The organism is Kitasatospora cineracea (assembly GCF_003751605.1).
Classification (GTDB): Bacteria; Actinomycetota; Actinomycetes; order Streptomycetales; family Streptomycetaceae; genus Kitasatospora; species Kitasatospora cineracea.
This window is the reverse complement of the sequence record NZ_RJVJ01000001.1, coordinates 737,611-852,953: the sequence shown is the minus strand read 5'-3', so window position 1 is coordinate 852,953 and position 115,343 is coordinate 737,611. Positions and strand designations below refer to the sequence as shown.

Annotated in this window: 79 protein-coding genes (2 of these 79 only partly in view); 63 read left to right on the top strand and 16 right to left on the bottom strand. The window is 74.6% G+C overall.

The genetic code is table 11. The features are described from left to right. Together EDD39_RS03715 and EDD39_RS03710 are read left to right on the top strand one after the other, a co-directional pair. On the top strand, positions 1–166 hold the final stretch of the coding sequence (locus EDD39_RS03715) for a demethylmenaquinone methyltransferase (protein ID WP_123553360.1). 530 nt of this gene lie to the left of the window's left edge; only the last 166 of its 696 coding nucleotides appear in the window; the start codon falls outside the window, past its left edge; the stop codon is at positions 164–166. A 95-nt stretch (positions 167–261) separates the two neighbouring features. Then, a complete protein-coding gene (locus EDD39_RS03710; protein ID WP_123553359.1) occupies positions 262–1,539 on the top strand; it encodes a geranylgeranyl reductase family protein in 1,278 nt (425 codons plus the stop codon). Positions 1,540–1,611: 72 nt separating this feature from the next. On the opposite strand, the gene EDD39_RS03705 is transcribed toward EDD39_RS03710, so the two are convergent. Further along, positions 1,612–2,019: a PIN domain-containing protein gene (locus tag EDD39_RS03705; protein WP_123553358.1), complete on the bottom strand. Its 408-nt coding sequence runs from the start codon at positions 2,017–2,019 to the stop codon at positions 1,612–1,614. After that, a complete protein-coding gene (locus tag EDD39_RS03700; RefSeq protein WP_123553357.1) occupies positions 2,016–2,249 on the bottom strand; it encodes a type II toxin-antitoxin system VapB family antitoxin in 234 nt (77 codons plus the stop codon). Before EDD39_RS03700 ends, EDD39_RS03705 begins: the two co-directional genes overlap by 4 nt. Positions 2,250–2,494: 245 nt before the next feature. Between EDD39_RS03700 and EDD39_RS03695 the strand changes: the two genes are divergently transcribed. Together EDD39_RS03695 and EDD39_RS03690 are read left to right on the top strand one after the other, a co-directional pair. Further along, entirely contained in the window at positions 2,495–3,262 is a 768-nt protein-coding gene (locus EDD39_RS03695) for a helix-turn-helix domain-containing protein (protein WP_341869285.1), read from the top strand. Continuing rightward, positions 3,249–3,461 carry a DUF397 domain-containing protein gene (locus EDD39_RS03690; protein ID WP_123553356.1) on the top strand — a complete coding sequence of 71 codons (213 nt, stop codon included), beginning with the start codon at positions 3,249–3,251 and terminating at the stop codon, positions 3,459–3,461. Before EDD39_RS03695 ends, EDD39_RS03690 begins: the two co-directional genes overlap by 14 nt. Positions 3,462–3,487: 26 nt before the next feature. Here EDD39_RS03690 and EDD39_RS03685 read toward each other — a convergent pair whose 3' ends face one another. Further along, positions 3,488–3,934: a PIN domain-containing protein gene (locus EDD39_RS03685; RefSeq protein ID WP_123560111.1), complete on the bottom strand. Its 447-nt coding sequence runs from the start codon at positions 3,932–3,934 to the stop codon at positions 3,488–3,490. Beyond that, positions 3,931–4,170 (bottom strand): hypothetical protein, encoded by a 240-nt coding sequence (locus tag EDD39_RS03680; protein ID WP_123553355.1) that lies wholly within the window; start codon positions 4,168–4,170, stop codon positions 3,931–3,933. Before EDD39_RS03680 ends, EDD39_RS03685 begins: the two co-directional genes overlap by 4 nt. 173 nt (positions 4,171–4,343) lie before the next feature. Between EDD39_RS03680 and EDD39_RS03675 the strand changes: the two genes are divergently transcribed. The 22 genes from EDD39_RS03675 to rarD all read left to right on the top strand — a co-directional run bounded on the left by EDD39_RS03675 (position 4,344) and on the right by rarD (position 29,808). Continuing rightward, on the top strand, positions 4,344–5,318 hold the full coding sequence (locus EDD39_RS03675) for a DMT family transporter (RefSeq protein ID WP_123553354.1): 975 nt from the start codon (positions 4,344–4,346) through the stop codon (positions 5,316–5,318). A 351-nt stretch (positions 5,319–5,669) separates the two neighbouring features. Beyond that, complete coding sequence (locus EDD39_RS03670) at positions 5,670–6,029, top strand: NADH-quinone oxidoreductase subunit A (RefSeq protein ID WP_014137597.1); 360 nt, start codon at positions 5,670–5,672, stop codon at positions 6,027–6,029. Positions 6,030–6,094: 65 nt separating this feature from the next. Further along, positions 6,095–6,649 (top strand): NuoB/complex I 20 kDa subunit family protein, encoded by a 555-nt coding sequence (locus tag EDD39_RS03665; RefSeq protein ID WP_123553353.1) that lies wholly within the window; start codon positions 6,095–6,097, stop codon positions 6,647–6,649. Beyond that, positions 6,646–7,368: an NADH-quinone oxidoreductase subunit C gene (locus EDD39_RS03660; protein ID WP_123553352.1), complete on the top strand. Its 723-nt coding sequence runs from the start codon at positions 6,646–6,648 to the stop codon at positions 7,366–7,368. Before EDD39_RS03665 ends, EDD39_RS03660 begins: the two co-directional genes overlap by 4 nt. After that, a complete protein-coding gene (locus EDD39_RS03655) occupies positions 7,368–8,696 on the top strand; it encodes an NADH-quinone oxidoreductase subunit D (protein WP_123553351.1) in 1,329 nt (442 codons plus the stop codon). The genes EDD39_RS03660 and EDD39_RS03655 overlap by 1 nt, the downstream gene beginning before the upstream one ends. Before the next feature lie 17 nt (positions 8,697–8,713). Next, complete coding sequence (nuoE, locus tag EDD39_RS03650) at positions 8,714–9,433, top strand: NADH-quinone oxidoreductase subunit NuoE (protein WP_123560109.1); 720 nt, start codon at positions 8,714–8,716, stop codon at positions 9,431–9,433. Beyond that, positions 9,433–10,791: an NADH-quinone oxidoreductase subunit NuoF gene (gene nuoF / locus EDD39_RS03645; RefSeq protein WP_123553350.1), complete on the top strand. Its 1,359-nt coding sequence runs from the start codon at positions 9,433–9,435 to the stop codon at positions 10,789–10,791. The genes nuoE and nuoF overlap by 1 nt, the downstream gene beginning before the upstream one ends. Next, entirely contained in the window at positions 10,788–13,229 is a 2,442-nt protein-coding gene (locus tag EDD39_RS03640; protein WP_123553349.1) for an NADH-quinone oxidoreductase subunit G, read from the top strand. Before nuoF ends, EDD39_RS03640 begins: the two co-directional genes overlap by 4 nt. Then, positions 13,226–14,557, top strand: coding sequence for an NADH-quinone oxidoreductase subunit NuoH (nuoH, locus tag EDD39_RS03635; RefSeq protein ID WP_123553348.1), 1,332 nt, complete (start codon positions 13,226–13,228; stop codon positions 14,555–14,557). Before EDD39_RS03640 ends, nuoH begins: the two co-directional genes overlap by 4 nt. A gap of 6 nt (positions 14,558–14,563) precedes the next feature. Next, positions 14,564–15,145 (top strand): NADH-quinone oxidoreductase subunit NuoI, encoded by a 582-nt coding sequence (gene nuoI / locus EDD39_RS03630; protein WP_030459080.1) that lies wholly within the window; start codon positions 14,564–14,566, stop codon positions 15,143–15,145. Then, complete coding sequence (locus EDD39_RS03625; protein WP_123553347.1) at positions 15,142–15,993, top strand: NADH-quinone oxidoreductase subunit J; 852 nt, start codon at positions 15,142–15,144, stop codon at positions 15,991–15,993. The genes nuoI and EDD39_RS03625 overlap by 4 nt, the downstream gene beginning before the upstream one ends. Next, positions 15,990–16,289, top strand: a complete 300-nt coding sequence (nuoK, locus tag EDD39_RS03620) for an NADH-quinone oxidoreductase subunit NuoK (RefSeq protein WP_123553346.1) — start codon at positions 15,990–15,992, stop codon at positions 16,287–16,289. The genes EDD39_RS03625 and nuoK overlap by 4 nt, the downstream gene beginning before the upstream one ends. Before the next feature lie 15 nt (positions 16,290–16,304). Then, a complete protein-coding gene (nuoL, locus tag EDD39_RS03615) occupies positions 16,305–18,203 on the top strand; it encodes an NADH-quinone oxidoreductase subunit L (protein ID WP_123553345.1) in 1,899 nt (632 codons plus the stop codon). Then, the gene (locus EDD39_RS03610) at positions 18,203–19,840 is read left to right on the top strand and encodes an NADH-quinone oxidoreductase subunit M (protein ID WP_123553344.1); all 1,638 of its coding nucleotides are present in this window, start codon (positions 18,203–18,205) and stop codon (positions 19,838–19,840) included. The genes nuoL and EDD39_RS03610 overlap by 1 nt, the downstream gene beginning before the upstream one ends. Beyond that, positions 19,840–21,474: an NADH-quinone oxidoreductase subunit NuoN gene (nuoN, locus tag EDD39_RS03605; protein ID WP_123560107.1), complete on the top strand. Its 1,635-nt coding sequence runs from the start codon at positions 19,840–19,842 to the stop codon at positions 21,472–21,474. Before EDD39_RS03610 ends, nuoN begins: the two co-directional genes overlap by 1 nt. A 144-nt stretch (positions 21,475–21,618) precedes the next feature. Further along, the gene (locus tag EDD39_RS03600; RefSeq protein WP_123553343.1) at positions 21,619–22,203 is read left to right on the top strand and encodes a Uma2 family endonuclease; all 585 of its coding nucleotides are present in this window, start codon (positions 21,619–21,621) and stop codon (positions 22,201–22,203) included. 151 nt (positions 22,204–22,354) lie between these two features. Then, positions 22,355–23,368: a polyprenyl synthetase family protein gene (locus EDD39_RS03595; protein ID WP_123553342.1), complete on the top strand. Its 1,014-nt coding sequence runs from the start codon at positions 22,355–22,357 to the stop codon at positions 23,366–23,368. Positions 23,369–23,427: 59 nt separating this feature from the next. Then, a complete protein-coding gene (locus EDD39_RS03590) occupies positions 23,428–24,087 on the top strand; it encodes a LuxR C-terminal-related transcriptional regulator (protein ID WP_279633996.1) in 660 nt (219 codons plus the stop codon). Positions 24,088–24,290: 203 nt separating this feature from the next. Further along, positions 24,291–26,180 carry a 2-oxoacid:acceptor oxidoreductase subunit alpha gene (locus tag EDD39_RS03585; protein ID WP_425269636.1) on the top strand — a complete coding sequence of 630 codons (1,890 nt, stop codon included), beginning with the start codon at positions 24,291–24,293 and terminating at the stop codon, positions 26,178–26,180. Beyond that, a complete protein-coding gene (locus EDD39_RS03580; RefSeq protein WP_123553340.1) occupies positions 26,177–27,214 on the top strand; it encodes a 2-oxoacid:ferredoxin oxidoreductase subunit beta in 1,038 nt (345 codons plus the stop codon). Before EDD39_RS03585 ends, EDD39_RS03580 begins: the two co-directional genes overlap by 4 nt. Before the next feature lie 359 nt (positions 27,215–27,573). Further along, positions 27,574–28,815, top strand: coding sequence for an RNA-guided endonuclease InsQ/TnpB family protein (locus EDD39_RS03575; RefSeq protein ID WP_123560103.1), 1,242 nt, complete (start codon positions 27,574–27,576; stop codon positions 28,813–28,815). A gap of 57 nt (positions 28,816–28,872) precedes the next feature. After that, positions 28,873–29,808 carry an EamA family transporter RarD gene (rarD, locus tag EDD39_RS03570; RefSeq protein WP_123553339.1) on the top strand — a complete coding sequence of 312 codons (936 nt, stop codon included), beginning with the start codon at positions 28,873–28,875 and terminating at the stop codon, positions 29,806–29,808. A 90-nt stretch (positions 29,809–29,898) separates the two neighbouring features. Here the strand turns inward: rarD and EDD39_RS03565 are convergent, their stop codons facing one another. Next, complete coding sequence (locus EDD39_RS03565) at positions 29,899–31,149, bottom strand: extracellular solute-binding protein (RefSeq protein WP_162869932.1); 1,251 nt, start codon at positions 31,147–31,149, stop codon at positions 29,899–29,901. 225 nt (positions 31,150–31,374) lie between these two features. On the opposite strand from EDD39_RS03565, the gene EDD39_RS03560 reads away from it, so the two are divergent. Together EDD39_RS03560 and EDD39_RS03555 are read left to right on the top strand one after the other, a co-directional pair. Further along, on the top strand, positions 31,375–31,722 hold the full coding sequence (locus EDD39_RS03560; protein ID WP_123553337.1) for a hypothetical protein: 348 nt from the start codon (positions 31,375–31,377) through the stop codon (positions 31,720–31,722). Positions 31,723–31,910: 188 nt separating this feature from the next. Then, the gene (locus EDD39_RS03555) at positions 31,911–32,327 is read left to right on the top strand and encodes a hypothetical protein (RefSeq protein ID WP_123560101.1); all 417 of its coding nucleotides are present in this window, start codon (positions 31,911–31,913) and stop codon (positions 32,325–32,327) included. Positions 32,328–32,379: 52 nt separating this feature from the next. Here EDD39_RS03555 and EDD39_RS03550 read toward each other — a convergent pair whose 3' ends face one another. Next, complete coding sequence (locus EDD39_RS03550; protein WP_244256589.1) at positions 32,380–33,630, bottom strand: LolA family protein; 1,251 nt, start codon at positions 33,628–33,630, stop codon at positions 32,380–32,382. A 185-nt stretch (positions 33,631–33,815) separates the two neighbouring features. Between EDD39_RS03550 and EDD39_RS03545 the strand changes: the two genes are divergently transcribed. Further along, positions 33,816–36,416 carry a bifunctional FO biosynthesis protein CofGH gene (locus EDD39_RS03545; RefSeq protein WP_123553336.1) on the top strand — a complete coding sequence of 867 codons (2,601 nt, stop codon included), beginning with the start codon at positions 33,816–33,818 and terminating at the stop codon, positions 36,414–36,416. 202 nt (positions 36,417–36,618) lie between these two features. Then, positions 36,619–37,722, top strand: a complete 1,104-nt coding sequence (locus EDD39_RS03540) for an ADP-ribosylglycohydrolase family protein (RefSeq protein ID WP_123553335.1) — start codon at positions 36,619–36,621, stop codon at positions 37,720–37,722. 111 nt (positions 37,723–37,833) lie between these two features. Here the strand turns inward: EDD39_RS03540 and EDD39_RS03535 are convergent, their stop codons facing one another. The 3 genes from EDD39_RS03535 to EDD39_RS03525 all read right to left on the bottom strand — a co-directional run bounded on the left by EDD39_RS03535 (position 37,834) and on the right by EDD39_RS03525 (position 39,948). Beyond that, a complete protein-coding gene (locus EDD39_RS03535) occupies positions 37,834–38,040 on the bottom strand; it encodes a DUF397 domain-containing protein (RefSeq protein WP_030459064.1) in 207 nt (68 codons plus the stop codon). Beyond that, complete coding sequence (locus EDD39_RS03530; RefSeq protein ID WP_123553334.1) at positions 38,037–38,894, bottom strand: helix-turn-helix domain-containing protein; 858 nt, start codon at positions 38,892–38,894, stop codon at positions 38,037–38,039. Before EDD39_RS03530 ends, EDD39_RS03535 begins: the two co-directional genes overlap by 4 nt. A gap of 325 nt (positions 38,895–39,219) precedes the next feature. Next, on the bottom strand, positions 39,220–39,948 hold the full coding sequence (locus tag EDD39_RS03525; protein ID WP_014137624.1) for a GOLPH3/VPS74 family protein: 729 nt from the start codon (positions 39,946–39,948) through the stop codon (positions 39,220–39,222). A 300-nt stretch (positions 39,949–40,248) separates the two neighbouring features. Between EDD39_RS03525 and EDD39_RS41895 the strand changes: the two genes are divergently transcribed. Continuing rightward, positions 40,249–42,558: a D-alanyl-D-alanine carboxypeptidase family protein gene (locus tag EDD39_RS41895; RefSeq protein ID WP_123553333.1), complete on the top strand. Its 2,310-nt coding sequence runs from the start codon at positions 40,249–40,251 to the stop codon at positions 42,556–42,558. Between the two features lie 96 nt (positions 42,559–42,654). Here EDD39_RS41895 and EDD39_RS03515 read toward each other — a convergent pair whose 3' ends face one another. From EDD39_RS03515 to EDD39_RS03500, 4 genes are all read right to left on the bottom strand, one after another. Further along, positions 42,655–43,560, bottom strand: a complete 906-nt coding sequence (locus tag EDD39_RS03515) for a YhjD/YihY/BrkB family envelope integrity protein (protein ID WP_123553332.1) — start codon at positions 43,558–43,560, stop codon at positions 42,655–42,657. 73 nt (positions 43,561–43,633) lie between these two features. Then, a complete protein-coding gene (locus EDD39_RS03510; protein WP_123553331.1) occupies positions 43,634–44,395 on the bottom strand; it encodes a polyprenol monophosphomannose synthase in 762 nt (253 codons plus the stop codon). A 184-nt stretch (positions 44,396–44,579) separates the two neighbouring features. Beyond that, positions 44,580–47,021, bottom strand: a complete 2,442-nt coding sequence (locus EDD39_RS03505; RefSeq protein ID WP_123553330.1) for an ABC transporter permease — start codon at positions 47,019–47,021, stop codon at positions 44,580–44,582. Further along, entirely contained in the window at positions 47,015–47,815 is an 801-nt protein-coding gene (locus EDD39_RS03500) for an ABC transporter ATP-binding protein (RefSeq protein ID WP_425269635.1), read from the bottom strand. Before EDD39_RS03500 ends, EDD39_RS03505 begins: the two co-directional genes overlap by 7 nt. Before the next feature lie 288 nt (positions 47,816–48,103). Between EDD39_RS03500 and EDD39_RS03495 the strand changes: the two genes are divergently transcribed. The 27 genes from EDD39_RS03495 (at position 48,104) to EDD39_RS03370 (ending at position 105,662) form a co-directional block, all read left to right on the top strand. Further along, complete coding sequence (locus EDD39_RS03495) at positions 48,104–48,868, top strand: 4'-phosphopantetheinyl transferase family protein (protein WP_123553329.1); 765 nt, start codon at positions 48,104–48,106, stop codon at positions 48,866–48,868. A gap of 94 nt (positions 48,869–48,962) precedes the next feature. Further along, complete coding sequence (locus EDD39_RS03490) at positions 48,963–54,329, top strand: non-ribosomal peptide synthetase (protein WP_162869931.1); 5,367 nt, start codon at positions 48,963–48,965, stop codon at positions 54,327–54,329. Beyond that, positions 54,326–74,617, top strand: coding sequence for a non-ribosomal peptide synthetase (locus EDD39_RS03485; protein WP_123553327.1), 20,292 nt, complete (start codon positions 54,326–54,328; stop codon positions 74,615–74,617). Before EDD39_RS03490 ends, EDD39_RS03485 begins: the two co-directional genes overlap by 4 nt. Positions 74,618–74,699: 82 nt before the next feature. Then, a complete protein-coding gene (locus EDD39_RS03480; RefSeq protein WP_123553326.1) occupies positions 74,700–75,671 on the top strand; it encodes an ornithine carbamoyltransferase in 972 nt (323 codons plus the stop codon). Between the two features lie 2 nt (positions 75,672–75,673). Further along, the gene (locus EDD39_RS03475; RefSeq protein ID WP_123553325.1) at positions 75,674–76,993 is read left to right on the top strand and encodes an MFS transporter; all 1,320 of its coding nucleotides are present in this window, start codon (positions 75,674–75,676) and stop codon (positions 76,991–76,993) included. Positions 76,994–77,151: 158 nt separating this feature from the next. Next, entirely contained in the window at positions 77,152–78,147 is a 996-nt protein-coding gene (locus EDD39_RS03470; RefSeq protein ID WP_123553324.1) for a TauD/TfdA family dioxygenase, read from the top strand. Further along, the gene (locus EDD39_RS03465; protein WP_123553323.1) at positions 78,144–79,124 is read left to right on the top strand and encodes a TauD/TfdA family dioxygenase; all 981 of its coding nucleotides are present in this window, start codon (positions 78,144–78,146) and stop codon (positions 79,122–79,124) included. The genes EDD39_RS03470 and EDD39_RS03465 overlap by 4 nt, the downstream gene beginning before the upstream one ends. A gap of 13 nt (positions 79,125–79,137) precedes the next feature. Further along, positions 79,138–79,947: a thioesterase II family protein gene (locus EDD39_RS03460; protein ID WP_123553322.1), complete on the top strand. Its 810-nt coding sequence runs from the start codon at positions 79,138–79,140 to the stop codon at positions 79,945–79,947. A 1-nt stretch (position 79,948) separates the two neighbouring features. Next, entirely contained in the window at positions 79,949–85,804 is a 5,856-nt protein-coding gene (locus EDD39_RS41890) for a non-ribosomal peptide synthetase (protein ID WP_123553321.1), read from the top strand. Between the two features lie 47 nt (positions 85,805–85,851). After that, positions 85,852–87,669 (top strand): fatty acyl-AMP ligase, encoded by a 1,818-nt coding sequence (locus tag EDD39_RS03450; RefSeq protein ID WP_123553320.1) that lies wholly within the window; start codon positions 85,852–85,854, stop codon positions 87,667–87,669. Continuing rightward, positions 87,666–89,444, top strand: a complete 1,779-nt coding sequence (locus tag EDD39_RS03445; RefSeq protein WP_123553319.1) for an acyl-CoA dehydrogenase family protein — start codon at positions 87,666–87,668, stop codon at positions 89,442–89,444. Before EDD39_RS03450 ends, EDD39_RS03445 begins: the two co-directional genes overlap by 4 nt. Beyond that, positions 89,441–91,153 (top strand): acyl-CoA dehydrogenase family protein, encoded by a 1,713-nt coding sequence (locus EDD39_RS03440; protein ID WP_123553318.1) that lies wholly within the window; start codon positions 89,441–89,443, stop codon positions 91,151–91,153. Before EDD39_RS03445 ends, EDD39_RS03440 begins: the two co-directional genes overlap by 4 nt. A 48-nt stretch (positions 91,154–91,201) precedes the next feature. Beyond that, entirely contained in the window at positions 91,202–91,480 is a 279-nt protein-coding gene (locus EDD39_RS03435; RefSeq protein WP_123553317.1) for an acyl carrier protein, read from the top strand. Between the two features lie 109 nt (positions 91,481–91,589). Beyond that, positions 91,590–92,606: an iron-containing redox enzyme family protein gene (locus EDD39_RS03430; protein ID WP_123553316.1), complete on the top strand. Its 1,017-nt coding sequence runs from the start codon at positions 91,590–91,592 to the stop codon at positions 92,604–92,606. Beyond that, positions 92,606–93,631 carry an EamA family transporter gene (locus EDD39_RS03425; protein ID WP_123553315.1) on the top strand — a complete coding sequence of 342 codons (1,026 nt, stop codon included), beginning with the start codon at positions 92,606–92,608 and terminating at the stop codon, positions 93,629–93,631. The genes EDD39_RS03430 and EDD39_RS03425 overlap by 1 nt, the downstream gene beginning before the upstream one ends. A gap of 1 nt (position 93,632) precedes the next feature. After that, the gene (locus tag EDD39_RS03420) at positions 93,633–93,896 is read left to right on the top strand and encodes an acyl carrier protein (protein ID WP_123553314.1); all 264 of its coding nucleotides are present in this window, start codon (positions 93,633–93,635) and stop codon (positions 93,894–93,896) included. Continuing rightward, positions 93,893–95,458 (top strand): amino acid adenylation domain-containing protein, encoded by a 1,566-nt coding sequence (locus EDD39_RS03415; protein WP_123553313.1) that lies wholly within the window; start codon positions 93,893–93,895, stop codon positions 95,456–95,458. Before EDD39_RS03420 ends, EDD39_RS03415 begins: the two co-directional genes overlap by 4 nt. Next, a complete protein-coding gene (locus EDD39_RS03410; protein WP_123553312.1) occupies positions 95,455–96,633 on the top strand; it encodes an acyl-CoA dehydrogenase family protein in 1,179 nt (392 codons plus the stop codon). The genes EDD39_RS03415 and EDD39_RS03410 overlap by 4 nt, the downstream gene beginning before the upstream one ends. Continuing rightward, entirely contained in the window at positions 96,626–97,786 is a 1,161-nt protein-coding gene (locus EDD39_RS03405) for an acyl-CoA dehydrogenase family protein (RefSeq protein ID WP_123553311.1), read from the top strand. Before EDD39_RS03410 ends, EDD39_RS03405 begins: the two co-directional genes overlap by 8 nt. A 5-nt stretch (positions 97,787–97,791) precedes the next feature. Then, the gene (locus tag EDD39_RS03400; RefSeq protein WP_123553310.1) at positions 97,792–98,589 is read left to right on the top strand and encodes a class I SAM-dependent methyltransferase; all 798 of its coding nucleotides are present in this window, start codon (positions 97,792–97,794) and stop codon (positions 98,587–98,589) included. Continuing rightward, positions 98,586–99,806, top strand: coding sequence for a cytochrome P450 (locus EDD39_RS03395; protein ID WP_123553309.1), 1,221 nt, complete (start codon positions 98,586–98,588; stop codon positions 99,804–99,806). Before EDD39_RS03400 ends, EDD39_RS03395 begins: the two co-directional genes overlap by 4 nt. Then, positions 99,803–100,825, top strand: coding sequence for a hypothetical protein (locus EDD39_RS41885; protein ID WP_162869930.1), 1,023 nt, complete (start codon positions 99,803–99,805; stop codon positions 100,823–100,825). The genes EDD39_RS03395 and EDD39_RS41885 overlap by 4 nt, the downstream gene beginning before the upstream one ends. Then, positions 100,822–101,553 carry a thioesterase II family protein gene (locus tag EDD39_RS03390; protein WP_162869929.1) on the top strand — a complete coding sequence of 244 codons (732 nt, stop codon included), beginning with the start codon at positions 100,822–100,824 and terminating at the stop codon, positions 101,551–101,553. Before EDD39_RS41885 ends, EDD39_RS03390 begins: the two co-directional genes overlap by 4 nt. Positions 101,554–101,575: 22 nt before the next feature. Then, a complete protein-coding gene (locus EDD39_RS03385) occupies positions 101,576–102,271 on the top strand; it encodes a class I SAM-dependent methyltransferase (protein ID WP_123553307.1) in 696 nt (231 codons plus the stop codon). 83 nt (positions 102,272–102,354) lie between these two features. Next, positions 102,355–103,680 (top strand): diaminopimelate decarboxylase, encoded by a 1,326-nt coding sequence (locus EDD39_RS03380; RefSeq protein ID WP_162869928.1) that lies wholly within the window; start codon positions 102,355–102,357, stop codon positions 103,678–103,680. Further along, positions 103,677–104,780 carry an aminotransferase class I/II-fold pyridoxal phosphate-dependent enzyme gene (locus tag EDD39_RS03375; RefSeq protein ID WP_123553306.1) on the top strand — a complete coding sequence of 368 codons (1,104 nt, stop codon included), beginning with the start codon at positions 103,677–103,679 and terminating at the stop codon, positions 104,778–104,780. Before EDD39_RS03380 ends, EDD39_RS03375 begins: the two co-directional genes overlap by 4 nt. Positions 104,781–104,837: 57 nt before the next feature. Further along, on the top strand, positions 104,838–105,662 hold the full coding sequence (locus EDD39_RS03370) for a 2,3,4,5-tetrahydropyridine-2,6-dicarboxylate N-succinyltransferase (RefSeq protein ID WP_123553305.1): 825 nt from the start codon (positions 104,838–104,840) through the stop codon (positions 105,660–105,662). Between the two features lie 102 nt (positions 105,663–105,764). Here EDD39_RS03370 and EDD39_RS03365 read toward each other — a convergent pair whose 3' ends face one another. Continuing rightward, complete coding sequence (locus EDD39_RS03365) at positions 105,765–106,526, bottom strand: AfsR/SARP family transcriptional regulator (RefSeq protein ID WP_123553304.1); 762 nt, start codon at positions 106,524–106,526, stop codon at positions 105,765–105,767. Positions 106,527–107,076: 550 nt separating this feature from the next. Between EDD39_RS03365 and EDD39_RS03360 the strand changes: the two genes are divergently transcribed. From EDD39_RS03360 to EDD39_RS03340, 5 genes are all read left to right on the top strand, one after another. After that, complete coding sequence (locus EDD39_RS03360; protein ID WP_244256588.1) at positions 107,077–110,106, top strand: AfsR/SARP family transcriptional regulator; 3,030 nt, start codon at positions 107,077–107,079, stop codon at positions 110,104–110,106. Positions 110,107–110,221: 115 nt separating this feature from the next. Continuing rightward, positions 110,222–111,253, top strand: coding sequence for a 2,3-diaminopropionate biosynthesis protein SbnB (gene sbnB, locus EDD39_RS03355; protein ID WP_123553302.1), 1,032 nt, complete (start codon positions 110,222–110,224; stop codon positions 111,251–111,253). 66 nt (positions 111,254–111,319) lie between these two features. Beyond that, complete coding sequence (gene sbnA / locus EDD39_RS03350; protein ID WP_123553301.1) at positions 111,320–112,309, top strand: 2,3-diaminopropionate biosynthesis protein SbnA; 990 nt, start codon at positions 111,320–111,322, stop codon at positions 112,307–112,309. A gap of 36 nt (positions 112,310–112,345) precedes the next feature. After that, the gene (locus EDD39_RS03345; RefSeq protein WP_123553300.1) at positions 112,346–112,954 is read left to right on the top strand and encodes a YbaK/EbsC family protein; all 609 of its coding nucleotides are present in this window, start codon (positions 112,346–112,348) and stop codon (positions 112,952–112,954) included. A gap of 75 nt (positions 112,955–113,029) precedes the next feature. Next, positions 113,030–113,215 (top strand): hypothetical protein, encoded by a 186-nt coding sequence (locus tag EDD39_RS03340; RefSeq protein WP_123553299.1) that lies wholly within the window; start codon positions 113,030–113,032, stop codon positions 113,213–113,215. A 190-nt stretch (positions 113,216–113,405) separates the two neighbouring features. Here the strand turns inward: EDD39_RS03340 and EDD39_RS03335 are convergent, their stop codons facing one another. Continuing rightward, complete coding sequence (locus EDD39_RS03335) at positions 113,406–114,680, bottom strand: sensor histidine kinase (protein WP_123553298.1); 1,275 nt, start codon at positions 114,678–114,680, stop codon at positions 113,406–113,408. A gap of 3 nt (positions 114,681–114,683) precedes the next feature. After that, a protein-coding gene (cseB, locus tag EDD39_RS03330) for a two-component system response regulator CseB (protein ID WP_244256587.1) crosses the window boundary here: on the bottom strand, positions 114,684–115,343 show its 3' portion. The gene runs 108 nt beyond the window's last position; the window shows 660 of its 768 coding nt (coding positions 109–768); its start codon lies beyond the right edge, outside the window — the gene reads right to left on this strand; its stop codon occupies positions 114,684–114,686.

Genomic DNA, 115,343 nt, shown 5'->3' with positions numbered 1-115,343 from the left:
GTCCTCCAACCCGGAGGCGTACGTGTACCTCGCCGAGTCGATCCGGGCCTGGCCGGACCAGCCCGCGCTGGCCGCCGAGTTGCAGCAGGCGGGCTGGACGAAGGTGGCGTGGCGCAACCTGACCGGCGGCATCGTCGCCCTCCACCGCGGCTTCAAGGCGCCGTAGACTGCGGTGGTTCGGCACTCCGTCCGCCGCCGAGGCGCTGACGGGGCGTCGGCCCCCGACTCCGTGACCCCGACGCGCTCAGGAGAGAGCCCCGTATGACCGAGACCGCCGTCGAGTCCACCGCCGACGTCATCGTGGTCGGTGCCGGTCCGGCCGGCTCCACCACCGCGTACTGGCTGGCCCAGGCGGGCCTGGACGTGCTGCTGCTGGAGAAGACCGAGTTCCCGCGCGAGAAGGTGTGCGGGGACGGCCTGACCCCGCGCGCCGTCAAGCAGCTGGTCGACATGGGCATCGACGTGTCCGCCGAGGGCTGGCTGCGCAACAAGGGCCTGCGGATCATCGGCGGCGGCGTCCGGCTGGAGCTGGACTGGCCGGACCTCGCCTCCTTCCCCGACTACGGGCTGGTGCGCAAGCGCGCCGACTTCGACGAACTGCTCGCCCGGCAGGCGCAGAAGGCCGGCGCCCGGCTGTACGAGAACTGCAACGTCAGCGGGCCCGTGCAGGACCGGACCGGCCGGATCACCGGCGTGACGGCGAAGCTCGGACCGGACAAGCGGGAGGTCGAGTTCCACGCCCCGCTGGTGGTCGCCGCGGACGGCAACTCGACCCGGCTGTCGCTGGCCATGGGCCTGCACCGGCTGGAGTCCCGGCCGATGGGCGTCGCCTACCGGACGTACTTCACCTCGCCCCGGCACGACGACGACTACCTGGAGTCCTGGCTGGAGCTGTGGGACACCCGCGGCGGGCAGAAGAAGCTGCTGCCCGGCTACGGCTGGATCTTCGGCATGGGCGACGGCACCTCCAACGTCGGCCTCGGCATCCTCAACTCCTCGCCCGCCTTCGGCGACCTGAACTGGCGCGAGGTGCTGAAGAGCTGGTGCGCCGGCATGCCCGAGGAGTGGGGCTACACGCCGGAGAACATGACCGAACCGATCCGCGGCGCCGCGCTGCCGATGGCCTTCAACCGGCAGCCGCACTACACCCGCGGCCTGCTGCTGGTCGGCGACGCGGGCGGCATGGTCAACCCGTTCAACGGCGAGGGCATCGCCTATGCGATGGAATCCGGCCAACTCGCGGCGGGCGTCATCGTCCAGGCGATGGCCCGGATCACCCCCGAGGGCCGGGAACGCGCCCTGGCCCGCTACCCGCAGCTGCTCAAGGACACCTACGGCGGCTACTACACGCTCGGCCGCGCCTTCGTGAAGCTGATCGGCAACGACCGGGTGATGCGGATCGCCGCCGAACGCGGCCTGACCCACCCCGTGCTGATGAAGTTCGTCCTCAAGCTGCTCGCCAACCTGACCGACCCGAGCGGCGGCGACGCCGCCGACCGCATCATCAACGGCCTGGCCAAGGTGGCACCGCGGGCTTGATCCTTCAGGTCTCCGGAAGGCGGCGGACGGGCGCGGGAGCGCCGGTCCGCCGCCTTTCGCGTGCGGTGGTGTTCAGTGCCGGGCGTCCCGCTCGCGGAGGTCGGGTACGACGGACGCGACGGTGGTGAAGTCGTTGTCGACGTGCAGCACCGTGAGGTCGTGATGGGCGGCGGTGGCGCAGACCAGCAGGTCGATCGCACCGGCCGAGCGGTGCAGGCCCCGCTGCGTCAGCCGGTACTGGGCGGAATCCACCCACCGCCAGGCCGACTTGGGCACCGCGGCGGTGCCGCACAGGGTGTCCAGCTCGTCGGCCAGCTCGTCGCGATGCGCCGGACTCGTGGCGGAGTACAGGAACTCGGCGCGGGTGGGCTCGCAGACGTGCAGCGCCCCGGCGGCGATGTGCCCCTCCCAGGCGCGCAGCGCCCCCGGGGTGCGGAACAGGTGCCACAAGGCCGAGGCGTCGACCAGGTAGCCGATCAATCGAGGCCCTCCTGGCGGGCCCGCTTGGCGGCGGCCCGCGCGGCCGCGGCCGCGTCGAACTCGCCCCGGGCGCCCCTGGCGGCGAGCCGTTCCGCCGCCTCCAACCGCTTCATGCGCGCCGTGTACTCGCGGAGGGCGGTGTTGACGGTGTCCTTCTTGGTGGTGGTGCCCATGAGTTTCATCGCCGCGGCGAGGGCCTCGTCGTCGATGTCGATCTGCGTGACGCTCACTCCGCGCCTCCGGGGCTGTGGGCAATGTTGATACCCAGCATATTTCATCAACATCGCTCGGGCCGGCACGGAGTACAGCCCCGGGCGGGTGCAGTCGGTCCGTTCCCATCCCGGGGCGACTACTTCCAGCCGTACGCTGGTGGCGGCAACAGGGTGGTAGGGAAAGGGATTTGACGCATGGCGTACCCGAAGCCACTGGACCCCTGCGAGTCGCCCAGGTCGTTCTCGGCTCGGAGCTGCGTCGGTTGCGCGAGGACCGGGGGCTGTCCCAGGAACGGCTGGGCGAGCTGGTCTTCTGCTCCGGCGCGTACGTCGGTCAGATCGAGGCCGCGACCCGCCGGCCGCAGGAGGACATGTCCGAACGCTTCGACAGCGTGCTCGAAACGGGCGGCCACTTCGCCCGGCTGTACCCTCCGGTCACCCGTACGCGCTTCGCCGAGTACTTCACGGCCGCCGCCGAACTCCAGGCCGTGGCCCTGACGATCAGCGAGTACGCCCCGGTCCTCGTACCGGGGCTGCTCCAGACGCCGGAGTACGCGCGGGCCCTCTTCCGCTCCGCCCAGCCCCTGCGTTCGGCGGCGGAGACCGACGATCTGGTCAGCCTGCGGATGGACCGTGCGCGCCTCCTGGAAGGCCCTACGAGTCCGATGCTCCGGGTGGTCCTGGACGAGAGCGCGATCCGTCGCCCGATCGGTGGCGCGGCGACAATGGCCGGACAGCTCTCCCACCTCGCGGCGCTGATGCGGGAGCACCGGATCATCGTCCAGGTGCTCCCGTACTCCGCCGGTGCCCGTGCATTGCTGGAGGGCGCGCTGTCTCTCATGACCTTCGCCGACGCTCCGCCGGTGGCGTACCTCGAAGGCCCCCATGCCGGTCAACTGGTCGACGATCCGTCCACCGTTGCCAAGTGCCTGCTGTCCTATGATTTCGTGCGGGCCGCCGCGCTGTCGCCGGAGGCGTCCCTGCCCCTGATCGAGTCGGCGGCGGAGGAACACGCACATGGGCAAGAGTGACCACCACGACCGGCCCGAGCAGTGGCGCAAGAGTAGCTACAGCGGCGGAAACAACGGGAACTGCGTCGAGGTGGACGACGCCCGCCCCGGCACCGTCCGGGACTCCAAGGACCCGGACGGCCCCCGGCTGTGCTTCGCTCCGCAGGCGTGGTCGGCCTTCGTCGCGGGCGTCAAGCGGGGCGCGTTCGGCGAGGTGTGACCCGCCCGGTCGGCCGGGAGGCGGGTTCAGACGTGGACGATCTTCACCACGGGTGAGCCCGGGAGTTCCTCGACGGCCTTGCACAGCGCCGGGACGTGCGACCGGTCGGAGGTGACGAGCAGGACCGGCGGGGTGCAGAGGGCGGCGGTGGCGACCACGAGGGCGTCGACCAGGCACTCGTGCCCATCGAGGCCCGAGATGTCGAGCAGGTGGGCGGCGGCGTCCATCACCGCGTCGGTGACGGGCTTCACGTCGAAGCGGGAGAGCAGGAACCGGAGCCGTTCGGCGGCGGGGCCGCTCCGGCGGACCTCCAGCGGCGTCAGGGCGGAGAGCGCGACCCGGCGGCCGGTGCGTTCGGCCACCTCGATGCGCGCCCGCATGCCCTCGTCGCCGTCGACGTGCAGCGAGAGCCCCTGGGCATCCAGGACCAAGGTGCCCTCGCTCCTGGCCTCGACCTTGAGACGCTTGCTCACCACTCTCGTTCCGCCTGCTCCAGCGCCTCGGCGGACACGGGGCCGAACTCCTCGCGATCGGCGGCGACCACCTCGCGGAGCTTCTGGGCGGCCAGCCATTCTTCTAGGGCTTCGGACACGACGGAGGAGAAACCGGTCCGGCCGGTGCGCTCCTCGACTTCGTTGATCAACGACTGGGCCAGCGACACCGACCGCTTGCCGGCGCGCTCGTGGCTCTTGCGGGCGGGGACAGTCATACCCAAACGGTAGCACCGTCGGTAGGAAAAAATGCGGCCCGCGGCTTCGCGGGATGGTCGGGGCTGGCGGGAAAGCGCTTGCCCGCCGCCTTCCGGGTGCGGGACAGTGGCGGCTTCCGAGTGTCCCGTCCGATGGTGCACGGGCCCCCGTCGAGTGTTCCGGGAGCCGTGCCGTGGCCGTCGTATCGATCGAAGCCCGTCCGCAACTGCTGCGCGACCTGCCGTTGTTGGCGGTGGCGGTGGTGTGGGGGTCGAGTTTCTGGGCGGTCCGGCAGGTGGCGGAGGACCGGACGGTGGTGGCGGTGCTGGTGTTGCGGTTCGGGGTGGTGCTGCCGGTGCTGGGGGTGGTGGCGTGGCGGCGGTTGCGGGGGTTGTCGTTCGCGCAGTGGGGTGGCGGGGCGGTGCTGGGGGTGGTGCTGGGGGCGGTGTTCCTGCTGGAGACGTACGGGGTGGTGCACACGTCGGCGACCAACGCGGGGCTGGTGATCAGTCTGACGATGGTGTTCACGCCGCTCGCGGAGGCGGTGCTGCGGCGGTCGGCGCCGCCGGTGGGGTTCCTGGCGGCGGTGGGGGTGTCGGTGCTGGGGGTGGCGCTGCTGACGGGGCTGCGGGCGCCGTCGGTGGGTGACCTGCTGGTGCTGGGGGCGGCGGTGGCGCGGACGGTGAACGTGTTGGCGACGGCCCGGCTGCGGTCGGTGCGCGGGGTGGACGCGCTGGCCCTGACCTGGGTCCAACTCGCTTTCGCCACGGTGGTGTTCGCCCTGGCGGCGCCGTTCGCGGGGCCCTCGCCGCTGGCGGTGGCGGCGTCCTTCGACGTGGCCCGCTGGGGGCTGCTGCTGTACCTGTCGCTGCTGTGCACGCTGTTCGCGTTCTTCGTGCAGCTGTGGGCGGTGCGGGCGACCTCGCCGTCGCGGGTGAGCCTGCTGCTGGGCACCGAGCCGCTGTGGGCGGCGCTGTGCGGGGTGCTGCTGGCGGGGGACCGGCCGGGGCGGCTGGCGCTGCTGGGGGCGGTGGCGGTGCTGGTGGGCACCGAGTGGGGGCGGCGGCGGGCGCCGCGGTTCCCGGCGGCCGGCCGAGAGCTTGTGAACGAAGGGTCAAGCGGCCGTCACTCCGGGTCCACCGGGCGAGTGAGATCCACTACCACGTAAACCGGATCACTCCGAAATTTGCCCTGACCGCCGCAGAATTGATATAGGGCGTGGCCGAACAGCAGCCGTTTGCCCCCGGGTTGCGACTGTATGTGGCCAATTGCCCACATCGGGTGGAACGGTGGTGATCGATCCGCCTTCGCGGGCTTCGTCGGGTGGCGAAGATCACAAAGATCATCGGGAACTGCGTGTCGCAGATCACAAGCGGACAGGCATAGGATGCGCTCCAACCTGGCTTTGTGAACTGCCTCACATGAAGCCGGATCCCACGAAGTGGATCATCATTTCACCCTTGGTGACCTGGTGGTTCCGATCTGCAGTCAAGGACGACTGGACGGAGGGAGCGGGGCTATGAATGCCTACGCGCCGATCCTCGTACTCGGTGCCATCGCGGCGGCGTTCGCGGTCGGCTCCGTCGTGATGGCCTCGCTCACCGGCCCGAAGCGCTACAACCGGGCCAAGTTGGAGGCGTACGAGTGCGGTATCGAACCGACCCCGCAGCCGGTGGGCGGCGGTCGGTTCCCGATCAAGTACTACCTGACGGCGATGCTGTTCATCGTCTTCGACATCGAGATCGTCTTCCTCTACCCCTGGGCGGTCAGCTTCGACGCCCTGGGGATCTTCGGGCTGGTCGAGATGCTCCTGTTCATCGCCACCGTGTTCGTCGCCTACGCCTACGTCTGGCGCCGCGGCGGCCTGGAGTGGGACTGACCACCGGCTGCCGTTTGTGAACGGGCGGACAAGCCAACGGACTCGAGGGCATTGAGAGGGAACTGATGGGTATCGAGGAGAAGCTGCCGAGCGGCTTCCTACTCACCAGCGTGGAGGCCGCCGCGGGCTGGGTGCGGAAGGCTTCGGTCTTCCCGGCCACCTTCGGTCTGGCCTGCTGCGCGATCGAGATGATGACCACCGGCGCGGGCCGCTACGACCTGGCCCGGTTCGGCATGGAGGTCTTCCGGGGCTCGCCCCGGCAGGCCGACCTGATGATCGTGGCCGGCCGGGTCAGCCAGAAGATGGCGCCGGTGCTGCGGCAGGTCTACGACCAGATGCCGAACCCGAAGTGGGTCATCTCGATGGGCGTGTGCGCCTCCTCCGGCGGCATGTTCAACAACTACGCGATCGTCCAGGGCGTCGACCACATCGTCCCCGTCGACATCTACCTGCCGGGCTGCCCGCCCCGCCCGGAGATGCTGCTGGACGCGATCGTCAAGCTGCACGAGAAGATCCAGCACGAGAAGCTCGGCGTGAACCGCCGCCGGGCCGAGGAGGAGGCCGAGCGCGTCGCGCTGGCGGCCACCCCCACCAGCGAGATGCGGGGGCTGCTGCGATGAGCGACTCCGACCAGCCCGGGCAGCGGCCCGAGGTGCCCGCGACCCGGCGGGAGATCCCGGTCGAGGTGGTCGGCCGCCGACAGGGCATGTTCGGCGCCCACGGCACCGGCGACACCTCCGGCTTCGGCGGCCTGACCGCGCCGATCGTGCTGCCCGGTCCGAGCGAACGGCCGTACGGCGGCTGGTTCGACGAGGTGGCCGACGAGTTCGAGGGCGCGCTGGAGGAGCAGGGCCTGGACGTGGCGGAGGTGATCGAGAAGACCGTCGTCGACCGCGGCGAGCTGACCTTCCACCTCGACCGCGCGCACCTGCTGAAGGCGGTGCGGATCCTGCGCGACGACCCGGCGCTGCGGTTCGAACTGTGCCTGGGCGTCAGCGGCGTGCACTACCCGCAGGACAAGGGCCGGGAACTGCACGCGGTCTACCACCTGCGCTCGATCACCCACACCCGGCTGATCCGGCTGGAGGTCACCGCACCCGACGCGGACCCGCGCATCCCCTCGGTGGTGAGCGTCTACCCGACCAACGACTGGCACGAGCGGGAGACCTACGACTTCTTCGGCCTGGTCTTCGAGGGCCACCCGGCGCTCACCCGGATCATGATGCCGGACGACTGGCTGGGGCACCCGCAGCGCAAGGACTACCCGCTCGGCGGCATCCCCGTCGAGTACAAGGGCGCCCAGATCCCGGCTCCCGACCAGCGGAGGTCGTACAGCTGATGAGCAGCACCCACTACGAAGCAGGAGCCCGGGAGACCACCGAGGGACGGGTGTTCACCGTCACCGGCGGCGACTGGGGCGAGGTCGCCGAGGCGGTGGCCGGCGCCGACGACGAGCGGATCATCGTCAACATGGGCCCGCAGCACCCGTCCACCCACGGCGTGCTGCGGCTGATCCTGGAGATCGACGGCGAGACGGTCACCGAGGCCCGCTGCGGCATCGGCTACCTGCACACCGGCATCGAGAAGAACATGGAGTTCCGCAACTGGGTGCAGGGCACCACGTTCGTGACGCGGATGGACTACCTCACTCCGCTGTACAACGAGACCGCCTACTGCCTGGCCGTGGAGAAGCTGCTCGGGATCACCGCGGACGTGCCCGAGCGGGCCACCGTGATCCGGGTGCTGATGATGGAGCTCAACCGGATCTCCTCGCACCTGGTGGCGCTGGCCACCGGCGGCATGGAGATCGGCTCCACCACCCTGATGATCTACGGCTTCCGGGACCGCGAGGTCGTGCTCGACATCTTCGAGCTGGTCACCGGCCTGCGGATGAACCACGCCTACGTCCGCCCCGGCGGCCTGGCCCAGGACCTGCCGCCCGGCGCGGTCGACAAGATCCGCGAGGGCGTCAACCTGCTGCGCTCGCGGATGCACGAGTACGACAAGCTGGCCACCGACAACCCGGTGTTCAAGGCCCGGCTGGTCGACGTCGGCTTCCTCGACCTGCCCGGCTGCCTGGCGCTCGGCGCCACCGGCCCGATCCTGCGGGCCACCGGCCTGCCGCACGACCTGCGCAAGTCCGACCCGTACTGCGGCTACGAGACCTACGACTTCGACGTCGCGGTGGCCGACAGCGCGGACTCCTACGGGCGGTTCCTGATCCGCCTGGAGGAGATGAGGCAGTCGCTGCGGATCGTCGAGCAGTGCCTGGAGCGGCTGAGGCCCGGACCGGTCATGGTGGCGGACAAGAAGATCGCCTGGCCGTCCCAACTGGCCGTCGGCCCCGACGGCATGGGCAACTCGCTGGACCACATCCGGAAGATCATGGGCACCTCGATGGAGGCCCTGATCCACCACTTCAAGCTGGTCACCGAGGGCTTCAAGGTCCCGGTCGGACAGGCCTACGCCGCGGTGGAGTCGCCCAAGGGCGAACTCGGCGTGCACGTGGTCAGCGACGGCGGCACCCGGCCCTACCGGGTGCACTTCCGCGACCCGTCCTTCACCAACCTGCAGACGATGGCCGCGATGTGCGAGGGCGGCCCGCTGGCCGACGTGATCGTGGCGGTGGCCGGGATCGACCCGGTGATGGGAGGCGTGGACCGGTGAGCAGCACAGAACTCGGCCTGCCGGCGCTGCCGGCCAAGCCCTACCCGCCGGAGGTGGCGGCCCGACTCGCGGCCGACGCCCGGGAGTTGATCGACCGCTACCCGCAGTCCCGGTCCGCGCTGCTGCCGCTGCTGCACCTGGTGCAGGCCGAGGACGGCTGCGTCACCCCGACCGGGATCCGGTTCTGCGCCGAGCAGTTGGAGCTGACCACCGCCGAGGTCACCGCGGTCGCCACCTTCTACACGATGTACCGGCGGCGCCCGGCCGGCGAGTACCACGTCGGCGTGTGCACCAACACGCTGTGCGCGGTGCTCGGCGGCGACCAGATCTTCGACGAGCTCAAGCAGCACCTCGGGATCGAGAACAACCAGACCACCGAGGACGGCTCGGTCTCGATCGAGCACATCGAGTGCAACGCGGCCTGCGACTACGCGCCCGTGGTGATGGTCAACTGGGAGTTCTTCGACAACCAGACCCCGGACAGCGCCAAGCAGCTGGTCGACCAGCTGCGCGCCGGGCAGGAGGTCCGCCCCACCCGCGGCGCCAAGCTCTGCTCGTTCAAGGAGACCTCCCGGATCCTGGCCGGCTTCGCCGACGGGCGCCCCGGCGCCAACGACGAGTCCGGCGCGGGCGGCGCGCCCTCGCTGGCCGGCCTGCGCCTGGCCAAGGGCGAGGCGCTGCCCGGCACCCCGGGCGCCAAGGTGGTCTCCCCGCGGCACGAAGGGACGGAAGCGTGATGACCTCCGCCGAACCGGCCGAGAAGCTCCTCTCCCCGGTCCTGTCCGCCTCCTGGGACGACCAGCGCCCCTGGACGCTGGAGACCTACCGCCGGCACGGCGGCTACGACGGCCTGCGCGCCGCCCTCGCGATGGCCCCGGACGACGTGATCGCCCTGGTCAAGGACGCGGGCCTGCGCGGACGCGGCGGCGCCGGCTTTCCCACCGGCATGAAGTGGCAGTTCATCCCGCAGAACGACGGCAAGCCGCACTACCTGGTGGTCAACGCCGACGAGTCCGAGCCGGGCACCTGCAAGGACATCCCGCTGCTGTTCGCCAACCCGCACTCGCTGATCGAGGGCATGATCATCGCCTCGTACGCGATCCGCTGCGAGCACGCCTTCGTCTACCTGCGCGGCGAGGTCGTCCCGGTGCTGCGCCGCCTGCAGGCGGCCGTCGCCGAGGCGTACGAGGCCGGGTACCTCGGCAAGGACGTCCAGGGCTCCGGCATCAACCTGGACATCACCGTGCACGCCGGCGCCGGCGCGTACATCTGCGGCGAGGAGACCGCGCTGCTCGACTCGCTGGAGGGCCGCCGCGGCCAGCCCCGGCTGCGCCCGCCGTTCCCGGCGATCGCCGGCCTGTACGCCTGCCCGACGGTGGTGAACAACGTCGAGTCGATCGCCTCGGTGCCGCCGATCCTGGCCCGCGGCAAGGACTGGTTCAAGTCGCTGGGCACCGAGAAGTCGCCCGGCTTCACGCTGTACTCGCTCTCCGGGCACGTCACCAACCCCGGCCAGTACGAGGCGCCGCTCGGCATCACGCTGCGCCAGCTGCTGGAGATCACCGGCGGCGTCCGGGCCGGGCACCGGCTCAAGTTCTGGACGCCGGGCGGCTCCTCGACCCCGATGTTCACCGACGAGCACCTCGACGTCCCGCTGGACTACGAGGGCGTCGGCGCGGCCGGGTCGATGCTCGGCACCAAGGCGCTGCAGGTCTTCGACGAGACCACCTGCGTGGTGCGGGCCGTCACCCGGTGGACCGAGTTCTACGCCCACGAGTCCTGCGGCAAGTGCACCCCGTGCCGCGAGGGCACCTACTGGCTGGTCCAGCTGCTCCGGCGGATCGAGGCCGGACAGGGCGAGGCCGGGGACCTGGAGAAGCTCCTCGACATCGCCGACAACATCAACGGCAAGTCGTTCTGCGCGCTGGGCGACGGCGCGGCCAGCCCGATCGTCTCCTCGCTGCAGCACTTCCGCGCCGAGTACGAGCAGCACCTCAACGAGCACCGCTGCCCGTTCGACCCGGCGGCCTCCACCGTCTGGGCCGACCGGGCCCCCGTCCACGAGTCCGCCACCGAGAGGGAGGTGCACGCGTGACGGTCACGGAGCCTTCCACCCAGACCGATCTGGTCACGCTCACCATCGACGGCGTCGAAGTCAGCGTCCCCAAGGGCACGCTGGTGATCCGCGCCGCCGAGCAGATCGGCACCCAGGTCCCGCGCTTCTGCGACCACCCGCTGCTCGACCCCGTCGGGGCGTGCCGCCAGTGCATCGTGGAGATCGAGGGGCAGCGCAAGCCGGTCGCCTCCTGCACCATCCCGGTCACCGAGGGCATGGTGGTCCGCACCCAGCTGTCCTCCGCGGTCGCCGAGAAGGCGCAGCGCGGCGTGATGGAGCTGCTGCTGATCAACCACCCGCTGGACTGCCCGGTCTGCGACAAGGGCGGCGAGTGCCCGCTGCAGAACCAGGCGATGTCCACCGGCGACCCCGACTCCCGGTTCGACGGCGCCAAGCGGACGTACGAGAAGCCGCTCCCGCTCTCCACCCAGGTGCTGCTGGACCGCGAGCGCTGCGTGCTGTGCGCCCGCTGCACCCGGTTCTCGCAACAGATCGCCGGCGACCCGTTCATCGACCTGGTCGAGCGCGGCGCGCTCCAGCAGGTCGGCACCGGCGCGGACCAGCCGCTGGACTCGTACTTCTCCGGCAACACCATCCAGATCTGCCCGGTCGGCGCGCTCACCTCCGCCGCCTACCGGTTCCGCTCCCGCCCGTTCGACCTGGTGTCCTCCCCGTCGGTGTGCGAGCACTGCTCGGCCGGCTGCGGGCAGCGCACCGACCACCGGCGCGGCAAGGTGCTGCGGCGCCTGGCCGGCAACGAGCCGGAGGTCAACGAGGAGTGGAACTGCGACAAGGGCCGGTTCGCGTTCCGCTACGCCCAGCAGCGCGACCGGTTCACCACGCCGATGGTCCGGCAGGACGGCGAACTCGTCGCCGCCTCCTGGCCGGAGGCGCTGGCCCGGGCCGCCGAGGGGCTGCGCGGCGCCCGCGCCGGGGTGCTCGCGGGCGGCCGGGTGACCGTCGAGGACGCGTACGGCTACGGCAAGTTCGCCCGCCTCGCGCTCGGCACCAACGACGTCGACTTCCGCGCCCGGCCGCACAGCGGCGAGGAGGCCGACTTCCTGGCCGCGGCCGTCGCCGGGCACGGGGTCGACCTGGACGGGGACGCCGTCTCCTACCGCTCCCTCGAAGCCGCACCGGCCGTGCTGCTGGTCGGACTGGAGGCCGAGGAGGAGGCGCCGATCGTCTTCCTGCGGCTGCGCAAGGCCAACCGGGCCGCCGGGCTGCGGGTGTTCTCGATCGCCTCGCACGCCACCCGCGGCCTGGCCAAGCTGCGCGGCGCGCTGCTGCCCGCCGCCCCCGGCACCGAGGTCGAGTGGCTGGCCGCGCTGGCCGGCGAGGAGGTGCTCGCCGACGACGCCGGGCGCTGCGCGGACGCGCTGCGCTCGCCGGGCGCGGTGGTGCTGGTCGGCGAGCGGCTCGCGCAGACCGCGGGCGGCCTGAGCGCCGCGCTGCGCCTGGCGCACGCCACCGGGGCGAAGCTCGCCTGGGTGCCGCGCCGGGCCGGTGAGCGCGGCGCCGTCGAGGCGGGCGCGCTGCCCGGGCTGCTGCCCGGCGGCCGGTCCGTCGCGGTGCCCGCCGCCCGGGCCGAGGCGGCCGCGCACTGGGGCGTCGCCGAACTGCCGTCCCGCCCCGGCCGCGACACCGGCCAGATCCTGGCCGCCGCGGTGGCGGGCGAGTTGGACGCGCTGGTGGTCGGCGGCGTCGGCCTGGACGACCTGCCGGACCCGGCGCTCGCCGACGAGGCCCTGGCCCGGGCCGGGTTCGTGCTCTCGCTGGAGCTGCGCCCGTCCGCGGTCACCGCGCACGCCGACGTGGTGCTGCCGGTCGCGGCGGTCGCCGAGAAGGCCGGCACCTTCCTGGACTGGGAGGGCCGGGTCCGGATGTTCGAACCGGCGCTCAAGCCCGACCAGTTGATGCAGCGCCACCTGCACGCCGACGTCCGGGTGCTGAACATGGTCGCGGACGCGCTGGACCGGCCGATCGGCCTGCCCGACGTCCGGGCGGCCCGCCTGGAGCTGGACCGTTTCGCCCCGTGGACGGGCGACCGCCCGGCGGCGCCCGCCGCGCACCCCGCGGTGCTGCCCCGCCCGGCCACCGGGCAGGCCGTGCTGGCCGGGCACCGGATGCTGCTGGACAACGGCACCCTCCAGGAGGGCGACGAGCACCTGGCGGGCACCCGGCACGCCGCGGTGGCCCGGCTGTCCGCCGCCACCGCCGCCGAGGTCGGCGCGACGGCGGCGCTGCGGGTCACCGGCCCGGCCGGGTCGCTGACCCTGCCGCTGGAGATCACCGACGCGATGCCGGACCGCACGGTCTGGCTGCCGCTCAACTCGACGCCGGACGGCGGCGCGTACCGCGCGCTCGGCACCACGGTCGGCCACCTGGTCACCATCGCCCCGGCGGAGGAGTCATGAGGGTCCTTGCTGCTGCCGACACGCTCGGCTTCTTCGGCCGCGACCCGTGGTGGCTGGTGCTGCTGAAGGCGGTGTTCTGCTTCGCGTTCCTGGTCCTGACGGTGCTGATCGCCATCGTCTGGGAGCGCAAGGTGGTCGCCTGGATGCAGCTGCGGATCGGCCCGAACCGGCACGGCCCGTGGGGCATGCTGCAGTCGCTGGCCGACGGCGTGAAGCTGGCGCTGAAGGAAGACCTGGTGGTCAAGGGCGCCGACAAGGCGGTCTACGTGCTGGCGCCGATCGTCGCGGCGATCCCCGCGTTCATGGCGTTCGCGGTGATCCCGTTCGGCCCGGCGGACAACGAGGTGTCGATCTTCGGCACCCGCACCCCGCTGCAGCTGACCGACCTGCCGATCGCGCTGCTGTACATCCTGGCCACCGCCTCGGTGGGCATCTACGGGATCGTGCTGGCCGGCTGGTCGTCCGGTTCGACGTACCCGCTGCTGGGCGGCATCCGCTCGTCCGCGCAGATGATCAGCTACGAGATCGCGATGGGCCTGTCGTTCGCGGCGGTGTTCATCTACTCGGGCTCGATGTCGACCTCGGAGATCGTCTCCTCGCAGCAGCCGACCTGGTTCGCGGTGCTGCTGCCGGTGTCGTTCATCGTCTACATCATCGCCATGGTCGGCGAGACCAACCGGGCGCCGTTCGACCTCCCGGAGGCCGAGGGCGAGCTGGTCGGCGGCTTCAACACCGAGTACTCCTCGCTGAAGTTCGCGATGTTCATGCTGGCCGAGTACGTCAACATGGTCACCGTCTCGGCGGTCGCCTCCACGCTGTTCCTGGGCGGCTGGCGCGCCCCGTGGCCGGTGTCCGCCTTCTGGGAGGGCGCCAACCACGGCTGGTGGCCGATGCTGTGGATCGTGCTGAAGATCCAGCTGCTGCTGTTCTTCTTCATCTGGCTGCGCGGCACCCTGCCCCGGCTCCGCTACGACCAGTTCATGAAGCTCGGCTGGAAGGTGCTCATCCCGGTCTCGCTGGTGTGGCTGGTGATGGTCTCCACGGTGCGGGCGCTGCGCAACGAGGGCTACGACTTCGCCAACGTGGTGCTGTACGTGGGGGCGCCGCTGGCGGTGGTCCTGCTGATCGCGCTGGTGGTGGACCTGGTGCGCAAGAAGCCCGCCGGGCCGCCCGCGGCCGCCGCCGAGCCGGCCTTCGACCCGATGGCCGGGGGCTACCCCGTCCCGCCGCTGCCCGGGCAGGAACTGCCGCCCGTGCCGCGCCGACGCCGCCGGACCCCGCAACTCCAGGACGCCCTCAACGGGGCCGACCATTCCGAAGGGAGCTGATCCGAGATGCCTGACGAACCGTCAGAGAAGTCGATCCTCGGGCCGGCCGCCGGCTTCGGCGTGACCTTCAAGGCCATGTTCAAGAAGCGGCTCACCGAGCAGTACCCGGAGTACAAGAAGCCCACCGCTCCGCGCTTCCACGGCCGCCACCAGCTGAACCGGCACCCGGACGGCCTGGAGAAGTGCGTCGGCTGCGAGCTGTGCGCCTGGGCCTGCCCGGCCGACGCGATCTACGTCGAGGGCGCCGACAACCGGGACGAGGAGCGCTACTCGCCCGGCGAGCGGTACGGCGCGGTCTACCAGATCAACTACGCCCGCTGCATCCTGTGCGGGCTGTGCGTCGAGGCGTGCCCGACCCGGGCGCTGACCATGACCAACGAGTACGAGCTCGCGGACTCCAGCCGGCAGGACCTGATCTTCACCAAGGAGCAGCTGCTGGTCGGGCTGTCCGAGGGCATGGTCGACTCCCCGCACTCGATCTTCCCGGGCGCCGACGAGGGCGCCTACTACCGGGGCGAGATCACCGGCGCGGCGCCCGGCACCGTCCGGCAGGAGCGGCACGAGCGGGAGAAGGAGGAGCAGTCATGACCTCCACCGGCGAGGCCGTGCAGTTCTGGGTGCTGGCCGTGATCGCGGTCGGCGGGGCGCTCGGCATGCTGCTGATGAAGAAGGCCGTGCACTCGGCGCTCTGCCTGGCGGCGACCATGCTGTCGCTGGCGGTCTGCTACATGGCGCAGGGCGCGGTGTTCCTCGGCGTGGTGCAGATCGTGGTCTACACCGGCGCGATCATGATGCTGTTCCTGTTCGTGGTGATGCTGGTCGGCGTCTCCTCGGCGGACTCGCTCAAGGAGCAGCTGAAGGGCCAGCGGGTCGCCGCGGTGCTCTGCGGCCTGGGCTTCGGCGTGCTGCTGATCGCCGGCCTGGCCAACGCGCACCTGCGCGACTTCACCGGCCTGTCCGCGGCGAACGCCGAGGGCAACGTGCAGGGCCTGGCCCGGCTGATCTTCACCAAGTACGTGTGGGCGTTCGAGGTGACCGGCGCGCTGCTGATCACCGCGGCGATCGGCGCGATGGTGCTGACCCACCGCGAGAAGGTCAAGGCGCCGCCGACCCAGCGCCAGCTGGCGGCCCGCCGGGTCGCGGACAACATCCAGGTGCCGCCGCTGCCCGCCCCCGGCGTGTACGCCCGGCACAACGCGGTGGACGTCCCGGCGCTGCTGCCGGACGGCACCGTCGCCGAGGACTCGGTGATGGGCACCCTGCGCGAGCGCGGCCAGGTCCGCGACGTCAGCCAGGAGATGCTGCGGCGGATGGCCGAGCTGGAGGAGACCACGGCCGACTGGCTGGGCCGCCCGTCCTCGGCCCGCCCGCAGGTCGCCGGGCCGCGCCAGGCGCTGGAGACCGTGCCGACCAAGGACAAGGAGGAGGCGGAGTGAACCCGGCCAACTACCTGTACCTCGCCGCGCTGCTGTTCACCATCGGCGCCTCGGGCGTGCTGGTGCGGCGCAACGCGATCGTGCTGTTCATGTGCGTGGAGCTGATGCTGAACGCCTCGAACCTGGCGCTGGTCACCTTCTCCCGGATGCACGGCAACCTGGACGGTCAGATCATCGCGTTCTTCACCATGGTGGTCGCGGCTGCCGAGGTCGTGGTCGGCCTCGCCATCATCGTCTCCATCTTCCGGACCAGGCACTCCGCTTCGGTCGACGACAGCAACCTGATGAAGCTGTAGGCGGAGGGCCCCTCAGTGAACTCTCTCATTCCGCTGCTGGTCGCGGCGCCGCTGGCCGGCGCTGCCCTGCTGCTGCTCGGCGGACGGGCCCTGGACCGGTTCGGGCACTGGATCGCGGTCCTGCTGGCCGCGCTCTCCTTCGCCTTCGGACTGGCCCTGTTCGCGGACATGCTCGGCCGGGACGCCGAGCACCGCGCCGTCACCGAGCGGCTGTTCAGCTGGATCCCGGTCGACGGCTTCCAGGCCGACGTCTCCTTCCAGCTCGACCAACTCTCGATCACCTTCGTCCTGCTGATCACCGGCGTCGGCACCCTGATCCACCTGTACTCGGTGGGCTACATGGCGCACGACGAGCGCCGCCGCCGCTTCTTCGCCTACCTGAACCTGTTCCTGGCCGCCATGCTGGTGCTGGTTCTCGCCGACAACTACCTGCTGCTGTACGTGGGTTGGGAGGGCGTCGGCCTGGCGTCCTACCTGCTGATCGGGTTCTGGCAGCACAAGCCGAGCGCCGCGACGGCCGCCAAGAAGGCGTTCATCGTCAACCGGGTCGGCGACATGGGCCTGTCGATCGCCATCATGCTGATGTTCGTCGAGTTCGGCTCCTTCGCCTTCCAGCCGGTGTTCGCCACCGCGGACCAGGCCAGCGAGGGCAAGCTCACCGCGATCGGCCTGATGCTGCTGCTGGCCGCCTGCGGCAAGTCCGCGCAGGTGCCGCTGCAGTCCTGGCTGGGCGACGCGATGGAGGGCCCGACCCCGGTCTCCGCCCTCATCCACGCGGCCACCATGGTCACCGCCGGCGTCTACCTGATCGTCCGCTCCGGCGCGGTCTTCGACCTGGCGCCGGACGCGCAGACCGCCGTGGTGGTGGTCGGCGCGGTGACGCTGCTGTTCGGTGCGATCGTCGGTTGCGCCAAGGACGACATCAAGAAGGCGCTGGCCGGCTCGACCATGTCGCAGATCGGCTACATGATCATGGCGGCGGGGCTGGGCCCGATCGGCTACGCCTTCGCCATCATGCACCTGGTCACCCACGGCTTCTTCAAGGCCGGGATGTTCCTCGGCGCCGGGTCGGTCATGCACGGCATGAACGACGAGGTGAACATGCGGCACTACGGCGGCCTGCGGAAGTACATGCCGGTCACCTTCGCCACCTTCGGCCTCGGCTACCTGGCGATCATCGGCTTCCCGGGCCTGTCCGGCTTCTTCTCCAAGGACAAGATCATCGAGGCGGCGTTCGCCAAGGGCGGCACCGAGGGCTGGATCCTCGGCCTGTGCGCCCTGATCGGCGCCGCGGTCACCGCGTTCTACATGACCCGGGTGATGGTGCTGACCTTCTTCGGCGAGAAGCGCTGGCAGCCGGACCCGGAGACCGGCGAGGCGCCGCACCCGCACGAGTCCCCGAAGACGATGACCGCCCCGATGGTCGTGCTGGCCTTCGGCTCGGTCTTCGCCGGCGGCCTGTTCGCCTACGGCAGCTCCTTCGTCCACTGGCTGGAGCCGGTCACCGGCCACGCCGAGGGCGACTCGCCGCTGTCCCCGCTCGTGGTCAGCCTGATCGCCACCGTCTGCATGCTGGCGGGCGCGGGCCTGGCCTGGCAGATGTACGGCCGCAGCCCCGTCCCGGTCAAGGCGCCGATCGGCTCGCCGCTCACCCGGGCCGCCCGCCGCGACCTGCTCCAGGACGACTTCAACCACGCCGTCCTGGTCCGTCCCGGCACCGCGCTGGCCGCCACCCTGGTCTGGTTCGACAGCCGGGGCCTGGACGGCTTCGTCAACGGCCTGGCCGCCGCGATCGGCGGGATCTCCAGCCGGCTGCGCCGGATCCAGACCGGCTACGTCCGCACGTACGCGCTCTCCATGTTCGGCGGCACGCTGGTGCTGGTCGCCTCCACTCTCCTGATGAGGTCGGTCTGATGAGCTACCTCCTCTCCGCCACCTGTGCCGTCCCGGCCGCCGGAGCGGTGCTCACCGCCGCCCTCCCGGCCGGGACCAGCGAGGCCCGGCGGCGCACCACCAAGACCGTGGCGCTGGCGGTCTCCGTCCTCACCCTGGGCCTGGCCGCCGCGATCGCGGCGTCCTACGAACCCGGGGGCGCCCGCTACCAGTTGACCGAGTCCTACTCCTGGATCCGCTCCTTCGGGATCAGCTTCTCGCTCGGCGCGGACGGCATCGGCACCGCGCTGGCGCTGCTCACCGCCGTCCTGGTGCCGGTGGTGATGCTGGCCGGCTGGCACGACGCCACGGAACCCGTCAGCGGCTCCGCCGCGGGGGCCGCCCCGGAGGGCTCGTTCGAGTCCAAGCGGCGCACCCAGGCGTTCTTCGCGCTGATCCTGGCCGTCGAGGCGATGGTGCTGGTGTCCTTCCTGGCCACCGACGTCTTCGTGTTCTACGTGTTCTTCGAAGCCATGCTGATCCCGATGTACTTCCTGATCGGCGGCTTCGGCGACCGGGCCGGCGGCCCGGACGCGGACCGGCAGCGCTCCTACGCGGCCGTCAAGTTCCTGCTGTACAACCTGCTCGGCGGCCTGGTCATGCTGGCCGCCGTGATCGGCCTGTACGTGGTGGCCGCCGACCAGGGGCAGGCGACGTTCAGCCTCACCGGGCTGACCGACGCCATCTCCTCCGGCAAGCTGGTGATCGACCCGAACGCGCAGCGGGCGCTGTTCCTCGGCTTCTTCTTCGCCTTCGCGGTGAAGGCCCCGCTGTGGCCGCTGCACACCTGGCTGCCGAACGCGATGGGCGAGTCCACCGCCGGGACGGCCGTGCTGATCACCGCGGTGGTCGACAAGGTCGGCACCTTCGCCATGCTGCGGTTCTGCCTGGGCCTGTTCCCGGACGCGTCGAAGACCTTCGCCCCGGTGATCATGGTGCTGGCGCTGGTCGGCATCGTCTACGGCGCGCTGGTGGCGATCGGCCAGAAGGACATCAAGCGCCTGGTCGCCTACGCGTCGATCTCGCACTTCGGGTTCATCATCCTGGGCATCTTCGCGATGACCAGCCAGGGCCAGTCCGGCGCGACCCTCTACATGGTCAACCACGGCATCTCCACCGCCGTCTGGATGCTGGTGGCGGGCTTCCTGATCTCCCGCCGCGGCTCCCGCCTGATCGCCGACTACGGCGGCGTGCAGAAGGTCGCCCCGGTGCTGGCCGGCACCTTCCTGATCGGCGGCCTGGCGACGCTGTCGCTGCCCGGGATGGCCCCGTTCGTCAGCGAGTTCCTGGTCCTGGTCGGCACCTTCAGCCGGTACCCGGCGATCGGCGTCGTCGCCACCTTCGGCATCGTGCTGGCCGCGCTGTACGCGCTGCTGCTGTACCAGCGCACCATGACCGGCCCGGTGAAGGCCCCGGTCGAGGGGATGCCCGACCTGAAGGCCCGTGAACTGGCCGTCGTGGCCCCGCTGGTGGCCCTGACCCTGCTGCTCGGCGTCTACCCGAAGCCGCTCACCGACCTGGTGAACCCGGCCGTCAACGACACCCTCAGCCAGGTCCACCGCACCGACCCGGCGCCGGCCCACCCGGCCGTCGCCGCCAACGGAGGTGAGCAGAAGTGATGCCCGTCCACGCGCTGGCCGCCGCCGGCGGCAACAGCCCGAGCATCCCCGCCCCGCACATCGAGTACGGCCAGCTCTCCCCGATGCTGGTGGTGTTCGGCGCCGCGGTGCTCGGCATCCTGGTCGAGGCGTTCCTGCCGCGCCGGCTGCGGGCCTCCGCCCAGCTGGGCGTCTCGCTGCTCGGCCTCGGCGGCGCCTTCGCCGCCGTGGTGGTGCTCGCCGCGCAGGGCCACGCCACCACCAAGGCGGGCCTGCTGGCGATGGGCGCGGTCGCCATCGACGGCCCCGCGCTGTTCCTGCAGGGCGTGATCCTGCTGACCGCGGTGCTGACCGTGCTCAGCTACGCCGAGGGCCGGCTGGAGCCGCGGATCAACGGCCACCGGATCGACGCGTTCGCCGCCCAGGCCGCGGCCGTCCCCGGCGGCGAGCAGGAGCGCGACGCCACCCGCGAGGGGATGCGCACCACCGAGATCTACCCGCTGACCCTGTTCGCGGTCGGCGGCATGCTGCTCTTCCCGGCCGCCAACGACCTGCTGACCATGTTCGTGGCGCTCGAGGTGCTCTCGCTGCCGCTGTACCTGATGTGCGCGCTGGCCCGGCGCCGCCGGCTGATCTCCCAGGAGGCGGCCGTCAAGTACTTCCTGCTGGGCGCGTTCGCCTCGGCGTTCTTCCTGTTCGGCACGGCCCTGCTGTACGGCTACGCGGGCACGGTGCAGCTCGGCGAGATCGCCGACGTGGTCTCCGGCGTCGCCCCGGTCACCCCGGCGCTGGCCGTCACCACCCAGAACGACGCGCTGCTGCTGATCGGCCTGGCCATGCTGGCCGTCGGCCTGCTGTTCAAGGTCGGCGCGGTGCCGTTCCACTCCTGGACCCCGGACGTCTACCAGGGCGCCCCGACGCCCGTCACCGGGTTCATGGCGGCCGCCACCAAGACCGCCGCGTTCGGCGCCCTGCTGCGGCTGTTCTACGTCGCCTTCCCCGGCCTGCGCTGGGACTGGCGACCGGTGATGTGGGGCGTGGCGATCCTCACCATGGTGGTCGGCTCGATCCTCGCGGTCACCCAGCAGGACGTGAAGCGGCTGCTCGCCTACTCCTCGATCGCGCACGCCGGGTTCATCCTCACCGGCCTGATCGCCACCGACCGGCGCGGCGTCTCCGCGGTGCTGTTCTACCTGCTGGCGTACTCCTTCGTGACGCTCGGCGCGTTCGCCGTGGTCACCCTGGTGCGGGACTCCAAGGGCGAGGCCACCCACCTGTCCAACTGGGCCGGCCTGGGCCGCCGTTCGCCGCTGCTGGCGGCGGTGTTCGCGCTGTTCCTGCTGGCCTTCGCGGGCATTCCGCTGACCTCCGGCTTCACCGGCAAGTTCGCGGTCTTCCAGGCCGCGGCCGAGGGCGGGGCCACCCCGCTGGTCATCGTCGGCGTGCTGTCCTCCGCGGTCGCCGCGTTCTTCTACATCCGGGTCATCGTGCTGATGTTCTTCTCCGACCCGCAGCCCTCCGGCCCCGCCGTGGCGGTGCCCAGCGCGTTCACCGCCACCGCCATCGGCGTCGGCGTGCTGGTCACCCTCGGTCTGGGCCTGCTCCCGCAGTACTTCCTCGACCTGGCCTCCAAGGCCTCGCTGTTCGTCCGCTGACCGGCCCCGGCCGGCCCCCGGCCCCCGCCCGCACCGGGCGGGGGCCGGACTGGCGTTCGGAGGGTGAAGGGTGCGCCGGCGAACCGTTCCGTCACTCATCGCCACCCATAGGCTCGACTCCTACACTGGGTGCAGGAGGTGACCATGACTGCCGAACCGATCGACTGGACGTCCCCGCCCTCGGGAGGCTGGACCTACGACCAGGTCAAGGACCTCGATCTGCCCTTCGAGTTCGACTTGGTGGATGGGGCGATCGTGGTCCGAGGGATGACCAACCAATGGCACGACACCGTGCGGGACAAGCTGTACTTCGCGCTTGAACTGGCCCGCCGGGACCCGTACGAGGTCAACGCCGAACGCTGCGTGCTGATCGACCCCTACAACCCGCCCAAGCCGGACGTGCTGGTCTTCGACCGCACCGGCCTCGACTTCTTCACCATGGAGTGCGTCCCGGTCGCCGCCGTGGCCCTCGCCGTCGAGGTGGTCTCGCAGGGCTCGCGCGGTGACGACAGGTTCCGCAAGCCCGGCATGTACGCCGAGGCGGGCATCCCGTTCTTCTGGCGGGTCGAGCGCGGCGAGGACGGCTCCCCGGTGGTCTACGAGTTCCACCTGGACGCGGAGACCGGCGTCTACGCCCCCGCGCCCGGTACGGCCGTGCACCACGGCAAGTTGAGCACCGCCCTGCCGTACCCCGTCGAGGTGGATCTGGCCCGGATCGTCCCCCGCTGACCAGCGCACTCCCTGCCGGGCCCCGCCACCGGGGAAGTCGGGCCCATGCCCGTGCAGTGATCCACTCCGGACCGGATACGCTGCCTTGTATGTGCATCGGCGGCGCTGAGGGACCGGCCCGCTGGATCGACCAGGGACAGGAGTGGTCAGCGTGACCGTCGTGGGGCCCTTCGGGCTGAGCGTGCAGGACCGCGATCTGACCCGGGACGTCCAGGCCGGGATGGAGGCCGTGGAGGGCGCCCTGGCCGAGGCCGTCAAGAGCGACGTGCCCTTCATCACGGTGACCGCCAGCCACCTGATCGAGGCGGGCGGCAAGCGCTTCCGCCCGCTGCTGGTGATGCTGGCCGCCCAGTTCGGCGACCCGACGGCGCCCGGCGTGGTGCCGTCCGCGGTGGTGGTCGAGCTGACCCACCTCGCCACGCTGTACCACGACGACGTGATGGACGAGGCCCCGGTGCGCCGCGGCGCCCCCAGCGCGAACAGCCGCTGGGACAACTCGGTGGCCATCCTCACCGGCGACTTCCTGTTCTCCCGCGCCTCCCAGGTGCTCTCCGACCTGGGCACCGAGGCGGTCCGGATCCAGTCCGACGCCTTCGAGCGGCTGGTCACCGGCCAGATCCTGGAGACCGCCGGGCCGCGCCCCGAGGACGACCCGCTGCGGCACTACCTGGACGTGCTGTCCGGCAAGACCGGCTCGCTGATCGCGGTGGCCTGCCGCTTCGGCTCCCTGATGGCCGGCGCCGAGCGCTGGATCGTCGACCTGCTCACCCAGTACGGCGAGCGGATCGGCACCGCCTTCCAACTCGCCGACGACGTCCTCGACATCGCCAGCGACGGCCACGAGTCCGGCAAGACCCCCGGCACCGACCTGCGCGAGGGCGTGCCGACCCTGCCGGTGCTGCTGCTGCGCCAGATGCCCGCCGACCCGGCCGACCCCGAGGACGCCCGGCTGCGCGAGCTGCTCGACACCGACCTGGCCGCCGACGACGCCGCGCACGCCGAGGCGCTGCGCCTGCTGCGCCGCCACCCGGCGCTGGAGCGGGCCCGCCGCGAGACGCTGCGCTACGCCGAGGAGGCCCGGGCGCTGCTCGACCCGCTGCCGGACTGTCCGGCCAAGGCCGCCCTGCAGGAGCTGTGCGACACGGTGGCGATCCGCACGATGTAGGCCCGGTCCGGCCGCCGCGGCCCGCGGCCCGGCCGGTCCCCGATAGGGTCGTGCCCATGTTGCGCGTGGTGATCGCCGAGGACTCCGTGCTGCTCCGGGAGGGGCTGACACGACTGCTGACGGACCGTGGGATGGAGGTCGTGGCCGGGGTCGGCGACGGCGAGGCCCTGGTGCGCACGATCGACGGGCTGCACGCGGAGGGCGCCCTGCCCGACGTCGTGGTGGCGGACGTCCGGATGCCGCCGACGCACACCGACGAGGGCGTGCGGGCCTGCGTGGAGCTGCGCGGGCGGTACCCCGGGCTGGGGGTGCTGGTGCTCTCCCAGCACGTCGAGGAGCAGTACGCGAGCGAGCTGCTGGCGGGCTCCACCCGGGGCGTGGGCTACCTGCTGAAGGACCGGGTGGCCGAGGTCCGCGAGTTCGTCGACGCGGTGGCCCGGGTCGCCGAGGGCGGCACCGCGCTGGACCCGGAGGTGGTGCAGCAGCTGCTCAGCCGCAGCCGCCAGGTCGACACGCTGGCCGCCCTGACGCCCCGTGAGCGCGAGGTGCTGGGCCTGATGGCCGAGGGCCGGACCAACGCGGCGATCGCCAAGCAGCTGGTGGTGTCGGACGGCGCGGTGGAGAAGCACGTGTCGAACATCTTCCAGAAGCTGGGTTTGGGACAGAGCCAGGAGGACCACCGGCGGGTTCTCGCGGTGCTCGCCTACCTGGAGTCCTGACCTGGCGGGACCCGCCGCAGCGGTCTGTGCGAGTTCCCTTCCAGCGGTGCTCCGCCCGCTTAGGATTCGCTGTGGTGCGCCAGGCGGACGGGGCACACGGCTCACGCCCGCTGCTGGCTCCCCCGACGAGGAGGTCCGCGGCAGTGACCAGTCAGGTCGATCAGTCAGAAGCAGTGGACGGTTCGGACGGCGACGGCCCGGCCGTGTCGGAGCGTTCAGCGCCCGGACGGACGGCCAAGCCGATCAGGCGGCTGGACCGGGTGATCATCCGTTTCGCGGGCGACTCCGGCGACGGCATGCAGCTCACCGGCGACCGGTTCACCTCGGAGACGGCGGCGTTCGGCAACGACCTCTCCACGTTGCCGAACTTCCCGGCCGAGATCCGCGCACCCGCAGGCACCCTGCCCGGCGTCTCCAGCTTCCAGCTGCACTTCGCCGACCACGACATCCTGACGCCGGGCGACGCGCCCGACGTCCTGGTGGCGATGAACCCGGCGGCGCTGAAGGCCAACCTGCCGGACCTGCCGGCCGGCGCCGAGATCATCGTCAACACCGACGAGTTCACCAAGCGGGCGCTGGCCAAGGTCGGCTACCAGCAGGACCCGCTGGAGGACGGCTCGCTGGAGGCGTTCCGGCTGCACCCGGTGGGGCTGACCACGCTCACCCTGGAGGCGCTCAAGGACAGCGGCCTGGCCCGCAAGGACGCCGAGCGGGCGAAGAACATGTTCGCGCTCGGCCTGCTGTCCTGGATGTACCACCGGCCCACCCACAGCACCGAGCTGTTCCTGCGGCAGAAGTTCGCCAAGAAGCCGCAGATCGCCGAGGCCAACGTGACGGCGTTCCGGGCCGGCTGGAACTTCGGCGAGACCACCGAGAGCTTCGCGGTCTCCTACGAGGTGCCGCCCGCCAAGCTGGAACCCGGCACCTACCGCAACATCTCCGGCAACCTGGCACTGTCCTACGGCCTGGTCGCGGCGGGGGAGCGCTCCGGGCTGCCGGTGTTCCTCGGCTCGTACCCGATCACCCCGGCCTCGGACATCCTGCACGAGCTGTCCCGGCACAAGAACTTCGGCGTGCGCACCTTCCAGGCCGAGGACGAGATCGCCGGGATCGGCGCCGCGCTGGGCGCGGCGTTCGGCGGCGCGCTGGGCGTGACCACGACCTCCGGGCCCGGCGTGGCGCTCAAGAGCGAGACCATCGGCCTGGCGGTGTCGCTGGAACTGCCGCTGGTGGTGGTCGACATCCAGCGCGGCGGCCCGTCCACCGGCCTGCCGACCAAGACCGAGCAGGCCGACCTGCTGCAGGCGATGTTCGGCCGCAACGGCGAGGCCCCGGTGCCGATCGTGGCGCCCGCCACGGCCGCCGAGTGCTTCACGGCCGCGCTGGAGGCGGCCCGGATCGCGCTCACCTACCGGACCCCGGTGTTCCTGCTCTCGGACGGCTACCTGGCCAACGGCTCCGAGCCGTGGAAGCTCCCGGACGTCGACGAACTCCCGGACCTGCGCGTCGAGTTCGCCACCGAGCCGAACGGCCCCGACGGCAGCTTCCGCCCCTACCAGCGCGACCCGCACACGCTGGCCCGCCCGTGGGCGGTCCCCGGCACCGCCGGCCTCGAGCACCGGATCGGCGGCATCGAGAAGCAGGACGGCACCGGCAACATCTCCTACGACCCGGCCAACCACGACTTCATGGTCCGCACCCGGCAGGCCAAGGTCGACGGCATCGCGGTGCCCGACGTCGAGGTCGACGACCCGAGCGGCGAGGCCCGGGTCCTGGTGCTCGGCTGGGGCTCCACCTACGGCCCGATCACCGCCGCGGTGCGCCGGGTGCGGGCCGACGGCGGCCGCGTCGCCCAGGCCCACCTGCGCCACCTCAACCCGTTCCCGGCCAACCTCGGCGCCGTCCTGCGCGGCTACGAGCGGGTGATCGTCCCCGAGATGAACCTCGGCCAGCTCGCCCTGCTGCTGCGCGCCAGGTACCTCGTCGACGCCCAGTCCTACAACCAGGTCCGCGGCCTGCCGTTCAAGGCCGCCCAACTCGCCGACGTGCTGCACGCCGCGCTCGGCGGCCTCGACGCGGAGGAGACCCGATGACCGACTTCCCCGCCCTGCGCCTGGTCCCCAAGGCGGACGGCCCGCAGACCGCGAAGGAGTTCAAGACCGACCAGGAGGTGCGCTGGTGTCCCGGCTGCGGGGACTACGCGGTCCTGGCCGCCGTCCAGTCCTTCATGCCCGAGCTGGGCATCCGGCGCGAGAACACCGTCTTCGTCTCCGGCATCGGCTGCTCCTCGCGCTTCCCGTACTACATGAACACCTACGGGATGCACTCGATCCACGGCCGCGCCCCGGCGATCGCCACTGGCCTGGCCGCCTCCCGCCCCGACCTGTCGGTGTGGGTGGTGACCGGCGACGGCGACGCGCTGTCGATCGGCGGCAACCACCTGATCCACGCGCTGCGCCGCAACGTCAACCTGAAGATCCTGCTGTTCAACAACCGGATCTACGGCCTGACCAAGGGCCAGTACTCGCCCACCAGCGAGGTCGGCAAGATCACCAAGTCGACGCCGATGGGCTCGCTGGACGCCCCGTTCAACCCGCTCTCGCTGGCGATCGGCGCCGAGGCCACCTTCGTGGCCCGCACCATCGACTCCGACCGCCAGCACCTGCAGTCGGTGCTGCGGGCCGCCGCGCAGCACGAGGGCACCGCGCTGGTGGAGATCTACCAGAACTGCAACATCTTCAACGACGGCGCCTTCGAGGTCCTCAAGGAGCCGGGCACCCGCGACGAGGCGCTGATCCGCCTCGAGCACGGGCAGCCGGTCCTGGTCGGCGCCGGGCACCAGGTGGTCCGCGACGGCGACGGCGAACTGCGGATCGCGCCGCTCGGCGAGGGCACCGCGCTGGTCCACGACGCCCACGCCGCCAGCCCGGCCACCGCCTTCGCGCTGACCAGGCTGGCCGACGCCGACACCCTGCACCACACCCCGATCGGCGTCCTGCGCGACGTCGCCCGGCCGGTCTACGACACGCTGATGGCCGAGCAGCTGACCCGGGCCGAGGAACAGCAGGGCCGCGGCGGCCTCGCCGCCCTGCTGGCGGGCTCCAGCACCTGGACGGTGGACGCGTAGCGGTCCTGCGCCGAGGCCCGGGGACGGTCGTCCCCGGGCCCTTCCGTTTCGCCCCGTGTCAGGAGTGAAAACCGAAATCGTGGATGACGCCTCCGGGTGCGGGCCGCTACCTGGACTCATTGCAGTGCAGCGGGCTTCGGCCTGGTGATGAAGCAGTTCTGGGTCCTGCCCTGACGTAGGTGGTGGGTACCTTTCCGTACTGTGGGCGGCTCCGACTGTCGGTGTTCGAGCCGGGCGGGGTGCCGGCCGGTGGACATTTTGTGGCGGTGTTCGGTCACGAAGGCCGGGTGCGTGGGCGGGTGCTGACCGGTCGGGTCGTTGTGGCGTCCTACCGTGGGTCGGGGGGCTACGGTGCGGTTGTGCAGCTCAGGTACTCCTTCCGCGTCTACCCGACGGCGGGTCAGCGGGCGGCGCTGGCGAGGGCGTTCGGGTGCGCGCGGGTGGTGTACAACGACGCTTTGCGTGCCCGGGAGGCCGCCCGTGCGGCGGGGCTGCCGTTCCCGAGGGTGGGGGATCTGTCGAAGGCGCTGATCACCGGGGCGAAGAAGACCCCGGAACGGGCCTGGCTCGGCGAGGTGTCGGCCGTCGTGTTGCAGCAGTCCCTGCGGGACCTGGAGGCCGCGTACCGGAACTTCTTCGACGGGTTGAAGGGCAAGCGGCCCCGCACGGGTGCGCCGCGTTTCAAGTCGCGCAAGGACACCCGGCAGGCCGTGCGCTTCACCGCCAACGCCCGGTGGAGGATCACGTCGTGCGGGAAGCTGTCCCTGCCGAAGGTCGGCGACCTGACGGTGAAGTGGTCGCGCACGCTGCCCTCGACGCCGTCCACGGTGACGGTGGTCAAGGACAGTGCGGGCCGGTACTTCGCAAGCTTCATCGTGGAGAGCGACCCCGCCGCCGACCTGGCCCGCATGCCCGACACCGACCATGTGGTCGGCATCGACCTGGGGCTTGTGCACTTCGCGGTCCTCTCCGACGGCACGAAGATCGACAGCCCCCGCTTCCTGCGCCGCGCCGAGAAGAAGCTCAAGCGCGCCCAGCAGACTCTCAGTCGCAAGGAGAAGGGGTCGAAGAACCGCGACAAGGCCCGCTGCAAGGTCGCCCGCGCACACGCACAAGTGGCCGACGCGCGGCGCGAGTTCCACCACCGGCTCTCCACGAAGGTCGTCCGCGAGAACCAAGCGGTGGCCGTGGAGGCGCTGTCGGTGAAGGGGCTTGCGCGCACGCGCATGGCCAAGTCGGTGTACGACGCCGGGTGGTCGGCGTTCGTGACCATGCTGGAGTACAAGGCCGCGCGCTACGGGCGGCGGTTCGTCCGGATCGGCCGCTTCGAGCCCACCAGCCAGGTGTGCTCGAACTGCGGCGTCAAGGACGGGCCCAAGCCCCTGCACGTCCGGATGTGGACGTGTGGGGCGTGCGGGGCCGTCCTGGACCGGGACGTCAACGCGGCGGTCAACGTCGCCAAGGCCGCCGGACTGGCGGTGTCAGCCTGTGGAGCGCAGGTCAGACGGGCACCCGTGCCCGCACCGCGCGAAGAAGCAGGAACCCACCCGAAGCGACCCACACTGCCGGTGCGGGAGCAGGCGGGAATCCCTGGACTTTAGGCCGGGGAGGATGTCAACTTTCGGGTGACACGACGGCGCGCGGGTGAAGGGCAGGCCATGGCGGAGGGTTCGCGGGAGGCCAGGGTCGGATTGTGGAACGGCTTCGCGGCGTACGGGATGTGGGGCCTGTTCCCGCTGTTCTGGCCGCTGCTGGAGCCCGCCGGGGCGGCCGACATCCTGGCCAACCGGATGACGTGGTCGCTGGTGGCGGTCGCCGCGATGCTGCTGGTGCGCCGCCGCTGGGCGTGGATCCGCCCGCTGCTGCGCCAGCCCCGGCGGCTGGGCATGCTGGCGCTGGCCGCGGCCACCGTCTCGGTGAACTGGGGCGTGTACATCTGGGGCGTGAACTCCGGGCACGTGGTGGAGACCAGCCTCGGGTACTTCATCAACCCGCTGGTGACGATCGCCTTCGGCGTGCTGGTGCTGCGCGAGCGGCTGCGCCCGGCGCAGTGGGCGGCGGTCGGCGTCGGCACCGCGGCGGTCCTGGTGCTGACGGTGGCGTACGGCCGGCCGCCGTGGATCGCGCTGGCGCTGGCGTTCTCGTTCGCCACCTACGGGCTGCTGAAGAAGAAGGTCGGCCTGGGCGGGGCGGAGAGCCTCGCGGTGGAGAGCGCGGTGATGTTCCCGTTCGCGGTGGCGTTCCTGGTCTACCTGGAGGTGCGCGGCCAGGGCACCCTGGGGCACCACGGCTGGGGCCACACCGCGCTGCTGCTGGCCAGCGGGGTGATCACGGCGGTGCCGCTGATGTGCTTCGGCGCGGCGGCGCTGCGGGTGCCGCTGACCACGCTGGGGCTGCTGCAGTACCTGGCGCCGGTGTCGCAGTTCCTGATCGGCGTGGCGGTGTTCCACGAGACGATGGAGCCGGCCCGCTGGGCGGGCTTCGCCCTGGTGTGGGTGGCGCTGGTGGTGCTGAGCGGGGACGCGCTGCGGCGGATCCGGGTCGAGCGGCGGCGGGCCGCCACCGCCCCGCCGGTGCCGGCCGCCGCGTCCTGACGGCGGTGCGCCGGTGCCGTGCGCCGGTGCCGGTGTCCTGACGGCGGGTTCATGGCGGCGGTGTCCTGACGGCGGTGTTCTGACGGCGGGTCAGAGCGCGGCGAGGTCGCGGGCCAGCCGGGTGCTGTCGCGGTGTCCGGTGAACGCGGCCGCCGCGGCCCGGGCCGCGGCCCGCCGGCCGGCCGGCAGCAGGCCGCCGTGGGTCAGCGAGTCGACCGGGCGGCGGGTGCGCCACTCGTCCAGCGACCAGCGGGCGTACGGGCCGAACAGGGCCCGGGCGGAGCCGGGCAGGTCGGTGCGGGCCGGGACGGCGGCGCGGGCGCCGTTCAGGGCGATCTGGCCGTCGAGGTCGGCGCAGACGTCGAGCCAGGCGAGCGCGGCGGGGCGGTGGCGGGCCTCGCGGGGCAGCGCGAAGGCGTCCAGGCGGGACTGGAACAGGCCGTCGGTGCCGGGGGCGGCCGCCCAGCCGTAGTCGGTGCCCGGGCGCAGGTCGAGGGTGTCGCGCAGCCAGGTGTCGGCCCAGTCGCCGGTGAGCAGGAACCCGGCCCGGCCGGTGCCGAGCAGGCGGGCGGCGTCGGTCCAGTCGGCGTCGGCGGCGGGCGGGGCGGCCAGTTCCAGCAGGGCGTCCAGGGTGCGCAGGGCGCCGGTGGTGGCGGGGGAGCCCCAGGGGCCGCCGGGCTGCCAGAGCGCGGCGAACGCGTCCGGGCCGTGCGCGGCCAGCAGGACGGTCTCGGCCAGCTGCAGCACCTCGGTGGGGCCGCCGACCGCGAGCGGGGCGGCGACGGTGCCGGCGGCCTGCCGCAGCCGGGCCAGCAGCGCCGCCGGGTCCGCCGGGGGCCCGGCCGCGCCGGCGGCTGCCAGCAGCGGCGGGTTGGTCCACAGCAGGTTGGTGCGCCGCACTCCGGCCGGAACGGCGTACAGCGCCCCGCGCACGCGCAGCCGGGGCAGTACCGCCGCGGGCAGCCCGGCCAGCCAGCCGCGGGCCCGGGCGGGGCCGTCCAGCGGCTCCAGGCGGTCGGCCGGCTCGGCGAGTTCGGCGCCGCCGCAGCAGCGGAAGCTGTCCGGCGGCAGCCCGTCGGCCAGCCGCCGGGCGAGGTCGGTGCCGGACGGGGCGGAGCTGTCGCCGGCCACGAAGGTGACGTCCGGGGCGCGGCCCTTCAGCGCGGCCAGCATGGCCTGCAGCCCGTTCTGCTCCGGGCCGGACGTCCAGCCGGTGGCGACCTCCAGCAGCCCGGACGGGCCGTTCGCCGAACTGGCCGCCGCGGAGCCGTACCTGGCCAGCGCCGTCCCGGCCAGGGCGGCCAGCCCGCCGAGCAGGACCTGGCGGCGGCGGATCGGCACGGCACTCCCAGCGGGGTCGAACAGGCGGGCGGGCGCCCGACGGACGGGCGGTCCGGGGCGGCCCACCATCCCACCGTCCGGCCCGAGTCCGCGTCAAGGGCCGGGCCGGGCCGGGCGGCCGTGAAGAACGCCTCCGCGGGATCTCCTCAACCGGACTCCCGGGCTGCTAACGTCCGTGCTGCGCGACCCGGCCGCCAGCAGTCCCGGCGCGCGGGAGGAACTCCGATGGTGCACCTCGCCCGGCCCCGGCTCCGCAGCGTTCCCGCGGTGCGGCGGGAGGCGTGCGGGTCGCAGAGCGGGGAGCTGCGGATCGTCCGGCCCCCCGGCCTCCCGGCGGTGATCCGCTGGCAGCCCGCCGGGGGAGAGCCGGTCGACCTCCTCCCGCCCTACCGCCTGGACCGGGTCGAGCTGCGCCGCTCCCACCGGGCCAGCCTGCACGGCCTGACCGCGGGCGTGCGGCTGGTCACCGCGGGCTGGTCCCCGCTCTTCCTGGTGCTCCCGGCGGACCTGCCGGCCCTCGCGCTGGCCGCGGCCTCCACCCGGCGGCGCGGACCGTCCGGCGGGCCCGGGTAGGGGGGATTTCCGGCCGGACCCGATCAGGGATTGCCGCCGGACGGCCGGAGTTGATCAAATGTGGCCGGTGCCGGCGCGGCCCTGCGGGAAGCGGGGCCGCGCCCGTGCCGTCCGGCCCACACCCGGACACCGGGGCCCCTCCGGGGGAGCGCCCCGATCAACTCCACCGATCGGAGAACACGGTGACCATGCACCAGTCCACCGCCTGGGTCCTGCTCTTCGCGGGCGTCATCTTCGTCTGGTCGCTGCTGCTCGGCGTCCGCAAGTGGCAGGAGATGTCCACCTCGTCCGACGGGAAGGCGCACCCCTACATAGACATCGGCCACCGGGCGGCGCTGCTCTACTCGTTCGCGACCACCATGATCGCCGTCTTCGTGCAGACCTCGGCCTGGCCGGAGGCGGTGAACTTCACCGCGGCGTGCGCGGCCGTGCTGATGTTCGTGGTGGCCATCGCGAACTACACCCGGCTCGGGCTCACCCGCGCGACGGTGAACCAGATGCACAACCCGCCGAAGCACTACCGGGCGGCCCTGGCCGCCAACATCATCGGGGAGATCGGCGGCTTCCTGGTCCTGCTGGTGGGCTTCGCCGTCGCCCGCCTGTAGCGGCCGGCCCCGGGCGGCGCGCTCCCGCACCGTCCGGGGCCGGGGCGCGCGCTCAGGAGTGCTTCGCCGCCGCCTGCAGGGTCTCCGGGGTGACCGCGCCGACGTAGACCCGGCCGTCCTTGGTGACCAGGGCGTTGACGATGCGGGTGGAGACCAGGGTGCCGCCGTCGACCTGGCGGCCGGTGAACTTGGCCAGGCCCTTGGCGGCCTCGGCGCCCGCGTTGCCGTGCGCGACGGCGGTCCAGCCCTTGCCGATCACGCCCGCGTCCGGCCCGGCGGCCGCGGCGTCGTGCCCGGCGCCCGCGGTGCCGTGCCCGGCCCCGGCCCCCGGGGCGGGCAGCACGGACGGGAGCGGGCTGCCCGGGAGCGCGTCGGCGGACCGCTCGACGACCTTGGCGCCCTTGGGGGCGGCGAAGTCGAAGGTCTTGGCGTCCGGCTTCGCGTAGGACAGGGTGCCGAAGCGGACGTCGAGCGCGGTCGCGCCGTCGGTGGTGCGGACCTGCACGGCGAGCGGGAAGCCCTTCTCGGCGTCGACCGAGACCCGGATCTCGTCGATCGTCGAACCGGACTGCTTCGGCTTGACGCTGAGCCGGTACGCGGCGTGCCCGGCGACCCGCTCGGTGCCGGAGACGGTGACCGAGGTGGTCTCGGCGGAGCCGTCGAGGAGCTGCTTGGCGACGTCCTGCGGGGTCAGCGAGCCGATGCCGGCCCGGCCCGCGTCGTGCTGCCCGTCGGCCCGGCCGGCGCCGGTGAAGTGCAGGGCCTGCCGGGAGTCGCGGTCGTAGGCCCAGACCTGGTCGCCGTTGTGGACCAGCTCGTAGCCGGACTTCTCGCCGGACAGGGTGAGCCGCTGCCGCTCGGGCCCGTCCGCGGCGACGCTCAGGGTGTGCGAGCCGCCGAGGAGTTCGACGGCCTTCAGCTGCGGGTCGGCCCCGCCGACCGACGCGCCGGCGCTGCGGGCCAGGTCGCCGATGGCGCCGGAGCCGGTCACGGCGTCGGTGAGGGCGGTGGGCAGGCCCAGGTCGGCGCTGACCCGGACGGTGCCGGAGAAGGTGTCGGTGGTCGAACCCAGGGCCTTGGCGACGAGGTCCTGGGCACTGATCGCGGGCAGGTCCGGCGCCTCGTCGCTGGCCAGCGCGGGCACCAGGCCGATGCCGGTGGCGACGACGGCGGCCACGGCCACCGGTACGCCGATCCGGACGGCGGTGCGCCGCCTCGCGGGCCGGGCGGGACGCTCCGGCCGTTCGACCGGTGCGATCCGGATCGGTGTCATGCCCTGTTCTGCGGTGGAGTCCTGGTCCATGGCAGCCCCCTTCCGAGTGCCTGTGCGCTGTCACCGTCCATGAGACCACCGGAGGCCGCCCGGGGGCGTCGCCCGGCGGCAGCAGATCCGGGTACGCCTCCCGTTGTATCCGGGGTGTTGCGACCCTGAGACGCCGTCAGGGTCGTGTAGTCCCGCAGGGCTACCTCTCGCGTAGGGTCGGCGCCATGAGCCCTCAGCGCCCGCCCGTGCCCGCTGCCGTCCCCGTCCAGGCCCCGACCGCGACCGCGATGCGGCGGGCGCTGCGCCGGGCCCGGGACGGGGTGGCGCTGGACGCGGCGGAGGCGGCGGTGCTGCTGCAGGCCCGCGGCGAGGACCTGGGGCAGCTGTGCGCGGTCGCCGCCCGGCTCCGCGACGCCGGGCTGGAGCAGGCCGGGCGCCCCGGCGTCATCACCTACTCCCGCAAGGTGTTCGTCCCGCTCACCCGGCTGTGCCGGGACCGCTGCCACTACTGCACCTTCGCCACCGTGCCCGGCCGGCTCCGCAAGGACGGCCACGGCCTGTACCTGTCCCCGGACGAGGTGCTGGACATCGCCCGCAAGGGCGCCGAACTCGGCTGCAAGGAAGCGCTGTTCACGCTCGGCGACCGCCCCGAGGACCGCTGGCCGGAGGCCCGCGAGTGGCTGGACGCGCACGGCTACGACGACACCCTCGCCTACGTCCGGGCGATGGCGGTGCGGGTGCTGGAGGAGACCGGGCTGCTGCCGCACCTCAACCCCGGGGTGCTGTCCTGGACGGACTTCCAGCGGCTCAAGCCGGTCGCCCCGTCGATGGGCATGATGCTGGAGACCACCGCCGTCCGCCTCTGGTCGGAGCCCGGCGGCCCGCACCACGGCTCGCCCGACAAGGAGCCCGCCGTCCGGCTGCGGGTGCTGGAGGACGCCGGACGCAGCGCGGTGCCGTTCACCACCGGCGTGCTGATCGGCATCGGCGAGAGCTACGAGGAGCGGGCCGAGTCGCTGCTGGCGATCCGCAAGGTGGCCCGCGCCTACCAGGGCGTGCAGGAGGTGATCGTGCAGAACTTCCGGGCCAAGCCGGACACCGCGATGCGCGCCATGCCGGACGCCGAACTGTCCGAGCTGGCCGCCGCGGTGGCGGTGGCCCGGCTGCTGCTCGGCCCCGCCGCCCGGATCCAGGCCCCGCCGAACCTGGTGGACGCCGAGTACGCGCTGCTGATCGGCGCGGGCATCGACGACTGGGGCGGCGTCTCCCCGCTGACGCCCGACCACGTCAACCCGGAGCGCCCCTGGCCGCACGTCGAAGAGCTGGCCGAACGGACCGCCGCCGCCGGGTTCACCCTGCGCGAGCGGTTGACGATCCACCCCGAGTACCTGAAGCGCGGCGAGCCCTGGCTGGACCCGCGGCTGCTCCCGCACGTCCGGGCGCTCGCCGACCCGGCCACCGGCCTGGCCGTCGAGGGCGCCCGCCCGGTCGGCCTGCCCTGGCAGGAGCCGGACGCGCCGATGACCGGCGGCGGCCGCACCGACCTGTTCCGCACCGTCGACACCGAGGGCCGCACCGGCGACCGCCGCTCCGACTTCGACGACGTGTACGGCGACTGGGAGGCGCTGCGCGAACAGGCCGCGCTGCCCGCCCCCCGCCGGATCGACGCCGACCTGCGGGCCGCGCTGTCCACCGCCGCCGACGACCCGGAGCAGCTCACCGACGACCAGGCCCTGGCCCTGTTCCAGGCCGACGGCGACGCGCTGGACGCGCTGACCCGGATCGCCGACGAACTGCGCCGCGACACCGTCGGCGAGGACGTCACCTACTGCGTCACCCGGAACATCAACTTCACCAACGTCTGCTACACCGGCTGCCGGTTCTGCGCCTTCGCCCAGCGCCGCACCGACGCCGACGCCTACACCCTCTCGCTGGACCAGGTCGCCGAACGGGCCGAGCAGGCCTGGCAGGTCGGCGCGACCGAGGTGTGCATGCAGGGCGGCATCCACCCGGACCTGCCCGGCACCGCGTACTTCGACATCGCCCGGGCCGTGAAGGAGCGGGTGCCGGGCATCCACGTGCACGCCTTCTCGCCGATGGAGGTGGTCAACGGCGCCACCCGCACCGGCCTGTCGATCCGCGACTGGCTGGCCGCCGCGAAGGACGCCGGGCTGGACTCCATCCCCGGCACGGCCGCCGAGATCCTCGACGACGAGGTCCGCTGGGTGCTCACCAAGGGCAAGCTGCCCGCCGCGACCTGGGTCGAGGTGGTCACCGCCGCGCACGAGCTGGGCCTGCGCTCCTCCTCGACGATGATGTACGGCCACGTCGACACCCCCCGGCACTGGCTGGGCCACCTGCGGCTGCTCGCGCAGGTCCAGCAGCGCACCGGCGGCTTCACCGAGTTCGTCACCCTGCCGTTCGTGCACACCAACGCGCCGGTCTACCTGGCGGGCATCGCCCGGCCCGGCCCGACCGCCCGCGACAACCGGGCGGTCACCGCGATGGCCCGGCTGCTGCTGCACCCGCACATCCCCAACATCCAGACCAGCTGGGTCAAACTCGGCGCGGAGGGCGCCGCCGAGATGCTCCGCAGCGGCGCCAACGACCTCGGCGGCACCCTGATGGAGGAGACCATCTCCCGGATGGCGGGCTCCGGTTGGGGCTCCTACAAGTCGGTCCGCGACCTGGAGGCGATCGCCGCCCTGGCCGGCCGCCCGTCCCGCCAGCGCACCACCCTCTACGGCGAGGTGCCCGCCGAGCGCCGCGCCGCCGCCCTGGCCTCCGACGGGCACCTGCCGCGGCTGCTGCCGGTCCTCGACTAGCGGGCGGGCCGGACGTCCGTGTCCGACGTCCGGCTCTCCGCCCGGTGACCTGCGGGTGTCCGGGCGGTGACGGGTGGTCGGGCGCACCGATGTTCGGTCCCGGGGGCCTTTTCGCGCTGCTCTTCGAATAAGGTGCGTCTACTGCCCGTGCGCCTGCTCCGGGCTCCCGACCGTGCCGTCGACGAAAGGGTTCCGCCCCGTGATGCCTCTGTGGTCACGCGCCCAGCAGCAGGACTTCCGCAGCCGGGTCCGGGGCTGCCTGCTCGGCGGGGCGATCGGGGACGCGCTCGGCGGCGGCATCGAGTTCGAGCAGCTGGAGCAGATCCGCGCGGCCCACGGCGAGGCGGGCGTGGCCGGCTACGTCCCCGCGTACGGGCGGCGCGGCGCGATCACCGACGACACCCAGATGACGCTGTTCACCGTCGACGGCCTGATCCGCTCCCACATCAGCCGCGACGCCGGCTCCTGGCACCCGCCGTCCGACGTGCACCGCGCCTACCTGCGCTGGTACGCCACCCAGCAGGACTGGGGCCCGGACGAGCGCCGCAAGGACCTGGGCTGGCTCGGCCGGGAGGAGTGGCTGTACGCCCGCCGGGCCCCCGGCCAGGCCTGCCTGTCCGGGCTGGCCGGCACCGAGAGCGGCCCGCTGCCGACCGTCGAGGAGCCGCGCAACCCGGGCTCCAAGGGCTGCGGCACCGTGATGCGGGCCGCCCCGTTCGGGCTGCTCACCGCCTGGGACCCGGCGCTGGTCTTCCAGCTCGCCGTCGAGTGCTCGGTGCTGACCCACGGCCACCCCACCGGCTACCTGTCCGCCGGGGCGTTCGCGGTGATCGTCCACGCGGTGGCCCGCGGCGGCACCCTGGAGGAGGGCGTGCACCTGGCGCTGGCGCTGCTCTCCGAGCGCACCGGCCACGAGGAGACCACCGCCGCGCTGCGCGCCGCCCTGGACGCGGTGCGGGCCGGCGCGCCGTCCCCCGAGCGGGTCGAGGAGCTCGGCGAGGGCTGGGTGGCCGAGGAGGCGCTCGCCATCGGCCTGTACTGCGCGCTGGTCGCCGAGGACGTCCGCAGCGGCCTGCTGCTGGCCGTCAACCACTCCGGCGACAGCGACTCCACCGGCTCGATCTGCGGCAACCTGCTGGGCGCCCTGCACGGCGAGACCGCCCTCCCGCCGGACCTGCTGGCCGAGCTGGAGGGCCGCGGCACCGTCCTGGAACTCGCCGACGACCTGGTGCTGGAACTGCTGCACGGCCCCGAACTGCACGGCACCGAGGCCTGGTCGGTCCGCTACCCGGCCGCGGACGCCTGACCCCGGCCGGCTGTCCGGCCGCCCGGCTGTCCGTCCGTCCGGCCGGCCCCGGACGCGAAGGTGCCCGCCGCGCGGGAAGCGGCGGGCACCTTCGCACCTGTGGCCAAGGGCTCAGAGCTCGCCGAAGCGGCCCGCCCCGGCCGCCGCGGCGAACGCCGCCCAGGCCGCCTCGGAGAAGCGCAGCTGCGGGCCCTGCGGGTCCTTGGAGTCGCGGACCGCGATCGAGGCCGAACCCGGCACGGCGATCTCCACGCAGGCGCCGTTGCCCCCGCTGTAGCTGCTCTTGCGCCAGGTCAGGCTCTCGGTGGCCTTGCTCATTTCATGAACTCCTCTGCGATGGTGGCGATCATCGACCGGCTCTCCGCGACGCTCAGCGCCGCGGCCCTCAAGTGGTCGTACAGATTGGTATAGCGGCGGACGTCGGCGTCCTTCTCCAGGTAGAGATCGCTCGTCACTCCTTCGAAGTAGACGACCGTGGAATCCGCCGACTCGGGGAACTCCAGCAGGGAGAATGTCCCGGTCATGCCGGGGTGGGAGCCGTGGCTGAACGGGATGACCTGGAGGTTGATGTTGGCCCGCTCGCCCAGTTCGACGAGTTGGTACAACTGCTCGGCCATCACCGGCTTCCCGCCGACCTGGCGGCGCAGCACGGCCTCGTCTATCACCACCCACAGGCTGCCCAGCTGGTCCGCGCCGTGGATCCGGTGCTGCCGCTTGAGCCGGACGTCCACCCGGCGGCGGATCGCGGTCGGGTCGGTGTCCGGCTGCGTCCCGGCCACCACCGCCTCGGCGTACTCGCGGGTCTGCAGCAGCCCCGGCACGAACGAGGACTCGTACGCCCGGATCGAGGACGCCTCCGCCTCCAGCCCGATGTACACGCTGTACGGGATGTCCCCGAACTCGTGCCACCAGCCGCGCTGCCGGGACTCCTTGGCCATCTCCATCAGCCCGGCGCGGACCCGCTCGTCCTCGACCTCGTAGACGTCGCACAGGTCGCGCACGTCGCGCTGGCTGATCGAGCGGCGGCCGTTCTCCAGCCGGCTGATCTTCGACTGGGAGACCATCAGGCGGCCGGCCACCTCTTCGGCGGTCATGCCCTTGAGCTCGCGCAGGCGCCGCAGTTCGGCGCCGAGCCTGCGGCGGCGAACCGTCGGATTCACGCTGGCGGACACATCGACCTCCGGCCGTACTTCTGGCAACAGTGCGGTAATTGGTACCAACCCCCTGACGCTGAGCAGCATGCCACCTCAACTGCGGTCCGTGTCCAGGAATCGAAGTACCGCAGTAGAACAGATCATCGGAAAATAGCTCAATATGGATCCGGGCCCTTGCGTTCGACGCCCCCACCCGCTAAAGGGAATCCCGCGCCCGCCAAGGCCCCTGACGGGCCGTCGGGACGTCGGACGGACGCCGGGAACGCCGGAGGGCGGGTGGCCCGGTGCATCGCACCGGGCCACCCGCCCTCCTGCCGAACCGAACGCTAACGGCGTGCGCCGCTCATCGCGCGCCCACCCTGCTGGCCACCCCGCGCCCCGCGGCCGCCGGACGACCGGCCGGACCGCGCGAACCCGCGGGCGCCGACCTGCCCTGCTGCTGCTGGGCGGGCAGACCGTTCTGCACGTCCATCACCGCGTGGGCCACCATGCCGCCCAGCGGGTCGTACCTGATCAGGTCTCGCAGCCGGGAGCGCGAGGACCGCCCCTCGTTGCCCGGGTACAGGTGCTTGCCCAGGCCGACCGCGTGCGCCAGCGCCGCCAGCGCCGCCGTCCGCGGGTCCGGCGGCACGCCGGTGCGGATCGCCGTGTCCAGCCGCTGCTTGATCGCCGCGTTGGTGCAGTCGTCCGACGCCTGGTAGCGCGTCGTCGGCAGCACCCCGCAGACCTGCCCGGCCACAGCCGTCACCATGCCGCACCGTTCCAGGTGCGCCAGGTACGTCTGCCGCAGGCCCAGGCGCGGGCCGCCGATCCAGTGCGCGGCGCGCACCGGGCTGCCGCGCCGGCGCAGTAGTTCCAGTGCGTGGTCAAGGGTCGGATCACCGGTCGGCCGTGGCACCACCACGGCGATCCGGTCCCCGTCCGGGACTATCCTTCCGGCCAGGGACAGCTCGACGAGCTGCGCCCCGGCAAGTCCGAGGTCGAGGGTCTGCGGCTGCGCGGTGGTACCCGTGGCCGGGTCCAGCGCGAGCAACAAGAGCTCCTCAGGAATGGTTCGACGGCCTCTGCCCATCCAAGCCTCCCCGCGTGGATGAATGACAGGGTGACGCCTCTCACACAGGCTTGTCGAGTACGCCTCCGAATCGTGACCTTGCCCGGGCAGGCTGGAACCACCGTCCGACGGCTCCGCGTCTGACCGGGCAGCGGCCCGTACGGGCAGGAAAAACCGCCGGTCGGGCGGGGTGCGGCGGGCCCTTGCGGGTTCGGTGCCGGAGACTGTACAGGTGCTGGGCCGGGTCGAGAACCCGCCCGAAAAAAACCAGCTTGTGTGATCGGACCGGCGGTGCCGGGCGGACGAGGAGGAGTGGGTTACGTGGGCGAGTCCCCGAAGAGCGAGCGGCACGACGGCGAGGAGCGGTCGGCCGAGACCGAGGAGACCCCGCGCGAACCCGGCGAGCGCGCCACGGGCAACAGCACCGTCCACCTGCGCGTCCGCGATGCGGACACCCGCACCACGACCCTCCGCCTCCCCGCCGACCTCCCCGAGTCCAGCGCCGCCCTCACCGATCCCCGTCCCACCCCTCGGGACGAGGACACCCCCGAATCCGAGACGGAATCCGCCCCGAAGGGCCCGCAGCCGACCATGACGCTGCGCGCGCCGGAACTGCCGGAGGAAGAGGAGACGGACGCGGCGGAGGACGCGGCGGAGCCCGAGCCGTCGGCGGAGGAGGAGACGGACGAGGGCACGGCGGAGTCGGAGGCTGCGGCGGCGAAGCCCGAGCCGACGATGATGCTGCGGGTGCCGGAGCTGCCGGCGGAAGAAGAGGACGAGGGCGAGGGCGAGGACGAGGACGACGCGAAGGCCGAGGAGGGTGAGGCTGCGGACGCTCCGGCCGGGCCGCAGCCCACGATGACGCTGCGGATGGCGGACCTGGCGAAGTCCGGTGCGGCGTCGGAGAAGGACGAGGCGGAAACGGAGGCTGAGGCTGAGGGCGACGCCGAGGACGGTGCCGAGGCCGAGGCGGCCGCGAAGCCCGAGCCGACGATGACGCTGCGGGTCGACAAGGACCGTCCCGAGCAGACCGTGATGCTCCGGCTGCCCAAGGAGGCCACGGAGGCCGAGCCGAAGCCCGAGCCCGAGGCCGAGGCGGCCGCGAAGTCCGAGGCGCCCGCGAAGCCCGTGGCAGCGCCGAAGCCCGAGGCGGCCGCGAAGCCCGAGGCGGCCGCGAAGGCCGAGGCGCCCGCGAAGCCCGTGGCAGCGCCGAAGCCCGAGGCGGCCGCGAAGCCGAAGTCCGTCCCCGCTCCGGCCGCGAAGCCCGCTCCGGTGGCCGTTCCCGCCGCCGCTGCCGCGCCCACCGCTCCGCCGCCGCCGCCTCCGCCGCTGCCGGTCGCGCCCCCGCCGGGGCCGGAGAGCACCATCGAGGCGCTGGAGGTGCTGAAGGCGCTGAGTGCCCGTCCGATGACGCCGTTGCGGCGGGCGGTGAAGCGGATCACGATCTGGGGCGTCTTCCTGGCGGTGGTGGTGGGCGTGCTGGTCGCGGCGCAGTTGCTGCGTCCGCTGCCGGCGCCGAAGGCGAAGCTGTCGCTGGCGGACTCGTTCACCTTCGGGGGCGAGCAGCCGAACATCCCGTGGCCGGCGAAGGGGCAGGCGGCCGCCGAGGTGGTGGGCGTGGGCAGCCTGGGGTCGTCGGGGGAGGAGAAGCCGGTGCCGATCGCGTCCGTCACCAAGGTGATGAACGCGTACCTGATCCTGCAGGCGCACCCCTTGAAGAAGGGGGAGAGCGGCCCGGTGCTGACGGTGGACAAGGCGGCCGCCCAGGAGTCGGGCAACAACGACGAGTCGACGGTGACGCTGACGGAGGGCCAGCAGCTCACCGAGTACGAGGCGTTGGAGATGCTGATGCTGCCGTCGGCCAACAACGTGGCCCGGCTGCTGGCGCGTTGGGACTCCGGCAGCGAGGAGGAGTTCGTGAAGAAGATGAACGCCACCGCCGCGCAGCTCGGCATGACCAACACCACCTACGCGGACGCGGCCGGGTACAACAACGACACCAAGTCGACCGCGAAGGACCAGCTGAAGGTGGCCGAGAAGGCCATGCAGTTGGAGATCTTCAAGCAGGTCGTCGCGGAGCCGGACACCCGGTTCAACGGCCAGCGGATCTACAACACCAACGCGCTGCTGGGCAGGAACGGCATCATCGGCGGCAAGACCGGCTCCTCTACGCCCGCGCAGTCCTGCCTGATGTGGGCGGCGGTGAAGGAGGTCGGCGGCGTGCAGCGGATGATCGTCGGCGTGACGCTGGGCCAGCCGCAGACCAAGGAGGAGATGAGCCTGGTGCGGGCCGCGCAGCCGCCGAGCCAGCGGATCAACGTGGCCGCGCAGGCCGCGCTGGCCGGGCAGACCCTGGCCGAGCAGGGCCAGGTGGTCGGCTACGTGGACGACGGCGTGGGCGGGAAGGTGCCGGTGGTCGCGGCCAAGGCGCTGACCGTCGCGGGCTGGAACGGCATCACCGCGCACCTGACCCTGACCCCGGTCGGGAAGATCGCCCACACCCTGCCGGCCGGCACCCGGGTCGGCACGCTGTCGGCGGGCGACGGGGACGGCCGGGTCGAGGTGCCGGTCACCCTGAAGTCGGACCTGGCCCCGGCGTCGATCGGCTCCCGGCTGCTGCGCCTCGGCTAGGACCTGGCAGCAGCAGAACGGAACGGAGGAGCGGCCCGGACGGGGAGTCCGGGCCGCTCCGGCGTTCGCGGCGGGGGAGGGCGCTGCCCGGCGGTGCTACCGGCGGGCGGGTTCGGTGCGGGTGCCGAGGTAGCGGGTGACGGAGGGCTCCTCGGCGATGACCCGGCCCAGGACCAGGGCGAGGGTGACGGCGGCGAACAGGGCGATCAGCCAGGACAGGACGGTGAACACCACGCCGTAGGGGCCGAACCTGCCGATCGAGGAGCTCATCGCGTGCGGCAGCCACACCTTGGAGGCGATGCCGAGGGCGACCTCGCCGACGCCGCACAGCAGGGCGCCGGGCAGCAGCGGGTACCAGCGGATCCGGCCGCCGAGCAGCAGGTGCTGGGTCCACCACCAGACGGCGGAGGAGGCCAGGAAGGTCAGCGGGACGCCCAGCCACAGGCCGGCGCCGAAGCCCTTGCGCAGCGGGACCTGGACGACCAGGAACACCAGCCAGACCAGCAACCACACCACCCAGCGCCACAGGGCCAGCCGGGCGCTGTTCTTCGGCATCTCCCAGGCCCGTTCGCAGACCCGTTGCAGGGCCCGGCTCATCGCGGTCGCGGACGCCAGGGTGACCAGTACGCCGAGCACGCCGAAGCTCTGGCTGGCGCTGTTGTCGTGCGGGGTGTTCATCAGCTGCTGGACCTGCTGCTGGGCGGGGCCCTGCAGGCCGAGCTGCTCGCGCAGCGAGCCGGTGATGCTGTGCTTGAGCGACGCGGGGGCGAACACCGCGACCGCCAGCAGGGCGGGCAGCGCGGAGAGGAACGCCTGGGCGGCCAGCCGGGTGGCGTTGTCCAGCAGGTTGACCCGGATCAGGTTGCTGACGGCCCGGCCGATCAGCGGGATCCGTTCGGGGGCGCCCTTGGCGGACTCGGCGTACCGGGCCGCCCGTTCCCGGGCGGACTCCCGGCGCCGGGGGGCGGGGTCCTGCTCCGCCCGTCGCAGTGATTCGGTCACGCCGCAACCTCCGCATGCTCCGCCGGACGGGAACTTCCATCGTCACCGGCCGGCGGAGGGGGAGGGCGGCCGCCTACTTCTTCCGGGTGAGCCCGGCGACCCGGGAGCCCACGCCCCAGGCGGTGACCCGCCACAGCGCCTCGACCACGATGCTGCGGTTCATCTTCGAGGCGCCGTGCTCGCGCTCCACGAAGGTGATCGGCACCTCGGCGACCTTGAAGCCGGCCTTGACCGCGCGCCAGGCCAGGTCGACCTGGAAGCAGTAGCCCTGCGAGGCGACCCGGTCCATGCCGAGGCCGAGCAGGGTCTCCTTGCGGAAGGCCCGGTAGCCGCCGGTGACGTCCCGGATCGGCACGTTCAGCATCAGCCGGGAGTAGGTGGAGCCGCCCTTGGAGAGCAGCAGCCGGGACTTCGGCCAGTTCACCACCGCGCCGCCGGGCACCCAGCGGGAGCCCAGCACCAGGTCCGCGCTGCGCAGCGCGGTCAGCAGCCGGGGCAGCTCCTCGGGCTGGTGCGAGCCGTCCGCGTCCATCTCGACCAGCACGTCGTAGCCCTCGTCGATGCCCAGGCGGAAGCCGGCCAGGTAGGCGGCGCCGAGGCCCTCCTTGCCCTTGCGGTGCAGCACCTTGACGTGGTCGTCGTCGGCGGCGAGGGCGTCGGCGAGCTTGCCGGTGCCGTCCGGGCTGTTGTCGTCCGCGACCAGCACGTGCGCCTCGGGGACGGCGGCGCGGACGCGGGACACGATCCGTTCGACGTTCTCGGCCTCGTTGTAGGTCGGGATGATCACCAGGATCCTGCCGAGTCCGGCGAACGGGGTCTCCGGGGAGGAGCTCACAGGGGGTGCCTTTCTGGAGCGGCTGGCCGGGGCGGCGCCCGGGGGCGCCACCTCCCACGGTAGGGCACCGCGCGGGGTGCTCCGGGCCACCGGCCGCGGGGGTGGAGCGGCGGACGCCGCCGCCCGGACCGCGGCGGATGCGGTGCGGGCGGCGGCGTCCGGGGGTGCCGGGCCGGGCGGGCGGTCAGTCGCGGGTGCCGGCCAGTTCGATGGCCCGGCCGCGGGTGGTGTGCCGGGCGGACAGCACGGCGGCGGTCACCGCGGTCACCGCGCACAGCACCACGACCTGCCAGGTCGAGCCCCAGGGCAGCACGGTCGCCGCCCCGTCGACCAGCTTGGTCAGCGACAGCCGCTGGGTGAGGATCACGGCCGCGCCGGCCACCGCGGCCAGGATGGTGCCGATCACGGTGGCCAGCAGCGCCTCGGCGGCGATCACCCGCAGGATCTGGCCGCGGGTGGCGCCGGCCAGGTTGAGCGAGGCGAGTTCGCGGCGGCGGCCGGCGGCGGCCATCACCAGGGTGTTGGCGACCGAGATCAGCGAGTAGCCGACCGAGATGCCGAGGATGACGGTGGCGGCGGTCCTGGTGTCCTCCTTGAGCTTGGCCTTCAGGGTGTCGTAGTAGACCGGGACGGGGGCGACCCGGACGGCCTGGTCCTTGAGCGCGGCGGCCACCGAGTCGGGGGTGGTGCCGGCGTCGAAGCGCAGCCAGGCGCGGGCGGGGCGGGCGCCGGAGGCCCTGGCGGCGGACAGGTAGGTGTCGTCGCCGGCCAGGCCGGTCTGGACGATCGCGGCGATCCGCAGCTTGGTGGAGGTGTCGTCGGGCATCCACACCGTGAGGGTCTGGCCGAGCACCAGGTCGTTGCCGTCGGCGGTCTTCCGGTCGACCACGATGAAGTCGTCGCCGAGGCCGTCGACCGAGCCCTCCAGCACCCGGGGGTGCAGGACGCCGTTCGCGCCGAGCGAGGACGGGGCGACGGCCTGGCCGTTCAGCGAGTCGACGACCTGGCCGTCCTCGGTGCCGATGTAGACGTGCGCGGAGGAGACCACGTCGGCCCGCACGCCCGGCAGGTCGGCCAGGGCCGCGGTCGCCGAGCGGTCCAGGGTCTTGCCCGCGGCGGGCAGCACCAGGTAGTCGGCCCGGGTCTGCTGCCGGACCTGGTCGATCTTGGTGTGGTCGCCGGCCGCCTGCATGCAGATCATCGCGGCGGTCAGGCCGACCGCGACCACGATCGGGGTGACGGTGGCGGCGGTGCGGCGGCGCCCGTTCAGGGTGTTCTGCCGGACGATCAGCGGGCCCGCGCCGAACCGGGACAGCGGCCAGGTGGCGATCCGGGCGACCGGCCGCAGCAGCACCGGGGCGAGCAGCGCCAGGCCGCCGACGTACAGCAGCGGCACCATGCCGTACTTGCGCGGGTTGACCGCGTAGGTGGGGCTGTCGCCCGCGATGCTCCAGCCGGTGGCGACGGCGGCGACCAGCAGGCCGACGCCGAGCACCCAGCGGACCGGGGTCATCGCCCGGCTGGAGGCGGCGGCGTCGCGCAGCGCGGCGACCGGGCGGACCCGGGAGGCGCGCACCGCGACGGCGGCCGCGCCGAGCAGCGCCGAGCCGACGCCCATCAGGAAGGCGATCACCAGCGGGACCGGGTTGAGGCCGATGTGGAACCAGCTCGGGGCGACGTCGTTGTCCAGCATCCAGCTGTTCAGCCGGCCGGCGCCGATCGGGCCCAGCACGCAGCCGACCAGGGCGGCGGCCACGCCGACCAGCCCGGCCTCGGCGACCACCATCCGGCGGACCTGCTTGGGGGTGGCGCCGACCAGCCGCAGCAGCGCCAGTTCGCGGCTGCGCTGCTCGACCACGAAGGCGAAGGTGGCGATCACGATGAACACCGCGACCGAGACCGCGATGCCGCCGGTGGTCGCGGCCATCGACTGGGCGTTGATCAGGGCGTCCGCGCCGCCGGACGGGTCCGGGTCGGCCTGCTGGCGGTCGGCGCCGGACAGCACCAGCGGGCCCGCGCCGAGGGCCGAGCGCACGGCGGCGGCGCCGCCGTCCACGGCGAGCGCGTTGACGGCGGGGGAGAGCCGGGCGGCCTCGGTGTCGGTGAAGAACACCGCGTCCTCGAACCAGGTCGCCGGGGCGACGCCGGTGACGGTGTACGGGTGCGGGCCGGCCGGGGTGGAGACCAGCACGGTGCTGCCGACCCGGTCGGCGGCGGCGCCGGTCAGCACCACCTCGTCCGGGGCGGCCGGGGCCCGGCCGGCGCTCAGCGCGTAGGGGGTGAGCGCGGCGGACGACCAGCCGTGGCCGACCGCGTCGGACGGGCCGCCCTTCCACGGGGCGTCGAAGGTGCGGTCCTCGACCACCGGGCCGGCCGCGGCGGCCTTGGCGGCGGTGGCGTCGGGGAGCGCGGCGGGCAGTTCCATCGGGTCGCCGCGCGGGTCGGCGGGGACCACCACGGTCTGCGCCTTGGCGAAGCGCTGCGGGCCCTCGTGCGGGGTGCCGAGGGTGGCGGTCAGGGCGAGCGCCATCATGGCGATCATGCCGGTGCCGAGCGCCAGCGCGATGAACGCGCCGACGAAGCTCACCCAGCGGGTGCGGACGGTGGCGAGGGCGATGCTCAGCACGGGGTGCCCTCCAGGTCGGTCGCGTCCTCGGGCTCCAGGTGCGCCATCCGGTTCGCCACGGCCTCCACGGTCGGGCCGGTGATCCGGTCGACCACCCGGCCGTCGGCGAGGAAGACCACCTGGTCCGCGTAGGAGGCGGCGACCGGGTCGTGGGTGACCATGATGATGGTCTGCCCGTTCTCGGTGACGATCCGGCGCAGCAGGGCCAGCACGTCGCGCGAGGTGCGGGTGTCCAGGGCGCCGGTGGGCTCGTCGGCGAACAGCACCTCGGGGCGGGTCACCAGGGCGCGGGCGATCGCCACCCGCTGCTGCTGGCCGCCGGACAGCTCGCTGGGCAGGTGCCCGGCGCGGCCGGTCAGGTTGACCCCGGCGAGGACCTTCTCGACCTCGGCCGCGTCGGGGCGCACGCCGGCCAGCTTGAGCGGCAGTTCGACGTTCTGCCGGGCGGTCAGCGCCGGGATCAGGTTGAACGACTGGAAGATGAAGCCGATCCGGTCCCGGCGGAGCTTGGTGAGGGCGTTCTCGGACATGCCGGCCGGGTCCGCGCCGGCCAGCGAGACCCGCCCGGAGTCGACCCGGTCCAGGCCGGCCGCGCACTGCAGCAGGGTGGACTTGCCGGAGCCGGAGGGGCCCATGATCGCGGTGAAGGTCCCGGCCGGGAAGTCCAGGGTGACGTCGTCCAGTGCGGTGACCCGGCTGTCGCCGGTGCCGTAGCTCTTGCGTGCCGCGGACAGGCTGACGACGGCGGAGCCGGTCAGCGGGGCGTCGGGCCCGCCGCTCTTCTTGTCGAACACATTTCCGCCTTTGGTAGAAGTGCGTCAGCCCGCTGGGGCGCTCCGGGCCGGCGTACCCCGGACCTGACCGGAAAGCACGCGGTTCCTACTTCTACGGCACCGGGCTATACCGCATCCATAGATCCGGCCACTTCGCGCCCGTCCTCCGGGCCGGCCCCCGCGGCCCCGGTGCGATGGGCGCCCGATAGCGCCCGTATAGCCCCGTTCACCAGGCTGGCCGCTGTTCGAACCGGCTTGCGAGACCGGTGGGCCGCCGAGGCACCGCCCTCGCTGGACAGGGGTGAGGAAGTGAGCCAACAGCGTTTCCCGGCCGGGGCCGCCGACATCTGGCTGGGCGTTCCGGAGGACGTCGACGAGCGCGGCCTGGCCGTGCTGTCGAGCGCCGAGCGCAACCGGGTCCGCCTGCTGCGCGACCGGGCCGCGGCCTCCTACGCGGCCGCCCACGTCGGGCTGCGGCGGATCCTGGGCGGCTACCTCGGCGTCGAGGCCGGGGAGGTGCGGCTGGGCCGCACCCTCTGCCCGGAGTGCGCCGACCCCGCCCACGGCCCGCCCGCCGTGGTCTGGCCCGCCACCCGGCTGACCTTCAACCTCTCCCGCGCGGACGGCTTCTGGCTGCTCGGCGTGAGCGAGGACCGCCCGCTCGGCGTCGACCTGGAGGCCGAACCCCGGATCGACCCCGAGCTGACCGCCCCGCTGGCCTTCACCCCGCGCGAGCTGGCCCACCTGCACGGGCTGCCGCCCGGGGACCGGCGGGCGGCCTTCCTGCGGTGCTGGACCAGGAAGGAGGCCGTGGTCAAGGCGGTCGGCGTCGGACTCGCCGCCGACCTGTGCCGGATCGAGGTCCACCCGGACCGCCCCGGCCCGGTGGAGGTCCGCTACGGCGTCGCCCCCGGCCCCGCCGTCTGGACCCTGGAAGAACCCGACTTCGGGCCCGACCTGCACGCGGCCCTCGCCCGCACGGCCGGCTCCACCGGCCCCGTCCGCACCCTGCGCTACGGGCAGGACCCGCTGCCCGCCGCGACGGCCCCGGCCGCCGCCCCCGCCCCGCGCTGACAGCGCCGGTGCAGTCCGAATATGGCCCGCCCGGACAGGCTTCCGGACAGGTCAGGAAATGCCGACACCCGACCCGCGACCCCAGGAGACACCGATGAGCGAGAACACCGACACCCGCACCTACCTGGTCGTCCTCAACGACGAGGAGCAGTACTCGATCTGGGCCGCCGGCCGCGAGCTCCCGGCGGGCTGGACCGCCGAGGGCACCCAGGGCACCCGCGAGGAGTGCCTGGCCCGGATCGACCAGGTCTGGACGGACATGCGCCCCGCAGCCTGCGCGAGCGGATGGCCGCCACCGCCGGCTGACCCGGCCGCGGGGGCGGACCCGCCCGGTCCGCCCCGCAGCTCCCCCTCCCCCGACTCCCCACCGCCCGACCGGAGACGACCCCCCGCGGCACCGCCCGCCGGGGGTCGACGACCACACGAGCCACACCACTTCACGGACCAGGAGCTCCCTGAGATGAATTCCGAGTCGCAGCCGGGTGCGCCGAAAGACGAGCCCGTCCTCATCAGTTCGCTCGTCGCGCGCCAGGCGTCGCTGACTCCGGATGCCGTGGCCGTCGTCGACGGCGACCGTACCGTCACGTACGCGCAACTGGACGCCGACGCCAACCGGCTGGCCCACCACCTGATCGGCCTCGGCGCCGGCCCCGACACCCCCGTCGGCGTCTGCCTGTACCGCGGCGCCGACCTGGTCACCGCCCTGCTCGGGGTCTGGCGGGCCGGCGGCGCCTACCTGCCGCTCACCCCCGACCTGCCGCCGCGCCGGCTCGCCCAGCTGCTGGCCGGCAGCGGCGCCCGGCTGGTGCTCACCGAGACCGAGAGCGCCGGCACGGTGCGCGGCGCGGGCGCCCGCCCCGTCATCGTCGACGCCGTCCGCGAGGACCTGGACCGGCTGCCCGCCACCGCCCCGCGAATCGCCGCGGACCCCGACGGCGCCGCCTACCTGATCTACACCTCCGGGTCGACCGGCGAGCCCAAGGGCGTCGTGGTCACCCACGCCGGCATCGGCAACCGGGTCGCCTGGGCCGTCGGGTCCGGCCGGCTGGGCGCCGGGGACCGCGTCCTGCAGAAGACCACCGTCACCTTCGACGCCCACTGCTGGGAGGTGTTCGGCCCGCTGACCAGCGGCGGCACCGTGGTGCTCGCCCCGGTCGGCGCGGAGAGCGACCCGGCCGCGATGCTGCGCGCCGTGCGCGAGCACCGGGTCACCGTCCTGCAGCTCGTCCCCTCGGTGCTGCGGCTGCTCACCGAGGAGGACGGCCTGGCCGGCTGCGACGCGCTGCGCCTGGTGCTGTCGGCCGGCGAACCGCTCCACCACGAGCTGGTGGCCCGGCTGCTGGAACGCCTGGGCCGCCCGGTCGAGGTGTGGAACACCTACGGCCCCACCGAGTGCTCGATCGACATCACCGCGCACCGGGTCGACACCGACCGCCCGACCGGCCCGGTGCCGATCGGCCGCCCCATCACCGGCATGCGGGTGCTGGTCGTGGACCGCAACGGCAACCCGGTCGGCCCCGGCACCCCCGGCGAGCTGCTGGCCGGCGGCGTCGGCGTGGCCCGCGGCTACCTCAACCGCCCCGGCCAGAGCGCCGCCGCGTTCGTCCCCGACCCGTACGGCCCGGCCGGCGCCCGGCTCTACCGCACCGGCGACCGGGTCCGCTGGCGCCGCGACGGCGTCCTGGAGTACCTCGGCCGGATCGACGACCAGGTCAAGGTCAACGGCGTCCGGATCGAACCGTCCGAGATCGAGCACGTGCTGCTCGCCCACCCGCAGGTGGCCGGCGCGGCCGTCGCCGCCTACGAGGCCCCCGACGGCGGCAAGCGGCTCGCCGCCTACCTGGTCGCCCGCGGCGAGCTCGACCTCACCGAGCTGCGCGCCCACCTCGCCCAGCGCCTCACCGGCCCGCAGGTGCCCGGCGCGTTCGTCCTGCTGGAGAAGCTGCCGCTGGGCCCGACCGGCAAGGTCGACCGGCGCGCGCTGCCCGCCCCCGGCTCGCTGGACGCGGCCGGCCGGCCGGTCCACCGCGCCCCCGTCACCGCCGCCGAGCAGGCCGTCGCCGCGGTCTGGCGCGAGGTGCTCAAGCTCGACCGGGTCGGCCTGGACGACGACTTCTTCCAGCTCGGCGGCACCTCGCTGCAGCTGACCCGGCTGGTCTCCCGGCTGCGCGCCGCCACCGGCTCCGCCGTGCAGCTGCGCGGCTTCTTCACCGCCACCAGCCTCGCCGCGCAGGCCGAACTGCTCTCCGTCAGCCTGCCGCCCGGCCCCCGCCCGGTCTCCCGCCAGGGCACCCTGCCGCTCTCCCCGGGCCAGCGCCGGCTCTGGTTCTCCGACCGGATGAACCCCGGCGGGCCCGAGTGGGTCGCCGCCGTGGTGCTGCGCCCGGAGCCCGGCGCCACCGACGCCGAGGTGGGCGCCGCGCTGGACGCGCTGGCCGCCCGGCACGAGGCGCTGCGCACCCGCTTCCCGGTGGTCGACGGCGAGCCCGTCCAGCTGATCGACCCGCCCGCGCCGGTCGCCCTGCGCACCGCCGCCGCCGACACCCCCGCCGCGGCCGCCGAGACCTTCCACCGCCTGCTCGGCGAGGAGCAGGCCCGCGGCTTCGACCTCGCCGAGGGCCCGCTGCTGCGCGCCGTCCTGGTGCGCGCCGCCGACGGCGCCGCGCTGCTCGGCGTCGCCCTGCACCACATCGCCACCGACGGCTGGTCGACCGCGGTGCTGGAGCGCGAGTTCCACGCCCTGCTGGCCGCCGCCCGCACCGGCCGGCCCGCCGACCTGCCCGACCTGCCCGTCCAGTACGCCGACTACGCGGTGTGGCAGCTGGAGCAGCTCACCGACGAGCTGGTGGACCGCGAACTCGCCCACTGGCGCGGCGAACTGGCCGGCCTGGAGCCGGTCGAGCCGCCGGTCGACCGGCCCCGCCCGGCGGTCCGCGACGGCCGCGGCTCGGTGGTGCCGTTCGCGGTGCCCGCCGAGGTGGCCGGCCCGGTCCTGGAACTCGGCCGCCGCTGCGGCGCCACCCCCTTCATGACCCTGCTCACCGCGTACGCCACCGTGCTGGCCCGGCACACCGGCCAGTGGGACCTGCCGATCGGCACCCCGGTCTCCGGCCGGGACTGCCCCGAGGTCGAGCAGGTGGTCGGCTTCTTCCTCAACACCCTGGTGCTGCGCTGCACCCTGGACGCCCGGCGCTCCTTCGAGGACGCGCTGGCCGCCGTCCGCCGCACCGCGAGCACCGCGCTCGCCCACCAGCAGCTGCCCTTCGACCTGCTGGTCGAGGAGCTCGCCCCCGAGCGCGACCTGTCCCGCACCCCGCTGTTCCAGGTCGCCTTCGACCTGCACGACGGCGAGTTCAACGGCCTGATCGGCGCCGACGAGGACCTCGACCAGCTCAGGCGGATGTGGCAGGCCACCCACACCGACCTGACCCTGGTGCTGCGCGTGCAGCCCGACGGCTCGCTGGCCGGCGGCCTGGAGTACGACACCGCGCTGTTCGAGGAGGCCACCGTCGCCCGGCTGGCCGCGCACTTCCGCCGGGCGCTGGCCGCCGCCGCGGCCGCCCCGCGCACCGCGCTCGGCGAACTCGACCTGCTCGGCGCCGACGAGCACGCCGACCTGGCCCGCTGGAGCACCGCCCCCGGCGAGCAGCCCGCCGCCTCCGTGCTGGACGCCTTCGAGCGGCAGGCCGCCGCCACCCCCGACGCGGTCGCCGTCGCCGGGCCGGGCTTCGCCCTCGGCTACCGCGAGCTGGACGCCCGGGCCAACCGGCTCGCCCACCACCTGGCCGCGGCCGGGGCCGGACCGGAGCGCCCGGTCGGCGTCCTGCTGGAGCGCGGCCCCGAGCTGTTCACCGCGCTGCTCGCGGCCTGGAAGTGCGGCGCCGCCTACCTGCCGCTCGACCCCGGCTTCCCGGCCGAGCGGGTGCACCGGATGCTCGCCGAGGGCGGCGCCGTCGCCCTGGTCGCCCGGGGCGCCGACCCGGCCGCCCTGCCGGCCGGCACCCGCGCGGTCGACCTCGACCGGGACGCCGCGGCCGTCGCCGCCCGCCCCGCCACCGCGCCCGCCGCCGCCCGCGACCTGGACGCCCTCGCCTACACGATCTTCACCTCGGGCTCCACCGGCCGTCCCAAGGGCGTCGCGGTGACCCACCGGGGCCTGGCCAACCACGTCGGCTGGGCCGCCCGCGAACTCGCCGGGGCGGGCACCGGCGGCAGCGCCCTGTTCTCCTCGCACGCCTTCGACCTGGTGGTGCCCAACCTGTGGGCGCCGCTCACCGTCGGCCAGCGGGTCTGGGTGCTCCCGCCCGACCAGGACGGCACCCGGCTCGGCGCCGACCTGGCCGCCGCCGGACCGTTCAGCTTCCTCAAGCTGACGCCCGGCCACCTGGAGATCCTCACCGACCAGCTGACCGACCGGCAGGCCGCCGACCTGGCCGGCGTGGTCGTGGTGGCCGGCGAGGCGCTGTCCGGCGCGCTCGCCGACCGCTGGGCCGCCCGGCTCGGCGCCGGCCGGCTGGTCAACGAGTACGGGCCCACCGAGGCGTCGGTCGGCACCAGCGTGCTGCCGCTGGCCGCGCCGGTCACCGCCGCGACGGTGCCGATCGGCCGCCCGCTGCCCGGCATGGTGATGCGGGTCCTGGACGACGAACTGCGCCCGGTGCCGGTCGGCGCCCGCGGCGAGCTGTACGTCGGCGGCACCGGCGTGGCCCGCGGCTACGTCAACCGGCCCGGCCTGACCGCCGAGAGCTTCCTGCCCGACCCGTACGGCCCGCCCGGCGCCCGGCTGTACCGCACCGGTGACCTGGCCCGGGTGCTGGACGGCGGCGTGGTCGACTTCCGCGGCCGGACCGACGACCAGGTGAAGATCCGCGGCTACCGGATCGAACCCGGCGAGGTCCGCGCCGTCCTGCTGGAGCACCCCGGCGTCCGGGACGCCCACGTGCGGGCCGTCACCCTGCCGTCCGGCGGCGCCGCGCTGGCCGCCTGGGTGGTCGGCACCGCCGACGACCTGGCCGGGCACTGCGCCCGCCGGCTGCCCGAGCACCTGGTGCCCGCCGGGATCGCCACCGTCGACGCGCTGCCGCTGAACGCCAACGGCAAGGTCGACCGGGGCCGGCTGCCCGACCCGTTCGCGGACCGCGCCGAACGGCGCACCGCCCCGCGCGACGAGGTCGAGGAGGCCGTCCACGAGCTGTGGACCGAGGTCCTCGGCACCGACGGGATCGGCGTCCACGACAACTTCTTCGCCGCCGGCGGCAACTCGATCCTCGCCATCCGCCTGGTCGCCCACCTGCAGGACCTGTTCCAGCTCGACCTGCCGATCCGGGTCCTGTTCGAGAAGCCGACCGTCGCCGGCCTCGCCCGCGAGATCGAGGACCGCGTCCGGGCCGAGATCGACCGCCTCTCCGACACCGAGCTGGCCGCCGCCACCACCGCCCTCCCGAAGGAGCACCACGCATGACCGCCGACGCCCTGCGCGAGCAGCTCCTGCGGGAGCGCCTGGCCGGCCGCCGCACCCGCCGCCCCGCCGCCACCGCCGACACCATCGGCCGCGCCGACCGCGGCGCCCCGCTGCCGCTCGCCCACGGCCAGCAGCAGATGTGGTTCCTGAACCGGATGGAGCCGGAGAGCGACGAGTACCTGGTGCCGTTCGCGCTGCGGCTGCGCGGCCCGCTCGACCGCTCCGCCCTCGACCGGGCCTGGCAGCAGACCGTCGACCGGCACGAGATCCTGCGCACCCGCTACGCCGAGGCCGGCCGCGAGCCGGTCCAGGTCGTCGACCCGCCCGCGCCCACCGCCCCCGAGTTCACCGACCTGTCCGGGCTGCCCGCCGACCGCCGGGAGGCCGCCGCGCTGGCCCGGGCCGCCGAGGCGCTGTCCGCCCCGTTCGACCTGGCCGGGCAGTGGCCGCTGCGCGGCCTCCTGCTGCGGCTGTCCGAGCAGGAGCACGTGCTGGCCGTGGTCTTCCACCACATCGCCTGCGACGCCTGGTCGACCGGCGTGTTCGGCGCCGACCTGAGCGAGTTCTACTCCGCCGCCGTCGAGGGCCGCCCGGCCCGGCCCGAGCCGCTCGCCGTGCAGTACGCCGACTACGCCGCCTGGCAGCGCGAGCGCCTCACCGGCGCCGAACTCGACCGCCAGGTCTCCTACTGGCGCGGCCGGCTGGCCGGCGCCGCCCCCACCGAACTGCCGCTGGACCGGCCCCGCCCGGCGATCCGCAGCCACGCCGGCGGGCAGCACACCTTCCCGCTCGACCCGGCCCTGACCGGCCCGCTGCGGGCCCTGGCCGCCGCGCACGGCACCACCCCGTACGCGGTGCTGCTGACCGCCTTCCAGGCGCTGGTGGCCCGCTGGACCGGCGTCAGCGACGTGCCGGTCGGCACCGTGGTCTCCGGCCGCGGCCGCCCCGAGCTGCAGCACCTGATCGGCTACTGCATCAACAACGTGGTCGTCCGCGGCCACTGGGACGGCGACCCGGCGTTCAGCACCCTGCTGGCCGCCACCCGCACCGCGCTGCTGGAGTCCTTCGACCACCAGCAGGTGCCGTTCGCGCAGCTGGTCGCCGAACTCGCCCCCGAGCGCGACCTGTCCCGCACCCCGCTGCACCAGGTCGCCTTCACCCTGCACGAGGACCGGCACGGCGCGTTCGCCTTCACCGGCCTGTCCGCCGAGCGCTTCGGCGAGGGCGACGCCGTCGCCAAGGTCGACCTGACCCTGCAGGTGCTGACCGGCCCCGACGGCACCCTCAGCGGCCAGTTCCTGTACGCCACCGCGCTGTTCGACCACGGCACGGTCGAGCGGTTCGCCGGCCACTTCTCCCGGCTGCTGGCCGCCGCCCTCGCCGACCCCGACCGCCCGCTGTCCGGCCTGGCCCTGCTCGACGAGGACGAGACCCGCCTCGCCGTCGACCGGCCGACCGCCGCCCACCGGGTCGAGGACACCGCGCACGCGCTCTTCGAGCGGTGGGCGGCCCGCACCCCCGACGCGCCCGCCGTCACCGCGGGCGGCACCACCCTGACGTACCGGCAGCTCAACGAGCGGGCCAACCGGATCGCGCACTTCCTGCGCGCCGCCGGGGCCCGCCCCGACACCCTGGTCGGCATCTGCCTGGAGCGCGGCGCCGACCTGCTGCCCGCGATCCTCGGCGTGCTCAAGTCCGGCGCCGGCTACCTGCCGCTGGACCCGGCCGCGCCCGCCGACCGGCTCGGCTACGTGCTGGCCGACGCCGGCAGCGCGCTCCTGCTCACCGGGTCCGCGCTGGCCGGGCGCCTCGCGGACGCCTTCACCGGCCGGCTGGTCGAGGTCGACGCGCCCGGCGCGTTCGACGGCCTGCCCACCGCCGACCCGGCCCCCGCGGCCGGCCCGGACGACCTGATCTACACCATCTACACCTCCGGCTCCACCGGCCGCCCCAAGGGCGTCGCCCTCACCCACGCCAACGTGGTCCGGCTGATGACCACCGCCGCCGGGCACTACGGCTTCGGCCCCGGCGACGTCTCCTCGATGACCCACTCCTACGCCTTCGACGTCTCGGTCTTCGAGATGTGGTCGGCGCTGGCCTTCGGCGGCACCCTGGTGGTCGTCCCCACCGAGGTCACCCGCTCCCCGGACGAGCTGCTCGACCTGCTGGCCGCCGAGCGGGTCAGCGTCCTGTCGCAGACCCCGACCGCGTTCCGCGCCCTGGTCGCGGCCGCCGCCGACGGCGACCCGCGGATCGACGCGCTCGCCGTGCGCACCGTGGTCTTCGCGGGCGAGAAGCTGGAGATCCCGGAGCTCGCGCCCTGGGTGGAGCGGGTCGGCCTGGACCGGGCCGTGCTGGTCAACATGTACGGCATCACCGAGACCACGGTGCACACCACCTACCACCGGATCGGCCCCGCCGACCTGGCCGACGGCACCGGCAACGCGATCGGCCGCCCGCTCGCCGACCTCGCCGTCCGGCTGCTCGACCGGGACGGCAACCCCGTCCCGGCCGGGGTGGTCGGCGAGATCCACGTGGCCGGGCCCGGCGTCGCCCGCGGCTACGTCAACCGGCCCGCGCTGACCGCCGAGCGCTTCGTCCCGGACCCGTACGGCCCGGCCGGCTCCCGGATGTACCGCTCCGGCGACCTGGCCCGCCGCACCCCCGACGGCGCGCTGGAGTTCCTCGGACGGATCGACGACCAGGTGAAGATCCGCGGCTACCGGATCGAACTCGGCGAGGTCCAGGCCGTGCTGGCCGCCCACCCGGCCGTCCGGCAGGCCGCCGTCCTGGCCCGCGAGGACACCCCCGGCGACCGCCGCCTGGTCGGCTACCTGGTCGCCGAGGACGGCGCCCGCCCCGAGCCGGAGGAGCTGGCCGCGCACGCCGCGCTCGCCCTGCCCGGCTACATGGTGCCCGCCGCCTACGTGCTGCTGGACGCCCTGCCGCTGACCGTCAACGGCAAGCTCGACAAGCGCGCCCTGCCCGCCCCCGGCCGCTCCGCGCTGCGCGGCCGGCGCGGCCACGTCGCGCCCCGCACGCTCGCCGAGCAGCGGATGGCCGCGGTCTGGGCGGACGTCCTGGGCGTGCAGCGGGTCGGCGTCGAGGACGGCTTCTTCGACCTCGGCGGCGACTCGATCCGGGCCGTCGCCCTGGTCGGCGCGCTGCGCGCCGAGGGCTTCGACGTCGCCGTCCGCGACGTCTTCCTGCACCGCACGGTGGCCGCGCTCAGCGGCTGCGCGGCCGGCCGCGCGGTGCTCGGCGAGGAGTACGGGGTCGAGCCGTTCGCGCTGCTGCGGCCCGCCGACCGGGCCGCGCTGCCGGACGGCGTGGCCGACGCCTACCCGCTGTCGCAGAACCAGATCGGCATGCTGGTGGAGATGCTGGCCGACGACGGCCGCAACCTGTACCACAACGTCACCACCTTCCGGATCAACGACCCCGCGCCGTTCGACGCCGACGCCTTCCGGGCGGCCGGGGCCACCGTGGTGGAGCGGCACGAGATCCTGCGCACCGCGATCCACCTGACCGGCTACTCCGAGCCGCTGCAGCTGGTCCACACCGCGGCCGAACTCCCGTTCGGCCACCGCCCGCTGGCCGGGCTCGACCCGGACGCGCTGGCCGCCGAGCTGCACCGGTTCACCGCCGAGCAGCGCGCCGAGCTGTTCGACCTGGCCACCCCCTCGCTGATGCGCTTCTTCGTCCACGACACCGCCGACGGCGGCTACTGGATCTCGGTCACCGAGTGCCACCCGATCCTGGAGGGCTGGAGCCACCACTCGCTGCTGATGGAACTGCTCGGCCTGTACGGGCGGCTGCGCGACGGCGAGAGCGCCGAGCCGTGGGCGCCCGCCCCGGTCCGGTTCGCCGACTTCGTCGCCGCCGAGCGCCGCTCGCTGGAGTCCGCCGAGGACCGGGCGTACTGGCGGCAGGTGCTGGACGGCGCGGAGCGCTTCGAACTGCCCGCCGGCTGGGGCGACCCGGCCGCCGGGCCGGACGCCGCCAAGATCCAGGCCGAGGTCTCCTGGGCCGACCTGGAGGACGGCCTGCGGGCCCTCGCCGCGCAGGCCGACGCCTCGCTCAAGAGCGTCCTGGTCGCCGCGTACGGCGCCGTGATGTCCCGGCTGTCCGAGGCCCCCGCGGTCCACGTCGGCCTGGTCTGCGACGCCCGCCCCGAGGTGCTGGGCGCCGACCGGGTGTACGGCATGTACCTCAACACGGTGCCGTTCACCGTCGACCGGGAGGCCGACAGCTGGCTCGACCTGGTGCGCCGCACCTTCGACCGCGAGGTCGGCATGTGGCCGCACCGCCGCCACCCGATGCCGGAGATCACCCGCGCCGCCGGGGGCGGCCGCCGCCTGGTCGACGTGTTCTTCAACTACCAGGACTTCCACCAGCTCGACTCCGGGCTGATCGGCCTGGAAGGCAGCGACGACAGCCCCACCGAGTTCCCGCTGACCATCTCCTCCCGGGCCGGGCACGTCATCCTCACCGCCGACCCGCGGGTGCTGTCCGCCGCGTCCTGCGCCCGGATCGCCGGGATGTTCCGCGAGGTGCTGGCCGCGATGGCCGCCGACCCGCACGGCGACGCCCGGGCCGCCTGCCTGCCGCCCGGCGACCTCGCCCGGCTGGCCGCCGTCGAGACCGCCCCCGCCACCCCGCCGGTGCGCAGCACCCCCGCCGCGGTCGCCGCCGCGCTCGCCGCCGACCCGGCGGCCGTCGCCGTCCGCCTGCACGGCGACGCCCCCCGCACCCTCACCAACGCCGAACTCGCCGCCCGCGCCGACCTGCTGGCCCGCCGGCTGCGCGCGGCCGGCGCCGGTCCGGAGACCGTGGTCGCCGTCCGGCTGCCGCGCGGCCCCGAACTACTGGTCGCGCTGCTCGCCGCCTGGCGGGCCGGCGCCGCCTACCTGCCGATCGACCCGCAGACCCCGGCCGCCCGGATCGACCACATGCTGCGCGACTCCGGCGCCGTCGCGCTGGTCGCCGACGCGCCCACCGGCCACCCGGTGCCCACCGTGGTGCTCACCGCCGGCGACGACCCGGCCGACGCCGCAGGCCTGCCGCCGCTGCCGGTGCTCGACGACGACCCGGACCGCCTGGCGTACGTCATCTACACCTCCGGCTCCACCGGCCTGCCCAAGGGCGTCCAGATCGGCCACCGCGCGCTGGCCGGCTACCTGGGGTTCGCGGCCGCGGAGTACCTGGACGCCGACGGGGGCGGCGGCGCCGCGCTGTTCTCCTCCGCCGCGTTCGACCTGGTCGTCCCCACCCTGTGGGTGCCGCTGGCGCACGGCCGCCCGGTCCACCTGCTGCCCGAGGACCTCGACCCGGCCGACCTCGGCCGGGCCCTGACCGCCGCCGGACCGTTCGACTTCCTCAAGCTGACGCCCGGCCACCTGGAGATGCTGGAGCGGCAGTTCGAGCCCGGCGCCGCGCCCGTCACCCGCACCCTGGTGGTCGGCGGCGAGGCGCTCGGCGCCCGCACCGCCGCCCGCTGGTGCGAACTGCTCGGCGGCGCCCGGGTGGTCAACGAGTACGGCCCGACCGAGGCCACCGTCGGCAACGCCGTGCACACCGTCACCGGCCCGATCGACGCCGAGACGGTGCCGATCGGCCGCCCCGTCCCCGGCACCACGATGTACGTGCTCGACCGGGACCTGCGCCGGGTGCCGGTCGGCGTGGCCGGCGAGCTGTACATCGGCGGCGGCCACCTGGCCCGCGGCTACGCCGGGCGCCCCGGCCTGACCGCCGAACGCTTCGTGCCGGATCCGTACGGCGGGCCCGGCGCCCGCCTGTACCGCACCGGCGACCTGGTGCGGATCCTGCCCGACGGGGCCGCCGACTTCCTCGGCCGCCGCGACGACCAGGTCAAGATCCGCGGCCACCGGGTCGAACTCACCGAGATCGAGGCCGTGCTGGCCGCCCACCCCGGCGTGGTCGAGGCCCGGGTGGTGGCCGCCGACGGCGCGCTCACCGCCTACCTGGTCGGCTCCGCCGAGGGCCTGGCCGAGCACGCCGCCCGCCTGCTGCCCGGCTACATGGTGCCCGCCGCCTACGTGGTGCTGGAGCGCATCCCGCTCACCGCCAACGGCAAGCTCGACCGGGCCGCGCTGCCCGCCGCCGACCGCGCCCCCGCCGACGGCGCGGCCCGCACCGCGCCGCGCACCCCGCTGGAGCGCCGGATCGCCGAGGTCTGGCAGCAGGTCCTGGGCAGCGCCGTGACCGGCGTCGAGGACAGCTTCTTCGAGCACGGCGGCGACTCGATCCGCGCGGTGTCCCTGGTCGGCGCGCTGCGCGCCGAGGGCCTCGACGTCGGGGTCCGGGACGTCTTCGCGCACCGCACCGTGGCCGGCCTGGCCGAGGTGCTGGCCGGCCGCACCACCGCGGCCGCCGACCGCCTGGTCGAGCCGTTCCAGCTGATCGGCGCCGCCGACCGGGCCCGGCTGCCCGAGGGCGTGGTCGACGCCTACCCGCTGTCGCAGAACCAGCTCGGCATGCTGGTGGAGACCCTCGCCTCGGACAGCGGCAGCACCTACCTGGACGTGGCGACCTTCCTGATCGGCGACGACCGCCCGTTCGACGCCGCCGCGTTCCGCACCGCGCTGCGCACCGTCGGCGGCCGGCACGACATCCTGCGCACCTCGTTCGACCTGAGCGGCCTGTCCGTGCCGATGCAGCTGGTGCACGCCGAGGCCGACCTGGAGACCGGCCTGTCCGACATCTCCGACCTCCCCGCGGACCTCCAGCGGATCGAACTGGAGTGCTTCGTCGCGGACGAGCAGAAGCGGGTCTTCGACGTCTCCGCGCCCCGCCCGATGCTCCGGGTCTTCGTCCACGTGCACGGCCCCGACGCCTGGCGCTGCACCTTCACCAAGAGCCACGCCACCCTCGACGGCTGGAGCTACCACCTGTTCCTGCGCGAACTCGTCGCCGTCTACCGGCAGGTCCGCGACGGCGAGCCGGTCACCGGCGGCGAGAGCGGCGGCGCCCGGTTCGCCGACGCGGTCGGCGCCGAGCTCGACGCCCTGGCCTCCGCCGGGAGCCGCGACTACTGGCGCGGCGTCGTCGAGGACCACGCCCGGCTGGAGCTGCCCGCCGCCTGGCGCGGCGACCTCACCGCCCCGGCCGCCCGGGTCCGCTCCGGCCTGCGCTTCGCCGACCTCACCGAGGGACTGCGCGCCGCCGCCGCGGCCGCCGGAGTCTCGCTCAAGAGCGTGCTGCTGACCGCCCACCTCAAGGTGCTCGGCCAGCTCACCCACGAGACCCCGTTCCAGACCGGCGTGGTCTGCCACACCCGGCCCGAGGCCCCCGGCGGCGAGCGCCTGCTCGGCATGCTGCTCAACACCGTCCCGTTCGCCTTCCGGCCCGGCGCCGCCACCTGGCGCGAACTGGTCCGCGAGGTCTTCGACGCCGAGTCCCGGATGTGGGCGCACCGGCACTTCCCGATGCCCGCCATCCAGGCCGACCTGGCCGGTGGCAGCCGCCTGATCGACGCCTTCTTCTCCTACCTCGACTTCGGCGACCTGGAGGCCGAGGAGATCACCTCCGGCACCACCGGACTGAACGCCAGCTCCACCGAGTTCGGCCTCGGCGTCACCACCCTCGACGACATCCTCACCATCCGCACCGACACCCACACCATGACCCAGGAGCACGCGGACCGGCTGGCCGGGATGTACCGGGCGGTGCTGGCGGCGATCGCGGCGGACGTGGACGGGGACGCGCGGGCGGTGTACCTGCCGGAGGGCGAGGCCGCGTGGCTGAAGGTGCAGGCCCCGGGCCGGGCGGCGGAGTTCGGTGCGCTGAGCGCGCCCGAGCGGATCGCCCGGCAGGCGGAGCTGACGCCGGACGCGGTGGCCGTGGCCTCGGGTGGACTCGCGCTGTCGTACGCGGAGTTGGTGGCGCGGGCCGATGCGGTCGCGGCGCGGCTGCGGGCGGCGGGCGTCGGTGCGGGCTCGGTCGTGGGTGTGGTGCTGGACCGTGGGGTGGACCTGCTGGCGGGTCTGCTGGGCGTGTGGCGGGCCGGCGCGGCCTACCTGCCGCTCGACCCCGGCTACCCGAAGCTCCGCCTGGCCCGGACCCTCGCCGACGCCGGCTGCGCCGCCCTGCTCACCGCCCACCCGCACGACACCGAGCTGGGAGAGCTCTTCGATGGTCCTGTCGTACCTGCGGCGCCGGACGCTGCTGCTCCTGCGGCTGCGCCCGCCCCGCCGGCCCCGGTCGACCCGGACGCTCTCGCCTATGTGATCTACACGTCGGGGTCGACGGGTCGGCCGAAGGGTGTGGAGGTGACGCACGCGGGGTTGGTGAACCACCTGGCGTGGGCGGCTGAGGAGTTGTGTGCCGGGCCGGGTGGGTCGGCGGTGTTCTCGTCGGTGGCGTTCGACCTGGTGGTGCCGAACGTGTGGGCGCCGCTGCTGGTCGGTGAGCGGGTGCGGATGCTGCCGCAGGATCTCGAACTGGACCGGCTGGGGGAGGAGTTGTTGGCGGGTGCGCCGTACTCGTTCCTGAAGTTGACGCCGGGTCACTTGGAGATCCTGTCGCACCAGGTGTCGGCGGAGCAGGCTGCTGCGCTGGCGGGTGTGGTGGTGGTCGCGGGTGAGGCGCTGCCTTCGGCGCTGGCCGAGCGCTGGGTCGGGTGGCTGGGTGATGGGCGGTTGGTGAACGAGTACGGGCCGACGGAGGCGTCGGTGGGGACGTGTGTGAACCCGCTGTCGGGTCCGTTGGCGGAGGGTGTGGTGCCGATCGGCCGGGCGTTGCCGAACATGTCGATGCGGGTGCTGGACGCGTGGCTGTGCCCGGTTCCGGTGGGTGTGGCGGGGGAGTTGTACGTGGGTGGTGCGGGTGTGGCGCGCGGTTACGGCGGGCGGCCTGCTCTGACGGCGGAGCGTTTCGTGCCGGACCCGTTCGGCGAGCCCGGGGCGCGGATGTACCGCACGGGTGACCTGGCGCGCGTCCTGCCGGATGGGACGGTGGACTTCCTGGGCCGGCTGGACCACCAGGTGAAGATCCGGGGCCACCGGATCGAACTGGGCGAGGTGCAGGCCGCGTTGGCCGCCCACCCGCAGGTCCGCGAAGCCGCCGTCCTCGCCGACGGGGAGACCGGCGAAACCCGCCTGGTTGCCTACGTCGCGGTCGACGGCCCCCACCTGCCCGACCTCGCCGCGCACTGCGCCGAGACCCTGCCCGGCTACATGGTGCCCGCCGTCTTCGTCCGCCTCGACGCACTGCCGCTGAACGCCAACGGCAAGCTCGACCGGGCCGCCCTGCCGTCGCCCGACGGCGCCGGCGACCGGGCCCGGACCGCGCCCCGTACCCCGCTGGAGCGCCGGGTCGCGGCGATCTGGTCCGAGGTGCTGGGCGTCGCCGAACTCGGCGTCGAGGACGGGTTCTTCGAGCTCGGCGGCGACTCGATCCGGGTGATCGCCCTGGTCGGCGCGCTGCGCGCGGAGGGCGTCGCGGCCACCGTCCGCGACGTGTTCGAGCAGCGCACCGTCGCCGGACTCTGCGAGGCCGTGGCCGGACGGGACGCCGACACCCGGCCGGTCGAGCCCGTCGCGCCGTTCGCGCTGCTCGACGCCGCCGACCGGGCCGCCCTGCCGGACGGCCTGGACGACGCCTACCCGCTCTCCGAGGTGCAGATCGGCATGCTCGTGGAGATGGCCCCCGGCGCGGGGGCCGGCGCCTACCACAGCGTCGCCGCGCACCGGATCGGCGCCGACGGCCCGTTCGACGAGGCCGCGCTGCGCGCCGCGCTCGCCGAGGTCGCCGCCCGGCACGACATGCTGCGCACCTCCATGCACCTGGTCGGGCACCGCGTCCCGATGCAGCTGGTGCACCGCGCGGTCACCGTCCCGCTCGCCGTGCACGACCTGCGCGGCCTGGCCGCCGACGCGCTGCGCGAGCGGATGACCGCGCTGCTGGAGCAGGAGCGCGCCACCCCGGTCGAGCTGACCGCCGCCCCGCTGCTGCGGGTCGCCGCGGTCCGCGAGGACGACCGCGCCTGGTGGCTGGTCCTCACCCGGCCGCACGCCACCAGCGAGGGCTGGAGCCACCACGCGCTGCTCGGCGAACTCCTCGGCCTCTACCGCGCGCTGCGCGACGGCCGCGAGCCCGAACCCTGGCAGCCGGCGCCCGTCCGGTACGCGGACTTCGTCGCCGGGGAGCTGGAGTCGCTGGCCTCCGAGCAGGACGCCGGGCACTGGCGCTCGGTGCTGGCCGGGCGCGCCCCGTTCGCCCTGCCCGAGGGCTGGGGCGACCCGGACGGCCCGGACGAGGAGTTCGACGTCAAGGTCGACTACACCGACCTGCTGGAGCCGCTGCACGCGCTGGCCCGCCGGGCCCGCACCTCGCTCAAGAGCGTGCTGCTCGCCGCGCACGCCAAGGTGCTGTCCCAGCTGACCGCCGAGGACTCCTTCCACTTCGGCCTGGTCCTCGACGCCCGGCCCGAACTGCCCGGCGCCGAACGGGTCCACGGCATGCACCTGAACACGTTGCCGTTCGCCGTCGACCCGGCCCGCGGCAGCTGGGCCGACCTGGTGCGCGACGTCTTCGCCCAGGAACTGGCGCTGTGGCCGCACCGCCGCCACCCGATGCCCGCGATCGCCCGGCTGCGGGAGGGCGCCGGCACCGAGCGGCTGGTCGGCACCGTCTTCAACTGGTTCGACTTCGCGCAGATCGACGCCGACTCGGTCGGCGACGGCCCGCGGGTCGGCGACTCGCAGACCGAGTTCGACCTCACCGTGCACTGCGCGCCCGGCCGGATCTCGCTCACCACCCGCACCGCCGTCCTCGGCCGGGCCGACGCCGCCCGGATCGGCGCCGCCTACCGCGCGGTGCTGGCCGCGATGGCCGCCGACCCGGACGCCCCGGCCGGCCCGGCCCGGCTGCCCGAGGCCGAACGCCGCCTGCTGCTGGAGGACTGGACCGACACCGCCCGCGCACCGCGCACCCTGGACCCGGTCGCCCTGATCGAGGGCTGCGCCGCCGCCACCCCCGACGCCCCCGCCGTCACCGACGACGAGGAGACGCTCGGCTACGGCGAGCTCAACCGCCGCGCCAACCGCCTCGCGCACCACCTGCGCGGCCTCGGCGCCGGACCGGAGAGCGTCATCGGCGTCCTCGCCGAGCGCTCCGCCGCCACCCTCACCGCGGTCACCGCGGTGCTCAAGGCCGGCGCCGCCTACCTGCCGCTCGACCCGAAGCTGCCCGCGGACCGGCTCGCCTACCTGCTCGCCGACGCCGGCGTCCGCGCCGTGGTCACCCGCACCGAGCACGCCGCCGCCGTCACCGGCGTCCCCGCGCTGCTGCTCGACGACCCGTCCTGGACCGGCGAGTCGGACCGCGACCCGGTGCCGACCGCCGGACCGGACAACCTGGCGTACACCATCTACACCTCCGGCTCCACCGGCCGCCCCAAGGGCGTCCTGGTGCAGCGCGGCGGCATGGGCAACCACCTGCTCGCCAAGATCGAGGACCTGGAGCTGACCGGCGCGGACACGCTCGCGCAGAACGCCTCGCTCAGCTTCGACATCTCGGTGTGGCAGATGTTCGCCACCCTCGCCCTCGGCGGCCGCGTCCGGGTGATCGGCCCCGACGCCGCCCTCGACCCGGCCGAGCTGTTCGCCCGGGTGGTCGCCGACCGGGTCACCGTCCTGGAGGTCGTCCCCTCGCTGCTGCGCTCCGCCCTGGACAGCTGGGACGCCGGCGCCGACCTGCCCGACCTGTCCCGGCTGCGCCGGGTGATGGTCACCGGCGAGGCGCTGCCCGCCGAACTGTGCACCCGCTGGTTCGCCCGCCACCCCGGCATCCCGCTGGTCAACGCGTACGGCCCGACCGAGTGCTCGGACGACGTCACGCACGCGCTGCTCACCGCCGACCGCCCGGTCCGCGAGGGCCGGGTCCCGATCGGCTCGCCCGTCCGCAACACCTGCCTGTACGTGCTCGACGAGCACGGCGACCCGGTCGCCCTCGGCGTCCCCGGCGAGCTGTACGCCGGCGGCGCGGGCGTCTCCCGCGGCTACCTCGGCCGGCCCGGCCTGACCGCCGAGCGCTTCGTCCCGGACCCGTACGGCGAGCCCGGCGCCCGCCTCTACCGCACCGGCGACCTGGTGCGCTGGCAGGCCGGCGACGAGGGCGGCGAGCCGCACCTGCTGTTCCTCGGCCGGATCGACGACCAGGTCAAGGTCCGCGGCCACCGGATCGAGCTCGGCGAGATCGAGGCCGCGCTCGGCGAGCACCCCGCGCTGCGCCGCGCCGTGGTCGCGGTCCGCGAGGACACCCCCGGCGCCCAGCAGCTGGTCGCCTGGACGGTCGCCGAGGACGGCGCCGACACCCCGCCGCCCGCCGAACTGCGCGACTGGCTCGCCCGCACCCTGCCCGGCTACATGGTCCCGGTGGCGTACACCGCGGTGCCGTCCGTGCCGCTCACCCCGAACGGCAAGACCGACCGCAGGGCGCTGCCCAAGCCCGGCCCGGACGCCTACGCCCGCAGCACCGCGGTCGCCGCCCGCACCCCGTTCGAGGCGCAGGTCGCCGACCTGTGGCGGGACGTCCTGGACACCGACACCGTCGGCGTCGAGGACAGCTTCTTCGACCTCGGCGGCGACTCGATCCGGGCCGTCGCCGTGGTCGGCCGGCTGCGCGCCCTGGGCCGCGACGCCACCGTCCGCGACGTGTTCGAGCACCGCACCGTCGCCCGGCTCTGCGCCCACCTGGAAGGGCTGCCGCTGCTCACCGCGGCCGCCCGCCGCCGGGTCGCGCCGTTCGAGCTGCTCGACGACGCCGACCGGGCGCTGCTGCCCGGCGGCATCGAGGACGCCTACCCGATGACGCAGAACCAGGTCGGCATGCTGATCGAGATGCTGGCCGACCCGACCCGGAACGTCTACCACATCGTCAACACCTTCCGGATCAAGGACGAGCGGCCGTTCTCGCTGGAGCTGCTGCGGCAGGCCGCCGCCCTGCTGACCGGGCGCCACGAGGTGCTGCGCACCTCGATCCACCTCACCGACTACTCGGTGCCGCTGCAGCTGGTGCACCCCGGATCGGCCGTCCCGGTCGGCATGGCCGACCTGCGGGGCGTCCCGCAGGACGAGGCGGTGGGCATCCTCCAGGAGTACGTGGCCCGGCAGCGCGCCGAGGTCTTCGACGTCCGGCGGGCTCCGCTGCTGCGGGTGCACGTCCACCTGGAGAGCGACGAGGCGTGGTGGCTCACCTTCACCCAGTGCCACGTGGTCACCGAGGGCTGGAGCTACCACCTGCTGCTGATGGAGCTGCTGGAGACCTACCGCAGCCTCGCCGAGGGCGCCGAGCCGGTCTTCGAGGAGCTGCCCGCGGTCCGCTTCGCCGACACCGTCGCCGCCGAACTGGAGTCCGTCCGCGGCGACGCCGACCGGGCCTACTGGGAGGGTGTGGTCCGCGACCACCCGCCGCTGGCCCTGCGCGGCCTCGGCGACGGCACCGGGCCGGACGTCCCGGTGTACGGCCAGGTGCCGTTCGAGGACCTCGGGCCCGCGCTGCGCCGGCTCGCCTCGGACGCCGAGGCCTCGCTCAAGGCGGTGCTGCACGCCGCCCACCTGAAGGTGATGAGCCAGCTCACCGACGCCGCCTCGTTCCACTCCGGCCTGGTCTGCGACACCCGGATCGAGGAGCTCGGCGCCGACCGGGTGTACGGCATGTACCTCAACACCGTGCCGTTCGTGATGGACCGCACCGCCGCCGACTGGCGCGGCCTGGTCCGCCAGGTCTTCGACCACGAGGTCGGCATGTGGCCGCACCGCCGCTACCCGATGCCGCTGATCCAGCGGGCCGCCGGGGGCGAGCGCCTGGTCAACGTCTACTTCAACTACCTCGACTTCCACCAGGTCGACAGCGACCTGGTCGACACCGGCAAGCGGATCAGCAACGCGCCGGTCGAGGCCGGCATCGGACTGACCGTCCACAACCGCGGCGACCGGCTCCACCTGAGCAGCCACTCCGCGGCCATCAGCCCCGCGAACATCGAGAGGATCGCCAGCATGTACCGAGCCGTCCTGGAAGGCATGGCCGGCAACGCCCGGGGCGACGCCCGCGCCGTCCTGCTGCCCGAGGGGGAGCGCGAGCTGCTGCTCGGCGACACCCCCGCCGACCCGGCCGACCCGCTGGCCGGCCGCACCCTGCACGAGGTGTTCGCCGCCCGGGCCGCCGCCGCCCCCGACGAGCCCGCCGTCACCGCCGGGCCCACCACCCTCAGCTACCGGGAGACCGCCGAGCGGGCCCACCGCCTGGCCCACCGCCTGCGCGAACTGGGCGCCGGACCCGAGCAGTTGGTCGGCCTGTGCCTGCAGCGCGACGAGAAGCTGGTGCCCGCCCTGCTCGGCGTGCTCGCCTCCGGCGCCGGCTACCTGCCGCTCGACCCGGCCAACCCGGTCGACCGGCTCGCGTACATCGCCGAGGCCGGCGGCGCCCGGGTGGTCGTCACCGACACCGCCTGCGCCCCCAGGCTGCGCGAGTTCTACCGCGGACAGGTCGTCGTGCTGGACGACCCGGCCGAGGCCGCGCTGCTGGCCGCGCTGCCCGCCACCGCCCCCGCCGCGGGCGCCGGACCGGACAACCTGGCGTACACCATCTACACCTCCGGCTCCACCGGCCGCCCCAAGGGCGTGGCGATCAGCCACCGCAACGTCACCCGGCTGATCTCCACCGCGCAGGAGCACTACGCCTTCGACGACGCCGACGTCTTCTCGATGACCCACTCGTACGCCTTCGACGTGTCGGTGTTCGAGCTGTGGGCGGCGCTCTGCCACGGCGCCCGGGTGGTGCTGGTGGCCGCCGACACCGCCCGCAACCCCGACGAGTTCCTCGACCTGCTGGTGGACGAGGAGGTCACCGTCCTGTCGCAGACCCCGACCGCGTTCCGCTCGATGGTCGCCGCGGCCGCCGCCGGGGACCGCCGGATCCGCGAACTGTCGCTGCGGGCCGTGGTGTTCGCCGGCGAGAAGCTGGAGATCCCGGAGCTGCGGCCCTGGGTGGAGCGCCGCGGCCTGGGCCGCACCGCGCTGGTCAACATGTACGGCATCACCGAGACCACCGTGCACACCACCTACCACCGGCTCACCCGCAAGGACCTCGCCGACGGCGCGGGCAACGCGATCGGCCGCCCGCTCGCCGACCTGCGGGTGCACCTGCTCGACCCGGACGGCAACCTCGTCCCGGTCGGCGTCACCGGCGAGATGTACGTCGCCGGGCCCGGCGTCGCCCGCGGCTACTTCGGCCGCCCCGACCTGACCGCGCAGCGCTTCGTCCCCGACCCGTACGGCGAGCCCGGCGCCCGGATGTACCGCTCCGGCGACCTCGCGCGCCGCCGCCCCGACGGCGGGCTGGACTTCCTCGGCCGGATCGACGACCAGATCAAGATCCGCGGCTTCCGGGTCGAGCTCGGCGAGATCGAGGCCGCGCTCGCAGCCCACCCGCAGGTCGCCCAGGCCGTGGTGCTGCTGCGCGAGGACAACCCCGGCGACCGGCAGCTGGTCGGCTACCTCGTCCCGGCCGGCGACACCCTGCCCGACGCCGCCGACCTGCGCGCCGCCCTCGGCCGCACCCTGCCCGAGTACATGGTGCCCGCGGTGTTCGTGCCGATCGACGCCGTCCCGCTGACCACCAACGGCAAGCTCGACAAGCGCGCCCTGCCCGCCCCCGACGCCGGCGCGATCCGGGCCCGCCGCGAGTACGCCGCCCCGCGCACCCCGCTCGAGGAGCGGATCGCCGGCCTCTGGTCCGACGTCCTGGGCGTGGAGCGGATCGGCGTCGAGGACAGCTTCTTCGACCTCGGCGGCGACTCCATCCGGGCCGTCGCGCTGATCGGCGCGCTGCGCGCCGACGGCCTCGACGCCTCGGTCCGCGACGTCTTCACCCGCCGCACCGTGGCCGGCCTCGCCGAGGCCCTCGACGGCCGCGCCGAGATCGTCGAGTCCACCGCCCGGGTCGCCCCGTTCGCCCTCGTCGACCCCGCCGACCGGGCCGCGCTGCCGGACGGCGTCGAGGACGCCTACCCGCTCACCCAGGGCCAACTCGGCATGCTGGTCGAGATGCTGGCCGGCGAGGGCAAGCAGGACTACCACATCGTCAAGACCATCGGGATCTCCGCCGACGAGCCCTTCGACGAGGCCGCGCTGCGCCGCGCCGTCGCCGAACTCACCACCCGGCACGAGATCCTGCGCACCTCCGTCGACCTGGAGTCGTACGGCGCGCCGATGCAGCTGGTGCACCGCACCGCCGACGTCCCGGTCACCGTGCACGACCTGGGCGGCCTGGACGCGGACGAGGAGGCGGAGGCGATCACCGCCTTCGTCGACGAGGAGGCCGCCACCCCGCTCGACCACACCGTCGCCCCGCAGCTGCGGATCTTCGTCCACCTGCTGTCCGGCGGCCGCTGGCAGCTGACCTTCTCGCAGTCGCACGTCATCCTCGACGGCTGGAGCTTCTACCAGCTGCGCCTGCAGCTGCTCGACCTGTACCGCAGCCACCGGGACGGCCGGCGCCCCGCCGACTACCAGGCGCCCGGCGTCCGGTTCGCCGACTTCGTGGCCGCCGAGCAGCGCGCCCTGGACTCCGCCGAGGACCGCGGCTACTGGACCGAACTGGTCACCGGGCGGCCCAAGTTCACCCTCCCCGAAGCCTGGGGCGAGCGGACCGACGGCCCCGGCGAGGTGTACCGCCTGCTGGTGGAGTTCACCGAGCTGCTGCCCGAACTGGAGTCGCTGGCCTCCCGCTCCGGCGTGCCGCTGAAGACCGTGCTGTTCACCGCCCACCTCAAGGTGCTCAGCCAGCTCACCCACGAGGAGTCCTTCCACAGCGGCCTGATGTCGCACACCCGCGGCGAGATGATCGGCGCCGACCGGGTCGCCGGAATGAGCCTCAACGCCCTGCCGTTCGGCTTCCGGCGCGGCGCCGCCACCTGGCGCGAACTGGTCCGCGAGGTCTTCGACGCCGAGACCGGGCTCTGGGCGCACCGGCACTTCCCGATGCCCGCCATCCAGGCCGAACTGGCCCGCGGCACGCGCCTGATCGACGTCTACTTCAGCTTCATCGACTTCGACCAGCCCGACGACGGCCCGGTCGACCGGCGCCTCGACTTCTGCTTCAGCTCCAACGAGTTCCCGCTGACCGTCGCCGTGCAGGCCGGCCGGCTCACCTTCCACACCAACTCCCGCAGCATGGCCCAGGAGCACGCGGACCGGCTGGCCGGGATGTACCGGGCGGTGCTGGCCGCGATGGCCGCGGACGTGGACGGGGACGCGCGGGCGGTGTACCTGCCGGAGGGTGAGGCGGGGTGGCTGGAATCCCGGGCGCCGGGTCGGGTCGCGGAGTTCGGTGCGCTGAGCGTGCCGGAGCGGATCGCGGCGCAGGCGTCGGTGACGCCGGAGGCGGTGGCGGTGGTGGCCGGTGAAGTGGCGCTGTCGTACGCGGAGTTGGTGGCGCGGGCCGATGCGGTCGCGGCGCGGCTGCGGGCGGCGGGTGTCGGTGCGGGCTCGGTCGTGGGTGTGGTGCTGGAGCGGGGGGTGGACCTGCTGGCGGGTCTGCTGGGCGTGTGGCGGGCCGGCGCGGCCTACCTGCCGCTCGACCCCGGCCACCCCGTCCAGCGGCTCACCGAGACCCTCGCCGACGCCGGCACCGCCGCCGTCCTGACCACCACCGGCTACGCGGGCGCCCTGCTCGGCGCCGCCGACCGGCCGGTGCTCTGCCTCGACACCCCGGACTTCCACGCCGCGGACGCTCTCGCGTCGACCGCCGAACCCGCCCGGCCGCGCCCCGGCGACCTGGCGTACGTGATCTACACGTCGGGGTCGACGGGTCGGCCGAAGGGTGTGGAGGTGACGCACGCGGGGTTGGTGAACCACCTGGCGTGGGCGGCCGAGGAGTTGTGTGCCGGGCCGGGTGGGTCGGCGGTGTTCTCGTCGGTGGCGTTCGACCTGGTGGTGCCGAACGTGTGGGCGCCGCTGCTGGTGGGTGGCCGGGTGCGGATGCTGCCGCAGGATCTCGAGCTGGACCGTTTGGGGGAGGAGTTGTTGGCGGGTGCGCCGTACTCGTTCCTGAAGTTGACGCCGGGTCACTTGGAGATCCTGTCGCACCAGGTGTCGGCGGAGCAGGCTGCTGCGCTGGCGGGTGTGGTGGTGGTCGCGGGTGAGGCGCTGCCTTCGGCGCTGGCCGAGCGCTGGGTCGGCTGGCTGGGTGATGGGCGGTTGGTGAACGAGTACGGGCCGACGGAGGCGTCGGTGGGGACGTGTGTGAACCCGCTGTCGGCTCCGTTGGCGGAGGGTGTGGTGCCGATCGGTCGGGCGTTGCCGAACATGTCGATGCGGGTGCTGGACGCGTGGCTGTGCCCGGTGCCGGTGGGTGTGGCGGGCGAGTTGTATGTCGGTGGTGCGGGTGTGGCGCGCGGTTACGGCGGGCGTCCGGGTCTGACGGCGGAGCGTTTCGTGCCGGACCCGTTCGGTCTGGCGGGTGCGCGGATGTACCGCACGGGTGACCTGGCGCGCGTCCTGTCGGATGGCACGGTGGACTTCCTGGGCCGGCTGGACCACCAGGTGAAGATCCGGGGTCACCGGATCGAACTGGGCGAGGTGCAGGCGGCGTTGGCCGCCCACCCGCAGGTCCGCGAAGCCGCCGTCCTGGCGCACGGCGACGACACCGACCGCCGCCTGGTCGCCTACGTCGTCCCCGCCGCCGGTACGGCGCTCGACCCGGCCGCGCTGCGCGCCGACCTCCAGCAGCGGCTGCCCGAGCACTACCTGCCCGCGCTCTGGATCGGCCTGGACGCGCTGCCGCTGACCGCCAACGGCAAGCTCGACCGGGCCGCCCTGCCCGACCCCGACGCCCAGCCCGAGCGGCCCCACCTCGCCCCGCGCACCGCGACCGAGGAGCAGCTGGCGGCGATCTGGCGCCAGGTCCTCGGCCTGGAGCGGGTCGGCGTGGACCGCAGCTTCTTCGAGCTCGGCGGCCACTCCATCCTGATCATCCAGGTGGTGTCGGAGGCGCTGAAGGCCGGCCTGCCGGTCTCGCTGATGATGCTCTACAAGAACGAGACCGTCGCCGACCTGGCCGCCGCCGTGGACGCCGTCCGCGCCGCCCGGCAGGACGACGCCCGCGCCGAGCGGGAAGCGGCCGAGCAGGACGCGGCCCGGCAACTGGCGGCCGAGCAGGACGCGGCCCGGGAGCGGGCCCGCAAGGACGCCAAGCGCTCGGTCAAGCAGGCCGTCAAGCAGGCCGTGCTGAAGGGCGGCCCGCGCCGCTCCGAGGTCGCCCCGGAGCGGATCCGGCAGGTGCTCGCCGAGCACCGGGTGCCCGGCGCGAGCGTCGCGGTGCTCCGCGACGGCGAGCTGGTGGCCGCCGACGGCTACGGCCTGACCGGGCCCGACGGCGCCGCCGTCACCGCCCGCACCGTGTTCCCGGTCGGGTCGGTCTCCAAGCACCTGACCGCGCTGACCGCGCTGCGGCTGGTCGAGGACGGCGCGGTCGACCTGGACGGCGACGTCGACGCCCACCTGACGGGCTGGCACGTCCCCGGCCGGGGCGCGCCGATCACCCTGGCCCAGCTGCTCGGCCACCTGTCCGGCCTGACCGTGGTGCCCAGCGGCCGCTACCCGCGCGGGGCGGCGCTGCCGACCCTGCCGGCGCTGCTCGCGGGCACCGCCGAGGGCCACCCGCCGGTGCGGCGCGAACTCGCCCCCGGCACCGCCTTCCGCAAGGCCAACGTGCACTACTCGGTGGTCCAGCAGGCGCTGTCCGACGCCACCGGCGAGGACTTCGCCGCCCTCGCGCAGCGCCTGGTGATCGACCCGCTCGGCCTGCGGGACACCTCGTTCCGGCAGTCCTTCCCGCAGGAGCCCGGCCGGGTGCCCGCCCTCGGGCACGGCCCCGACGGCCGCCCGCTGCCCGGCGGCTGGGACGTCCGGGCCGACGTCGCCGCGGCCGGCCTGTGGTCGACCGCCGCCGACCTGGCCACCGTCGCCCTGGAGGTGCGCCGCTCCTTCCTGGGCCGCCCGCGGGCCCTGCTCACCGCCGACAGCGCCCGCCGCCTGCTCGACCCGCACCCGCAGTCGTTCTACGGGCTGGGCACGGTGGTCGACGCCACCGGCGAGGAGCGCTGGTTCGGCCACGGCGGCGAGCTCGACGGCCACCGGGCGCTGACCCTGTGCCGGCTCGACCGGGGCACCGGCTTCGTGGTGCTGGCCAACGGCGGCGGCGCCGACCACCTGCTGCGGCTGTTCACCGAGGCCGCCGGACTGCCCGACGCGCCGCACTGACCCCCGCGGACGGGGCCGGGAGACCCCCGGCCCCGCCCCGACCCCCAGGCATCCCCCCGTCACCCGCGTGAAGGAGCCCTTCATGACCGCACGCCACCTCATCTCGCTGGACGACCTGACCGACGACGACCTGCGCTGGATCACCGCCCGGGGCGCCTCCTACTCCGCGGGCCTGGTCCCGCCCACCGGCCCGCTCGAGGGCGAGGTGGTCGGCGTGTACTTCCGCCGCACCTCGACCCGCACCCGGACCGCGTTCTCCTCCGGCGCGCTGCGGCTGGGCGCCAAGATCATCGCCTTCGGCCCCGACGACCTGCAGCTCAACACCGGCGAGACCACCGAGGACACCGGCCAGGTGTTCTCCCGGATGCTCGACGTCCTGGTCGCCCGCACCAGCGGCGACCCGGCCGAGCTGCGCGGCTGGGCCGGCCAGGACCGGATGTCCGTGGTCAACGCGATGAGCGCCGACGAGCACCCCACCCAGGCGCTCACCGACCTCACCACCCTGCTGCGGCAGTTCGGCCGGATCGACGGCCTGCGGGTGCTGTACGTCGGCGAGGGCAACAACACCGCGGCCGCTCTCGCCCTGGCGCTGTCCCGCTTCCCCGGCACCGTCCTGGAACTGCGCACCCCGCCCGGCTACGGCCTGAGCCCGGAGGTCCGGGAGCGGGCGGCCCGCTCGGCGGCCCGCTCCGGCGCCGAGGTCACCGAACTGCACCACATGGACGGCCGGCGGGGCGGCTTCGACGCCGTCTACACCTCGCGCTGGCAGACCACCGGCACCAGCAAGCCCGACCCCGGCTGGCGGGCGGTGTTCGCGCCGTTCACCGTCACCCCGGAGCTGTGGCGGGACAGCCCGGACGCGGTGTTCATGCACGACCTGCCCGCCCACCGCGGCGAGGAGGTCGCCGCCGAGGTGCTGGACGGGCCGCGGTCGATCGCCTTCGACCAGGCCGCCAACAAGATGTACAGCGCGATGGCCGTGCTCGAGTGGTGCCGCAGCGGCACCGCCGGGACCGCCGCGCGGAACCGGACCGGAGAGGCAGTGGCGCAGTGAGCATGCTCAAGGAACCCGCGGTCGAGGAGCAGACCGCCCCGGCCCCCGCCGACGCCGCCGAGGCCGTCGAGGCGGCCGAGGCTCCGGTCGAGGTCGAGGAGGCCGCCGAGCCGGTGCCGCCGCTCAAGCGCAACCGGGACTTCCGGCTGCTGTGGCTGGGCGCGGGCGTCTCGCAGTTCGGCGGCCGGCTGAGCGCCGTCGCCTACCCGATGCTGATGGTGTGGCACGGCCACTCGGTCACCCAGGCCGGACTGGTCGCGTTCGCCGCCCAACTCCCCAACCTGACGGTGCAGTTGCCCGCCGGGGTGCTGGTCGACCGGTTCGACCGGCGGCGGCTGATGATCGCCTGCGACCTGGCCGCGCTGGTGGCGATGGCCGCGCTGGTGACCTCGCTGGTGCTCGGCGCGGTGTGGGTGCCGCTGGTGATGGCGGCGGCGTTCGTGGAGGGCAGCGCGGCGATCTTCTACCGGCTGGCCGAGCGGGCGGCGGTGCGCAACGTGGTGCACCCGGACCACCTGTCGGCGGCGCTGTCGCAGAACGAGTCGCGCGGCCACGCGGCCGGGCTGCTCGGCAACCCGGTCTCCAGCGCGCTGTTCACCGTGCTGCCGTGGCTGCCGTTCGCGCTGTCCGGCCTCGGCCGGATCGGGGCCTACCTGGGGTTGGTGGCGATCCGCACCGAGTTCCAGCAGCCGCGCCGCCCGGACCGCCCGCGCGACCTGCGGGCGGAGATCGCCGAGGGCTTCAACTGGCTGCGCGGGCAGCGCTTCATGCGGGCCGCGGTCGCGCTGGTCGCCGGGACGAACGTGCTGTTCCAGATCATGGGCCTGACCCTGGTGGTCACCGTGCAGCGGGCCGGCGGCTCGCCGGCCGTGCTGGGGGCGATCGGCGTGGTCTCCGGGCTCGGCGGGGTGCTGGGCGCGCTGTCCGGCTCGTGGTGGATGAAGCGCTTCTCGCCCGCCGCGATCATGACGGTGTCCTTCGCGCTGTGGGCGGTGCTGATGGCCTCCGTCGCGTTCACCGCCAACCCGTTCGCGCTGGCCGGCCTGTACGCCGGGATGAGCGGCGTGGGCGCGGCGATGAACGTCACCGCGGGCGTCTACCAGGCCCGGATCTGCCCGGACGAGCTACAGGGCCGGGCGGCCAGCTTCGCCGTCCTGGCGTCCTCCGGCGCCAACTCGCTGGGCGCGCTGTCGGCGGGCTTCCTGCTGGCCGCGCTCGGCCCGGCGCACACCGCGCTCGGCGCGGGCGCCGTGATGGCGCTGATCGTACTGCTCGCGCTGGCCAGCCCGGCGGTCCGCAGCGGCCGGGAGGTGATCGGGTAGCACCCGCCCCGCCACCCCGCAGGAGGGCGCCGGCCGCAGTCGCGGCCGGCGCCCTCCTGCGTGTGCGCAGCACCCGTGGGGCGCAAGGGATACCGGGAAAAAATAGGCCGCTTTGGAAAGGTCGCGGACGCAACGGCCCTACTGGAGAGAGAGGACCCATGAACGCGGATCTGAACTGGCGGCCGCTGGAGATCGGACCGTCCGACGTCGGCGCCGCCGCGACGGCCGAGGGCCTGCTCGCCCACCTGCGCGACCACGGCGACCTGGAGGACCTGCTGGTCAAGGAGAAGGCCGTGGTGTTCCGCGGCTTCGGCGTGGCGCCCGGCGAGCTCGACGGCGCCCTCGACCTGCTGCTGCCCAACCGGCTCGCCTACGTGCACGGCAACTCGCCGCGCACCAAGGTCGGCAAGAACGTGTACACCTCCACGGAGTACCCGCAGGAGTACACCATCTCGATGCACAACGAGATGTCGTACGCCCACCAGTGGCCCGCCCGCCTGGCGTTCTACTGCGAGGTCGCCCCGGCCACCGGCGGCGCCACCCCCGTGGTGGACGGCGTGCGCTGGCTGGAGGCGCTCGACGACGAGGTCCGCGAGGCCTTCGCGGGCGGCGTCCGCTACACCCAGAACCTGCACGACGGCTACGGCCTCGGCAAGAGCTGGCAGCAGACCTTCGAGACCGACGACCGCGGCGCCGTCGAGGAGTTCCTCGCGGGCGCCGAGGCCGGCTGGGAGTGGAAGGCCGACGGCACCCTGCGGATCACCCAGCTGCGCCGCGCCACCACCCGGCACCCGGTCGACGGCACCGAGGTCTGGTTCAACCAGGCCGACCAGTGGCACGCGGCCGGCCTCGGCGACGAGACCGCCGCCACCCTGGCCCGGATCCTCCCGCCGGAGGACCTGCCGCAGTCGGTGACCTTCGCCGACGGCTCGCCGATCCCCGCCGAGTGGGTGCTGCAGATCCGCGACCGCGGCCTCGACTCGGCCGTCGACGTCGACTGGAACGCCGGCGACCTGCTGCTGATCGACAACGTCATGGTCGGCCACGGCCGCCGCCCGTTCACCGGCAGCCGCCGCGTCCTGGTGGCGATGAGCAACAGCGCCGCCGACGCCGCCCGCGCCGAGCAGCTGCGGACGGCGGTGGACGCGGCATGACCACCACCCAGGCCCCGGCACAGGCCCTGCTGCCGCACCTGGTGGAGCACCGGCCCGGCGGCCCCGACCTGATCGCCACGATCACCGCCCGGCGGGCCGAACTGCGCCGCCGGCTGCTGGTCGACGGCGCGCTGCTGCTGCGCGGCTTCCCGGTCGGCGGCGTCGCGGGCTTCGAGGACGCCGTCCGGGCGCTGTCCGGCGAACCGCTCAGGTACGCCGAGCGCTCCTCGCCGCGCTCCACCATCGCGGGCAACGTCTACACCTCGACCGACTACCCGCCGGACGAGGAGATCTTCCTCCACAACGAGAACTCCTACCAGGCCAGTTGGCCGCGCCTGCTGTACTTCTACTGCGACGTCCCGGCCGAGACGCAGGGCGCCACCCCGCTGGCCGACGTCCGCGAGGTGCACCGGCTGGTCGACCCGCAGGTGCGCGCCGAGTTCGAGCGCCGCGGCTGGCAGGCCGTCCGCAACTTCCACCCCGGCTTCGGGGTCCCGTGGAGCTCCGTCTTCAACACCGGGGACCGCGCCGCCGTCGACGCCTACTGCGCCGAGCGCGGCATCCGCACCGAGTGGACCGGCGAGGACGGGCTGCGCACCGTCGCCCGCCGGGAGGCCGTGCACACCCACCCGGAGACCGGCGAGCGGGTCTGGTTCAACCACATCACCTTCTTCCACCACAGCACGCTCGCCCCCGACGTCGCCGAAGGGCTGCTGGAGCTGTTCGGCGAGGACGGCCTGCCCAGCAACACCTACTACGGCGACGGCGCGCCGATCCCCCGCGAGGTCACCGACCACCTGCGGGACTGCTACCGCAAGGCGTCCCGGCGCTTCGACTACCGGCAGGACGACATCCTGGTGGTCGACAACATGCTCGCCGCCCACGGCCGCGAGCCGTTCACCGGCCCGCGCCGGATCGCCGTGGCGATGACCGACCTGTACGACCCGGCCGCCGCCACCGGCGGGCCGGGCGACTGAGGAGCCGGACCCCATGCTGTCGCAGAAGCCCGCCCCGGGCCGTTCCCCCTGGCTGCGCACCTTCCTGCCGCGGCCCGCCGCCGCGGTGCGGCTGGTGTGCTTCCCGCACGCCGGCGGCGCCGCCAGCTCCTTCCGCGCGCTGGCCGAACTGCTGCCCGCCGACGTCGAGTTGACGGCCGTCCAGTACCCGGGGCGGCAGGACCGCTACCTGGCGCCGTTCGCCACCGACCTGCTCGCGCTCGCGGCGGACATCCACCGGGAGGTGGCGCCCCGGCTCGACCGGCCCACCGCCTTCCTCGGCCACAGCATGGGGGCCACCGTGGCGTACGAGACGGCCCGGCTGCTGCGGCCGCGCTTCCCGTCGCCGCTGCTCGCCCTGTTCGCCTCCGCCCGCCGCGCCCCCGACGCCTGCCGCCCCACCGGGCTCGACTTCGCCGGCGACGACGAGGCCGTCCGCGGCTTCATCCGGGAACTCGGCGGGTCCGGCGCCGACCGGCTGGAAGAGGAGGAGCTGTGGCAGCTCACCCTCCCGATGCTGCGCAGCGACTTCCTGCTCGCCGACGCCTACCGCCACCAGCCCGGCCCGCCGCTGGGCTGCCCGGTGATCGCCGTCGGCGGCGACCGCGACGCCCGCTTCACCCCCGAGGACGCCCGGCGCTGGTCCGCGCACACCGTCGGCGCCTTCGAGCAGCACGAACTGCCCGGCGGCCACTTCTACCCCGAGGAGTGCCCCGGACTCCTCGCCGCCCTGCTCACCGACGCCCTCGCCCGGCACGGCGCCCCGATCGCCGCGACCGCCGACCGACCCCTCGTGGAGAGCTGAGATGTCCCACCCGAACACGGTGCGCCTGCCCCTCACCGCGGCCCAGGCCGGGGTCTGGGCCGCCCACCAGCTCGACCCGACCGGCCTGCGGTTCACCATCGGCGAGTACCTGGACGTCCCCGAACCCGTCGACCCGGACACCTTCGCCGAAGCCTGGCGCACCGTCGTCGCCGAGTGCCAGGCCCTCCAGGTGCACGCCGTCGGCGAGGACGCCGACGGCCACTGGCAGCTGGTCGACCCCGGTTCCGCCCCGCCCGCCGCCTTCCACGACTTCTCCGACCACCTTGACCCGGAGGCCGCCGCCCGCGCCTGGCTGAGCGCCCGCTTCGACGAGCCCGTCGACCTGGCCGCCGGGCCGCTCTCGCACGCCGCCCTGCTGCGCCTCGCCCCGGACCGGCACTGGGTCCACCACCGCTACCACCACGTGGTCGCCGACGGCATCGGCTACTCCCTGGTCCTCGGCCGGCTCGCCGCCGTCCACCGCGCGCTGCGCGCGGGAGAGCCCGTCGGCCCGTCCCCGTTCGAACCGCTCGCGGTGCTGGTCGAGGAGGACGCCGCCTACCGCCGCTCCGAGCAGTACGCCGAGGACCGCCGCTACTGGACCGAACGGCTCGCCGACCGCCCGATGCCCGCCCGGCTCACCGGCCGCGCCGTGCGCACCGAACCCGCCGCCGGCCCCGCCGCCTGGGAACGGGCCCAGCGGCTGCGCGCCGACGCCGCCCTCGACCCCGCCACCATGCGGGCCGTCCGGGCCGCCGCCCGGGCCGGCCGCACCAGCTGGCTGACCGTGCTGGTCGCGCTCACCGCCGCCTACCTGCACCGCGCCACCGGCCGCGAGGACGTCGTGCTGGCCCTGCCGGTCGCCGCCCGCACCACCCCCGCCGCCCGCCGCACCCCCGCGATGGTCACCAACACGGTGGCGCTGCGGCTGGCCGTCACCGCCGGGACGTCACTGGAGTCGCTGCTGCCCGCCGCCGACGCCGAGATCCGGGCCGCCCTCGCCCACCAGCGCTTCCGGCACGAGGACCTGCTCGCCGCGCTCGGCCTGTCCGGCAGCGACGTCGGCTTCATCGGCACGATGGCCAACCTGATGTCGCACGACCCGCGGCTCGGCTTCGGCGACCGGCCCGCCACCCCCGTCAACCTGTCCTCCGGCCCGGCCCCCGACCTGACCGTCTCGGTGCAGGACCGCGCCGACGGCGGCGAGGGCGCCCGGATCGCCTTCGACGCCCACCCCGGCCACTTCGACACCGCCGAACTGCTCGGCCACCGCGACCGCTTCCTGCGGCTGGTGCGGGCCGCGCTCGCCGCCCCCGCCGCCCCGCTCGGCACCCTCGACCTGCTCGGCGCGGACGAACGCCACCGGCTGCTCCACGAGTGGAACGCCACCGACCGGCCGCTGCCCGACACCTGCCTGCCCGAGCTGTTCGCCCGGCAGGCCGCCGCCACCCCCGACGCGGTCGCCGTCTCCCAGGACGGCCACCGCCTCACCTACCGGCAGCTGGACGCCGACTCGCTCGCCCTGGCCCGCACCCTCGCCGCCCGCGGCATCGGACCGGAGAGCTTCGTCGCCGTCGCCGTGCCGCGCTCCCCGCTGTCGATCACCGCCCTGCTCGCGGTGGTCCGGGCCGGCGCCGCCTACCTGCCCGTCGACCCCGGCTACCCGGCCGAGCGGATCGCCCAACTGCTCTCCGACAGCGCCCCCGCGCTGGTCCTCACCACGCCCGACACCGCCGACCGGCTCCCGGCCGGCGCGCCCCGGCTGCTGCTGCCCGCCCCCGGGACCGCCGACGCCGATCGCGCCCTCCCGGTCCCGGACCGGGAGAACCCGGCGTACCTGATCTACACCTCCGGCTCCACCGGCACCCCCAAGGGCGTCGTCGTCCCGCACCGCGGCGTGGTCAACCTGGTCCTCGACCACCTCGAGCGGCTCGCCCTCGGCCCCGGCAGCCGGGTCACCCAGCTGCTGTCGCCCGGCTTCGACGCCGCCGTGCAGGAGATCTGGCCGTGCCTGCTGTCCGGCGCCGAACTGCTGCTGCCGCCCGCCGCCGGACTCCCGCTGGGCGCCGAACTCGTCGCCTTCCTCGCCGAGCGGCGCGCCACCCACATGACGCTGCCCCCGGTGCTGCTCGCCGCCCTGCCCGACGCCGAACTGCCCGCCCTGCGCTCCGTGGTGGTCGGCGGCGACAGCGTCGAACCGGAGACCGTCCGCCGCTGGTCCGCCGGGCGCGCCCTGCGCAACCACTACGGGCCCACCGAGATGTCCTGCACCGTCTCCGGCAGCGACCCGCTCACCGCCGACGAGGCCCCGCCGATCGGCCGCCCGATCGCCAACACCCGGCTGCACGTCCTCGACGGGGACCTCGCCCTCGTCCCGACCGGCGCCGCCGGCGAGCTGTACGCCACCGGCGCCGGCACCGCCCGCGGCTACCTCGGCCGCCCCGGCCTGACCGCCGAACGCTTCCTGCCCTGCCCGTACGGCCCGCCCGGCACCCGGATGTACCGCACCGGCGACCTGGTGCGCCGCCGCCCCGACGGCCGGCTGGACTTCCTCGGCCGGGCCGACGGCCAGGTCAAGATCCGCGGCTACCGGATCGAACCCGGCGAGGTCGAGGCGGCGCTGGCCGCCGTCGACGGGGTCGCCGAGGCCGTGGTCGCCGCCCACGGCGACCAGCCCTCCGACCGCCGCCTGGTCGGCTACGCGGTCGCCCGGCCCGGCACCGCGCTCGACCCGGTCGCGCTGCGCGCCGCCGTCGCCCGCACCCTGCCCGACTTCATGGTGCCCGCCGCCGTGCTACTGCTGGACGCCCTCCCGCTCACCCCGCACGGCAAGGTCGACCGCCGGGCGCTGCCCGCCCCCGACTTCGCCGCCCGGGCCGCCGGCAAGGCCGCCCGCACCCCCGTCGAGGCGCTGCTGTGCCGGCTCTTCGCCGACGTGCTGGGCACCGGGCCGGTCGGCGCCGACGAGTCGTTCTTCGACTGCGGCGGCGACTCCATCCAGGCCATCCAACTGGTCGCCCGGGCCCGCGAGGAGGGGCTGCGGCTGACCGCGGGCGAGGTGCTGCGCCACCGCACCCCCGAGGAACTCGCCACCGTCGCCCGCACCGACCCGGCGGCCGGCGCCGAACCCGCCGGGGCCGGGACCGGGGAAATCGCCCCCACCCCGATCCTGCGCTGGCTGGCCGCCCTCGCCGGCGGGGCCGGGACCGCCGCCGTCGCCGGGTTCAACCAGTCCGTGCTGCTGCGCACCCCCGCCGACGCCACCGCGGACTCGCTGGCCGCCGCGCTCCGGACGCTCACCGACCACCACGACGCGCTGCGGATCGCGCTGGCCGCCGACTGGACCGCCGCGGTCCGCCCGGCCGGGACCGTCCCGGTCGGCCTGCGCACCGCCCCCGCCGGGGCCGACCGGGCCGCCGAGGCCGCCGCCGCCCGCGACCGCCTCGACCCGGCCGGCGGCACCGTCCTGCAGGCCGTGCACTTCGCCGACCGGCGCGAACTGCTGCTGGTCGTCCACCACCTGGCCGTCGACGGCGTCTCCTGGCGGATCCTGCTGCCCGACCTGGCCGCCGCCGAGGCCGCCGCCCGGGCCGGCCGCACCCCCGACCTGCCGCCCGCCACCACCTCGCTGCGCGGCTGGGCCGCCCGGCTCGCCGCCACCGCCGCCGACCGCCGGCCCGAACTCCCGGCCTGGCAGCGGATCGCCGCCACCCCCGACCCCGGCTCCGGCCCGCTCACCCCCGGCCCGCGCCGCCGCACCGCCTTCACCCTGCCCCCCGCCCCGACCGCCCGGCTGCTCGCCGACCTGCCCGGCGCGCTGCGCGCCGGACCGGACGAACTGCTGCTCACCGCGCTGGTCCGGGCCGTCGCCCGGCTGCGGGCCGAACGCGGGCAGCCCGGCGGCGACGTGCTGCTCGACCTGGAGGTGCACGGCCGCCAGGAGGACGCCGTCGGCCTGCCCGCCGCCGACCTGTCCCGCACCGTCGGCTGGTTCACCGCCCTGCACCCGGTCGCGCTGCCGCCCGGCCCGGCCGACGACCCGGCCCGCGCCCTCAAACTGGTCAAGGACCGGCTGCGCTCCCGCCCCGGCGACGGCCTCGGCCACGGCCTGCTGCGGCACCTGGACGGCGCCGACGGCCTCGCCGGCACCCCCGAACTGGCCTTCAACTACCTCGGCCGGCTGCCCGGCGACCGCGGCTTCGACTGGGACCTGCTGCCCGGCGACGGCCCGCTGGTCGACGGCTTCGACCCGCGGATGCCCGCCGCGCACGCCCTGGAGATCACCGCGATCACCCACGAGGGCGCCGCCGGACCCGAACTGCACGCCGCCCTGGAAGGCCCCGCCGACCGCTTCGAGGCCGTCGGCGCGGACCGGCTCGCCGCCCTCTGGCAGCAGGAGCTGGCCGCCCTCCCGGCCGCCGCCGACCAGCCCGGCGCCGCCGGGCTGGTGCCCGCCGACGTGCCGCTGGCCGGCCTCGACCAGGGCCGCCTGGAGGCCCTGGAGCGCGCCCACCCCGGCCTCACCGACGTGCTGCCGCTCACCCCCCTCCAGGAGGGCTTCCTCTTCCACACCCTGATCGACGGCCGCGACAGCGACGCCTACCTCACCCAGCTGGTCGCCGACCTGCGCGGCCCGCTCGACCCCGACCGGCTCCGGGCCGCCGCCGGACGGCTGCTGGAGCGCCACCCCGCGCTGCGGGCCGGCTTCTGCCACGAGGGCCTGGACCGGCCCGTCCAACTGGTCCGCGACGGCCTCGAACCGCCCTGGAGCGCCGCCGACCTGTCCGGCCTGCCCGAGCCGGAGCGGACCGCCGAGCGCGACCGGCGCACCGCCGCCGAGCAGGCCCGCCCGTTCGACCTGGCCGCGCCGCCGCTGCTGCGCGTCCTGCTGCTGCGACTGGGCGCGGACCAGCACCGGCTGGTGCTCACCAACCACCACATCCTGTGGGACGGCTGGTCCACCCCCGTGCTGCTCGACGAGCTGTTCGCGCTGTACGCCGGGGCCGCCGACCTGCCGCCGGCCCGCCCGGTGCGGGAGTACCTGGCCTGGCTGGCCGGGCAGGACACCGCCGCGGCCGGCCGGGCCTGGGCGGCCGCGTTCGCCGGCCTGGAGGGCCCCACCCACCTGGTGCCGGAGGCCGCCGAGGGCGAGCCGGTGCCGCAGCAGCAGCTGCGCGAGGAGCTCACCGAGGAGGCCACCGACCGGCTCCAGCGCCGGCTGCGCGCCCTCGGGGTGACGCTCAACACCGCGGTGGAGGCCGCCTGGGGCCTGTTCCTGGCCCGGACGGCCGGCACCGAGGACGTCGTCTTCGGCACCTCCGTCTCCGGCCGCGACGCCGAACTGCCCGGCGTGGAACGGATGGTGGGCATGCTCACCAACACCCTGCCGGTCCGGGTCGCGCTCCGCGACGAGGAGAGCCTGGGCGAGCTGCTGGTCCGCCTCCAGGACGAGCAGAACCGGCTCGCCGCCCACCACCACCTGGGCCTGGCCGACATCCAGCGGCTGGCCGGCGTCGGACCGCTGTTCGACACCACCACCGTCTGCCTCAACTACCCCGTGGACCTCGACGCCTTCGACGCCCTGCCCGGCGGCCTGCGGCTCACCGCCCTGGACGCCCGGGACGGCACCCACTACCCGCTGCGGATGGCCGTGATCCCCGGCCCGCGCCTGCGGCTGTGGCTCGGCCACCGGCCCGACTGCTACGGCCGCGAGGAGGCCGGACAGGTGCTGGACCGCTTCCGCCGCCTGCTGGAGCTGATCGCCGACCACCCCGAGGAGCGGGTCGGGGACATCGACATCCTCACCGCCGGGGAACGGGCGGCCCTGCTCGTCGCCTGGGGCGGCTACGGCAGCTGACCGCGCACCGCCCCCCGCCCGTACCCACACCACCGAGAGAGACGGCCATGACCACCGACTTCTTCGGCCACCGCAACGTCGGCGACGCGCTCGCCGCGCGGGCGGCCGCGCACCCCGACCGGACCGCGCTGACCATCCACCGGGGCTCCGCCGGACCGGCCCCCGAATCGCTGACCTTCGCCGAACTGCACCGCCGGGCCCGGCTGCGGGCCGCCGCGCTGGCCGACCGGTTCGCCCCGGGCGGGCGCGTCCTGCTGGCGCTGCCGACCTCCACCGAGTTCGTCGAGGTCTACCTGGGCTGCCTGCTGGCCGGCCTGGTCGCGGTGCCCGTCCCCGTCCCCGGCGGCTCGGCGCACGCCACCGCGCGGGTCGCCGCCGTGGTCCGCGACTGCACCCCCGGGCTGGTCCTCGCCACCGGCCAGGACCGGGCCGCGCTCTGCGAGTGGCTGCTCACCCAGGACCTGGACGTCCCGGTCGAGGCGGTCGCCCCGGTCGGCGACAGCCCGGCGGACGGCCCGCGCCCGCTGCCGGACCTGCCGGACACCGGCCCCGACACCCTCGGCGTCCTGCAGTACAGCTCCGGCTCCACCGGCACCCCCAAGGGCGTGATGCTCAGCCACGGCAACATCCTGGCCAACGCCCGCGCCTTCAGCACCGACTGCGGGATCGGCCCGGACGACCGCTTCGGCAACTGGATCCCGCTCCACCACGACATGGGCCTGTTCACCCAGCTCAGCACCGCCCTGCTGCTCGGCGCGACCAGCGTGCTGATGCCGCCGGCCGAGTTCGTCAAGCGGCCCGTCGAGTGGCTGCGGATGATGGACCGCCACCGGATCACCGTCACCGCCGCCCCGAACTTCGCCTTCGACCTGTGCCTGCGGCTGGTCACCGACCAGCACCTCGCCGAACTCGACCTGTCCGCGCTGAAGTTCCTCGCCAACGGCTCCGAGCCGATCCACGCCCCCACCCTCACCGCGTTCGCCGACCGGTTCGCCGCGGCCGGCCTGGCCCGCACCGCCGTCTCGCCCGGCTACGGCCTCGCCGAGGCCACCGTCTTCGTCTGCGCCAAGGCCCCCGGCACCGACCCGACCGTCCGCACCGTCGACCCGGCCGCCGCCGAGCGCGGCACCGTCCGGCCCGCCGAGCAGGGCCGCCCGCTGGTCGGCCTCGGCCTGCCCGGCGGCTTCGAGTCCCGGATCGTCGACCCGGACACCCGCCGGGTGCTGCCCGACGGCGCGGTCGGCGAACTGTGGCTGCGCGGCGACAGCGTCGGCTCCGGCTACTGGAACCGCCCCGACCTGACCGAGGAGGTGTTCGGCGCCCGCACCGCCGACGGCGACGGCCGCCGCTGGCTGCGCACCGGCGACCTCGGCACCCTGCTCGACGGCGAACTGTTCCTCACCGGCCGGCTCAAGGAGATGCTGGTCCTGCGCGGCCGCAACCTGTTCCCGCAGGACCTCGAACAGGAGGCCCGCGCCGCCCACCCCGCGCTGAACGGCTTCTTCGGCGCCGCCTTCCCGGTGCCCGCCCCGGACGAGCGGGTGGTCCTGGTGCACGAGATCGACCCGCGGGTGCGCGGCAACGGCCCGGCCGAGGTCGCCGCCGCCGTCAAGCAGCGGTTGACCGCCGAACTCGGCGCCCCGATGCGCAACGTGGTGCTGGTCCGGCGCGGCTCGGTGCGCCGCACCACCAGCGGCAAGGTGCAGCGCACCGCGATGCGCGAGGAGTTCCTGGCCGGCGCGCTGTCCGTGGTGCACGCCGAACTCGAACCCGCCGTCCGGATGCTGCTGCCCGCCGAGGCCGCCGGCACCGCCGAGGCCGCCGACACCGCGGCCGAGCCGCTGCCGCTGGGGGGTGCCGCGTGAGCACCACCGCCACCGCCCCCGCCGTCGCCGTCGCCGACGAGCTGGACGGCCTGCTGGCCGAGCGGCTCACCCCCGCCCTGCTGGCCGCCCTGGACCGGGACGAGGAGTTCCCGGCCGGCCCGCTCGCCCTGCTCGACGCCTTCGGCCTGCCCGCCCACTACGTGCCCGCCGAGCACGGCGGCCGGCTCACCGACCACGAGGTGCTGCTCGGCCTGTGGCGCACCCTGGCCCGCCGCGACCTCACGCTGGCCGTCGCCCACGGCAAGACCTACCTGGGCACCGCCCCGGTGTGGATCGCGGGCAGCGAGCGGCAGTGCCGGGAGCTGGCCGGGCGGGTGCTCGGCGGCGCCCGGGTCGCCTGGGCGCTGTCCGAGCCCGGCCACGGCGCCGACCTGCTGGCCAACGAGGCCACCGCCGTCCGCACCGGCAGCGGCAGCGGTGACGGGACCGACAACACCGACAACACCGACGGCTGGCGGCTGGACGGCACCAAGTGGCCGATCAACAACGCCACCCGGGGCAGCCACCTGACCGTGCTGGCCCGCACCGGCGAGCCGGGCCACCCGCGCGCCCACAGCCTGCTGCTGGTCGACAAGGCGGCCCTCGACCCGGCCGCCCACCGCCCGCTGCCGAAGGCCCGCACCCACGGCATCCGCGGCGTCGACATCTCCGGCATCGAGTTCACCGGCGCCGTGCTGCCCGCCGACGCCCTGCTCGGCGCCGAGGGCACCGGCACCGAGACGGTGCTGCGCGCCCTGCAGCTGACCCGCACCATGTGCGCGGCGCTCTCGCTCGGCGCGGGCGAGCACGCGCTGCGGCTGACCGCGGAGTTCGCCGCCGAGCGGATCATCCAGCAGAAGCCGCTGGCCGAACGGGCCCACGTGCGCGCCGTGCTGGCCCGCTGCGGGGCGCTGCTGGCGGCCACCGAGGCCGCCGCGATCACCGGCGTCCGCTCCGCGCACGCCCTGACCGGCGAGCTCAGCGTGGTCTCCGCGGTGGTCAAGGGCCTCGCCCCGACCCTGGTCGACGGCGTGATCGGCGAGCTGGCCGAGCTGCTCGGCTCGCGCTCCTTCCTCACCGACGTGTACCGGGACGGGGCGTTCCAGAAGGTCTGGCGCGACCACCAGATCGTCGCGGTCTTCGACGGCTCCACGCCGGTCAACCGCAACGCGCTGGCCCTCCAGTTCCCGCGGCTGGTGCGCTCCTTCGCGGCCGGCACCGCAGACGCCGAGGGCCTCGCCGAGGCCGCCGCCGCCGGCACCCCGCCCCGCCCGCTGGACCGCACGGCGCTCGCCCTGCTCTCCCGCACCGGCTGCTCGACCGTCCAGTCGCTGCCCGCGCTGGCCGCCGAGCTGGCGGTCGACGGCGCGCCCGAGGCGCTGCTCGACCAGGTCCGCGACCTGGTCGGGCTGGCCGACGAGCTGCACTGGCGGCTCGCCGAGGTCCGCCCGGCCGCCCACCCCGAGCACGAGGCGTACGAACTCGCCGCCGGCTACGAGCTGCTGTACGCGGCGGCCGCCGCGCTGCGGCTGTGGCACGCCAACCGGGCCGGCCACCCGGACGAGCCGCTCTGGCAGGACGCCCTGTGGATCCGCGCCGCCCTGCGCGAGCTGCTCGGCCGGCTCGCCGCCCGGCTCGAACGGGAGGCCCCGGCCGCCGCCGCGGACGACGACCTGCTCACCGACCGGATGGCGGCGGCGGTGCTGCGCGGCGTGCGCGAGCACACCCCCGTCACCCCGTTCGGAACGCCCCTGGCCACGGAGGACCAGTCGTGATCACTGTCACCGAGACCCCGGCCGACCTGCTGGACGCCGCCCTCGGCGACCCGTGGGACGCGGCCAACCCGGTCGGCTTCACCGGGATCCTGGCCGCCGACGAGCGGCAGGAGATGTTCGCCGAGGGGGAGCGCCGGCTCGACGCGTTCGGGCTGAACGCCGAGTTCGTGCCGGTCCGGCACGGCGGGCGGCTCGGCCGGGCCGACCGGCTGGCGGCCGCGCTGCGCACGCTGTGGCGCCGCGACCCCTGCCTGGGCCTGGGCTACGGGTTCAGCTCGTTCATCGCCTCGGTCAACCTGTGGAGCGCGGGCGACGAGCAGCAGCGGCGCACCGCCGCCGGGATGCTGCTGGACAACCGCAAGATCGCCTCGGTCTACCACGAGCTCGCGCACGGCAACGACTTCGCGCACGCCGAGTTCGCGGCCCGCCCGGCGCCCGGCGGCGGCTGGCTGCTGAACGGCACCAAGGAGATCGTCACCAACTTCCGGCGGGCCGACGCCCTGGTGGTGTTCGCCCGCACCGACGAGGCCCGGGGCAGCCGCAGCCACAGCCAGTTCTTCGTCCGCAAGGACGGCCTGCCCGACGGCGCGCTGCGCTACCTGGACCGCTTCCCCAGCTCCGGGATGCGCGGCGTGCAGCTCGGCGGCGGCCGGTTCACCGACTGCCCGGTGCCCGACGGCGCGCTGCTCGGCGAGCCCGGCCGGGGCATCGAGACCGCGCTGAAGTCCTTCCAGCTGACCCGCAGCATCATCCCGTCGATGTGCGTCGGCCCGCTGGACACCGCGCTGCGCACCGCCGTCGGCTTCGCCCTGGAGCGCCGGCTGTACGGCGGCGCCGCCGCCGACCTGCCGTACGTGCGCACCGTGCTGGGCCGGGCGTTCGCCGACCTGCTGGCCGTGGACGCGTTCACCACGGTGGTGGTCCGGGCCCTGCAGGTGCTGCCGGAGGAGACCCCGGTGCTCGCCTCGGCGTCCAAGTACCTGGCCTCCCGGATGCTGCTGGACACCCTGGAGGAGCTGCGCGGCGTCCTCGGCGCGCAGTCCTACCTGCGCGAGGGCCCGTACGCGGTGTTCCAGAAGATGGCCCGGGACGTCGCCCCGGCGACCTTCGGCCACGCCTCCCGCTCGGCCTGCCTGGTGACGGTCCTGCCGCAGCTGCCCCGGCTGGCCCGGCGCGCCTGGTTCGCCTCCGCGCCCGCCCCCGCCGGGCTGTTCGACCTGGACGCCGACCTGCCGGAGCTCGACTTCGGCCTGCTCGCGGCCGGCTCGCCGCACACCGACGGCCTGGCCGCGACCCTGGTCGAGACCGCCGAGCGGCTCGGCGGCCGGGGCCCGGCCGGGCGGCTGGCCGCCCGCTTCCGGGACGAGCTGGCGGCGCTGCGCGAGGAGTGCCGGGCGCTCGCCCCGCAGGACATCACCATCGGCGCGTCCCCGCGCGCCCACGCCGCGGCCGGCCGCTACACCGTGGTGCTGGCCGCCGCCGCGGTGCTCGGCGTGTGGTGGCACGGACAGGGCGGCCCGCGCCCCGAACTCCAGGACGAGGCCGCCCTGCTGGCCGCCCTCGACCGGCTCGACCGGCGGCTGCCCGGCCGGTCCGTGCTCACCGCCGCCGAGCGCGCCGACCTGGACCGGCAGCTGTTCGACCGGGCCGTCGAGCGCTTCGCCGACCGCTGCCTGTTCGACCTGACGGCCCGTCACATCCCGGGCTGAGCAGGCCCGTTCCTCACGACCCCACCGAACCGAACCCAGGAGACCCGCATGTCCGCACCCGCCGCCGAGTCCGCCGCCCCCGCCACCGCCGAGGAGATCCGCGGCTGGATCGCCGACCGCGTCGCCTACTACCTGCAGCGCCCGGCCGAGGAGATCGACCCGGCCGTGCCGCTCACCGAGTACGGCCTGGACTCGGTCTACGCCTTCGCCCTGTGCGGCGACATCGAGGACGCCCTGCACCTGTCGGTCGACCCGACGCTGGTGTGGGACGTCAACACCGTCGACGCCCTGGCCGCCCACCTGTCCGGCCTCGCCCGGGGCCGCTGACCCGCAGATATAGCCCGTCCACCAGACGTCGTACAGGACCGGCCGGAAGGCTGGTCCCACCGACGGAACGCGGCAGCCCGCCGCGGAGCTCCCGAGGAGAACCAGCCGCATGCCCACGCCGACCTCCCCCGCCCGCCCCGCCACCGACGAGGAGTTCCTGGCCGACTTCCTGCCCCGGCTCACCCGGCCCGCCGAGGAGCTGGACGCCCACCCCGACCCGGCCGCCCTGCTGGAGGCCGTCGCCGACCTCGGCCGGCGCGCCGTCGGCGACCCGGACGCCTTCTTCACCCAGCAGTACCTGCTGTCCCGGATCTACGGGTTGCACACCCAGCTCCCGACCGGTCCGACCGCCGAGACCTCGACCGTCCTGCACGCCGTCACCCGCCGGCTGGAGCAGGACACCGCGGACGCCGAGGACAGCTGGATCGACCCCGCGCTGTACGACGGCATGCCCGACGACCCGGCGGCGTTCGTCGCCTGGCTCAAGGGCGTCGCCCGCGAGCACCCGGTCTTCAAGCACCCCTACTACCACCGCTTCCTGCGCAACGAGGCCACCCCGGACGACCTGCGCAGGTTCGTCCTCCAGGAGTCCTCGGTCGACTCCCGCTTCGACGACCTGCTGGCCGCCATGCAGATCGGCACCGACGGCGTCACCAAGATGGAGATCGCCAAGAACTTCTGGGACGAGATGGGCAACGGCAACCCCGCCGAGGTCCACACCGTCCTGTTCGACCGGATCATCCGGCACTTCGGGATCACCGACGAGGAGCTCTCCGAGCACCTCTCCGCGGAGGCCCTGCTCGGCGGCAACCTCGCCGTGCTGATCTGCCGCTACCGCGGCCTGTTCGCCGAGGCCGTCGGCCACCTCGCCATCGCCGAGTGGCTGGCCCCGGACCGCTTCTCGCAGGTCCTGCACGCCTGGCAGCGGCTCGACCTGCCGCCGGACGGCATCACCTACCACAAGCTGCACATCGGCATCGACGCCCACCACGCCAGCGCCTGGTTCGCCCACGTGGTCAAGCCGATGGCGGACAGCCCCGAGGCCCGGCGCGCCATCACCCGCGGCGCCCTGTGGCGGCTCAACTCCTCCGGTCGCTACCTCGACCGCATCCTGAACCTCGTCTGATGGCCGGCGCAGCGACCGCCGCCGCCCCGGGCCGCGCGCGGATCGCGCTCGCCCTGCTCGCCGTGTGGGTGCTCTGGGGATCGACCTTCCTCGGCATCCGCGTGGTGGTCCGCACCGTGCCCCCGCTGCTCGCCGCCGGCGTGCGCTTCACCCTCGCCGGGGCGCTGCTGCTCGCCGTCCTGGCCTGGCGGTGGCGCCGCCGCGGCGAACCGGGCCCGCGGGCCCGGATGCGGGGCCGGCTGGGCCGGTCCGCGCTGCTCGGCGTGCTGTACTTCCTCGGCTCCAACGGGCTGGTCAGCATCGCCTCCGAGCGGCTGCCGTCCGCCGCCGCGGGCACGTACTTCGCCACCGTCCCGCTCTGGGTGCTGGCGGTGGGCGCGCTCACCGGCGGCCGGGTCACCCGCGCCGACCTCGGCGCGACCCTGCTCGGCCTGGTCGGGGTGGCCACCCTGCTGGGCTTCGAACCCGGAGCCCTGCTGCCCTCGCTGCTGGTCCTGCTGGCCGCCCTGCTGTGGGCGGTCGGCGGCCGGCTGGCGGTCCCGGCCCCGCGCCGGGACGCCGCCCCCGACCCCGGGGCGGCCCTCACCAGCGCCGTCCAGATGACCTCCGGCGGGCTCGCCCTGCTGGCCGCCTCGGCGGCCGGCGGCGAGTGGCCGCGGCTGCACCCGGCGGACCTCGGGGCGGCCGTCTGGCTGGCCGAGGCCCACCTGGTGCTGCTCGGCTCGCTGGTCGGGTTCCTCGCCTACACCTGGCTGACCGCCCGGGTCGACCAGCGCCTCACCAGCACCTACTCGTACGTCAACCCGCTCGTCGCGGTGGTGCTGGGCGTGCTCGTCCTCGGCGAGCGGATCGGGGCGGCGACCGTCGCCGGCACCGCGTTCCTCACCGTCGCGGTCGGCTGGACGGTCCTCGGCGCGGCCCGCCGCGACCGGGCCGCCGCCGTCCCCGCCGCACCGCCCCTCCCGTCCGTCCCGCCCGTCCCGCAGCTGCGCCCCGCACTGCCCGTACCCGTCAGGAGCCCATGACATGAGCGTCCGCACCGCCGAGTCCGTCCGCGACCGCCTGGCCGCCACGCTGAGCCTGATCAAGAAGCGCGACGTCTCCGCCGAACTCGACCGGGACGACGACTTCATGCGCGTCCTCAACCTCGACTCGCTGGACGCCGTCGAGCTCACCGTCCGCCTCGGCAGCGACTTCGGCATCGAGTTCGGCGCCGAACCGGAGGACCTCGACGCGCTGGAGAGCCTGAACGCGCTGGTCGCCCTGGTCGAGCGGCGGGCCGCCCGATGACCACCGCCCCGGCGGCGGCCGACACCCACCGCCTGACCGCGGCGCTCGGCCGGCACGACCCGTCCCGGCCGGCCCTGGCCGGCCCGGACGGCACCCTGGCCTACGGCGAACTGCACGCCGGCGCCAGGGCCGTGGCGGCCGGCCTGCGGGAGCGCGGACTGCGCCCCGGCACCCGGGTCGCCGTCCACGGCGAGAAGAGCACCGCCACCGTCACCGCGATGCTCGGGGTGCTGCTGGCCGGCGGCGCGTACGTCCCGCTCGACCCGTCCGCGCCCGAGGAGCGCCGCCGGGCGCTGCTCACCGACTCCGGCAGCCCCTGGCTGCTGGCCCGCCGCCCCCGCCTCGACGCGCTCGCGGCGCAGCGCCTGCCGGTGCCGGTGCTGGCCGTCGAGGACCTGCTCGCCGTCCCCGCCCCGGACGGCTGGCGGGCCGCCGACCCGGCCCCCGCCGACCCCGCCTACGTGCTGTACACCTCCGGCTCGACCGGCCGCCCCAAGGGCGTGCAGATCCACCACGGCGCGCTGGAGGCGTTCTTCGCGGCCGTCGACCCGGTGCTGGAGATCGGCCCGGACGCGGTCTGCCTGAACACCACCGCCCTGCACTTCGACGGCTCGGTCGCCGACCTGCTGCTGCCGCTGCTGCGCGGCGCGCTCGTCCACCTCAGCCCGTCGGTGCTGCTGCCCGCCGCGGTGCTCGGCACCGTCGTCCGCGAGCGGGTCACCCACCTGACCGCGGTCGGCTCCACCCTGACCCTGCTCGCCCAGCACGGCACCGGCCTGGCCGGCCGCGACCTGGGCGCGCTGCGCCGGATCCTGACCGGCGCCGAGGTGCTCAACCCGGCCACCGTGCAGTCCTGGCTGCACGCCGCGCCGAACCTGGTCGTGGTCAACGGCTACGGCCCGACCGAGACCACCTGCGGCATCGCCTTCGAGCCGATCTCGGCCCGCGAGCCCGGCCGCACCGAGCCCTACCCGATCGGCCCGCCGCTGCCCGGCGTCGGCATCGCCTTCCTCACCGAGGACGGCGGCCTCGACCCGGACGGGCCCGGCGAGATCCTGGTCTCCGGCCCGCAGGTGATGACCGGCTACCTCGACCGCCCCGAGGAGGAGGCCGCCGCCTTCCTGCACCGCGACGGCGTCCGCCACTACCGCACCGGCGACCTCGGCGCCCGCCGCGCCGACGGCGTGCTGCTGTTCCGCGGCCGCCGCGACGACGAGGTGAAGATCCGCGGCTACCGGATCAACCTCAACGAGGTGCGCCGGGTGCTGGAGACCCACCCCGCGGTCGGCCGGGCCTTCGTCGCCGCCGTCCCCGACCCGCGCGAGGGCCTCGCCCTGGCCTGCGCGGTGCTGGCGCCCGACACCGGCGCCGGGCCCGCCCCCGAACTGTCCGAGCCCGCCGAGGCGGAGGCCGCCGCCCTGGTCGCGCACACCGCCGCCGCACTGCCGCGCTACATGGTGCCCCGGCACTGGCGCCGGCTGTCGGCCTTCCCCGCGCTGTCCAACGGCAAGCCCGACCTGCGGCAGGTCCGCGCCCTGCTGCACGCGGCGGTGGCCCGGTGAGCCTCGCCGCGGCCGCCCGCACCGGCTGGTTCACCCCGGCCGAGGACGAGCTGCGGGCCCGGCTCACCGCCCACCTGGAACGGGCCGTCGCCCCCCGGATCGAGGAGTGGGAGCGCCACGGCGCGATCCCGCTGCGCGAGGTGCTGCAGGGCCTCGCCGGGCAGGGCTTCCTCGGGATGCGCTTCCCCGCCGCGGTCGGCGGCGGGGGCGGCACCGCCTGGGACCACGTGGTGCTCGCCGAGTGCCTGGGCGCGCTGCCCTCCGACAGCGTCGGCATGTCCGTCACCGTGCACAACGACATGGTCGCGCCGATGATCGCCGAGGCCGGCACCCCCGAGGCCGTCGACCGCTTCCTGCGGCCCGCGCTGGCCGGCGACTGCCTGCTCGGCCACGCCGTCTCCGAGGCCGGCGCCGGCTCCGACGTCGCCGCGGTCGCCGCCACCGCCCGCCAGGTGCCCGGCGGCTACCGGGTCAGCGGGACCAAGCGCTGGGCGGTCGCCGGGCAGTACGCCGACGCCTTCGCGGTGCTGGCCCGGCTGCCCGAGGCCCGCGCCCCGTTCGGCTACGTGCTGCTGATGGTGCCGGTCGAGGCCGAGGGCCTGACCGTGCTGCCCGCCGACCCGACCCTCGGGCTGCGCGCCGCGGGCGTCGCCGGGGAGGTCGTCCTCGACGAGGTGCACGTGCCCGCCGAGCACCGGATCGGCGGCCACGGCCTCGGACTGGTCACCCAGCTGCGGCAGTTCGAGCCCGAGCGGATCGTCTCCGCCTGCCGGGCCCTGGCGATCGCCGACACCCTGCTGCAGCGCACCGGCGAACGGCTGCGCGCACGCGTCACCTTCGGCGCGCCGGTCGCCACCCGCCCCGACGTGGCCGGCCGGCTGGCCGCGCTGCGCGCCGAGGTCGAGGCGGTCCGCCAGCTCGCCTACACCGGCATCGACCGCTGGGTGAGCGGCGGCGACCACCGGGCGCTGTCCGCCGCGGTCAAGTACCGCTCCAGCCGGCTCGCCCGCACCGTCGCCCGGACCTGCCTGCACCTGCACGGCGCCCACGGCCAGCTCACCGACGCCCCGGTGAACCGGGCCTTCCGCGACACCCGGCTGTTCTCCATCTCCACCGGATCGGACGAAATGATGCTCACCGCCCTCGCCCGCCTCCAGGGGTGGCCCGGTGAATGACCGGACGATCACCGACCCCCGGACCGCCCCGCGCGGCCCCGGCACCGGCGCGGCCGACCCGGCCTTCCGGGCCCGGCTGGACGGCTTCCTGACCGAGCACCGGGCGCTGCTCGACGACCCGCGCTGGGAGGACGGCACCCCGCCGGTGCCCGCCCTGCTGGCCGCGGCCGGCGCCGCCGGACTGTTCCGGGACGCCTGGGCGGCCGGCCCGGCCGACCGCCCCCGGGCGCTGTGGCGGGCCGTCGACCTGCACGCCGCGCTCGCCCGGGTCGGCGGCGGGGCGCCCGGCGCCGCCGTCCTCACCCACCTGGACGTCGCCACCCGGCTGCTCGGCGCCCTGCCCGGCGCCGACCGCGCCCTGGTCGACGGCGCGCTGGCCGGCCGCACCACCGGCGCGCTGGCCGCCACCGAGCCCGAGCACGGCAGCGACCTGGCCCGGCTCACCACCCGGGTGCACCGGGACGGCGACCGGCTCGCCGTCACCGGCGGCAAGTGGTTCATCAGCAACGCCCCGTTCGCCGACCACCTGCTGGTCCTCGCCGACGACCCGGACGCCGCCACCGGCCGCCCCGGCCCGGCCCTGCTGCTGGTCCCGGCCGGCGCCCCCGGCGTCGCCACCACCCCGCTCGACGCGCTCGGCCACCGCGGCCTGACCGGGCAGGTCCGGCTGGACGCCGCCCCCGTCTCGGCGGTCCTGGTTCCCGGCGGGCACGGCCTGCTGGTGCTGATGCGGCACTGGCTGCACGAGCGCGTGATGCTCGCCGTCCGGATGGGCGAGCTCGCGGACGCCGTGCTGCGGCACGCCGTGGCCGCCGCCCGGCAGCGGCACACCTTCGGCGTCCCGCTGCTCGGCAACCAGCACGTCCGCTTCACCCTCGCCCGGCTGACCGCCGAGACCGAGGAGGTCCGGGCCGCCGCCCGGCAGGGCGTGCGGCTGCTCGCCGAGGGCAGCTGCCCGGCCGCGTACGCCGCCGCCTGCAAGCACCGCGCCGCCGCGGTGCTCCGCGAGGTCGCCGACGAGGCCCTGCAACTGGCCGGCGGCGACGGCTACCGCACCGGCCACCCGGCCAACCGGGCGCTGCGCGACGCGCTCGGCCTGGCACTGGCCGGCGGCACCGACGAACTGATGCTCCAGCAGATCGACCGAGGGTGAACCCGATGACCGACACCGCCCGTCCCGCCGCCCCCGCCGACCAGGTCTGGGACGCCGACCGCTACGACCGCCAGTTCGGCTACGTCTCCTCGCTCGCCAAGGGCGTCGTCGACCTGCTCGACCCGGCCCCCGGCGAGCACGTCCTCGACCTGGGCTGCGGCACCGGCGAACTCGCCGCCGAGATCGCCGCCCGCGGCGCCCGGGTCACCGGCACCGACAGCGACCCGGCGATGGTGGCCGCCGCCGCCCGCCGCCTGGGCACCGAGGTGCTGCTCGCCGACGGCCACGACTTCCGGCTCGACGGGCCCGTCGACGCGGTGTTCTCCAACGCCGCCCTGCACTGGATGACCCGCCCGCAGGAGGTGGTCCGGTCGGTGCACCGGGCGCTGCGCCCCGGCGGCCGGTTCGTCGCCGAGCTCGGCGGCGCCCGCAACGTGGCCGGCATCATCGGCGCCGTCCGGGCCGCGCTGGCCGAGCACGGCCTGGACGGGGGCATGCGGATGCCCTGGTACTTCCCGAGCCCCGCCGAGTACGCGGCGCTGCTGGAGGCCAACGGCTTCCTGGTGGCCCGCACCGAGTACTTCGCCCGCCCCACCGAGCTGTCCGACTGCCCGCGCGGCGTCGCCGACTGGGTCGCCATGTTCGGCTCCACGCTGATCGACCACGTGCCCGCCGACCTGCTGCCCGCCGTCCTGGACCGGGTCAACGAGCTGGCCGCGCCCACCCTGCACCGGGACGGCCGCTGGTACGCCGACTACCGCCGGCTGCGGTTCGTCGCGGTCGCCGAGGAGCGCACCCCGTGAGCGCCGCCGCCACCCTGGCCCCCGCCCCGGCCCCCGCCGTGCCCGCCGGGCCCGACGCCGGCTTCGGCGGCCCGGCCTTCCGGCTCGACCCGTACCCCGTGTACGCGGCGCTGCGCGCGGCCGGCCCGCTGGTGCGCTCCGACGCCCACCGCACCTGGTTCGCCACCACCCACGAGGCGGTCGGCGCGGTGCTGCGCGACCGCCGGGCCGGGGTGGAGAGCCCGTTCCGGGCCACCCGGGTGCTGTTCGGCCGCACCGTGACCGACGTCGACGGCGCCGAGCACGTCAAGCTGCGCTCGCTCACCAACCACAGCTTCTCCGCCTCCGCCGTCCCCGGGTACCTGGAGGACCTGGTCCCGTCCGCGGTGCACGCCGTGGTCGACGCCCTCGGCGAGGCGGGCACCGCCGACTTCGTGCCCGCGTTCGCCAACGCGGTGCCGATCCGGGTGATGTCCCGGATCATCGGCCTGCGGCCCGCGGACGTCCCGGAGTTCCAGCGCTGCAGCGACGCCGTGATCGCCTTCATCGACTCCGCCGAACCGCCCGCCCGGCGCGCCGCCGTGGCCGCCTGGCAGCGCATGCAGGTGCTGCTGCACGCCCGGATCGCCGAACTGCGCCCCGCCCCCGACGCGTCGGTGATCGGCCGCCTGCTGGCCGCCGCCGCCGACGGCGCCGACGTGGACGACGCCGAGATCGTCCGCCAGGTCGGCCTGCTGATCCCGGCCGCCATCGACACCAGCAACCGGCTGATCGCCAACGCCCTGCACGTGCTGTGCTCGCGCCCCGAACTGCTGCGCGAGGTCTACGCCCGGCCCGAACTGGTCGACGGCGTGGTCGAGGAGACGCTGCGCTTCGAACCGCCGATCCACTCCACGGTGCGGATCTGGGGCGGCGGCGAACTCCTCGGCACCGACATTCCGCGCGGCTCCCTGATCACCGTCCTGCTCGGCTCCGCCAACCGCGACCCGGCGGTCTTCCCCGACCCCGACGCCTTCGACCCGAACCGCCCGGCCGCCGCCCGGCAGCTGTCCTTCGGCGCCGGCCGCCACCAGTGCATGGGCCGCCGGATGGCCCTCGCCGAGGTCCGCACCGCCCTGCGGATCCTGCTCGAACGCCGCCCCGGCCTGCGCTTCGCCGACGGGCCCCCGCAGCCCGTCGAGGGCCTCAGCTTCCGCTCGCCCGCCGGCCTCCTCCTCTCGTACGGGAGCACCCGATGACCACCACCCCCACCCTGGACGCCCCCGGCGTCACCCGGCACCGCTCGACGGCCACCGGCCTCGACTGGGAGGCCGTCGACAGCCTCTACTACGACTGCCACGTCGTCAGCCTCACCCAGCTGCTGCCGCCCCGGCTGCTCGCCGCGTTCCTGCTGGTCGCCGGCGCCCCGGTGCTGCGCGCCGAGTGGGGCGGCCTGTCCTGCCGCAACCTGCTCGACAGCGAGGGCGCCCGCGACGACCTGCTGCTCGGCGAGTGGGGCGTGGAGAAGCACCACCTGCCGGTGCACGGCGACATCGAGGCCACCCTGCGCGCCGCCGTCCGCGAGCACGGCCACTGCGTGGCCCGGGTCGACAGCTACTACCACGAGCACTTCCCCGAGTACTACCTGCGCCAGCACCGCACCAACGGCCACAAGGTCACCGTCGTCGACTACGACGAGGACAGCTGCACCGGCATCGACAACGTCGGCGTCCGCTCGCTGGTGCTGCGCTTCGACCGGAAGCTGTTCGTCGAGTCGATCCGCTCCAACCTGGTGCACGTCTACGACAAGCACGACTCGCTGTACCGGCTCGCGGTCGGCCCCGACGCCGAACTCCGCCTCGCCGACGGCACCGTGGCGGCCCGCGAACGCGCCGCGGTGGCCGCCCTGCTCGCCGACCGGGACGGCCTGGACGCCGAACTCGCCCGCTACCGCGCCGACTTCGCCGCCGACCTGACCGGCCCGGCGATCCGCCGGCACGCCCAGCTCGACAACACCTACCACACCGCCCTGATGGTCGAACGCGCCTACCTCGCGCTCGCCCAGGCCCACCTGCGCACCACCGAGCCGTGGGCCGGCCTCCCCGGCGGCGGCGCGCCGTTCCTGGCCGGACTGGACCGGGCCACCAAGGGCTGGCGGATGCTCAAGATGCTCTGCCGCAACGCCCTCGACGGCGGCACCGCCACCGACACCGCCCTGCTCGCCGCCCTCGACCGGACCCGCGAGGCCGAACGCGCCGCCACCGCGGCCGCCCGGTGACCGGCCACCGCGCGGACGACGGCGCCGACCACCGCCCGCTGCTGCACGCGCTGCCCTCCGGCGGCGGCTCCACCGCCCTGTTCGCCGGCTGGGCGCGGGCCCTGCACCCGCACGCCGAGACCGTCCCGCTGGAACTCGCCGGCCGCGGCCGCCGGATCGCCGAACACCCCCCGCAGACCCTCACCGCCCACACCGACGCCCTGCTGGCCGCCCGCACCCCGCCGCCCGGCCGCCGCTGGGTGCTGTTCGGCCACAGCTTCGGCGCGCTGCTCGCCGCCGACTGGGCGGCCCGGGCGCACGCCGCCGGCCGCGGCCCCGACCTGCTGGTGGTCAGCGGCGCCGCCCCGCCCTGGCTGCACTCCACCGCCGCCGCCCTGGACCTGCCCGAGGACGAGCTGTGGCCCGCCCTCGAACGGCTCGGCGGCATCCCCGACCAGCTCCGGGCCAACCCGGTGGCCCGCCGCCTGCTCGGCCGGGCGCTGACCGCCGACATCCGGGCCGCCGCCCGGCACCGCCCCGCCGCCCCGGCCCCGGCCGGCTGCCCGGTGCTGGCCGTCCGCGGCACCGGCGACCCGCTGGTCACCGAGGCCCTGGGCCGCCGCTGGGCGGACGCCTCCGACGGCCGCTTCGACTACCGCGAACTGCCCGGCGGGCACTTCTACCGCTCCGGGCTGGACGACCTGCTCCCGCTGCTCACCGCCGCACTCACCCCTTCCGCCGTCCGCTGACGACGCCCCCAGAGGAGTACCGATGACCATCCAGCTCGACACCGCGGTCGCCAACGCCCAGCTCGACGACCTGGTCGACTTCTACCTCCCGCAGTCCGCCGACGAGCCGAGCCTGTTCGAGATCTGGGAGCGCGGCGAGGCCCGCGGCGACTCGGTCACCCCGTCCACCTTCTCGCCCGAGTACCGCAGCTGGATGCGCGACCTGCTGGTCGGCGAACTGCGCCGACAGGAGGACCCCGCGCTGCTCAGCCTCGGCAGCGGCAACGCCGCCGTGGAGAGCGACGTCCAGCGGCAGGGCTACCGGGTGCTGGCCGTCGACGCGATGGCCGAGGCGGTGGCGATCGCCCGCGGCAAGGGCCTGGAGGCGGTCCGCGCCGACATCACCACCTGGACGCCCGAGGGCCGCTGGCCGGTCGTCTACATGGACGGCCTGCTCGGCCACCTGCTGGTCGACGGCCAGCTGCCGGTGCTCGCCCGGATCCACGGTTGGCTCGCCGCCGGCGGCCACGGCACCCTGGTCGCCTCCAACGACTCCACCCGCAACGGCGAGGGCGTCCAGAAGGCCCCCGGCGTCACCGGCTTCCACTGGCTCTCCGAGGAGTACCTGCGCGAGCAGGCGCTGGCGGCCGGCTTCACCGAGGTCCGGGTCGAGACCTTCCACTACTCCCGCCCGCTGTCCGGCGACCGGGCCCGCTCGGTGATCGTCGCCCGGGTCTGACGCCCCGCCGGCCGGGCGGGGCCCTCCCCGCCCGGCCGCCCCCGACGGAGAAGCCACCACCAGAAGAAAGGCAGGTCCGCCCCGTGCCGATCGGCGAGGACTTCGCACGCCGCCTGCTGCCCGTGCTGCCGGCGGTCGTCGAGCACTTCGGTACCCCGTTCCACCTCTACGACGAGCAGGGCATCCAGGAGACCTGCGCGGCCTTCGACGCGGCCTTCGGGCACCTGCCCTTCACCGAGTACTTCGCGGTCAAGGCACTGCCCAACCCGACCGTGCTGCGGCTGCTCGCCGACCACGGCTACGGCTTCGACTGCAGCTCGCTGCCCGAACTCGCCCTCGCCCTGCGGGCCGGCGCCCGCGGCGACCGGATCTGCTTCACCTCCAACAACACCAGCCGGGCCGAACTCGACGCGGCCCTCGCCGCCGGAGCCCTGCTCAACATCGACGACGAGGCCGTGCTGGACAAGCTCGCCGACCGCCCCGACCGGCCCGGCACGCTGGCCTTCCGGGTCAACCCGGGCGCCCGCGGCCGGCGTTCCGGCAGCGCCGACGCCTTCCTCGGCAACCCGGAGGGCGCCAAGTTCGGGGTGCCCGCCGACCGGCTCACCGCCGTGGTCGCCGAGGCCGTCCGGCTCGGCACCACCCGCTTCGGCCTGCACATGATGCTGGCTTCCAACTCGCTGACCGCCGCCCCCGTGCTGCGCACCCTCGACCTGCTGCTCGAGCACGCCGTCGAACTCCACCGCGACCTGGGCGTCACCGTCTCCTTCGTCAACCTCGGCGGCGGCCTCGGCATCCCCTACCGGCCCGGGGAGCAGCCGCTCGACCTGCCCGCGCTGGGCCGGGCGCTGGGGGAGCGGCTGGACGCCTGGGAGCGCGAGCACGGACTGCCCCGCCCCGCGCTGGCCTTCGAGTCCGGCCGCCTGATCACCGGGCCGCACGGGGTGCTCGCCACCAGGGTGGTCAACCGGATGAGCAAGTGGCGCGAGTACGCGGGCGTCGACGCCGGGATGAGCGCCCTGATGCGCCCGGCGCTCTACCCGACCGCCTACCACCACATCACCGCCCCGTTCACCGACGCCCCCGCCGAACCGGTGGACGTGGTCGGCTCGCTGTGCGAGAACAACGACCGCTTCGCCGCCGACCGCGAACTGCCCGCGCTCACCGAGGGCGACCTGCTGCTCGTCCACGACACCGGGGCGCACGGCCACTCGATGGGCTTCACCTACAACGGCCGGCTCCGCCCGCAGGAACTGCTGCTGCGCCGGGACGGCGCGGTCGAGCTGATCCGCCGGGCCGAGGAGGAGCGCGACCACTTCGCCACCCTCGACTTCACCCCCGACCGGCTGGCCGCCCGGGCCGGTGGACTTCCCTCCCCGGAGCCGCAGTCGGCGGGGCTGCCCGGATGAGCCGGGAGGAGCTGCTCCGGCTGGCCGCCGGCTCCGGCCTGCCGGTGCTCGACCTCTCGCTCGGCGTGCCCGCCGACCCGCCGCCCGCCGACCCCGCCCCGCCCGCGCCGTCCGCCCGGCCCGCCCCGGCGGCGTACCCGGCCAGCGCGGGCAGCGAAGCGCTGCGCACCGCCGCGGCCGGCTACCTGCACCGCCGGTTCGGGGTCCGGGTGCCGGTCGAGGCGGTCGCCGCCTGCGTGGGCACCAAGGAGTTCATCTCGACGCTGCCGCTGTTCCTGCGCGAGATCCGCGGCGACGACGCCCGGGACACCGTGCTGATCCCCGCGCTGTGCTACCCGACGTACGAGTACGGGGCCCGGCTGGCCGGGCTGCGCGTGCACCGGGTGCCGGTCGACGGGCGGCTGCGGATGCGGCTGGACCTGCTGCCCGCCGCGGTGGTGGGCCGGGCGCTGTGCCTGTGGGTGAACAGCCCGGCCAACCCGACCGGCACGGTCGAGCCGCTCGACCGGATCGCCGCCTGGGGCCGCGCCCGCGGGGTGCCGGTGCTCTCCGACGAGGCGTACGCCGAGGCGACCTGGGCGCACCCGCCGCGGACGGTGCTGGCGGGCGGGCTGTCCGGGGTGCTGGCCGTGCACAGCCTCTCCAAGCGGTCCCACGCGCCCGGCCTGCGGGTGGGCTTCTACGCGGGCGACCCGCACCTGGTGGCCGAACTGGTGCCGCGCCGGCGGGCGGCCGGACTGATGGCCGGCAGTGCCTCGCAGGCCCGGGCCGCCGCACTGCTCGACGACGACGCGCACGCACTGGCCCAGCGGGAGCGCAACGCCCGCCGGGTGGCCGGCCTGGTCGCCGAGCTCGACCGGGCCGGGCTGCCCTGCCGCCCGCCCGGCGGCGGCCTGTTCGCCTGGGTCGCGGCGCCGGACGGCCGGGGCACCGCCTTCGCCCGCCGGCTGGCCGCGGAGGCCGGACTGGTCGTCATGCCGGGGGCCGAGTACGGCCCGGGCGGCGGCGGCCACGTCCGGATCGCGGCCGTCCACGACCCGGCCGCCGTCGCGGCCCGGCTGGCCCTGCTGCGGCACCCCGCCCTCGTCCCGACCCCCTGACCCCGACCCGTTCCGCGTTCCGTTCCCCGTCCCGTTCCCGTCCTGGAAGGACCTGCCATGCCGAGCCCCGTCCCCGCCGAGATCGACCGGCTGTGGGAGCGCCGGGAGGCCCTCGGGCCCGCCGACGCCGACGCCCGCGACACCGTGCTGGCCGCGGTCGACCTGCTGGACTCCGGGGCGGCCCGGGTGGCCCGGGTGGACCCGGCGGACGACGCGGTGCGGGTGGACGAGCGGGCGCGGCGGGCGATCCTGCTGTCGTTCCGGGTGCTGGGGATGACGGCGAGCGAGGTCGGACCGTTCCGGCACCACGACCGGCTGCCGCTGAAGACCCGGTTCGACGGGGTGCGGGTGGTGCCGGGGGCGATCGCCCGCTGGGGCAGCCACCTGGCGCCCGGGGTGGTGCTGATGCCGTCCTTCACCAACATCGGCGGGTACGTCGACTCCGGCACGATGGTGGACACCTGGGCCACGGTCGGCTCGTGCGCGCAGATCGGGCGCAACGTGCACCTGGCCGGGGGAGCGGGCATCGGCGGGGTGCTGGAGCCGGCCGGCGCGGTGCCGGTGGTGGTCGAGGACGAGGCGTTCGTCGGCTCGCGGGCGATGGTGGTCGAGGGCGCGCGGGTGCGGCGCGGCGCGAAGCTCGGCGCGGGCGTCATCCTGACCGGCAGCACCCGGGTGTACGACGCGGCGACCGGCGCGGAACTGCCGCGCGGCGAGGCGCCGGCCTGGTCGGTGTGCGTGGGTGCGACCCGGGCGAAGTCGTTCCCGGGCGGGGAGTTCGGGATGCCCTGCCTGCTGGTGATCAAGCGGCTGGCGGAGGGCGAGGTGCACGACAAGCTCGCGCTGGAGGCGCTGTTCCGCGAGCACGGCCTGGCGTTCTGACCCCGGAAGTCCTTGGTGGTGCTGGTGGTTGAGCGTGGGCGGTACTGGACGTCCCGCCCCGGCCCCCGTACGTCGTGCGTGCCGGCGGTCCCCCGTGCCGGGTCAGGCGGTGAGCTGCTGCGGCATCCTGGTGCGGACCTCGCCGGTCAGGACGGCCCGGTAGGTGCGGGCGAGCAGCAGTCCGGGCTCGACGCCCAGTTCCTCGGCGAGCATCCGGCGGCCGTCGAGGTAGGCGGCGAGCGCCTCGGCCTGCCGGTCGGAGCGGTAGAGCGCGGTCATCAGCAGGGCGCGGAAGCGTTCCCGCATCGGGTGGTGGGTGACCAGTCCGGTGAGCTCGGAGACCAGTTGGCGGTGCCGGCCGAGGACGAGTTCGGCCTCGATCCGGGACTCCAGGGCCTCCAGCCGGTACTCCTCCAGCCGGGGCCCCTCAGCGAGCACCAGGTGCTCGGTGGCGTCGGCCAGCGCCTCGCCGCGCCACAGCGCCAGGGCCTCGCGGAGCCGGTCGGCGGCGAGCCGGTAGTCCTGGGCGCGCAGGGCCCGGTGGCCCTCGTCCGAGAGCCGGGTGAACTCCCGCTGGTCGTAGCGGACGTGATGGGCGATCAGCTGGTAGCCGGTGCGGATCCGGACCAGCGGGACGTCCGGGCCGAGCCGGCGGCGGATCCGCGAGGCGTAGGTGTGGATCTGGGCGGGGGCGGTGCTGGGGGGTCTGTCGTCCCACAGCATCCGGCCGAGCCGCTCGTCGGACAGGGTGCGGCCCTCGGCGAGCAGCAGCGCGGCGAGCATGGTGCGCTGCTTGCTGCCGCTGAGGGCGTCTTCGTGCTCGGCGGTCCGGATGCGGACCGGACCGAGGATCCGGAACTCCATGGGTTCTCTCCCGGTGGCGTGTCGGTTTGTACCCGTCGGCCGGAACGGCCGATGGGGGAAGGTTAGGAACCGGCCGCATCAGTCGAATATCGGCCGGATATCGACGGCGGGAGCTGAGACCGACCGGCAAATGGAGGGCGGCGTCGCGTGCCGATGGCTCTCGCCCGGACGGCTTCTCCTCGGTCGCCGTGGCTCCGCCATGGCTCCCTCGTCGGCACCGCCCGGACTCGGCCCTCGCCCCTCCCCCAGCCTTCGGCCGGGAGGTGCCCCCTTCTTCTCCCACCCTCCATTTGCCGGTCGGTCTGAATATCTGCGCATGTGCATGACGAGGAAACGGGCTTTTCCCGCCCCCCGGCCCAAGGGCTGAGAATGTCCTGGGGGTTGCTCCGCGATCAGTGCCGGGGGGGCACTCGAAAGGCTAAGGTGGGGCGCCAATGGGGCGGTCCGCGGGCGGACGGTCCCATTTGGTCTGCCAGCGGGGGCAGGTCGGATGTTTCACCGTCGACCGGGGGGCCGTTCAGTGCTGGTGTCGTTCGGGGTGCTGGGGCCGTTGTCTCTCACCGTCGACGGCAGACAGGTCCCGGTCGGAGGGTCCAGACAGCGGACCATCCTGGCCCGGCTGCTGCTCTCCCCCGACCGCGTCGTGCCGGTCGACGGCCTGGTCGAGGCCGTCTGGCAGGGCAGCCCGCCCGCCACCGCCCGCACCCAGGTGGCGATCTGCATCGCGGCGCTGCGCAAGACCCTGAAGGCCGAGGGCTGCGAGGACGAGGTGATCTCCACCGCCCACCCCGGCTACCGGCTCAACACCGCCGGCCACCGCCTCGACCTGCTGGAGTACCGGCGGCTGACCGGCGAGGCCGCCGCCGCGGCCCGCGCGGGCCGGCCGGCCGCCGCCGCCGAGGCGTGCCGGCAGGCCCTGGAGCTGTGGCGCGGCCCGGTGCTCACCGGGGTGGCGGGCCGTCAGATCGAGGACGAGGCGCAGCGCCTGGAGGAGCAGCGGCTCGCCACCTACGACGAGTTCGCGGTGCTGCAGCTGGAGAGCGGCCGGCACGCCGGACTCGTCCCGCAGCTCGCCGCGATGGTCCGCGAGCACCCGCTGCGGGAGCGCTCCCGGCAGTCGCTGATGCTGGCGCTGTACCGGGACGGCCGGCGGGCCGAGGCGATGGAGGTGTTCCGGGACGCCCGGCGGCAGTTCATCGAGGACCTCGGCCTCGAACCCGGGCCCGCGCTCCAGGAGTTGCACGACGCGATCCTGCGCGACGACCCGGCACTGGCCGCCGTCGAGCCGCCCGCGCCGGAGGCCGCCCCGCCCGCCGCCGACCCCGCCCCGGGCTCCGACGCCGCCGGGCCGGACGCCCCGGACGCCCCGCCCGGGCACCGGCCGGCCGAGGCGCAGGTCCCGCCGCCGTCCGAACTGCCGCCCAACATCCCGGGGTTCACCGGGCGGGCGGCCGAACTCGCCGAACTGGACGGCCTGCTCGCCGAGCGCACCGACGAGCAGCCGCCCGCGGTCGGCTTCGTCACCGGCGTCGCGGGCGTCGGCAAGACCGGCCTCGCGGTGCACTGGTCGCACCGGGCGGCCCGGCGCTTCCCGGACGGCCGGCTCTTCGTCGACCTGTGCGGCCACGACCTCGACCACGAACCGACCCGGGCCGGCGAGGTGCTGAGCCGCTTCCTGCGCAGCCTCGGCGTCCCCGGCGACCGGATCCCGCCGGACACCGCCGGGCGGGTGTCCATGTACCGGAGCCTGACCGCGGGCCGCCGGATCCTGGTGGTGCTCGACAACGTCCGGACGTTCGCGCAGATCCAGGCGCTGCTGCCGGGCAGCGGCGGGTGCGCGGTGCTGGTCACCAGCCGCGAGCCGATGGAGCAGCTGGTGCTGCGGTACGGCGCCGTCCGGGTGCAACTGGGCGTGCTGGCGCCGGAGGAGGCCGCCGAGCTGCTGAGCCGGATCGTCACCGGCGACCGGCTGGCCGCCGACCCGGAGCAGACCCGCCGGCTGGCCGAGCTGTGCGACCGGCTGCCGCTGGCGCTGCGGATCGTCGCCGCCCGGCTGGCCTCCAAGCCGCACTGGACGGTGCGCCAGCTGGTGTCCCGGCTGGCCGACGCCCGCCGCCGGCTGGACGAGCTGAGCCTCGGCGGCTCCCGGGTCCGGGCGAGCTTCGCGCTGAGCTACCGCCACCTGCCCAGCGACGCCGCCCGGCTGTACCGGCTGCTGGGCGTCCTGGAGGTGCCGGACTTCGCCACCTGGGTGGGCGCGGCCCTGCTCGACTGCGACGTGTACGAGGCGGAGCGGCTGATCGAGAGCCTGGTGGACGCCCAGCTGCTCGAGGTGGTCGGCGCGGACGCCACCGGCCAGCTGCGCTACCGCTTCCAGAACCTGCTGCGGCTGTACGCCCGCGAACTGGCCCACCAGGAGGAGGAGCCCGCGGAGCGGGACGCCGCCCTGGACCGCGCGCTGGCGGCCTGGCTGACCATCGCCGAGATCGCCCGCGGCAAGGAGTACGGCGGCGACTTCGCCATCATCCACGGCGCCACCCCGCGCACCCCGATCGACCCGGACGTGCTGGACGACCTGATGGCCGCCCCGCTGGACTGGTTCGAGGCGGAGCGGGTCCCGCTGGCCGCCGTGGTGGAGCACGCCGCCCGGCTGGCCCAGGAGGAGGGCGGCGGACGCGGCCTGGACGACCTGGCCTGGGACCTCACCATGTGCCTGGGCGTGCTGTGCGAGACCCGCAGCTACGTCGAGGAGTGGCGGCGCAGCTGCGACCTGGCGCTGGCCGCCGTCCGGGCCCGCGGCAACCTGCGCGGCGAGGCGGCGGTGCTGGCCGACCTCGGCGGCCTGCTGGTGCAGCAGTTCCGGCTGGACGAGGCGCGCTGCTACCTGGAGCCCGCGGTGCGGCAGTTCGAGCGGATCGGCGAGGAGCACGGCCGGGCGCTGGCGCTGGCCCAGCTCTCCGCGGTCGACCGCAGCGCCGGCGACTTCGCCCGCGCCGAGGGGCTGCTGCGGGAGGCCCTGGAGGTGTTCCACCGGATCGGCGACGTCGCCTCCGAGGTGCACGCGCTGAACAACCTCGCCCTGCTCGCCCTGGAGCAGGGCCGCACCGAGGAGGGCCTGCGGATCGGCGAGGACGGGGTGCGGCTGGCCCGGCGGCTCGGCGAGATCCGGGGCACCGCGCAGGCCCTGCACCGGCTCGGCCGGGCCTACCTCGGGGTGGGCCGGCTCGCCGAGGCCGAGCAGCTGCTGGCCGAGGTGGCCCGGATCGTCCGGGCCAAGCAGGACCTGGTCGGCACCTGCTTCGCCCTGCTCGGGGTGGCCGAGACCCGGCTGGCGCTGGGCCGGCCCGAGCAGGCCGAGGAGCGGCTGGCCGAGGCCAAGGAGCTGCTGGAGCGGATCGACAACCCGGTCGCGGAGGGCCGGGTGCACTACGTCGACAGCCAGGTGCAGGGCGCCCTCGGCCGGAGCGGGCAGGCCCGCCGCAGCCTGGAGCGGGCCCGCGACGCCTTCGACCGGGCCGGGGCGCGGCCCTGGCAGCAGCGGGCCGAGGCGGCCCTGCTCGCCCTCGCCGTCGAAGCCTGACGCCCGGCCGCCTGCCGCCGACGGACCCTGCCCGCCGCCGGATCCATGCTCAGATCCGACCCAATATTTTCACCATTATGTTTTTCTGATAGATCCCGACCCTAGTTTCGCCCGCATGTCCACTCTTTCTGTCCCGCCTTTCTCCGTGATCGGCGGAGCCGACGTCCACGCGGTCCTGGAGGGCCGGCACGAGGAGATCGCCGATCTGATCGAGGCCGCCTATCTGCTGCACGGCGAGGGCCGCACCGTCAATCCGCCCTCGTACTTCCTGACCTTCCCCGACCGCCCGACCTCCCGGATCATCGCGCTGCCCGCGTCGGTGGGCGGCGAGTTCGCGGTGGACGGCATCAAGTGGATCTCCAGCTTCCCGGAGAACGTCGCCGGGGGGATCCCGCGCGCCTCCGCGGTGCTGATCCTCAACGACCCGCGCACCGGCTACCCGCTGGCCTGCCTGGAGAGCTCGATCATCAGCGCCACCCGCACCGCGTCCTCCGCGGCGCTGGCCGCCGACCGGCTGTCCGCCGGGCGGCCCCGCCCGCGCCGGGTCGGCTTCGTCGGCACCGGCCTGATCGCCCGCCACATCCACCAGCACCTGGCCGGCACCGGCTGGTCGTTCGAGCAGGCCGGCGTCTTCGACCTGCTGCCCGAGCACGCCGAGGGCTTCGCCGGGTACCTGGAGCGGGCCGGCGGCAGCGGCGAGGTCACCGTGCACACCGACGTCGAGCAGCTGATCCGGGACAGCGACCTGATCGTGTTCGCCACGGTGGCCGGCACCCCGCACGTCACCGACCCCGACTGGTTCTCCCACAACCCGCTGGTGCTGCACGTCTCGCTGCGCGACCTGGCCCCCGAGGTGGTGCTGGCCGCGGCCAACGTGGTCGACGACGTCGAGCACTGCCTGAAGGCCAACACCTCCCTGCACCTGGCCGAACAGCGCCTCGGGCACCGCGAGTTCGTCGACGCGACGCTCCACGACGTGCTCACCGGCGCCTACCGCCCGCCCGTCGACCGGCCGGTGGTGTTCTCCCCGTTCGGACTCGGCGTACTCGACCTGGCCCTCGGCCGGCACGTGTACGACGCGGTCCGGGCCGCCGGCGCGGGAACGGTGGTCGACGGATTCTTCCACGAACTCCGGCGCTACGGATGAGCCGCTTGATGAGCCGTTTTCCGTCCGCAGGGCCGAACTCTCCCGGGTATCCCTACAGGAGGCACCGTGCCGGTCATCTCTAATCCGCAGGAATTCAACGAGGAAGACCTCTTCCTGGACCTGCGCTCCGCGCTGGGAATTCCCCTCTACCTGAAATGCGAGGGGCTGAACTTCGCCGGTTCGATCAAACAGAAGGCCGCCGTCGCCATGGTCGAGGCGGCCGAACGGGCCGGGCTGCTCGTCCCCGGCTCGATCATCGTCGAGTCCTCCTCCGGCAACCTCGGCGTCGCCCTCAGCATGGTCGCGGCCAGCCGCGGCTACGGCTTCCTGTGCGTCACCGACTCCCGCTGCAACCTGGCCACCCGGCGGCTGATGGAGGCGTTCGGCGCCCAGGTCCACACCGTCACCGACCCGACCCCCGACGGCGGCCTGCTCGGCGCCCGGCTCGACCACGTCCGCCGCACCGTCGCCGCCGACTCCCGCTACGTCTGGCTCAACCAGTACCTCAACCCCAACAACTGGCAGGCGCACTACCGCACCACCGCGCCCGCCATCGCCCGCCAGTTCCCCGACCTCGACGTGCTCTTCGTCGGCGCCGGCACCACCGGCACCCTGATGGGCTGCGCCCGCTGGTTCCGGGAGCACCGGCCCTACGTGCGGATCGTCGCCGTCGACAGCGTCGGCTCGGTGGCCTTCGGCGCCGAACCCGGCACCCGGATGATCCCCGGCCTGGGCGCGGGCGTGCGCCCGCCGATGCTCGACGAGTCCCTGGTCGACGAGGTCGTCCACGTCCGGGAGGCCGACACCGTGCGGATGTGCCACCGGCTGGCCGCCCGCGGCTTCCTGCTCGGCGGCTCCACCGGCACCGTGGTCAGCGCCGCCGCCGGCTGGCTGGCCGAACAGGAGTCCGCCGGCCGGTCCCTGACCGCGGTCGGCATCTCCCCGGACCTCGGCGAGCGCTACCTCGACACCGTCTACCAGACCAACTGGGTGCAGGAGCTGTACGGGCCCGAAGCCCTCGAATTCGCCGCCGGCATCGTCCCCGAGCCGGCCTGACCCGTCCGGCGACGGACCGAGAGGAGGTGGCCCCGGATGACCGAGGCGACCGCGCTGCTGCCGCGACCCGCCCGGCCCGACGGCGGCCCGGCACCGGCGGACCCCGCCGGACCGCCCCCGGCGGAGGCCCTGCTGGGCCGGCTGCTGGCCGGCACCCCGCACCGGGTGATCGACCACCCGCCGGAGGGCCGCACCGACCTGGCCAGCGCCCTGCGCGGGCACACCCAGGCCCAGGCCGCCAAGTGCATCGTGGTCCGGGTCAAGCTCACCGGGCGGACGGTGCGCTACGGCCTGGCCGTGGTCCGCGGCGACGACCGGGTCGACCTGGACGCCGTCCGCCGGGCCCTCGGCGGCAACCGGGCCGGCTTCGCGGACCGGGCCACCGCCGAACGCATCACCGGCTGCGTCAGCGGCGCGGTCGTCCCGTTCGCCTTCCACTCGGACCTGCACCTGCTGGCCGACCCCGACCTGCTCGACCAGGAGGAGATCTACTTCAACGCCGCCCGCCTCGACCGCTCGGTGGCGATGTCCCCGGCCCTCTACCGGCGGCTCGCCGCCCCCCGGATCGAACGGATCGCGGAACGCCCCGACCCCGTGCCACCAGGCACTTATCACCCCCCACCGGGGGCGAAAACAGATCGATAAAGGAGTGAAGCCACCGCTACCTACTGTCATCTCCGTCGGAACGAGCGCACCACTGCAACGGGGAGAAACGCAGAAATGACCAGCATCGGCAGCACCGTCACCAAGCGCACCGTCAACGCCGTCGTCGTCACCACCGCCCTGCTCGGCCTCGCCCTGGCCGCCGGCTCCGTGGGCGCCACCTCGGCCGCCGCCGACGACACCCCCGCGCCCGCCCCGACCGTCACCGCCGTCGCCTCCCCGAACACCCACGACTGGAGCTGACCCCCCGCACCACCACCGGAAACACCGCGGCCCCCGGGAACCCCCTCCGGGGGCCGCGCCCGTTCCCGCCGCCCTAGGAGTCTGATGAAGATCTTGAAATCGCGCCCGGCTTGCCCTGGTTTGACCTGATTGATATTTACAGGCATTCCTGGGCGAAGCGGGCCACTGGAACAAGATCTTCAAGAGGCTTCTAGGGCGAAACCGTTCCCGCCGTGCCGGGCCCGGCGAGGTCGAGGGCGGCGAGGGCCCCGCCGCCCGGGGCGTCGGCGAACACCAGGCGGGCGCCGAGCACCTCGGCCTGGCCCACCGCGATGGTCAGGCCGAGGCCGTGGCCCTGGCCGCGCTCGGCGGCGCCGGTGCGGAAGCGCTGCGGGCCGTGCGCGAGCAGGTCGGCCGGGAAGCCGGGGCCGTGGTCGCGCACGGTGACCCGGCAGCCCTCGACGGCCACCTCGACCGGGGCCGCGCCGTGCCGGTGCGCGTTGGCGACCAGGTTGGCGACGATCCGCTCGACCCGGCGCGGATCGGTGCGGACCACGGCGGCGTCCGCCGTCCGCAGCCGGGTGGCGCCGCCGGCCTGCCCGACCGCGTGGGCGACCAGTTCCCCCAGCGGCACCTCGTCCAGCCGGACCCGCTCGGCGCCCGCGTCCAGCCGGGACACCTCCAGCAGGTCCTCGACCAGGCCGCGCAGGGTGGCGACCTGGGTGCGGACCAGGCCGGCCGCCTCGTCGTCCTCGGGCAGCAGGCCGGCGGCCGTGACCAGGCCCATCAGCGGGGTGCGCAGCTCGTGGGCGACGTCGGCGGTGAAGCGCTTCTCCGCGGCCAGCCGCCCCTGCAGGGCCGCGGCCATCGCGTCCACGGCCGCCGACATCTCGGTGATCTCGTCGCGGGCCCGGCCGCGGCGGCCGATCCGGGCGTCCAGGTCGCCGCCGGCGATCCGGCGGGCGGTGCGGGAGCCGTGCCGCAGCCGCCGGTTCACCTGCTCGGCCGCGAGCACCGCGCCGGGCACCACGACGAGGAGCGCGGCGAGCCCGGCCGTGACCATGCTGCGGTCCAGCAACTGGAGGCCGCGCACCTCGCCGCTCAGGTCGGTGCGGACGGTCAGCACCCGGTGGTCGTCGACCGGGACGGCCGCCCACAGCCAGTACCAGTTCGGCGCCTTCACGTCGTACCAGAAGGCGTACGTCTCGGGGGCCCGCAGGTCGGCGACGGCCCCGGCCAGCGGGGCGGGCAGCTCGGCCGGGGAGCTCAGGTCGGCGGCGTCCGGACGCTCCCCGGTGCGGGCGAACTCCTTCTCCGCCGCCGCCAGTCGGGCCACCGCCCGCTCGTGCCCGGTCCGTTCGCCGCGGTCCGCGGTCGACCGGTGGACGAGCAGGCCGATCACGGCGGCGGTCGCGCAGCAGGCGAGCACCACCAGGGCGGCGGCCTTCCAGCGCAGGGAGCGCGGGTCGAACGGACGGGTGGCCACCGGTCAGTCCCGGACCAGCTTGTAGCCGAAACCCCGGACGGTCTCGATCCGGTCGGCGCCGATCTTCTTGCGCAGCCGCACCACGCACAGGTCGACCACCCGGGTGTCGCCCTCCCACCCGTAGTCCCAGACCCTCCGCAGCAGCACGGAGCGGCCCAGCACCGTGCCGGGATCCTCGGCGAAGACCAGCAGCAGGCGCAGCTCGGTGGGCGTGAGCGGGACGCTCCGGCCCGCCAGCCGGACGTCCAGGCCGCGCGGGTCGATCGTCAGGTCGCCGAAGACCAGCAGGCCCGGGTCGGCCGGGGCCGCGGGCTCCGGGGCCTCCGGCGCCCCGCCCCGCGCGCTCCGCCCGTCCGCCGGGGGCCCGCCGGCGGGCCCGCGGTGGAAGGTGGCGCGGCGCAGCAGCGAACGGATCCGGGCGACGAGCACCGGGATGTCCACCGGCTTGACCACGTAGTCGTCGGCCCCGGCCTCCAGCCCGGCCACCACGTCGAGGCCGTCGCCGCGGGCGGACATCATCAGGATCGGGGTCAGGGACTCCTCGCGGATGCGCCGGCACAGGCCGATGCCGTCCAGGCCCGGCAGCATCACGTCCAGGATCAGCACGTCGTGCGCCCCGGCCCGGAACGCCTCCAGGCCGTCCAGCCCGTCGCCGGTGACGTC

Bases quoted from the DNA above. Each gene is read 5' to 3' on its own strand.
- EDD39_RS03710 (WP_123553359.1), top strand. From the start codon at position 262: ATGACCGAGACCGCCGTCGAGTCCACCGCCGACGTCATCGTGGTCGGT.
- EDD39_RS03690 (WP_123553356.1), top strand. From the start codon at position 3,249: ATGGGCAAGAGTGACCACCACGACCGGCCCGAGCAGTGGCGCAAGAGT.
- EDD39_RS03680 (WP_123553355.1), bottom strand. From the start codon at position 4,170: ATGACTGTCCCCGCCCGCAAGAGCCACGAGCGCGCCGGCAAGCGGTCG.
- EDD39_RS03670 (WP_014137597.1), top strand. From the start codon at position 5,670: ATGAATGCCTACGCGCCGATCCTCGTACTCGGTGCCATCGCGGCGGCG.
- EDD39_RS03665 (WP_123553353.1), top strand. From the start codon at position 6,095: ATGGGTATCGAGGAGAAGCTGCCGAGCGGCTTCCTACTCACCAGCGTG.
- EDD39_RS03660 (WP_123553352.1), top strand. From the start codon at position 6,646: ATGAGCGACTCCGACCAGCCCGGGCAGCGGCCCGAGGTGCCCGCGACC.
- EDD39_RS03655 (WP_123553351.1), top strand. From the start codon at position 7,368: ATGAGCAGCACCCACTACGAAGCAGGAGCCCGGGAGACCACCGAGGGA.
- nuoF (WP_123553350.1), top strand. From the start codon at position 9,433: ATGACCTCCGCCGAACCGGCCGAGAAGCTCCTCTCCCCGGTCCTGTCC.
- nuoH (WP_123553348.1), top strand. From the start codon at position 13,226: ATGAGGGTCCTTGCTGCTGCCGACACGCTCGGCTTCTTCGGCCGCGAC.
- nuoI (WP_030459080.1), top strand. From the start codon at position 14,564: ATGCCTGACGAACCGTCAGAGAAGTCGATCCTCGGGCCGGCCGCCGGC.
- EDD39_RS03625 (WP_123553347.1), top strand. From the start codon at position 15,142: ATGACCTCCACCGGCGAGGCCGTGCAGTTCTGGGTGCTGGCCGTGATC.
- EDD39_RS03610 (WP_123553344.1), top strand. From the start codon at position 18,203: ATGAGCTACCTCCTCTCCGCCACCTGTGCCGTCCCGGCCGCCGGAGCG.
- nuoN (WP_123560107.1), top strand. From the start codon at position 19,840: ATGCCCGTCCACGCGCTGGCCGCCGCCGGCGGCAACAGCCCGAGCATC.
- EDD39_RS03600 (WP_123553343.1), top strand. From the start codon at position 21,619: ATGACTGCCGAACCGATCGACTGGACGTCCCCGCCCTCGGGAGGCTGG.
- EDD39_RS03580 (WP_123553340.1), top strand. From the start codon at position 26,177: ATGACCGACTTCCCCGCCCTGCGCCTGGTCCCCAAGGCGGACGGCCCG.
- rarD (WP_123553339.1), top strand. From the start codon at position 28,873: ATGGCGGAGGGTTCGCGGGAGGCCAGGGTCGGATTGTGGAACGGCTTC.
- EDD39_RS03560 (WP_123553337.1), top strand. From the start codon at position 31,375: ATGGTGCACCTCGCCCGGCCCCGGCTCCGCAGCGTTCCCGCGGTGCGG.
- EDD39_RS03555 (WP_123560101.1), top strand. From the start codon at position 31,911: ATGCACCAGTCCACCGCCTGGGTCCTGCTCTTCGCGGGCGTCATCTTC.
- EDD39_RS03550 (WP_244256589.1), bottom strand. From the start codon at position 33,630: ATGGACCAGGACTCCACCGCAGAACAGGGCATGACACCGATCCGGATC.
- EDD39_RS03545 (WP_123553336.1), top strand. From the start codon at position 33,816: ATGAGCCCTCAGCGCCCGCCCGTGCCCGCTGCCGTCCCCGTCCAGGCC.
- EDD39_RS03540 (WP_123553335.1), top strand. From the start codon at position 36,619: ATGCCTCTGTGGTCACGCGCCCAGCAGCAGGACTTCCGCAGCCGGGTC.
- EDD39_RS03535 (WP_030459064.1), bottom strand. From the start codon at position 38,040: ATGAGCAAGGCCACCGAGAGCCTGACCTGGCGCAAGAGCAGCTACAGC.
- EDD39_RS03525 (WP_014137624.1), bottom strand. From the start codon at position 39,948: ATGGGCAGAGGCCGTCGAACCATTCCTGAGGAGCTCTTGTTGCTCGCG.
- EDD39_RS03490 (WP_162869931.1), top strand. From the start codon at position 48,963: ATGAGCGAGAACACCGACACCCGCACCTACCTGGTCGTCCTCAACGAC.
- EDD39_RS03485 (WP_123553327.1), top strand. From the start codon at position 54,326: ATGACCGCCGACGCCCTGCGCGAGCAGCTCCTGCGGGAGCGCCTGGCC.
- EDD39_RS03480 (WP_123553326.1), top strand. From the start codon at position 74,700: ATGACCGCACGCCACCTCATCTCGCTGGACGACCTGACCGACGACGAC.
- EDD39_RS03475 (WP_123553325.1), top strand. From the start codon at position 75,674: ATGCTCAAGGAACCCGCGGTCGAGGAGCAGACCGCCCCGGCCCCCGCC.
- EDD39_RS03470 (WP_123553324.1), top strand. From the start codon at position 77,152: ATGAACGCGGATCTGAACTGGCGGCCGCTGGAGATCGGACCGTCCGAC.
- EDD39_RS03465 (WP_123553323.1), top strand. From the start codon at position 78,144: ATGACCACCACCCAGGCCCCGGCACAGGCCCTGCTGCCGCACCTGGTG.
- EDD39_RS03460 (WP_123553322.1), top strand. From the start codon at position 79,138: ATGCTGTCGCAGAAGCCCGCCCCGGGCCGTTCCCCCTGGCTGCGCACC.
- EDD39_RS41890 (WP_123553321.1), top strand. From the start codon at position 79,949: ATGTCCCACCCGAACACGGTGCGCCTGCCCCTCACCGCGGCCCAGGCC.
- EDD39_RS03450 (WP_123553320.1), top strand. From the start codon at position 85,852: ATGACCACCGACTTCTTCGGCCACCGCAACGTCGGCGACGCGCTCGCC.
- EDD39_RS03435 (WP_123553317.1), top strand. From the start codon at position 91,202: ATGTCCGCACCCGCCGCCGAGTCCGCCGCCCCCGCCACCGCCGAGGAG.
- EDD39_RS03430 (WP_123553316.1), top strand. From the start codon at position 91,590: ATGCCCACGCCGACCTCCCCCGCCCGCCCCGCCACCGACGAGGAGTTC.
- EDD39_RS03425 (WP_123553315.1), top strand. From the start codon at position 92,606: ATGGCCGGCGCAGCGACCGCCGCCGCCCCGGGCCGCGCGCGGATCGCG.
- EDD39_RS03420 (WP_123553314.1), top strand. From the start codon at position 93,633: ATGAGCGTCCGCACCGCCGAGTCCGTCCGCGACCGCCTGGCCGCCACG.
- EDD39_RS03415 (WP_123553313.1), top strand. From the start codon at position 93,893: ATGACCACCGCCCCGGCGGCGGCCGACACCCACCGCCTGACCGCGGCG.
- EDD39_RS03400 (WP_123553310.1), top strand. From the start codon at position 97,792: ATGACCGACACCGCCCGTCCCGCCGCCCCCGCCGACCAGGTCTGGGAC.
- EDD39_RS41885 (WP_162869930.1), top strand. From the start codon at position 99,803: ATGACCACCACCCCCACCCTGGACGCCCCCGGCGTCACCCGGCACCGC.
- EDD39_RS03385 (WP_123553307.1), top strand. From the start codon at position 101,576: ATGACCATCCAGCTCGACACCGCGGTCGCCAACGCCCAGCTCGACGAC.
- EDD39_RS03375 (WP_123553306.1), top strand. From the start codon at position 103,677: ATGAGCCGGGAGGAGCTGCTCCGGCTGGCCGCCGGCTCCGGCCTGCCG.
- EDD39_RS03370 (WP_123553305.1), top strand. From the start codon at position 104,838: ATGCCGAGCCCCGTCCCCGCCGAGATCGACCGGCTGTGGGAGCGCCGG.
- EDD39_RS03365 (WP_123553304.1), bottom strand. From the start codon at position 106,526: ATGGAGTTCCGGATCCTCGGTCCGGTCCGCATCCGGACCGCCGAGCAC.
- sbnB (WP_123553302.1), top strand. From the start codon at position 110,222: ATGTCCACTCTTTCTGTCCCGCCTTTCTCCGTGATCGGCGGAGCCGAC.
- EDD39_RS03345 (WP_123553300.1), top strand. From the start codon at position 112,346: ATGACCGAGGCGACCGCGCTGCTGCCGCGACCCGCCCGGCCCGACGGC.
- EDD39_RS03340 (WP_123553299.1), top strand. From the start codon at position 113,030: ATGACCAGCATCGGCAGCACCGTCACCAAGCGCACCGTCAACGCCGTC.